The organism is Actinokineospora globicatena (genome assembly GCF_024171945.1).
Lineage (GTDB): Bacteria > Actinomycetota > Actinomycetes > Mycobacteriales > Pseudonocardiaceae > Actinokineospora > Actinokineospora globicatena.
Map to the genome: position 1 here is coordinate 2,975,987 of NZ_JAMTCR010000002.1, position 82,643 is coordinate 3,058,629.

An 82,643-nucleotide genomic window follows, 5' to 3' on the forward strand; every position below is an offset into this window, starting at 1 on the left:
AGGCCGCCATCGACGCGGGCATCACCTCCGTCGTCTACGCCGTGGGCGCCGACGACGCGGCCCGCTACGGGTTCGACTACCGGGCCTCCTACCGGCACGTCGACCGCACCGACGGCGGCCGGGTCACCTGCCGGTCCTGGCCCGTGGACCAGGCGCTGACCCCCTTCACCACCTGGGCCGACCGCAACCTGTGACCACCCGACCCACCCGGGAGCGCACGCGATGACGACTCAGATCTCCCCGTCCCCCGGCCGCTGGGTCGACGACGGCTGGAACACCACGGTCCGGATGGGCGTGGTCGTGCCGCACGCCGACGTCGGCCCGGAGAACGAGCTGCGGGCGATGGCCCCCGACCACCTGTCCGTGCACGCCGGGCGGCTGCACTTCTCGGCGATGCGCGCGGGCGGCGAGATGGACCCCACCATCCCGCACGACCCGGTGCGCGCGTTCACCGAGCCGCCGCACCTGGACAACTGCGTCGAGCAGCTCGCCCAGGCGCCGCTCGACGTCATCGGGTGCGCCTTCACCAGCTCGGCCTACAAGCACGGGCCCCGCGGCGAGCACGCGCTCGCCGCCCGGCTGGCCGAGCACGCCCGCGGCATGCCGGTCACCACGACCTGCCTGGCCGCCGAGCAGGCCATCCGCGCCCTCGGCGTGGACCGGCTCGCCCTGGTCAACCCGCCGTGGTTCGACGAGGAGCTCTCGGCGGCTGGCGCGGCCTACTTCACCGCGCTCGGCGTCGACGTGGTCCACCACGGGGCGTGCGGTCTGCGCAGCGGCCAACCGCACATCACCCCGCCCGCGCTCTACGACTGGATCCGCTCGGTCGCGGGCGGCGCGTCGGCGGTGTTCGTCGCGGGCAACGGCATGCGCGCGGTGGGCATCATCTCGGCGCTGGAGGACCGGCTCGGCATCCCGGTGCTGACCGCCAACCAGGTCCTGCTCTGGCACGTCATGGAGCTCACCGGCACCACGGTGTCGCGGCCCGGGTACGGCAAGCTGATGAACATGTATCCCTCTACATAGACCCCGCATCGGGTATGCTGGCGGGGACGGAGGGCTCTGGTCGACGCTGAATCGTGCCTGGTTGCCCGTGGTGCCCGATGCCACTTGCGTGGTCACCGGGCCGAGGCGGAGGAGGCGCGACATCACCGCCAAGAAGACAGCCCCACCGGCCGCCCCCGACCTGTCCAGCGTCGCCGAGAGCTGGACCCGGCTGGTCGCCCTGCACAGCCAGGTCGACTCGGTGGTGGGCCGGGCGCTGCAACGCCACTTCAGCATCGGCCTCTCGGAGTTCCTCGCCCTCATCGCCTGCTCCGCCGCCCCCGACGGCGAGATGCGGATGCAGGACCTCACCGACGCGGTCAACCTCAACCAGAGCTCGGTCAGCCGCATGGTCACTCGCCTCGAACGCGTCGGCCTCACCGAACGCCGCACCTGCGAACACGACCGCCGTGGCGTCTACACCGGCATCACCGACGCCGGCTACCAGGTCCTGCGCGAGGCCGTCCCGGTCTACGAATCCGCCCTCACCGAAGCCCTGGACCGCAGCGCCGCCGACCCCACCCTCACCAGCCTCGTGGAAGCCATCTCCGACCTGCGCTGAAGCCCGGCCCGTCTCGACCTGATTCCGGCCCCGTCACCTCAGCGACGGGGCCGGAATCACGCGTGGAGTCAGCGCAACGCGCCCTGCCCCCTGGTCAGTTGCCGGAGGCGATCTCGGTGGCTCGCTTGACGCGGGTGGCGAGGCGGGTGCGGAGGTCGTTGAGGGTTTCGGCGTTCCGCTCGACGAGGCGGTCCTGGTAGGCGGCTTCGACGGCGAGGTTGATGCCGATGGTATTGGTCTTCTCCTTGCAGGCCACGTCCGCGTTGGCGGTGGTGATCTCGTCCTCGGTGGGGGTCTGCTCGGTCCACCAGTCCTCGTCGTCGTTGGCGTCCCACGGGGTGGCGTAGTCGAAGCCTGCCTCGTCCATGCACGTGCTCCACGCGCTCCAGGCGGCGAGCACCCGCGAGTCGGCCCTGGCCGCGACGTTCGACTCCACCGTCAGCTTCTGCACGAAGTCGTCGACCGCGGTCCGGCTGGTGGCGCCGCCCTGGTACAGGTCCAGCGCCCGGCCCGCCTCACCGAGGCAGCCACCCTCGGGGACCTTCTCGCCCTCGACGACCGCGCTGCCCGAGCCGGTGATGACCTCCCACTCGGCGTCGCTGGGCTTGTACTTGTTCTCCGGCGCGTTCTTCCCGTCCACGAACTGCTCCGGCGACGGGTGGTACCCCCAGTTCGGGTAGTCGTCCGACGCGCTGATCCCGTACCGGCGGTTGGGCTCGCGCGTGATCGGCCGCTTCGCCACCGGCCGCTCGAACCCGAAGCGCCGCATGCACTCCTGGATCAGCATGTCGTTGGCGGTGTTGATGGTCGCCTCCTGCTCGGCCGTCGCCCGGAACGCGTCCAGGGGCAGCACGAGGTCGAAGGTCTCCTTGAGCGTGCTGACCTGCCCCAGCGCGGGCTCACCCGAGGTGTCCTTGTTCGGCGGTTCCGCAGCCCCGCACCCGGCGACCACCACGGCGAGCGTTGACGCGACCACGATGACGGAATACTTGCGAAAGTCTCTGACCCCCAGTCAGCGCGAATCGAAAGAAGAGCAGCGGGAATTCGCCCCACACACCAATGCTTTCCGCGCGCATCGACGTCGGATTCGTTCCCCAGCAACGATCCCAGTATCCCCTACGCTACCCTTCGGCCGTATCTCGGGTGTGGTCGGCCCAGCGGATGGGGGCGTTCGTGGCGGAGTTGGCGGGTGGGAGTCGGGCGCGGCGGCGACGGCGGATGTTGTGGCCTGTGTTGGGGTTGACGCTGGTGCTCGGTGGTGGGGCGTTGGTGGCCGCGCGGTTCGTGAAGTCGCCTGCGCAGGCGGCGGCTGAGGCGGCGCCCCCTGTGGCCGGGCCGGTGACGGCGCCGGTGGAGCGGCGGGTCATGCGCAACACGGTGGTGGTGCGCGGGAAGGTCGCGCCGAGCCGGTCGACGCTGATCACCTACCCGGGCGCGGGAACCGGTGGGAAACCGGTGATCACCCGGCTGCCGCTCAAGTCCGGGGCCGAGGTGCGCTCCGGCGCGGTCGTCGCGGAGGTGTCCGGGCGGCCGATCATCGTGCTGCAGGGGACTTCCCCCGCGTACCGCGACATGGCACCCGGTACTCGCGGTGACGACGTCAAGCAGTTGCAGTCCGCGCTCGCCGCCCTCGGCCACCCGACGAACCCCGACCCCGCGGGCCTTTACGGTGACGCGACCAAGAAGGCCGTCGCCGCGCTGTACGCCAAGGCGGGCTACCAGATCGCGACCGCGAGCGCCGACGAGGACGCTGGTCTGCGCGCCGCCGAACGACGGGTGCGCGACGCCCGGATCGCGTTGCAGCGCTTGGCGGGTGCCGACCCGGCAGCGATCGAGGACGCCCGCCGCGTGGTGCGGGACGCCGAAGAGGACCTGGCGGAGTTGCGCGGCAACACCGGTGCCGTCGTACCGATCGGGGAGGCGGTGTTCATCGAGACCCTGCCCGCGCGGATCACCAAGGTGGGGGTGGTGGTGGGCGACGACGCGAGCTCGGAGCTGGTCACGGTCGCTTCCGGTGACCTCATCGTGCGCGGCGGCGTCGGACGTGCGGACGCTTCCCTTGTGCGCCAAGGCCAGCGGGTGCAGATCGCGTCGGAGGTCCTGGGTTCCGGCGTGTCCGGCAAGGTCGATCGCGTCGGTCTGCCTGAGTCGACAGGTGCCACTGAGGGCGAGGAGAAGCAGTCCACCACCGGACCGCCGGGGCAACTGGAGGTCGTGGTCATCCCCGACACGCCCTTGGAAGCCAAGTTCGACGGCCAGGACGTCCGGCTCACCGTGGAGTCAGCCAGCACGGAGGGCGAGGTGCTCGTGGTCCCCTTGGCCGCGGTCTCCGCCCGCGCCGACGGTCAGTCCCAGGTCGTCCGCGTCCGCCCGGAAGGCGAGGAACGAATCCCCGTCACCCCAGGCGTTTCCGGCGCGGCTACGTGGAGGTCACCGGTGATCTGCACCAAGGCGACCGAGTCGTGGTCGGCCGGTGAGCACCGTGCCGCTGGACGACACGGTGCGGATCCCTCCGGTCGGGGTGCCTGTCGTGGAGTTGCGGGGTGCGGGCAAGACGTACGCGGGGCCGCCTGAGGTGGTGGCGTTGCGGGGTGCTGACCTGGTGATCGAGCGCGGGGACTACGTGGCGGTCACCGGGCCGTCGGGGTCGGGGAAGTCGACGTGGCTCAACATCGTCGGGCTGCTCGACACGCCCAGCACCGGCCAGTACCTGATCGACGGGGTCGACGCCGGGTCGCTCTCCGAGAAGGCGCGCACCGGGTTGCGGGCCGAGCGGATCGGGTTCGTGTTCCAGTCGTTCCACCTGCTCCCGCACCGCACCGCCGTCGAGAACGTCATGCTCGGCTCGCTCTACCTGGGCAAACGCCGCGTCGACCGGCAGCGTGCCGCCGTCGCCGTGCTCGAGCGGGTCGGGCTCTCGCACCGGGCCGGGGCGTTGGCGGGCGAATTGTCCGGCGGTGAACGGCAACGGGTCGCCATCGCGCGGGCGTTGGTCGCCGAGCCGAGCCTGCTGCTGTGCGACGAGCCGACCGGCAACCTGGACAGCGCCTCCGCCGCGCGTGTTCTCGACCTGGTCGAGGAGGTGCACCGGTCGGGGCAGACGGTTGTGGTGGTCACCCACGACGTCGAGGTCGCGGCCCGTGCGCGGCGCAGGGTCACCATCCACGACGGTCTGCTGGGGGAGAGCGGATGAGGCTGCGTCCCAGGGATCTCGCCGACGAGGTGATCAGTGGCGTCGTCCAGCGCCCGGGTCGGTCCGTGCTCACGGCGGTGGGCACCGCGCTGGCGTTGGCCGCGTTCGTCGCCGTGCTCGGCCTGACCGCCACCACGCAGGGCCAGGTCAGCGCGCGTTTCACCGAGTTGAGCGCCACCGAGGTCGTGCTGGAGCGCTCGGCCGTCGACCCGGACGAGCCCGCGGCCTTCCCCCGTGACGCCCAAGACCGGGTAGCCGCATTGCCTGGTGTGCGGGCTGTCGGCGTCAGCTGGCCGGTGCCGATTGGACAGTCCAAAGTGGGCGTACGACCCGAGGAGGTCGACGGCGAGGCGCTATCCGTCCTCGCCGCGTCACCCGGCTACTTCCAGTCCGTGCACGCCCGAGTCGGGCAAGGCGTGGCGTTCGACGCCTTCCATGATGGCCGGGCCGAGGATGTGGCCGTGGTCGGTCGCGCCGCCGCCACCCGGCTCGGCCTCACCCGGCTCGACGCCCAGCCCGCGATCTTCGTGCAGGGCCGTGCTTTCACCGTGATCGGCGTCGTCGACGCGGTCGACCGCAGGCAGGACACGCTGCTGTCCGTGCTGGTCCCCGCGGCGACCGCGACCAAGCACTGGGGGCCGTCGCCCGCGTCGGGTGGGATCACCAGCATGCTCGTCGACACCGAACTCGGTGCGGCCCAACAGGTCGGCAGGCAGGCCAAGGCGGCGGCCCGGCCGGAGAGCCCGGAGAAGACCAAGGTCATCGTGCCGCCGGACCCGCGGGCCCTGCGCGACGCGGTATCCACCGACCTCAATGGACTCTTCCTCGGGTTGGCTGGAGTGTCCCTTGTGGTCGGTGGGGTCGGTATCGCAAACACGAGCCTTGTCGCCGTGCTCGAACGCGTCCCCGAGATCGGTCTGCGGCGGGCTCTTGGTGCTCGACGCAGGCACATCGCGGGCCAATTCCTCTTGGAGAGCGCCACTCTCGGTCTTCTGGGTGGCCTTGTCGGCACGGCGGTCGGCGTGGTGACAGTGCTTCTGGTGTCGATCGCGCGGGAGTTGACCCCGATCCTGGAGCCGCAGGTGGTCTACCCCGCACCCGTGCTCGGCGTGATCACCGGCCTGCTCGCGGGCCTCTACCCGGCGTGGCGGGCGACCAGGATCGAACCCGCCGAGGCGTTGCGCCGCTAAGCCGCGCCCCGAGGTTCGGGGCGCGGCCGCGGTGGTGGGGACTAGCCCCGCTTGCCCATCATCTGGCAGACCATGGTGTTGACGGTCTGGTCGAACAGCGAACCGGGGTTCTGGTCCAGGTCGGTCGCGACCATGAGGGTGGCGCTGCGCTTGCCGGACCGGTCCTGGTAGGCGATGGTGTGGTAGCCCGGGAAGTCACCCGCGTGGCCCCAGACGCGGCCGCACGGTGTGTCCAGGTAGTAGATGCCGAGCCCGTAGCCGCCGTTGCGCTCCGGGACGTCGACCGTGGTGAGCATGTCGCTGAGTCGCGACTGGTTCAGCAGGCGCCCGCCCAGCAGCGCGCGGTAGAAGCTCGCCACGTCCTGCGGTGTCGACACGATCGCGCCCGCGGCACCCGCCATGGTCGGCGTCCACGACGTCGTGTCGGTGAAGGTGCCGTCCTCGTTCGGCTGGTAGCCGTGGATGTGGCCGGGCCGCACCCGTGCATCGGTTGCCAGGAACGTGTCCCGCAGTCCGAGCGGACCGGCGATCCGCTCGGACACCAACCGGTTCAGCGCGCGACCGCTCGCCTTCTCCGCGATCAACCCGGCCAGGATGTAGTTGGTGTTGCTGTAGGACCACCTGGCCCCCGGCGTGAACAGCGGCGGGTGCGCCACCCCGACCGTGACGAGCTCGCGCGCCGACCAACTCCTTGCCGTGTCGGCCATCGCGGCCGCCAGCCACTGCCCGTCCTCGGTGTAGTCGAACAGACCAGTGGTGTGGTTGAGCAGCTGCCGCAGGGAGATCCGGTCGCCGCCCGGCACCACACCGGGCAGCCAGCGCTCGACGGTGTCGGTCAACCGGACCTTGCCCTCGTTCACCAACTGCAACACCACCGTCGCCACGAACGACTTGGTGACACTACCGATCCGGAACCCATCATCCGTCCCAATCGGCCTCGGCGGCTTCACCGTCGCCACCCCCCGACCGATGGTCTGCACCCTCCGCCCGTCATCCACCCGCACCACAACACCGGTCACCCCGGCCCGCACCAGCCCATCCAACGAATCCCGCAACCCCCGATCCGACCCCCGGTCCGCCGCCCCCGCCGCCCCCGCAGGCCCCACAACCAACACCGCCGCGATCCCGGCCACAACCCACTTGCGCACTCTGCTTCCCCTGTCCTTCCGGAACGTGAGCCCCAAGCACACCCCACCCCCCACCCCCAGCGCTTCAGGTATCCACCCGATATCTCCAGTAGTTCCGAGGAGGTACCCCGCGAAACCGCCCGAGACGCGGATTCCGAGTTGCCAGGACGCTTCGTTCTGGACGTCGGCCATACCCGGAGTTGGTGGGCGGCTATGGGGTGGGTGGGGTTCGCCGGCATGATGCGGGGGTGGTGATCATGAGGTGTCGCTGGGGGTGGGTGGATGGCGCGGCCGTGGTTGCCTGGGGCGGGTGAGTCCCGTGTGGTGTTGCTGGGGGCCAGTGACTACGCGTCACCGGAGTTGGGGGACATCGCGGCGGTCAGGGGGAACCTGGCGTCGTTGCGGGACAGGCTGACGGCGCCCGGGACAGGGTTGCTCGATCCTCGGCACTGCCTGGTCGAAGGCCTGGACCGGCCCACCACCCTCGCCGGGGTCGGCACCGTGCTCGGTCGGGCCGCCGCCGAGGCCACCGATGTGCTGGTCGTCTACTACGCCGGTCACGGCCTGCTCGACGACGACGGCACGCTGCACCTCGCGTTATCCGACACCGACCAGGCCAACCTCCCCTACACCGGCATCCCCGTGTCGCGGATCAAGCAGGACCTCGGCCAAGCCCGCGCCAGGGTGCGGGTGCTGATCCTGGACTGCTGCTTCTCCGGTCGCGCCATCGCCGCCATGGCCACCCCCGCCGCGCTGGTCGCGGGGCAGCTCGACCTCACCGGCACCTACACGCTCACCTCCAGCTCCGCGACCTCCCCGTCGCACGCCCCGCCCGGGGCCAGGCACACCGCCTTCACCGACGCGCTGCTCAGCGCCCTAGCCGAACCCGAGCCACTGACGCTCGACGGCATCTACGAGCACGTCCGCGACCGGCTCGACGGACTCGGCCTCCCCGCCCCGCAGCGCCGCGCCACCAACACCGCGGGCAACGTCGTCCTCGTCCGCGGGTCCGCACCCGGCACGTTCACCAGCGAGGCGCCGCCGGAGCAGCCACCCAGCCCTGACAGCCTGCTGGCCCAGGTCCTCGCCGCAGCGAACGCCAGGAGCGCGCCCACCCCGGCGCACGAGTCCCGCCCCGCCCGTATCCGCACCACCGAGCGAGGTGGACCGGACGAGGAGCGCGCGCGGGTCATCGACTTCTGGAACACGGTGGAGTTGTTCAGCCCCAACAAAGTCGCCAAGGTCGACGACAACGAGGTGTTCGCCGTCGTCCCCGGTCAGCCGCTGCCGTGGGAACCCGGGCACTGGCTGGCGAGGCGCACGCTCGCGGCCAACAAGACCTGGCGCCACCAGGTGTACCTGGGGGTGCACGACCTCGACCCGGTGCTCGACGTCCTCCAATCGGTCTTCCCCACCGCCGCCGAAGACCTCGGTGAGCGCCCACGGGGGACCAGCGCGCTCGCCTCGTTCATCGTCACCGGTCAAGGGCGCCCTCTCCTCGACTCGCCGGTGCTCTCCGGCTGCGCGTGGGCCACCGGCCGACTCCTGCGCCCCGGCCCGGACACCCCCGGCTGGCTGCACGGCTTGGGCAAGACCACCGACGAGTTCACCGCGCTGTTCGAGAAGTTGGTGCTGCGCCCGCCGAACGAGGTGCGCGCCGCGGTGGACGCCGGGCGCCCGTTCGAGGTGACCCAGGTGATGGGCGAGGACCTGCTGGCGCGCAGCCTGCGGATCGTCGAGGACCTCGTGCACCTCGACGACAAGGTCCCGCACGGCGCGATCAGCGTGCGCAGCCACGTCGTGTCGGAACGGGACGCGCACGACACCGAAGGCACCGACTTCCTCAACAGCCTCATCGCCGAGGACCTGAGCCGGGTCGCCAAAGCCGCCAAGAAGGGCGAGGTGGGCGCCGCGCTGAGGGCCTACCTGCGGCCGGACGAGGACATCGACCGGGCACGACGGGTCGACATCCGCGAGCGTGTGGATGTGCTGTTCGACCGGTCCGCCCCCGCGCACGTCCCCCTCGGTAGGTGGCCGGAGGAGCAGAGCCGGTCGCTCGCGCTCGGGCAACAACTCGCCGTCGCCGCCGCCGTGGGTACGGACGACCCGGTTCTTGCCGTCAACGGCCCGCCTGGCACCGGCAAGACGACGATGCTGCGCGACCTGACCGCCGCTCTGCTGGTCGAGCGCGCGAAGGTGCTGGCCGGGTTGGCCGATCCCCGTGCGGCGTTCACCGGGGAGTCGCACCGGTGGGTCGTCGACGAGTACACCCGGCGGGTGCACGTCCTGCGCCCGGAGCTCACCGGGTTCGAGATGGTGGTCGCCTCCTCGAACAACACCGCCGTCGAGAACGTCACCGACGAGATGCCCGGCCGCGACGCCATCGACGACCAGTGGCGGGACGCGGCCGCCGACCTGGACTACTTCGCTGGCACGGCATCGGCGTTGCTCGCGCAGGAATCCACCACGCAGGACGTCACCGCGGCGTGGGCGTTGCTGTCGGCGAGGCTGGGCAACAAGAAGAACCGGCAGCGGTTCGTGCGGACGTTCTGGTTCCGCACGCCCCCGCCGCAGCCGCGCGACACCCCGGACGACGTCCGGTGGCGGCACGCCCGGTCCGGTCTCAAGGTCATCCTCCACGAGTACGAGCGGACCACACCGCCGCGCTGGGCGGACGCCGTCGCCGAGTTCCAGCGGGTGCTCGGGCGCGCGCAAACCCTTGCGGCTGAACGGGAGCAGGTCTTCCAGGCGATCCGGTCCAAGCCGGGTCTGGAAGACGCGGTCCGGGGAGCACGGGAGACGGTCGTCGCTGCCGAGGGGTATCACCAGGGGCTGGGCGAGCAGTTGGCGCGCGTCCAGAGTTCCTTCCAGCAGTGGAACGACGAGCGCGCACGCCTGGTGACCTCGCGCGCGGAGCACCGCCAGTTCCGGCCAGGGTTCCTGGAATGGCTGGTGACCTGGGGCCGCTCCTTGCGGGAGTGGCGGGAGAAGGACGAACTCCTCGCCGAGCAGATCGCGGCGGCGGAACTCGCCTGGAGCGAAGCCCGTGACGAGGCGGTGCGGCTGAGCGGTGCCGCTGACGTCGCCCGTGCCGCCGTCGGTACCGCCCAAGACGCTGTGCGCGCACGAGAAGCTGACCTGGCCGAGGTGGTGCACGAACTCGCCGAAAGCCAGACCGCGCTGGGCGAGCACTTCCCCGACATCACCTGGTTCACCGACCACCGCCGCCGGGAACTCCTCGCGCCGTGGACCGATCCACAGTGGAACGCCAGCCGGACCGAGGTGTTCCTCGCCGCCCTCCGCCTGCACAAGGTCTTCCTGTGGCACAACGCGTTCGTCATGCGGCAGAGCCTCAACGGCGCGATGGACGTCCTGCTCGGGAAGGCGCCGCGCGACCTGCCCGCCGAGGTCGCGCTGACCGCCTGGCAGTCGCTGTTCCTGGTCGTCCCGGTCGTGTCGACCACGTTCTCCTCGTTCGCCAGGATGTTCGCGCACCTGCGGGCCGAGGCGCTGGGGTGGCTGCTGGTCGACGAGGCCGGGCAGGCGACACCGCAGAGCGCGGTCGGCGCCCTCTGGCGCGCCCGCCGCGCCGTGGTCGTCGGTGACCCGCTGCAACTGGAACCGGTCGTCGCGACGCCGGTGCGGGTCGAGCAGGCCATCCGCGCCGAGGCCGGGGTCGACGAGCAGTGGCTCACCACGCGCAACTCCGTGCAGCGCGTCGCCGACCGGCTCGCGCCGCTGGGCACGTCGCTGCCCGGCGAGGACGGGCTCACCTGGGTCGGCACCCCGCTGACCGTGCACCGCCGCTGCGACGACCCGATGTTCGGCATCGCCAACGACATCGCCTACGCCGGGTTCATGATCCACGCCACCGGCCGGGCCCAGTCCGCCGCCTTCGCCGCCCGGTTCCCGAACCTGCCCGAGTCCAAGTGGATCGACGTCGACGCCACCACCTCCGACGGGCACTGGGTCCCGCGGGAGGGCGAGAACCTGGACCGGGTCCTCGCCGCGCTCCAGCAGATGGGCGTCGACATGGGCCAGGTCCTGCTGGTCAGCCCGTTCCGGGCGGTCGCCAACCGGTTGCAGGAGCGCCAAGCCCGCTACCGGGGTCTGGTGGCGGGCACGATCCACGTCGCCCAGGGCAAGCAGGCCGACATCGTCATCCTGGTGCTCGGCGGCAAGCCCACCAACGCCGCCGCCCGCCGTTGGGCCGCCGCCAAGCCCAACCTGCTCAACGTGGCCGCCAGTCGCGCCAAGCGCCGCCTCTACGTCATCGGCAACCACCGCCTCTGGTCCGGCGAACGGCACTTCGACGTCTTGGCCCGGTCACTTCCCCTTAGCCAGGCGGCGATCCGGGGTTAGCCGGACGGACAACTGTGGCGTGGCCGGGAAAGGCCACGCCACACTCGTCACCGCTGGGTGTTCGTCACGGGGTGCCGCAGCTGCGGACCCACTTCGACGAGGCGACCTCGTCGTTGGTGGAGTAGGTGTAGCCGTCGCGGCCCGCGCCCCAGCTGAAGTAGTTCCAGCGCATGTCGCGCCACACGCTGGCCGGGCCGAGACAGGCCCACGCCCCGGTGTGGTCGGTGTGGTAGTACAGGTTGACCGAGTTGTTGTAGGTGACGCTGCCGTTGTTCTGCACGGCGCTGGCGCGGTTGCGGAAGTTGCCGCAGTTGTCGCCCCAGTTGTAGTCGTCCTCCGGCCAGCTGCAGCTCAGGCCGCCGGTGTTCTCGTCGTTCCAGATGTTCTCCCAGGCGTACACCCGGCCGTCGCGGCACTTGAGCTCCAGCACCCGGACGTAGGCGCCGGAGGAGAAGCGGTCCCAGCCCATCGGGAAGTACCGCTCGTTGCCGCCGACGCTGACCCGCGCCACGCACCCCGCCGGGATCTCGACCTGGTCGATGTCGAGGCACCCCGACAGCGAGCACCCGCCCAGCTTCTGGCCGGGGTTGAGCTGGCGCACCTGCCACGGTCCGGTGTCGCTGTCCTTGTACCGCGCGTAGAGGACGCGGCCGGTCTCGTTCTTGACCTCGCCGCAGATCACGCCGAGCCTGCAGGCGTCGGCCTGGGCCGCGGTCGGGGTCACCGCGAAGGTCAGTCCGGTCAACATCAGGGCGGCTGACAGGTAGGTGAGCAGTCTCGATCTGACGCGCACGGGGCGTCCCTTCCTTGAACTGCCTGTGGTGGGCAGACTCTAGGAGCGAGCGGGCACCCGGGTGTGCGGTGTGGACCAAGTCGGGACGGTGGGACGCCGTCCGGGCCGTGACCTGCGGGGACGTCGGCGCGCAGGACGCCGGTCAGCCGCGTTCGACCAGCACGGGCTCCTCCGTGACGGTCAGCGGGGCACCGGGGTGCAGCACATCGGTGGTGCCGTCGAGGTGTCTGATGGCGCGGCTGCCCGGGGGAGCGGTCGTCGTCGCGGTTCCCTTGTGGGACCACAGGATGCTGGCCGGGTACGCCCGCTCACCTTCGGTGATCAGGAAGTCGCACTGCCACACCGCGTCGGGCAGTCCGCTCCCGCGTCCCCGCCCGCACCCCTGCACGCGCGCGTCGGCCAGCCACACCTGCAGCTGCTCCACCGCCAGGGCCGCAGCGGTCGGCGTACCACCAACGGCCTGCAGCACCAGGGGGATGCGGGTGCCGCCCCAGTTGTAGAAGTACATGCGCTCGACGTTGGTGTCGTAGGCGTAGAGGCCGACGAGGAAGAACCGGACCGCGTAGTTCCGGCTCATCGTCTCGTCGAGCTTGCTCTCCAACGGGATGGTGTACGTGGTCCCGGTGTTCCAGATCGGCGGGTGCAGGCCGACCGCGTGCAGCTCGCGGTCGATGTTGCTGGTCAGCTCCAGCATCGACTCCGGCGGGTCGGAAGCGCGGCGCTGGAACAGTTTGACGCTCGCGACATCGCAGTGGCCGTACCCGCCGAGTTCGGCGAACCGACGCAGCACGGCCATGCCCTCGTCGGTCCACAGTTGCCCCATGCCCGGGCAGACGAGGGTCGCGGCTGGGTCGGTGGCCCGCAGAATTGCCGCCGCCCGCCGGGTCATCTCCACCAGGGTCTCGACGCTGCCGGTGTAGAACCTCTTGTCGTTGCCCAGGACCCACAACTCGTACGACTCGATCCGGCCCCGGTACCGCTCGACGACCGAGGTGACGAAGGCGTCCCACTCGGCGAGGTCGTCAGGCGGGGCGGAGGACGACTTGTCGCTGTAGGGCGTCGGTGGGCCGTTCGGCGCGGCCCAGTGCGGTGTACCGCCGAAGACGAACAACGCGGGCAGCCCGGCGCGGTTCGCCCCGTCGACGAGCCGGTCGAGCGTCGCCCAGTCGTAGCGGTCGCGCTGCCGCTCGACCTCCGACCACCGCGTTCCGCTGTCCCACAACCGCACCGCGCCCACCCGGAACGACGGCATCGCGCCGACCGCGCTGTTGATGGTGACCCCGAACAGCTCCCTGGGCACCGGCGTCGGCGGTCGCATCCACACCGGACCGGACACCCACTGCGGGACTGGCGCGGGCGGCACCGGGGTGGAACCGCCGATCAGCACCAGGACCGCGGCGGCGACGAGCACGGCGGGCCACCACCGGCGGCGGAGGACGGGTGCTCTGGTGGGCTCGGTCCGGTCAGCGGGTGACTCTGGTTCGGGTGCTTCGACGGGCTTGGGCGGTTCGGCTGGCTTGACTGGTTCTGCAGGCCCGAGTTGTTGTTCTGTGGGCTCCAGTGGGTCGGCTGGTTCTGGTGGTTCGGCTGGCTGGATCGGCTCGGCTGGCCTGGGTCGTTCGGTGGACCTAGGTGGTTCGGTGGGCTCGGGTGATTCGGCAGGCTTGGGCGGTTCGGTGGACTCGGGTGGTTCGGCGGGTGCCTGGGGGAGTGGGGGGCCGGGGGTGACGGCGCGGGCCCAGAGCCGGTGCAGCTCAAGCAGTTCGGCCGGGGTGGCACCGCACGCGAGCCCGATCTGCTCGACGACGCCGAACTTCTCCGGGACCGCCGCCCCGGTGCAGTACCGGTGGACCGTGGACTTGCCCAGGTTGACCCGGCGCCCGATGCTGTCGTAGCTGCGCCCGCTGCGGACCTTCAACCCGGCGAGCCGCTCCCCCAACTCCCGCGCCCCGGCAGACGTCGCCACCGTGTCCCCTGCCCCGCCTCAGCCACCACCACGACCGTCGTGGCACGTCGGTGACACGGTACCGACCGCCGCGCTGGTTCAGACCACGTTCTCTTCCCACCACGCGAGGACCCGCGCTCCGTACAGGGTCAGCCACTTCGACGGTCGGCCCGCCGGGACGTCGACGTCGAACCACACCTGCCCGGCGTGCGGGCTGCCTTGGAGCCAGGTGCCGTCCGGTTGCCGCGCGTCCCGGATGCGGTCGATCGCGTCGGCCATGCGCCGGTCTGGCGGGGTGTCGTCGTGCAGGGACGCCTGGCGGAAGTAGTCGGCGGCGTTGAGGACGTTGTAGTACCAGCGGAACGGGTAGGTGAGGTGGGTCGCCCAGGGCGCCACTGGTTCGCCGGTGGAGAGGCGACGGTAGAGGCCGCGCCGCAGGAGGTATTCCTGGCCTTGCTGCCGGGCGGCTCGGGTGTCGTCGGTGCCGCCGGTCGCGATGTCGTGGACGAGCAGCCCCTTGAGCGCGTTGAGCGTCGAGTGGAACGACGACCGCCGCGAACCCTCCACCCACGCGCAGTTCCACCCGCCGTCCGGCAGCCGGTGTTCCAGGAACCACGCGGCGAGCCCGGAAACATCAGCGCCAAGCCACGCACCATTCGCGACCGTCACACCGTTGGCGCAGCAGTCGACCTCGCCACCCCAATACGGTAGATCGTCGTACTCCCAACGACAATTCCCCGCCAAGAGCCCCACCGTGCCGCGCTCCCGCAGAACAGCGGCATCAAGCCCCCACTCCCGCAACGCCTCCAACGACCACGTCGTCGCGGTCCACGGCTGCCCTTCCACATCCGGCCTGTCCCTGGGGAAGTACGCCCCACCCGCCCACTGCCCATCCACCCCCTGCGACGCCAGCAGCCGCGCCCCAAACCCCTCAACCCCAACCCGCCCCCGCGTCCCCTCCCACACCCCCGGCGGCTCACCCAGCAGATCCCGCTCAACCTGCCACCGCAGCGCCGGATCGGAGTCGAGCAACCACTCATCCCGCACGTTCACGGCCCGACTGTAACCACCGTTTCCCGAGATGGCTGGCCGGCGAAACGGGTATCGTTCCGGTTTTCGACCTCATGCTGGCGGGGGTGGTCGTGATGCGGGGATTCGTGCGGGCCGGGATGGGTGCCTTGCTGGTCGCGGTACTCGTGGGATGTGGTTCGACCGGTGGTGCGGACAGTTCTGAGGCAGCGGTCGACTCCTATATCGCCGCGTTGAACGCTCGGGACGAGGGGGCATTGCGGGCGCTTGGCGGGAGTGAGGACCCGGAGACGAAGACCGGGATCGCTGAGAGGTTGGCGGAGTTCGGTGGCCGGGATGTTCGGGTCACTTCGCGTGAGCTGAAGGACTACGTGCCGGGGAAAGCGGTAGCTCAGGTCAGCGGCACGATGTCCGGTGGTCAGCCGTACCGCGAACGACTGGCCCTCTACAGCCGGGATGACCGGTGGTTCGTCGACCTGCAGCCCGACAAGGCAGCCACGCCCGGTGGTGCGATCCCGACCCTGGGCGCTCACGGGTAGCTTGCCAATAGGTAGGCCGCCAACGCTCGTGGTGTGTAGGGTGCTGGACCGTGAGACAGGACGCGGTGCGGGGTCACCTGGATGGGCTGCTGCTGGCGGTGCTGGAGCAGGAGCCGCTGCACGGGTACGCGATCATCACGGCCGTTCAGCAGCGCAGCGGGGGTGCGCTCGAGCTGCGGACGGGCACGATCTACCCCGCGCTCAACCGGCTGGAGCGGGTCGGGTTGCTGCGCGGCGTCCAGCAGTCCGTGGGGGAGCGGCACCGGCGGTGCTACGAGCTCACCGACGCCGGGCGGAAGGTGCTGGCGCAGGAGCGGACCGCTTGGCAGGAGTTCACTGCGGCCATCGGGTCGGTCCTGAACCCCGCCCCCGCCACATGAGCACCGTCGACGAGCGAATCCGGTGGGTCTGACCCGCCAGCAGGCCGCTGACCAGGTCGTCCGCGAGTTCGGGGCGGTGGAGGACCTGGTGGGGAGTTGGCAGCGGGAGCTGACGATCGCACACCGCCCGCGCCGTCTCACTGACCGTTCCGTTCGTCATCGCCTGCTGGACCCTGCCGCGCCACACCGGCGGCGACACGCTCTGGCACCTCCCGAGCGCCCTCGTGGCTGTGTCCGCCGCCCTCGCCACCACCCCCTCGCCCGGGCAGGCCCCCACCCCGAACCGCCTGCCGCTCACCGTCGCTCGGGCGGGCACTGCGGCCGGCATGTCCATGGCCCTGGCCGCCTCGCCCTGACCATCTCGGCCGTCCTCGGCACCAACTGGCACCTCTTGGCCGCCGCCGGACTCCTCGCCGCCACCTCGCACGCCCTCGTCACGTGCTCAGCCCGCACCTGCCGCCGCTGCGCCCGCCTCACCGCCCCATGGTCAGGCGGGTTGGCGACATGGCAGCTGTGTCGTTGTCGAGGAGGCTGCCTTGGCCGGGGCGGGATCGCGTCCCTCAGCGCCCCATGTGCGCGCCCGTAGCCAGCCCGAACACCGGTACGGCAATACCAGCCAGATTGTCCACCCATGTATTGGCTGTCTACGTATTGGCTGTCAACCTACAGCAAAGACGAGAGCCCGTGGCCGCCGAGGCGACCACGGGCTCCAGCGTCCCGAGATCAGGGACGGTCGGGTCCGGGGATCATCGGACCGTGATCGTGTACTCCGCGGAACCGGTCTTGCCGGTGCTGTCGGTCGCGGTGATGGTCACCTTGTGGGTGCCGCGCTGGTACGGGCCCGCGACTGTCATCCGCGAGGTGCCGTTGTTGGTGGTGGCGGGGGAGAACATCGGGCCGGAGAGGCCGCCGGTGCCGGTGAGCTTCACCGCGCCGGTGCTGCCGGTGATGGTGACCGTGGCGTTGGCGTAACCGCCGGGGCCGACCGTGGCGGCGTTGGGGGCGACGGTCACCTTCAGGCTGCCGGTGGGCGGCTGGCCGCCGTCGCCGACGGTGAGGGTGTACTCGGCGGCCTTGGACCCGGAGGTGCCCTTCGCGGTCACGGTGACCTTGTAGGTGCCCGACGGGGTGGTCGACGCGGTCAGCAGGGTCAGCTTGGCGACGTCGCCGGAGTTGACCGAGGTGGGCTGGAAGGTGGCCGTGGTGCCCGCGGGCAGGCCGGAGGCGCTGAGGTCCAGCTTCTCCGCGCCCTGGTCGCCCGCCTTGGTGGTGACGCTGGTGGAGACGTGCTTGCCCGCCTCCGCCTTGCCGGTGGACGGCGACAGCGCGACCGAGAAGGTGCCGTCGGTGGGCGGGGTACCGCCACCGATCTCGCCCTTGGCCCAGTCACCCATGGCGTTGGTCAGCCGACCGAAGATGCTGTACCGGTCGCACTTGCTGGAGCCCCACGAGGACACGCCGATGATCACGCCGTCCACGATGAGCGGGCCACCGCTGTCGCCCGAGCAGTTGGCGGTGCGACCGTCGTTGTAGCCGCTGCACACCATCAGGTCGCCGTTGACCTTGATGTCGAACACGTTGCAGCTGCCCGGGTCGACGACCGGCAGCGTGGTCTTGCGCAGCTCACCGGAGCCGCCAGACGACGAGGTCTTGCCGTAGCCGAGCGACAGCGCGGACTTGCCCGGCGCGCTGAGCGCGACGTCGCCGGAACCCGCCACCTTGGCCCACTGGGCCTCCGGCACCGGGATGTCGTCGGCGGTGGTCACGACCGCGACGTCGTAGCCGGTCCGCCAGCCGCCGTTGCCGCTGTAGTTCGGGTGGGTCTTGAACGAGGCCACCTTGGTGCGGAAGGTGTCGTCGCCCGGGGTGTTGAGGTCGTCGTCACCGTAGATGTAGCTCTTGTCACCGACGGCGTCGATCATGCAGTGCGCGGCGGTGATGATCTTGCGCTTGCCGACCACGGACGCGGTGCACGACTGCCCCTGCGGGCCACCGCCGCCGACGCGCATGCCCGCGATGATGAACGGGTGCTCCTTGACGGTGGTCTTGGTCCCGTTGACGATCTGGGCGCTCGCGTCCGGTCCGCGCAGGTCCGCGGTCGGGTTGGCGGCGATGCTGATCTTCTCGGGCTGGGCGGCGCCCGCGTTCGTGGTGATCGCCACCGTCACCGCGGCCAAGGCCAGGGTGACCGCCGCGGCGAGTTGTCGCTTCTTCATCGTTCTCCTTGCGTGACAGGGTTCAGGACAGTGCACACAGGACTAGAAGGTGATGGACCAACCGGTGAGGGTGCCGGTGTCGAACTTGTAGACGTCGCGCACCGAGAGCTTCCAGGTGCCGTTCGCGTCCTCGGAGGAGGCGTTGACGGTGAAGCTCTTGTGCACGCCCGACTCGCCGACGTCGCCGGACTTCTTGAGCGGGTAGGACGTCCCGCTCGGGCCGACCAGGTCGATGGCGAGGTCACCGGTGTAGGGGTGGTCGATGTCGACCTTCACCTGCGTGGCGGCCGGGGCCTTGCCCGGGCAGCCGCTCTGGCTCACCGAGGTGCCGACCGCGGTGCCCGCGTCGGGGATGGCCACGTCCTCGTCGTTGGTCTTGACGCCGCACTGCGACGGCGGGGTGCCGCCGCCGATGTCGCCCACGTACAGCAGCTTGTTGGGCGAGCCCGTCCCCGGGTTGCTGACCAGGTCCGGCGTGGCGCTCTGCACCAGCGCGTCGCGCACCTGCTGCGGCGTCGCGCTCGGGTTGGCCGAGAGGTACATCGCCGCCGCGCCCGCGACGTGCGGGGACGCCATCGAGGTGCCGCTGGCGTTGCGGTACTGGCCGGTGTGGTCGCTGGAGTAGATGTTGCCGCCGGGGGCGAACAGGTCCACGCAGCTGCCGTAGTTGCCGCCGCGGGTGCGGTCCTTGTTGAACCAGCCCACGGTGATCACCTCGGGCACGCGCGCCGGGCTGACCCCGCACGCGTCCTGACCGGCGTTGCCCGCGGAGACCGCGACCACGATCCCCTTGGCCACCATGGCCTTGGCCTGCTCGTCACCGACGCCGACGGTGTCCATGCCCAGGCTGAGGTTGACCACCGCGGGCTTCACCGCGTTCTTGGCCACCCACTCCATGGCGCTGACCGTGGCCGAGTCCGGACCGGAACCCTTGCAGTCCAACGAGCGGACCGCCACGAGCTTGGCCTTCTTCGCCACGCCGACGGTCTTGCCCGCGATCGTCCCGGCCACGTGCGTGCCGTGGAAGTAGCAGTCCGCGGCCTCGGTGTCGTTGTCCAGGATGTCGTAGCCGTAGCTGGCGCGACCCTCGAACTCGGTGTGCCCGATGTTGATCCCCGAGTCGATGACGTAGGCGGTCACGCCCTCGCCGCCGTTGGGGTAGGTGTACTTCTTGTCCAGGGTGGCCGTCCGCTGGTCGACCTGGTCCAGGCCCCACGACGGCGGGTTCAGCTGGTCGGCGGTCGCCCTGGTGGTGCCGTCCTGGTACACGGTCTTGACCGACGGGTCGGCGGCCAGCCTGCGGGCCTGCTGCTCGGAGAGGTCGCGGACCGAGAAGCCGTTCAACGTGACGGAGTAGGTGTCCGTCACCGAGCCGCCGTAGCGCTGGGTGAGCGCCGTGGCCTGACCCGCGGCCGCCGCGCTCGCACCGTTCTTGAGCACCACGATGTACTGTCCGGCGTAGGGCTGGCTGGCCGGGACGACCGCCGCCTCCGCCTGCTGCGCCTCGGCGACACCTGTCGCGGTCGCCACGGCCGCCGCGGCTACCGCGACGGTGAACAGGCTCCACGTCCAGCGCGTCCTGCGTGCTTGCATCGATACCTCCATCGTGCGTTCGAACGGCCTTGGGCAGGGTGTTTGGAGCATCAGGCCGCTCGGGAATCACCCTTCGGCCTGCGGGATGGGGGAACAAGCGTGGTCGCGACCCGTATGGGTACGGGATCGTGCGTAGACGCCAGTGCGGGTGCGCGCGTGGGGTTACGGTGCCGCGCCCGGCCGACTTATCCTGTCGGCCGACCGTCCGTGGGAGTGGATCACCAACAGGAGCGAGCATGGGTGGGTGCGCGAATCCGCTGTCCGTCCGATCCGGCTCGGTGCCGCTGGTCGGCCGGGACGCGGAGCTGGCCGCCCTGCTCGGCGCGGTGCGGCACCCGCCGTCGGCGGTCTTCGTCGAGGGCCAGGCCGGGGTGGGCAAGACCAGGCTGGTCGCCGAGTTCGTCGCCGCCGCGCGCGCCGAGGACGCCAGGGTGGTCCTGGGTTCGTGCCAGCCGATGGCCGACCCGTTCCCGTACGGGGTGCTGCTGGACTGCCTCAGCCAGTGCGGTGACCACCTGGGCGAACCCGGCCCGGTGACCGGCGCGCTGCGCGACCTCCTGCCCGAACTCGCCGACCGCCTGCCGCCCGCGCCGCGCCCCCTCGTCGACCCGGAGGCCGAGCGGCACCGGGTGTTCCGGGCCGTGCGCGACCTGTTGTGCTGCCTGGGACCGACCGTGCTGGTGCTCGAAGACCTGCACTGGGCGGACGAGGAGACCCGGCACGTGCTGCGGTTCGTGCTGGCCAACCCGCCGCCCGGTCTGTCGGTCGTGGCGACCTACCGCCGGGAGGACCTGCGGACCGGGGCGCCGCTCGGCCGCGCTTTCCACGTCCCGCACGGGGTCACCGGGGTCAACCTGGTGCTGCGCCCCTTCGACACCACGCAGGTCCGCGCCATGGTCGACGCACTCGTCGGCTCCGCGGTGACCTCGCAGCGCTTCGCCGAGGTCTTGGCGGGGGAGACGGCGGGAATCCCGTTCGTGGTCGAGGAAACGGTGCGAGCGCTGCCCGATCCGGTGCGTGACGTGCGGCTGGGCAGTGCCGCCGCCCGGCGCGCGCTGGCCGGGATCGATGTGCCGGTCCTGGTCGCCGACGCGATCATGGAGCGGATGGGCGCACTGCCGCCCGAGGCCCGGGCCGTCGCCGAGGCTGTCGCGGTGCTGGGCGTGCCGGAACCGATCGACGTCCTCGACGCGGTGGCCGGGAAAGCCGCGGCGGAGCACGTGACCACGTTGGTCGCCTCCGGGGTACTGGTGGAGCAGAAGGGGAACAGGTACGGTTTCCGGCACGACATCGCCAGGCGCGCGGTGTACGCGGCGCTGCCCGGACCCCGGCGGTGGGACCTGCACGAGCGCGCCGTGGCCGTGCTGTCCACTGTGGATCAACCGCCGCTGGTCCGGCTCGCCGCGCACGCCAGGGCCGCGGGCATGACCGGTCAGTGGATGCGCTACAGCGAGCTGGCCGCCGAGGCCGCCGAAGAGGCCAAGGACGTGCCCGCCGCCGTCGACCTGCTCTCCCAGGTGCTGGCCGACCCGGGGATCAGCGCCGAGGACACGAACCGGCTGGCCACCACGCTCTGCGGTTACGCGATGACCGGACTGCCCGGTGGGCCGGTGACCGCGCGGGTCGAGGGCCTGCTGTCGGACCCGAGGCTCACGCCGGACGTCCGCGGCGAGGTGCACCTGTGGTTCGGGCTGCTGCTGCAACGCGAGGCCGGGGAGGTGGACCGGGGCGCCGAGGAGATCGCCAGGGCCATCGCGCTGCTCGGTGACCAGCCGGAGCGGGCCGTGCGCGGGATGGCGGCGATGGCCGGGCCGTACCTGGGCACCGCGTCGGTCGCCGAGCACCAGGCCTCGCTCGGCCGGGTCGAGGAGATCATCGAGCACCTGCCGACCCTGGCGCTGCGCACCGCGATGCTGGCCACGACGCTGGGCGGGCGGCTCATCGTCGGCGACCCGAGCAGTTGGGAGCGCATCGCCCAACTCCCGTCCCCTTCGGACGTCCACGACCCGGAGGAGATCCACCACCTCGCCAGGGCGCACTGCAACGTGGCCGACGCGTGCTCGTGGATCGGGCACTACGGGCGCGCGCGGACGTTCCTGCGCACCGGGATCGCCTTGGCTGAACGGGTGGCCGCGTCCTATGTGGTCGGCACCGCCGAGGCCACCGCGGTCCGGCTCGACTGGCTCAGCGGGCGGTGGACCGGGCTCGAGCAGCGGATCGACCGGCTGGTCGACGCCTACGAGAACCTGCTGCTGACCCAGGACCTCAACCTCACGCGGGGGTGGCTCGCGGCCGCGCGCGGTGACTGGATGCGGGCCCAGGCCGCGTTCGAGGCGGCTACCGGGTCGTTCCCGGTGGGCATCTCGGCGGCCGGGGGAATGGCGGGCATGCTGCTGACCCGGGGCGAGGCGGCTGCGGCGGAGGAGCAGGTCGAGCGCGGTGTGGCGCTGTTGCGGCGCAAGGGCGCGTGGGTGTGGTCCGGCGACATCCTGCCCCAAGCGGTCGACTGCTACTTGGCCAACGGCCACATGGACGCCGCGCACCAGCTCGTCGCGGAGGCGACCACCGGGCTGCGGGGGTTCGACGCGCCACTTGCCCAAGCGGCGTTGACCGCCTGCCACGCACGGCTGGCCAGCGACCGCAACGAGGCGGACCGCCTCTACCGGGAAGCGATCGACCAGCACCGTGCCCTGGGTTTGCCTTACCGCGCAACGCAACTCGCCGAACAGGCCGAGGGTGATGACCTCGCCGACCCGTCGGTGATCGACGCGCTGGTCCAGTCCTACGACTCGCTGGGCGCGACGGTCGACGCCGCCCGCTGCCGTCACCGCAGCCGGGGTATCGGCGTTGCCACGCCATCCCGCCGGGGGAGGCGCGGGTACGGCAGCGAGCTGTCGCCGCGTGAGCAGGACGTCGCCCGGCTCCTGGCGGGTGGTCACACCAACCGCGAGATCGCCCAAGCCTTGTTCCTCTCGCGCCGCACCGTCGAGGAATACGTCGTCAAGGTCCGCCGCAAGCTCAACGCGCCTTCCCGTCACGACGTCCGATAGACCGGCTCGCCGCATATCGTCGGTATATCCGTAATCGGATACGGGCCCGCAACCCCGGGTTGACTTGACTGTGGGCATGCTCCACAGCGAACCGGCCCGAACCGCGGGCACGCGGTTGTCCTCGGCCGTGGGGATCACCGTTTACGGGTGCGGTCCGGACGAGGACGCCTTGTTCCGCGAACTGTCGCCGCGCTTCGGTGTTGTGCCGATCACCACCGGGGAAGCGGTATCCGAGGCGACCGCCGAACTGGCGCGCGGAAATCGGTGCGTCAGCGTCGACCACAAGACGCGGATCTCCACCGCGACCCTCCTGGCACTGAGCCAGGCAGGCGTCGGCTATATCTCCACGAGGAGTGTCGGGTACGACCACATCGACGTGGACTACGCCAGGACCGTCGGCATCTCCGTCGAGAACATCGCCTATTCACCGGACAGCGTGGCCGATTTCACGGTGATGTTGATGCTGATGGCGGTCCGGCACGCGCGGTCCATGGTCCGGCGGGTGGACGTCCACGACTACCGGTTGAGCGACGTGCGCGGCCGGGAACTGCGCGACTTGACCATCGGCGTCGTGGGGACAGGGCGCATCGGTTCGGCCGTGGTGGACCGGCTGCGCGGCTTCGGCTGCCGCGTCGTGACCTGCGGCCGGGACCCCGCCGGTCAGGTGTCACTCGATGAACTGCTCCCGCAGAGCGACATCGTCACGCTGCACACACCGCTCAACGCCGAAACCCGCCACCTCCTCGACCGCAACCGCATCGCGCGGATGAAGCCCGGGGCGTTCGTCATCAACACCGGACGCGGTTCCCTCGTCGACACCAGTGCGCTGGTCACGGCGTTGGAAAGCGGCAGGTTGGGCGGCGCGGCACTGGACGTGCTCGAAGGGGAGGAAGGGATCTTCTACGCCGACCACCGGAACGCGCCCACCGGGAACCCTTTTCTGCCGCGACTCCAAGGAATGCCGAACGTGCTCATCAGCCCGCACACCGCCTACCACACCGATCACGCCCTGGGCGACATCGTGATTAACAGCCTCCGCAACTGCGTGACCTTCGAAAGCGAGCAGCGACATGGCTAAGGTGAAGGTCGGGATCATCTTCGGGGGATCCTCCGAGGAACACCCCGTCTCCGTGAAGTCCGCCCAAGAGGTCGCCAAGCACCTCGACACCGAGAAGTACGAACCGTTCTGGATCGGGATCACCCGGCGCGGCGCCTGGCTGCTCTGCGACGGACCCGGACCGGACTGGGAGACCGGCCGGTGCCGCCCGGTCGTGCTGTCCCCGGACCGCGACGTCCACGGATTGCTTGTCCTGGAACAAGGGCGCTACGAGACGATCAGCCTGGACGTCGTGTTGCCCGTCCTGCACGGCAAACTGGGCGAGGACGGCGCGACGCAGGGCCTGTTAGAGCTCTCCGGGATCCCGTACGTCGGCTGCGACATCCAGAGTTCCGCGCTGTGCATGGACAAGTCCCTCACCTACACCGTCGCCAGGAGCGCGGGCATCGCGACGCCGAGGTTCTGGACCGTCGCGGCGAACGAGTGCGTCGATCCCGACCACCTCGCGTACCCCGTGTTCGTGAAACCCGCGCGCTCGGGGTCGTCCTTCGGCGTCAGCAAGGTGTCGAGCAAGGAGGAGCTGCGGGACGCGGTGGAGGTGGCGCGCCGGTACGACTCGAAGGTGCTGGTCGAGGAAGCCGTCGTCGGCAGCGAGATCGGCTGCGCGATCCTGGGCAACGAGTTGGACCTGCTCGCGGGCGAGGTGGACCAGATCGCCCTGACCCACGGGTTCTTCAAGATCCACCAGGAGAGCGACCCGGAGAGCGGCTCCGAGAACTCGACGGTCACCGTTCCCGCTGACATCCCGGCCGAGTCGCGCGCCCTCGTGCAGGCGACGGCGAAGACCGTGTACCGCGCCCTCGGGTGCCGTGGTCTGTCGCGAGTGGACATGTTCCTGACCCCGGACGGCACGGTCGTGCTCAACGAGGTCAACACCCTTCCCGGCCTGACCTCCTACAGCCGCTACCCCAGGATGATGGCCGCTGCCGGGGTGCCGCTCGCCGAGGTGATCGACCGCGTCGTGGCGCTGGCACTGGTGGGCAGGCCCAATGAATGACGACTTCGGCTACGTCGACGACCTGGTGCCCGGGATCCGCTGGGACGCCAAGTACGCCACCTGGGACAACTTCACCGGCATCCCCGTCGACGGGTACTTCGCCAACCGGATCGTCGGCACGCTGGCCCTCTGCACGGCCTTGGTGAGCGCGCAGGAGAAGGCCGAGTCTCTCGGGTTCGGCCTGCTGCTCTGGGACGGCTACCGCCCGCAACGTGCCGTGGACAGCTTTCTCCACTGGTCGGCGCAACCGGAGGACGGCCGGACGAAGTCGCGGCACTACCCCAACATCGACCGGGCCGAGATGTTCGCGAAGGGGTACGTCGCCGCCAAGTCGGGCCACACCCGGGGGAGCACCGTGGACCTGACGCTGTTCCACTTGACCACCGGCGAACGCGCCGACATGGGTGGCGACCACGACCTGATGGACCCGGTCTCGCACCACGGCGCGCCGGGGATCACCCCGCTCGCGACGGCGAACCGCCACCACCTCCGCTCCATAATGGAGGCTTGTGGGTTCGGCTCGTACGAAAGCGAGTGGTGGCACTACACGCTCAAGGACGAGCCCTATCCGGACACCTACTTCGACTTCCCCATCACCTAGCGGCCGCGGGCAGGTGCACGGTGACGCGGAGCCCGCCCGCGGCGCGGGGAGCGAGGGTGAGGGTTCCGCCGTGCGCCTGGGCGATGCTCTTGACGATCGCCAGCCCGAGGCCGACCCCCGCGTGGTCGGCGCGGACCCGCCCGGTGCCGCGCTGGAACGGCTCGGTGAGCGTCGAGGCCACCGGTTGGCTGAGCGGCTCGCCGGTGTTCTCGACGGTGAGCAGCACGGCGCCCGGCCGCACGAGGGTCGTGACCCACACGGTGCCCCGCCCGGCCAGGTTGTGGACGATCGCGTTGTGCACCAGGTTCGTGGTCATCTGCAGGAGCAGCACGTACGAGCCGGTGGTGGTGGCCACCTCGCCGCCGGTCTCCAGGGTGACGCCGTGCTTCTCGGCCAGCGGGAGCAGCGTCTCGGCGGCCTCCTCCGCCGCCAGCGACAGGTCGACGGGCTCACGGGCGAACGACCGTTGGTTGGCCCGGCTGAGCAGCAGCAGCGCCTCGGTGAGGTCGATCGCCCTGCTGTTGACGAAGTGCAGCCGCTCGACGAGCTCACCGGTGTCGCGGCCGAGGTCGGTGCGGGCCACGTCGAGCAGCGCCTGGGTGATCGCCAGTGGGGTGCGCAGCTCGTGGGAGGCGTTGGCGGCGAACCTGCGCTGCTCGGCGTCGTGCGCCTCCAACCGGGCCAGCATGGTGTCGAAGGCGTCGGCGAGCTCGCGGAACTCGTCCGCGCGGCCCTCCAGCTGGACGCGGTGCGCCAGCGACCCGTCCGCGGCCAGCCGGGTGGCGTTCGTGATCCGGGTCAGCGGCGCGAGCATGCTGCCCGCCAGGAACCACCCGCCCGCGAGGCCGAGGACCAGCAGGAACGCCAGCGCCACGGCCGCCTTCGGGACGAACGCGCGCTGCAGGTCGGCCCGGTCCGGGATGGCCATCCCCGGCATGCCCGGCGCGCCCGGCCCGGGGGTGGTGATCACCTCGGGGACGTAGCGCAGCAGGAACACCCACACCACCGCGAGCAGCAGGGCACCGGCGACCATGAGGAACCCGGCGTAGCTGAGGGTGAGCTTGAGCCGGACGCTGAGCCCGGGTTCCCTACCCACCGCCCTCTCCCCGCTGTCCGGAGCGTAGCGCGGTGTCGATGCGGTAGCCCGCGCCCGCCACCGTGGCGATGATCCACGGCTCGCCCAAGCGCTTGCGCAGCGCCGAGACCGTGATGCGCACGGCGTTGGTGAACGGGTCGGCGTTCTCGTCCCACGCCCGCTCCAGCAGCGACTCGGCGCTGACCACACCGCCCTCGGCGCTGACGAGCACCTCCAGCACGGCGAACTGCTTGCGGGTGAGCGCGACGTAGCGGCCGTCGCGGTAGACCTCGCGGCGGAACGGGTCCAGCCGCAGGCCCGCGATCTCCCGCACCGGCGGCCGGACGTGGGCCCGCCTGCGGTCGAGCGCCCGGAGCCGGAGCACCAGCTCGCGCAGCGCGAAGGGCTTGGTGAGGTAGTCGTCGGCGCCCAGGGCGAAGCCGGTGGCCTTGTCGTCGAGGTGGTCGGCCGCGGTGAGCATCAGGATGGGCATGCCGCTGCCGGAGGCGACGATGTGCTCGGCGATCTCGTCACCGGACGGCCCGGGGATGTCGCGGTCGAGGACGGCGATGTCGTAGCTGTTGACGCCCAACAGCTCCAGCGCGGTGTCACCGTCACCGGCGATGTCGGCCGCGATCGCCTCCAACCGGAGTCCATCCCGGATGGCCTCCGCCAGGTACAGCTCGTCCTCGACGACCAGCACGCGCATGCCCGGATGCTACGAGCCCACCCATATCGCCGTCATATCGAAACCACGTGATGGTGCCCGGCCGCGGCCTCCTCCGCCGCCGGGTCGGTCCCGCGCGCCGGGTCTTTAGTCGTGATCAAGCTGTTTGGGCAATTAGCGGGTGGCGTGCGGCGTTTCCCCACCCGACGTGCCGATCCGCCGTCGCCGAGTCATCGACCGCGGTGATCAACGGTTGCCACAAGGCCGCCTTCCGGAGATCGACGAACATGGCGTAGCCCCTGGTCAGCGACCTGCTGGGCATTGTGCTCCCACCCTGTGAAGAGCCGTTGACGCGCGCGTGACTATAGACAGGGACTGGCGGGTTTATGATAATTACAGTATGTGGAAAATGTCTTTACCGTCGAGATTATTGAAATCCCAGAGAGTGGTGATCGCGGCGGTTGCCAGTATTGCCATTGCCGCGGTGACCACGCTCGCGGTGGCCGGCACTGGACAGGCATCCGCCCAGCGGGCCGCGGCCCTCGTGGTCTGTGACGGCCCCGCGTGGGCCGAGGGCACCACGTACGCCGCGGGCGCCAAGGTCACCTACCAGTCGCGCGGGTACACCGCCAGGGTCGCGCACACCGCGTGGGCGGGCGCCGGGTGGAACCCCGCCGCCAGCAAGTCGCTGTGGACGGACCTGGGCGCCTGCGACGGCGTCCCGCCCACGACCACCACGACCCGGCCGACCACGACCACCACCCGGCCGACGACCACCACGACCACCCCGACCACCACCACGACAACAACGACGACGACCACGACCACCACCACGCCGACGACCACCACCACGACCGACCCCGGTGGCGAGACCTGCGCGGTGAAGTCGAAGCCCGCGGGCAAGGTCCTCGTCGGCTACTGGGAGAACTGGGACGGCGCGTCCAACGGCGTGCACCCGCCGTTCGGCTGGACGAGCATCGCCAACCCGGTGATCCGCCAGCACGGCTACAACGTGCTCAACGCCGCCTTCCCGGTGATCCGCTCCGACGGCACCGCGCTGTGGGAAGACGGCATGGACAGCACCGTCAAGGTCTCCACGCCCGCCGAGATGTGCGCGGCCAAGGCGCAGGGCCAGACGATCCTGATGTCGATCGGCGGCGCGACCGCGGGCATCGACCTCAACTCCGCGACCGTGGCGGACAAGTTCGTGGCCACCATCGTGCCGATCCTGAAGAAGTACAACTTCGACGGCATCGACATCGACATCGAGACCGGCCTCGCGGGCTCCGGCAACATCAACACGCCGTCGGCCTCGCAGGCCAACCTGATCCGCATCATCGACGGCGTGCTGGCCCAGATGCCGTCGAACTTCGGCCTGACCATGGCGCCGGAGACCGCGTACGTCACCGGCGGCAGCGTCACCTACGGCTCCATCTGGGGCGCGTACCTGCCGGTCATCAAGAAGTACGCGGACAACGGCAGGCTCTGGTGGCTGAACATGCAGTACTACAACGGGAGCATGTACGGCTGCAGCGGTGACTCCTACCAGGCGGCCACCGTCCAGGGCTTCGTCAAGCAGACCGAGTGCCTCAACCAGGGCCTGGTCATCCAGGGCACCACCATCAAGGTCCCCTACGACAAGCAGGTCCCCGGTCTGCCCGCGCAGCCGGGAGCGGGTGGCGGCTACATGACGCCCGCCCTGGTGTCCCAGGCGTGGAACAGCTTCGGCGGCAACCTCAAGGGTCTGATGACCTGGTCCCTCAACTGGGACGGCTCCAAGAACTGGTCCTTCGGCGACAACGTCAGGTCCCTGCAGGGCCGCTGACCCGTCGACGACGGCGCTGATCCGGGCCCGTCCGGCCACACACCTGAGTGGCCGGGCGGGCCCCTTGCTGTCCCGGGGAGCCCGTTCGACGCCGCACCGACGTGACCGGGGTTCGCCGGTGCCGCGGTGCCGGTCGCGGAGTGGTGACCCGCCAGTAGCGGCCGCGGACCACAAGAGACCGTCCACAGGTTGCCGACGCCGCCGAACTTCACCCGTTCCGCGCAATCGGTGGTGTCTTCCTGCTGCCGAACAGACGAGTCGCCAGTGTCCCCTTCGGCCAGATGGCCGCTCTCGACCGCTGACCGGAAATCCTTGCGCTAAGCCGAAAAGACCAGTGCGATTCCAATCTTGGGAGCAATCGACTTCGGCGTCCTTCATGGATACTTCCGGGGACCGCACGCACGCGGCGAGTCGGCTGGAGGAGAGGGGCGTCGATGGGTGCGGAAGCGCAGACCGGTGGCGTCCGGGATGTCGCTGTGGTGGGCTCCGGCTTGTCCGGGTCGCTCATGGCGGTGTTGCTGGCCAAGCGCGGGTATCGGGTACAGGTGTTCGAACGCCGCCCCGATCCGCGTGTGCGGGGTGGCGACCACGGGCGGTCGATCAACCTGGGACTGTCCCAGCGGGGGATCACCGCGCTGCGGCACGCCGGGCTGCTCGACCGGGTGCTCGCGCACGCCGCCCCCATGCGCGGTCGGGTGGTGCACCTGCCCGATGGCGGCCTCGGCTACCACCCGTACGGCACCACCGATGACCAGATCCTGCGCTCGGTGCTCCGCCACGACCTGAACGTGGTCCTGCTGGACGCCGCCGAGGCCGCGGGCGTGGCGTTGCACTTCGGTGCGCGGCTGGTCGACCTGGACAAGGGCGACCCGGCGGTGACGCTGCGGTTCGAGGACGGCACGGTGGTCGAGGCGGACACCGTGATCGGTGCCGACGGCGCGTTCTCCACCGTGCGGGCACGCATGCAGCGCGGCGAACCCGCCGACTACCACCAGGAGTTCCTGCCCTGGGGCTACAAGGAGCTGTCCATAGCGGCCGGTGCGGTCGGCGACCAGCGCACGGACCCCGAGGCGTTGCACGTGTGGCCCGCCGACGGAGGTCTGGTCGTCGCGCACCCGAACGCCGACCGGTCGCTCACCGGGACGATCTTCCTCCCGCTGACCGGCCCCGACAGCTTCGACACCCTCCGCACCCCCGACGCCGTGCGCGCGCTGGTCACCGAGCGCTTCCCGGACCTGACCGACCTGGTGCCCGACGTCGTGGCGCAGTTCCTCAGCCAGCCGACCGGGCACCTGGTGACCGTGCGCACCGCGCCGTGGCACTGGCGCGGCCGGGTCGTGCTGCTCGGTGACGCCTGCCACGCGGTCTACCCGTTCTACGGGCAGGGGATGAACTCCGCGTTCGAGGACTGCGTGATCCTGGACGGCTGCCTGGACCGCAACCCGGGCGACCACGGCGCGGCGTTCGCCGAGTACCAGGCGATCCGCAAGGCGGACACCGACGTGCTGGCCGACCTGTCGGCGGCGAACTTCGTCGAGCTGCGCGACCGGTTGGCCTCGCCGCTGTTCCTGGCCCGCAAGAAGGCCGACCTCGCGCTCAACCGACTGCTCGGCCGCCGGTGGGTGCCGCTCTACACGATGATCTCGCACACCACGACGCCGTACGCCGAGGCGTTGCGCTTGTCCCGCAGGCAGAACACGACTCTGGCCTGGCTCGCCGGTGCCGCCGCCACCGGTGCGGCCGCCGCGGGAACCCTCTTGCTTCGCCGCTTGTCGCGTCAGGGGAAATGATGCTCACCAGTACCAACGACCCCGAGAGACTCCTGCTCGAGGTCGGCGACATCGAGGACGACCTCCTCCCGCCGGAAGTGGCGCCCTACCGGGCGCAGCTGCGCACCGTCCTGGACTGGGCGCGGCAGTACCTCACCAGGCCGCACGAGAGCCTGGGCCGCAGGGGGAGCGTGTGCCCGTTCGTCCAGTCCTCATTGGACCGGGGACGGTTCTACCTCGCCGTCTACCCCGGTCACCCGGCCAGCCCCGGGGCGGTCGCCGAGGCGGTGCTGCCGTACCGGGACTGGTTCCTGGAACTGGCGCCGACCTCGGCCGGACAGGCCCAGCTCACCACGATCCTGGTGCTGTTCCCGGACTTGCCCACCCAGGACGTCGATCGGATGATCGACGGGTCGCAGGAGGCGCTCAAGACCGACTACGTCGACCGGGGCCTGATGATCGGCGAGTTCCACCAGGGCCCGCCGGACAAGGGCGGGCTGTGGAACCCGGACTTCCGGCCGCTGCGCAGCCCGGTGCCGCTGCTGGCGATCCGGCACATGGTGCCCACCGATTTCCCCTTCCTCACCGGCAACCGCGACCACGCCTCGGCGTACCTGCGCCGGTTCGCGAGCGAGCTGCCCGCGTCCGTCCGCGAGGCGATGGTGCGCGCGCTCGTCCGCGAACAGGTGGCCCTGTGACCTCGATCGCCCCGCAGTCCTTCGCCCAACGGCGGATGTGGTTCCTGGACGCGCTGTACCCGGGCTCACCGCTCTACAACGTCGCGTTCACGGTTCGGGTGCGCGGTCCGCTCGACCTGACGGCGTTGCGCGGCGCGCTCGACGTGCTGGTGGCCAGGCACGACGCGTTGCGCACGGTGTTCGCGGAGAGCGACGGCGAGCCGGTGCAGATCGTGCGGGGGGCTGGTTCCGCGGACGTGACCGTCGTGCCGGTGACCGGCTCGGCCGACGCTGAGCGGCTGATCGACGCTGAAGCACGCCGCCCGTTCGACCTCTCGACCGGCCCGCTGCTACGCGTCCTCGTGCTGCGGCTCGCCGACGACGACCACCACGTCATGATCACGCTGCACCACATCGTCACCGACGGGTGGTCGCAGGCGGTGCTGTTCACCGAACTCAGCGCCGCCTACGCCGCTCTGGTGCGTGGCCACCAGCCCGAGCTGCCGCCACTTCCCTTGACCTACAGCGAGTACACCCGGTGGCAGCTTGAGGAGGCAAAGTCTCCGCTCGGTGAGCTATCACTTGAGTACTGGGTGGACGCGCTGCGGGGAGCGCCCGAACTACTTGCCCTGCCGACGGATCGTCCCCGGCCCGCCACACAGTCGTTTGAGGGAGCTGTCTACCGGAAGGTGATGCCGTCGGCGGCGATCGCGGCGGCGCTGCCTGAACTCGGCGGCACGATGTTCATGGTGCTGCTGGCCGCGTACCAGGCGCTGCTGGCGCGCTACAGCGGCCAGGACGACATCGTGGTCGGCACAGCGGTCAACGGCCGCTCCCGCCCGGACGCCGAACCACTGGTCGGACTGTTCGTCAACACGATCCCGCTGCGCACATCCCTCGCGGGCGACCCGACATTCCGCGAGCTGGTCGCGCGGGTTCGGGACGTGGCACTCGACGGGATGAGCTACGCCGACGTGCCACTGGAGCGGATCGTCGCCGCGGTCACGCCGTCGCGTGGTCAGGGGCACGCCCCGGTGTTCCAGGTCGGGTTCACCGTGACCAACCTCCCTCCCACGGTGCTGGAGTTGGCCGGGGCCGAGGTGTCGGTGCCCGATTTCGTCACCTCCGGCACGGCGAAGGTCGACTTGATGGTCGCCGCCGCCGAGATCGGCGACGAGATGGTCGTGGACATCGAGTACGACGTGGCGCTGTTCGACCGGTCGACCATCGAGGTGTTCGCCGACCGGTTCGCCCGGTTCACCGCCGCCGTGGTGGCCGCACCGGATACCCGGGTGCGCGACATCGATCTGACCACGGATGAGGAACGCATTGTCCCTGGTGGCGCGGACTTCTCACCCGCGCCGCTGGTTCCAGGATTGATCGCCGCGCGGTCGGAGTCGACGCCAGATGCTGTGGCGGTGGTGGACGGGGACCAGGTGCTGACCTATGGCGAGCTGTCCCTCCGGGCCAATGCCTTGGCATGGCGGCTGCGTGAACACGGGGTGGGGCCGGAGACCATTGTGGCACTGGGGTTCTCCGCGAGCGTGGAGGCCATTGTGGCTATTGTCGGGATTCATGCGGCGGGCGGTGCCTATCTGCCGGTCGATCCCTCGCACCCCACGGACCGGTTGGCCGCGCTGCTGGTCGATGCCGCTCCGTCCGTTCTGGTGACCAACTCGCCAGAGGCTTTCCCCGGGTATGCCGGGCCGGTGCTCGCGGTCGATGTCGATGAGGTGGAAACCGCACCACCGAACGACCTTGACCGTGACCACCTCGCCTATGTGATCTACACGTCCGGCTCGACTGGGGCACCCAAGGGTGTCGCGGTGCAGCACGGGACGCTGGCCAACCTCGCGGCCGCCTTCGCGGACGCGCACCCGTTCGGTCCTGCCGACCGCGTGCTGATGATCCCGCCGCTGACGTTCGACGCCTCGGCTGGCGACGTGTTCCCGGCGTTGATCAGCGGGTCGGCGTTGGTGCTGTGCCACGACCCGGCTGCGCTGTCCGGCGCCGATGTGATCCGGCTGTGCGCGGAGCAGGACATCACGATGGTCGACACCGCGGCGCCGTTGTGGCGCAAGTGGACAGACGACCTCATCGCGACCGGTGTTCCCGGCCCGTCGCCGTTGCGCACCATGATGGTCGGTGGGGATGCTGTCGATGTCGCAGCCGTGCGCGACTGGACCGCGTTGACCGGAGTGACCCTTGTCAACCACTACGGCCCCACCGAGGCGACGGTGTGCGCGACCCTGCACGTCGCGGCAGGCGATGAACCCGGGACCCGGTTGCCGATCGGCAAGCCGCTGCCCCACGTGCGCGCCTACGTCCTGGACGACGACCTTCGGCCGGTACTGGCGGGCCTTCCCGGCGAACTGTGCCTCGGCGGCGACACCCTCGCCCGTGGCTATCTCGGGCGAGGTGACCTGACCGCTGACCGGTTCGTCCCAGATCCGTTTGGCCCACCGGGATCGCGGCTGTACCGGACCGGCGACTTGGCCCGGTGGCGCCCGGGTGGCGTGTTGGAGTTTCTGGGGCGGGTCGACCGGCAGGTCAAGATTCGGGGCCACCGCGTCGAACCAGCCGAGATCGAAGCGGCCTGTCGGGTGCACCCGGACGTCGCCGACGCTCTCGTTGTCGCGCGGGCTGACGACCGGGGCGAGGTGGGTCTCGTCGCCTACGTCGTCTCGGACCATCCGGCTGACCTGCGGGCGTTCCTACGCGCGTCGCTACCGGAGTACTTGGTGCCCAGCGAGTTCGTTGGTCTGGCTCAGTTCCCGGTGACGGGGAGTGGGAAACTCGACATGGCGGCCTTGCCGGAGCCAGTACGACAGCCCAAGGCCCTGGTGCGGCCGCGTTCGGCGACTGCCCGAGTACTGGCGGCCGAGTGGTCCGCGCTGCTCGGGGTGGACGCTGTCGGCGAAGACGACGACTTCTTCGCCCTGGGCGGGCATTCCCTGCTGGCCGCGCGGATGATCACCCGGGTCCGGCTCGCGCTCGACATCGACATCCCGTTGCGCGCGGTGTTCGACGCGTCCTCGCTCGGGGAGCTCGCCGCGATCATCGACCGCCAGTCACCCGCCGCCCAGGTCGATCTGTGGGCGGAAGCGGTGCTGCCCGACGACATCCGGCCGACTCCGGGACCTTCCGCGATCGACCGGGCTAGTGCACCCGACACGATTCTGCTGACCGGGGCGACCGGATTCCTCGGTGGCTACCTGCTCGCTGATGCGTTGGCGCACACGACCGCGCGGGTGTACTGCCTGGTGCGCGCTGACTCCGAGGCGGATGCGCTGGCCCGGATCGAACGCGGGCTGCGGACATACGGACTCTGGACGCCGTCGGCCGCCGAGCGAATCGTTCCGGTGCCCGGTGATCTCGGCTCGCCCCGACTTGGCTTGACCGAGGACCGGTTCGACGAGCTCTCGCGCACGGTCGACACGATCATCCACTGTGGTGGAACCGTCCACTTCGCTCAGTCCTACGCGGAACTGAAGTCCGCCAACGTATCCGGCACGATCGAAGTGCTGCGCCTGGCCACCAGGCACGGCGGAATCCCGGTCCACTTCATCTCGACCCTCGGCGTCTACCCGCTGCACCTGCCAGGCACGATCACCGAGGGCGACATCCCGGACGAGCCCGACCAGCTGGAACGCGGCTACGAGCAAACGAAGTGGGTGGCGGACACCCTGGTCCGTGCCGCCGGAGACGCCGGTCTGCCGGTGACTGTCCACCGCCCAGCCCGAGTCACCGGCGACAGCCACACCGGCGCCAGTTCTGGCGCCGACCTGTTCGCCAGCGAACTCCGCGCCGTCACCGGACTGGGCGCCACCCCCGACCTGGACGTCGCCGAGGACATGGCCCCCGTCGACCACGTCGCCTCTGCCATCGGCTGGCTCTCCCGCCAACCCTCGGCCTACGGTCATAACTTCCACTTCTACAACTCGCGCACCATCACCTCCGCCACCATCGCCCAAACCCTCCGCGACCACGGCTACCCAGTCAGTCAGATCCCCTACTCCGACTGGTACGCCACTCTCCAGACCGCCGCAGCCACCTCTCCCGACCCAGCCCTCTCTGCCATCGCCGCGGCCTCCAACCCAACCCCAGACCTCCGCCTCCGCGAGTTCGACTGCACCACAACCGAAACCCGCCTGGCCGCAGCCGACATCATCTGCCCACCAGCCGACCAAGCCCTGCTCCACCGCTACCTGAACCACTTCATCCACGCGGGCCACCTCCCCGCCCCCGAGGTAACCCATGTTCCCTCATAGGCCACGTCTCATCGGTGTCGGAGTCTCGCCCGTTCGACCACGCGTCGGGTCTCTTCAGAGCGACGGCGATCCGGCCTCGGCGGGCTACCCGGAGGTGACCCATGCGCACTGACGGCATCTCCAGGTTCGCCGCTATTTGGGCCGGGCAGCTGGTTTCGATCGCGGGTACTGGGATCACGGGGTTCGTGCTGGGCGTGTGGGTGTTCCAGCTCACCGGGTCGGCCACCAGGTTCGGGCTGATCATGCTGCTGGAGGCGGTGGCCGCGATCGCCGTGGCGCCGGTCGCCGGGATGGTTGTGGACCGGGTCGATCGGCGGGCGGTCCTGGTGGTGTCCGACATCGTGGCGGCAGGGGCCACCGGGGTGCTGCTGGCGCTCGTCGCCGGTGGTCACCTCCAGGTGTGGCACGTCTACCCGATCGCCGTGGTGACCGCGATGTGCGCGACGTTCCGGATGGTCGCGTTCACCACGATGCTGCCGCTCCTGGTGCCCGAGCAGCACCTCGGCCGGGCCAACGGCTTGGCGCAGACGCTCCCGGCGGTGCAGATCGCCGCCCCGCTCGCGGCCGGTGGTCTGCTCGCGGCGGTGGGACTGCGCGGGGTGGTGTTGATAGACCTGTGCACCTACGTCGTGGCGCTCGCGATCACCGTGGTCGTCGGCCTGCCGGAGCGAGCGGTCCGCCCGGACCGTGCCGGGCAGGTGGGGGAGAGCACCTGGGCGGAGCTGACCGGCGGATGGCGGGAGCTGCGCCGCAGACCTGGCCTGCTGCACGTCATGCTGCTGCTCGGCGGCTTCCACCTCGCCGCAGGGATGGCCGGGGTGCTGGTCCAGCCGCTGATCCTGACCTTCGCCGGACCGTCGACGCTCGGCGTGCTGATGTTCGTTGGCGGCGCGGGCATGTTCGCGGGCAGCGCCGTGATGACCGCGTGGGGAGGTCCGGCCCGACGGATGACCGGTGTGCGAACATTCCTCGCGGTAGCCGGGATCGCCCTCGCCCTGCACTCACTCGCCCCGTCGGCGCTGCTCATCGGAGTGCTGGCCCCCGCGTTCCTCTTCACCCTCCCGATCATCACCGGCAGCGCGATGTCCCTGCTGCAGAGCAAGGTCGACCCCGCCGCCCTCGGTCGCGTCATGGCAGGCGCCCGGATGACCGCTCAAGGCGGCACCGCGCTCGGCTTCGCCGCCGCCGGACCACTGGCAGACCTGATCTTCGAGCCCATGCTGGCCCCCGGTGGCGCCCTCGCGGGCTCGATCGGCACCGTGATCGGCACCGGCGACGGCCGAGGCATCGCGCTGATCTTCGCCATCACCGGCATCACCCTCATCGCCCTTGCCGTGTGGGCCACCACTTCCCCCGCCCTCCGCACCGTCGACGACATACCCGACCTGCTGACTACCAACACCGACGAAGGGCTAGCTGATGCTCGACCTGCCGCAGGCTGAACGTCAGGCCTTCACCGAGGGTGCCGCGCCCGCTCCACACCTGGATCTCGTGCACGCGTTGTCCTTCCGCGCTGCCGGAGCGGCTCTGCGCCTGGGTGTGTTCGACCACCTCGGCGACGACCCGCGCCCCGCCGACGCCGTCGCGGCCGCCATCGGGGGTGACCCGCGCGGGGTGCGGGTACTGCTCGACGCGCTCGTCGGGTTCGGCTACGCCAGCCGTGACGACGAGGGCTACCGCGCGACGAAGGCTGCGGCGTGGTTCGGGACCGGCTACCGCTCGGCGTTCTCGTTCTGGCACAGGGTCCTCGTCGACCAGTGGGCCGACCTCGAGAAGTCCATTGTGGATGGCACTCCGCCGCGAGACTTCTATGGCTGGCTCGGCGCCAACAAGGCTGCCCTGGAGGAGTTCCAGTCCATGCTGGGCGAACTCGCCGACGCGGTGGTACCACAAGTGGCGGGTGTCATCCCCACCTCAGCCAAGCGGCTGCTCGACATCGGTGGCGGCCACGCGCGCTACGCGACTGCCTGCTGCCTGGCGAACCCGGATCTCCGAGCCGACATCATCGACCTCCCCGGATCGTTCGATGCCGGTCGTGCTCACGCCGCAGTGGTGGGGGACCGGATCGACTTCCGGGAGACCGACTGGGCGACGGGTGACCTCGGTGCGGACTACGACGTCGTGCTGGTGTTCAACGTGCTGCACTGCCTAAGTCCGGACCGTGCGGAAGACCTCCTTCGCAGGGCGGGTCGGGCGCTGCGGCCAGGCGGGACAATCCTTATCCTGGAAGAGACCGCGGACGTGCCAACCGAAGCGGGTGCGCTCGGTGCCGCGTGGGTGCCCGTGTCGAGCCTGAACCTGTTCCACACGCAGGGTGGCCAGATCTACGGCCGCGACCAGTTCGCCGAATGGTTAGGCGGAGCCGGGTTCGCCGCACCCGACGAGACCCCGATCTCCGCCGCACCGACCTTCACACTGTTCAGCGCCACCAAGGAGACGACCGAAGGTCGGACGCTGAACGCCGCACAGCGGCAGATGCTGGTGTTCGACCGCGTGCGCCCGGATTCCACCTGGTACAACGTGCCGCTCACCGTGCGCATCACCGGGCCGCTTGACGTAGAACGATTGCGGACAGCCCTGCGGCTTTGCTGGCAGTGGCACGAAGCGCTGCGCAGCACCCATGACGGTGATACAGCCACTCTCGGCGCCCTCCCAGTACTGCGGGAGGTGACGGTGCCAGACGAGGCAGCCTTAGCCGAGTTGCGCGAACAGGAACTGCGCACGAGGTTCGACCTGGCCAACGAACCACCGATCCGCGCGACCCTGGCCAAGCTCGCCGACGACGTCCACGAACTTGTCTTGGTCACCCACCACATCGCCACCGACGGCTACTCGCTTACCGTTCTGCGCCAAGACATCCTCGATTGGTACGGCGACCCGTCCCACTCGCCAAGAGCAGGTTACTGGCCGAAGCCCAGTGACGATCACGAGGCCGACCTGGCATTCTGGGCCGAGGCCCTGGCAGACCCGCCAGAGGACATGGCGCTGCCGTTCGCCGCACCCGCCGACCCGTCCCTCGCCGCCGACGTAGTGCCCTTCCACCTCTCCAGCGACGTGACCACCACCGTCCGCGAGATCGCGCGAGCCGGGCGATCCAGCCCGTTCATGGTGCTGCTCACCGCGTTCGGCGTCCTGCTCAACCGCCTGGGTGGCGGCAGCGACATGGTGATCGGCACCCCGGTCGCCGGGCGCGACGACCCGGGCAGCGAGTCGGTGGTCGACTGCCTGGTGAACATGGTCGCACTACGCCTGCGACTGGACGGTGGCGCGACCTGGGCGGAGGCGATGAACACGGTCCGGTCGACCGCCCTGGACGCCTTCGACCACACTGGCGCGCCGTTCAGCGACGTCGTCGATCGGCTGATCGTTTCGAGGTCACCGCACGCGCACCCGGTGTTCCAGGTCGCCTTCGCCGCCCCGCCCTCGGTGGACGGATCGACCACAGTGGATGGAGTGGTTTTCGACTTCGTCTCCGGCACCAGCACCGAGTCGTTGTTCGACATCGAGGTCCAGGTGTTCGACCACGGCGACGACATGGGTGGCTACCTCAAGTTCCGCACAGCCCGGTTCACCCGCGCCCAGATGACCACAGTGCTCGACCAGTTCCGCACCCTGCTCGGCGGGCTCGACCCGGCAGCCCGGTTGTCCGACGCACTGCTCCTCACGCCGCAAGAACGTCATCGCGCAGTGTCCGACTGGAACGACACCGCGACGGACTACCCGCGCGAGAGCACCCTCGTTGAGCTGGTCGAGACGCGAGTGGACGAGCGCCCGGACGCGGTCGCCGCGGTGTACGGCGACGAGGTCCTCACCTACCGCGAACTCGACGAACGTGCCAACCGTCTCGCGGCACTCCTGCGCGAGCGGGGGATCGGGCTGGAGGACCGAGTCGGGATCAGCCTGGGATTCGGCGCCAACTGGGCAGTCTCGGCCCTCGCCGTGCTGAAGGTGGGCGCCGCGTACGTGCCGCTCGACCCCGCCTACCCGGCGGCCAGACTGGATCACATGTGCGCGGACAGCGGCGTCGCGATCATCGTCACCGATGTGGTGTTGCAAGACTCGCTCGCATTCCCAGCCGACCGCGTCGACGCCACCCTGAGCCCGGACACGCTGGCGTACATCATGTACACCTCCGGCTCCACCGGTCAGCCGAAGGGCGTCGGCGTCACCCACCGCAACATCGTCCGGCTGGTGCGCGAGACCGATTACGTCCACTTGGGACCAGATGACGCGGTCGCCCAAGTCTCCACCCTGTCCTTCGACGCGGCCACCTTCGAGCTGTGGGGCCCGCTCTGCGCGGGCGGCCGGATCGTCGGCATCCCCAAGGACGACCTGCTGTCCCCGCCCGAGCTGGCAAAGACCCTGCGGGACAACGATGTCACGCTGATGTTCCTCACGACGGCACTGGCGCGCAGGCTGGCCGCCACATCTCCGGACGCTATCGCTGGTCTGCGCCAACTGCTGACCGGCGGTGAGCGAATGGACGCCGACACCTGGTCACGGTTGCGATCCGTCCCCGGCCTGGCGGTGGCGAACGCCTACGGTCCGACGGAGACAACGACTTTCGCGTTGACCTGGGCCGCCGAAGACCTGGCCCCAGGAGAAGCCGTACCGATTGGCCGACCCATCGCGAACAGCACGGCCTACGTCCTGGACGCCTGCCTCGAACCAGTCGCCCCCGGCATGGTCGGGGAGATCCACCTCGGCGGCGACGGCGTTGCCAGGGGCTACATCAACAGGCCGGATCTGACGGCGGACCGCTTCGTACCCGACCCGTTCGGCGCGCCGGGTTCCCGCCTGTACCGCACCGGCGACCTAGGCAGATACCGACCCGACGGCCTCATCGAGTTCGTCGGCCGCGTCGACCGGCAGGTCAAGATCCGCGGCTTCCGCATCGAGCCGGGCGAGGTGGAGGCGGTGTTGCGGGAGACCGGCCGCGTCGTCGACGTGACCGTCCAGGTGCGTGTCGACGAGGAACTCCTGGTCGGCTACGTCGTGCCCGCGGATCCGGCCGAGTCCATGGCCGACCTACGCGCGTACCTGGCCGGACTGCTCCCGGACCACTTGGTGCCCGCGGTACTCGTCGCGATGAGCGCGCTCCCGCTCACCCAGAACGGAAAACTCGACGTCGCCGCCCTTCCCGACCCGTTCGCGGGCGCACCGACATCGCCTCCAGCCGAGCCGACCACAGAGATCGAGCGGATCGTGCTCGACATCTGGCGCGAGGTCCTCGGCAGCCCCACCATCGGCCTGCACGACGACTTCTTCGCGCTTGGCGGCCATTCGGTGAAGGCAGGCCAGGTGATGGCTCGGATCCGCGCCGAACTGCTCGTTCCCGCGTCCCTGCGCCTGATCTTCGACAACCCGACGGTGGCGGGCCTCGCCGCCGTCTTGCCCGCCCGGAGGAGCTGACGTGGACCACGTGGTCGTGATCAACGACGAGGAGCAGTACTCGATCTGGCCGTCGTCGAAGGAGATCCCCGCCGGCTGGCGCGGTGAGGGCACGGCGGGGACGAGGGACGAGTGCCTCGCTCACATTCGTACGGTGTGGACAGATATGCGTCCCAAGTCCTTGCGTCGCTGAAAGTCTTGCGACCCTATCGCCTACGGGTGTCGCGGCGCGGCGCCAGCTCGCGGCAGGCGATACCTTGCGGTAGGGCGTCGTTGTCGAGAACGGCTCGTCGGCGTCGTTCCAGGGGCACGAGCGGCCACCAGGACCGCGCTGACTGAAGGAGAACCACCTTGGCGGTCCACAGGATGGACAACGTGCTCATCGTTGTCGAGGACCTTGACGCTGCCATCGCGTTCTTCGTCGAACTCGGTCTGGAGCTGGAGGGCAAGGGGTCCATCGAAGGGCGGTGGGTGGAGCGGGTCATCGGGATAGACGACGTCCGGCAGGACATCGCGATGCTACGGACCCCGGACGGTCACGGCCGGATCGAGCTGGCGAAGTTCCACACACCCGCGGCGATCCGGAGCGAACCGACGGACGCACCCGCGAACACCCTGGGCATCCGCCGCATCATGTTCGCCGTCGACAACCTCAATGACGTCGTGACCCGGCTGCGCACCCACGGCGCCGAACTCGTCGGCGAGGTGGCGCGGTTCGAGGACAGCTACCTTCTCTGCTACGTCCGCGGTCCCGAGGGCATCGTCGTCGGACTGGCCGAACAGCTCGGCTGACGCCTCACCCGCACTCCGCGGCACGGCCCAACAACAGGGTCCGCTCCCGCTCGTTGTCGGTCAACGCGGCGGCCCGCTCGAACTCGGCCTTGGCCTCCCCCGGTCGGGCGAGCTTGACCAGCAGATCGGCGCGGACGGCGGGAAGCAGGTGGTACCGGGCCAGCGCACCTCCGCCGACCAGCGCGTCCACCAGTTCCAGCGCGGCGGCCGGGCCCTCGGCCATGCCCACCGCGACGGCCCGGTTCAGCTCGACCACCGGGGACGGCGCGACCTGGGCCAGCACGCCGTACAGGGTCGCGATCTGGCCCCAGTCGGTCTCGTCGGCGGTGCGCGCCCTGGCGTGGCACGCGGCGATCGCGGCCTGCACGGTGTACCGCCCGGCCGCGCCACCCAGCTCGACGGACCGGTCGAGCGCGGCCAGCCCGCGGTGGATCAGCAACTGGTCCCAGCGGCCGCGGTCCTGGTCGAGCAGGGTGACGATCTCGCCGGACGCGTCCGTGCGGGCGCGCAGCCGGGACGCCTGCAGTTCCATCAGCGCGAGCAGCCCGTGCACCTCGGGCTGCTGCGGCGCGAGGGCGGCCAGGACCCGGCCCAGCCGCATCGCCTCGTCGCACAGCGCCGGGCGCAGGAGGTCTGGACCGCCGGTGGCCGAGTAGCCCTCGTTGAACAGCAGGTAGACCACGCCGAGGACGGACGCCAGCCGGGGCGCGAGCTCGGCACCGGTCGGCACCTCGAACGGCACCCGCGCGTCCGCCAGCGTCTTCTTCGCCCGGACGATGCGCTGGGCCATCGTCGGTGTCGGCACGAGGAACGCGCGGGCGATCTCCTCGGTGCGCAGGCCCGCCAGCATCTTCAGGGTCAACGCCGCGCGGGCGGGCGGGGTGAGCACCGGGTGGCAGGCGGTGAACATCAACCGCAGCACGTCGTCCTCGACGTGCTCCTCGACGTCGAACTCCACAGTGGTCTCGAGCGCGCGGCCCAGCTCGGTGACCCGCTGCTCCATCCTGGCCGCGCGCCGGACCCCGTCGACCGCCCGGCGCTTGGCGATCGTCATCAACCAAGCGCCGGGGTTATCCGGAATGCCGGACGTCGGCCACCGCTCGAGCGCGGCGACCAGCGCCTCTTGGGCCAAGTCCTCGGCCAGCCCGACATCCCGGACAACCCGGGCCAAACCCGCGATGAGCCGCGCGGCCTCGATCCGCCAGACCGCGTCAACCGCCCGGTGGGTCGCACGCGTCGGATCAGCTTCGGGCACGCCCCGGACCCAACCGCACCGGACCGACGCGCGCAACCAGCGGGGTCAGTCGCTGTCCCGCTGCTCGGCCCGGTACCGCTCCGCGTCGGCCTGGCCCTGCTCACCGACCCCGTCCATGAACCCCTTCACCTCGTCGGTCGCGATGTCACCGAAGTCCTCGGGCGCGAAGATCCGCCGGATCTCGACCTCCCCGACCAGCCCGGGGGAGGCGTTGGGAGCCCGCTTCACCCACTCGATGGCCTCCTCCAGCGACCCCACCTCCAGGATCGAGTACCCGGCCACCAACTCCTTGGTCTCCGCGAACGGCCCATCCACCACCGTCCGGTCATCCCCGTCGAACAACACCCGCGCCCCCTTAGAACTCGGGTGCAACCCATCAGCGGCGAGCAGGACCCCGGCCCTCACCAGCTCCTCGTTGTACCGCCCCATAGCCACCATCGCCTCGGTGCTCGGCAACACCCCACCCTCAGACTCCACCGTCGCCTTCCCCATAACCATGAACCGCATACCCACGCCTCCACCTCACCTCAGCGCCCAGACCCACCGCCTGAACCACCAACACGTCGCCCAACCGCCCCTAGTTTCGACATCGTCCCCCAAAAAACTTCCAACTTCTTCACGCCCCACCGCCGTCACTCTCGGCGCCCACGCCGACGACTGGTGACGAACGCGTACTCCGCAACCCGCTCAAGCGTGGCCGCTGGCCGACGTGGGCCAGCGGCCACGCTTGGTCACGCGAGGCGGGCGAGGAGCGTCTTGGCGATGACAGGGGCGCTTGCCGGGTTCTGGCCCGTGATCAGCGGACCGTCCTGGACGACGTGGGGCTGCCAGTTGGCGGCCGCCCTGGAGAAGTCGGCGCCGCGCAGGGTGAGGTCGTCCTCCAGGGAGAAGAGCAGGTGGCGGGACAGGTCCAGTTCGTCGTCCTCGGTGTTGGAGAACCCGGTGACCGTGCGGCCCGCGACGTACGGCTTTCCGTTGGGGGCCTTGACATCGCGCAGGATGCCGGGCGCGTGGCAGACCATGGCCACGGGGGTGTCGGCGGCCAGTGCGTGCTCGACCATGCGGATCACCCGGGAATCGGCGGCCAAGTCCCACAGCAGGCCGTAGCCGCCGGGGAAGAACAGCGCGTCGAAGTCGCCGTGGTCGACCGCCGCCAGCGCGGTGGTCTCGCGGATGGCGCGCATCCCGGCCGCGTCGTCGAGGAAACGGTCGGTGTTGGCGGTGGTGAACGGTGCCCGCAGGCTGAGGTGGTCGATGGGTGCCTCGCCGCCCCGGGGCGAGGCGAAGACGACCTGGAAGCCCGCCTCGGTGAACGCGTAGTACGGGGTGGCGACCTCTTCGAACCAGGTGCCGGTCTTCTTGCCGCTGACACCGAGGTCGGCGTGCGAGGACATCGTGATGAGGATTCGCCGTGCTCTGGACACAAGTGCTCCCAACTCTGCGTCTACCTACTAGTAGATAGGGACAGCCTGGCCGCAGCGGAGTGGACCCGTCAAGAACGATGAGATCGTCGTCACGCCTACCTATCGACAGGTAGGCTGGTCCCCATGGACCGAGTCGACACCCGGGGCGCCCTGCTCGACCACGCGACGCGGCTGGTCCGCACCCGGGGCTACGCCGCGTTCAGCTACGCCGACCTCGCCGCCGCCGTCGGCATCCGCAAAGCCAGCGTCCACCACCACTTCGCCACCAAGGAACTGCTCGGCGTGGAACTCGTGTCCCGCTACACCGAACGGTTCCAGGCCCGCCTGGCCGACATCGACCACCACGCCACCGACCCGGTCGACGCCCTCCACCGCTACGCCGCCCTCTACCGCGAAGGCCTCTCCACCGGCGAGGCATGCCTGTGCGGCGTCATCGCAGCCGAGGTCGCGGCGGTACCCCCCGCGGTCGCAGCAGGAGTCGCGGACTTCTTCCACCTCAACCGCACGTGGCTGACCACCGTCATCGAATCCGGCAAGCACTCGGGAGTCCTAAACCCCTCCCAACCCCCACCCGCCCACGCCGCAACCTTCCTCTCCACAATGCAAGGCGCCACCCTCATCGCCAGAGCCCACAACGACCCCCCCACCTTCACCATCACAACCACCACCGCGATCGCCATGCTCACAACAGATCCCGGCCCATCCCTACCCTGAACCCCACCAACGGATAGGCATTCCCCAGAAACGTTGGTCGCGGAGCCAGCTTCGCTCACCCACTGCTGTACTTCGCCGCTGCTCTCAACGGCAGAGGCCCTACCCGGCGAACCGGATAGGGCCTCTGACCTGCGTGGGCGATACTGGGATCGAACCAGTGACCCCTTCGGTGTGAACTATGTACAGCATATCGCGTTGACCTGCCGGAATGCGTTCTGACAGGTCAACGCGTGTACGTTCCGAGTCGTTGAGTGCAGTTCTTCGCTGTTTGGAGCGCATTTCTGCTCCCCATTTGCTCCCCGGTATGCTCCCCGCGCACGGGTGCGGCACGACAGTCCGATGAGGCGCTTTGGTGAAAAGAATGCGCTGTGGTCGTCGCAGGCGCGCTTTGGCGCTCCGTGGCCGCGTCGAGCCGTACTGGTTGGGCGCGGCCGAAGAGCTCGCCACGGGCCCATGCAAGTAGGCACAACTCTCCAGTTCTGCTCCGGCTCCGGTGTGCGTTCGACTCTCGGGCGGGAGTACCAAAGGATGGGAACAGGGCTGACCAGCGGATTCGTACCGGCAGCCTGGTAGTTGGGGCGCGCTTCTCGCTGTGACATGTCGCAGACCGGCGTGCCGTTGGATGGCGGTGGGCAGGTTCTAAGGCCGCATGAAGGACCAGGTCATCACTGGTGGCCTGGTTCGCCGTGCCCCGAACATCCGCTACTGCCGATGAGCGAGTGAACCTCGATGTGGTGCAACCGTCAACTTTCCAGGATGGAAACTTTGCAAATCTGGAAAGTTTAGCTAGTGTGACCGTCATGGCTACAGAGGACGGCGGGCTGCGCGAACGCAAGAAGCGTGAGACCCGCCTCGCGTTGAGTCATGCCACCATCCGGCTCGCTCTGGAGCGCGGGTTCGACAACGTCTCGGTGGAGGACATCGCCGCCGCGTCGAACGTCTCCGAGCGCACTTTCCGCAACTACTTCACGAGCAAGGCCGAGGCCGTCGTCGCCGCGCACACCGAGCGCGGGCACCGCATCGTCGAGGTATTGCGAGAACGCCCGACCGACGAATCGCTCTGGGACGCGCTCGTCAACGCGGTCGTCGCGCAGTTCGAGCCGCCGCCAGACAGAGCCGGCACGCCGAGGGAAGACAGGTACACCTCCGCGCTCCAGAAACTGCTCACCGAGCCCGCGGTCCAGCACGAGGTGTTCCGCGCCCACCTCACGTCGCAGGACGAACTGATCGTCGCCATCGCCGAGCGCACCGGCACCGAGGCCACCGACCTGTACCCGCAAGTCGTCGCCGCGGTGATCAGCACCGGGCTCGGCACGGCGATGGCGCACTGGACGCGCGACCCCACCCAGTCGCTCGTGTCCCTGCTGCACGAGGTCTTCGATCAGATCCGAGCTGGGTTGCCCGACCCGCGTTAAGCCCGACCCGCCAACAAAGCCCGCTCGACGGGCTGTTCAGCATGCCCAGAACAAGGGAGTGACAGCCATGGATGTAGTCGTCGTCGGTGGCGGACCCAACGGCTTGATGCTCGCGTGCGAGCTCGCGCTCGGCGGCGTCCGTCCGGTCGTGCTGGAGCGCTTGACCGAACCCAACAAGGAACCCAGGTCCAACGGTCTCGTCGGCCAGGTCGTCCGCATGGTCGACCGCCGCGGGCTGTTCGAGCGGCTCAGCGGCCAACCAGGCCCGCCGCAGGCCAACAGCAGCTATTTCATATTCGCTGCGATGCCGCTCAACCTCGGCCTTCTCGATGACAGTCCCATCTACAACCTCCCGGTGCCGGAGATCAAGACCGTGCAGGTCCTGGAAGAACGCGCGACGGAACTCGGTGTCGAGATCCGCCGCGGCCACGAGCTCACCGGCCTCACCCAGGACGACGACGGGGTCACGCTCACCGTCCGCGACCCTGACGCACAGGCCTACGAGCTGCGCACCAGCTACGTCGTCGGCGCAGACAGCGCGCACAGCCCGGTCCGCAAGGCCGCGGGCATCGACTTCCCCGGTGTCACCTACGACCGGACGACCAGCCGCACCGTGCACGCCGTCGTGTCACACAACTGGCTCGACCCGACCACCGGCGCGCTGAAGGTGCCCGGTCACGGACCCGTCATGCCATTCCTGCCGGTCCGCACCGCGCGCGGCGGCTTCTCCTACGCGCCGCTGCCCGGCCTCCCGCCGCTGGTCGCCACCGTCGAGTGGGACCAGCCCGAGTCCGACGAGCCCATGACCTTCGACGAGATGCGGGCCAGCATCAACCGAGTGCTCGGTGTCGACGTCCCGATCGAGCCGCCGCCCGGCACTGGTCCGCACGTGCTGCGACGGATCAACGGCGGCAACACCCGGGTCGCCGACCGGTACCGGGACGGCAGACTCTTCCTCGTTGGCGACGCGGCGCACGTCTTCGCCGCCGGTGGCACCGGCCTCAACCTCGGCATGCAGGACGCGATCAACCTGGGCTGGAAGCTCGCGGCCGCGATCAGGGGCGGCGCCGATGTCCTCGACACCTACGAGGCTGAGCGGCGTCCGATCGCCGATCGGACCATCACCTACTCGCAGACCCAGGCCGCGTTGCTGTCCCCCGGCGACGACATCACCGGCCTGCGCCAGTTGTTCGGCGAGTTGCTCACCCAACCAGGCGTCGTGCAGGTTCTCGCCGACCTCGTCGCAGGCGCGGACGTCCGCTACCCGGTCGGCGACGGCGCCCACCCGCTGACAGGCTGGCCCGCACCCGATCTGAACCTGCACACTCCCGACGGCACGGTCCGCCTCGCCGAGCTGATCCGCCGCGCGAAACCTCTGCTGATCGACCTCACCGAGGACGGCGACCTGCACGCGGACGGCGTCGAGGTCGTCCGCGCCACGGCGGCCACCGACGTCAGCGCGCTCCTGCTCCGCCCGGACTCCTACGTGGCGTGGGCGTCGTCCGAGACGCACCCCAACCAGGACGAGCTGCACAACACCATCCAGCAGTGGTTCGGCGTCCCGGTCAACGCGTAGAACAAGCCCTCGCCGGGCCAGCCCGGTCGCGCCTGCGGGAAGTCCAGAATGGACCCAAGAGCGCTGGTGCTCGCCCTGTGGTCGCGGGCAACGGCCTGACTGGCGCACCGCAACCACAGGACGCGAGCACACCGCGCGAATCGCCGGCGCCGCCGTGCTGGATCGGTCGCCCTGGGTGATCAGCGTGTAGGTGCCTGGTCGATACCCACGTGCTCGATGTGATTCGACCGGGAACTTGTCGGCCGAGCCGTGAGCCTTCGCGGAGGAAGGTGACCCGCTCGGCGACCGGGTTCCCCGGGGTTCCCGGCGCCTGCGCGATCCACTCCGGCCACGGCGGAGCCGGTGGCGCGCGGGCCGCTTCCACAGAGGATGATTGGACCATGTCGTCGAGCCAGTCCAGCGATCGGATCCGCCGGACCGAGCGGTGGTTCGTCCGCGAGGGTGCGCCCACCATGATCGAGGGGTACGGGTTCGCCACCCACGTCCTGCCCCGGATGCTGCCCGCGCTCGGTCTCGTGACGTTGGCCAGCCTGGCCTGGCTGGTGCCGCTCAAGTCCGCCGGGCCGCAGCGCTGGGTGTTGCTGGCCTGTGTGCTCGGCGTGACGGTCGTGGCGTGGTTCGTGCTGCGCCTGTTCGCCCTTCGCCTGCCCCGGTTCACGAAGAGCGCGCGCGTGGTGATCCTGGTGGTGTACGCGACGATGCCGGTGGCCGTGCCGCTGTTGCAGCTGCTCGTGGACGACACCGTGACCCCACCGGGCGGGAGCGTGGTCGGATTGCTGGGGTTCGTGATCTTCTTCGCGGCGGTCTTCGTGGTCACCCTGGTGGCCACCACCTACGGGACGGGCACGCTCGTCCGGCGGGCGATCCGGCACACGCTCTACGACCTGCGCAACAGCGTGCACCTGCTCGGCCGGGCGCTGCCCGCGATGCTGTTCGTGACGCTGTTCCTGTTCTTCACCGGCGAACTGTGGCAGATGATGAACCGGTTGGACTGGTGGCGGTTGCTGATCGTGATCGCGTTGTTCGCCGCGATCACAGTGCTGGCCTCGGCCACCCGGTTGCGCGACGAGATCGGCCGGGTGGAGCAGGACCTGAGCCCGGACCGCCTTTCCGCCGCGTGCCACGGCACGCCGCTGTCGGGTGTGGCGATCGTGGAGCCGTTGCACGCGACACCCCTGAGCGGTCGGCAGAATCGCAATCTGCTGGTGGTGCTGGCCACTCGGCAGCTCGTGCAGGCCGGTGTCATGGGGCTGGCCCTGTTCGGGTTCTTCCTGGTGCTGGGGTTGGTGATGGTCACGCCGGAGGTCGCCGAGCAGTGGATCGGCGGACCTGTCGCCCAGTCGCGGTTGGTGCCCGGTATCCCGGTGGCGTTGCTGCGCAACGCCACGCTGTTCGCCGCGTTCGGCAGCATGTACTTCGAGATCACCTCCATGAGCGACGTCGAGCACCGGCAGCAGTTCTTCGCGCCGATCATCGATGAGGTCGAGCGCGTCCTTGCCGTTCGGGCGGTGTACTTGGCCGAGCGTTGATCCTGTGGGGTGTCGACGCTGCACGGAGTCGCCGAGCCGGTGCGCGGTGAGCCAGGCGACGGTGCGTACGACCACCCGTCGTCTGGACATGACCGCGAATCCCCTCCGGCCCGGGGACTTGCCTGCGAACTCGATCGTGGTCCGCAGTGCGGGGTCGGTCGCGCGGGGTGCGGGCGAAGCCGCCGTCGGCGAACAGGTGGCGGACACGGCGTCTGGTTCCGGCCACGATCTGGCGGTGCCGCGGTTCCCGCGGCAGCCGCTTGGCTGAGCGTGGTCGGCGACCAGGTCGAGAAGTCCGTGAGGCCCCGGTCGGCGGGAGACGTCCTGGCGATCAGGAGGATCCGCCCGAGGATGTGCTCACCCACCACGTTCGGGCGTCCCGCGCTCCATTCCGGGTCCAGTGCCGCGAGCCCCCGCTTGTCGAACGCGTGGATCACGTCGCGGACGTCGTCGTCGCTGACCTGCGCCAACGGAACGATGTCGGCCACCGCCCGCCCCTGAGCGGACACGAGCACGACGATCGCCCGACGCAACCGGCCCGGGTCTTTCGAGATCCTGGTGATCCGTGCGGCTTCGCACCCGAGGTGTTTGTTCGTCCTTGAGGTAGGCATCCGCTGTGTCCGTGTTCTCGGTACCGTCACCGATCCCGACCGGCTGCTGATCGTCGACGAAGGCCACCTGAGATCCGCGCTGGACCGCTTCGTCCGGCACGGCGTCGAGCCCAGCCCGATGGCTGGCCCTGCCTCGGGGGTAGGGCGCGCACTACCCCCAGGACGGGCCTCTGCTGGATTCACACCGGACCGCGGACTTCTTAACGTTTCCGTCACCGGGTAGTCGAGATCCAGAGGAGGACATCGATGAACAGAAGAACGCGACGTGCGTGCGGCGCGGTGCTGGTGGCAGCGGGGTTGCTCGGCGTGGTGTCGCCTGCGGCGGTCGCGGACGCCGGGACCTCGGTCCAGGAGCGGCATGATCGGGCAGGCGTGGGCGCGGTCTTGGATGAGCTGGCGGGGGCCAGCGGAGGCGGCGGCGTGGTGCTCCGGGTCAACGACCGACGAGGGGAGTGGGTCACCAGTGCGGGAGCCGCGGAACTCGGCAGGTCAACCCGACCCGTCCCCACCGGGCGTTTCCGCGCGGGCAGCATCACCAAGACCTTCGTGGCCACTACGGTGTTGCAGCTGGTCGGTGAGGGGAGGATCTCCTTGGACGCGCCGATCGCCTCGTACCTGCCCCGGTACGGCCTCGACCGCCGCATTACGGTCCGCATGTTGTTGCAGCACACCAGCGGTCTGTTCAACTACACCGGCGACGTGCGGGCCGACGGCACCCCGGATCCCGGGATCCCCATGTGGGACCAGGCGTACCTGGACAACCTGTTCCGCACCTACCGCGCCGACGAACTGGTGAGGTTCGCGCTGGCCAAGCCCGCCCGGTTCGAGCCGGGCGCGAAGCACACCTACTCCAACACGAACTACACGCTGCTCGGGCTGCTGATCGAGAACCGGACCGGTATCGACTACGCGACCCAGGTCGAGAGCCGGATCCTCAAGCCGCTCAGGATGAACGACACGGTCCTGCCCGGTACGAGAGCAGGCATCCCCGGTCCGCACGCGCACGGCTACCTGACGTTCGAGCAGAACGGCAAGCGGAAGGTCGTCGACATCACCAGGATCAACCCGTCCTGGGCGGGTGCCGCAGGGGAGATCATCTCCACCACCGCGGACCTCGACAGGTTCGTCTCGGCACTACTCGGCGGGAAGCTGCTCAAGCCCCGTCTGCTCAACGAGATGCGCACGTGGATGCCGACGGGCGCGCCGGGGGCCTCCATCGGGCTCGGGCTGTTCGCGAACGAGTTCGCCCCCGGCTGCACGGCTTACGGTCACACCGGCGGCACGCAGAGCCAGACGTCGTACATGTACAGCACGGCGGACGGCTCCCGACGAGTCGAGTTCTCGGTGAACCACGGTGTGCTGGACCGCGCCGACGGGGACGCCGTCCGGCGCATCGCCGCCGCGACCACAGCGCTCGCGGCGAAGGCGCTCTGCGGCTAGACAGCGTCCCGTGAGTCGGCGAGCTTGACGGCAGCACGCGGCTGCGTTCGCCGTGGTGTGTGGCCGGCTCCAAGCCGCTCGGAACCGTGGCACCGTGCCGCGCATCCCGCAACGCTGGGTGTCGACGGACTGGACCGCCTATCGCCCAGCGGTGGGCGGTCCAGTCCGTCGCGCTCGTCTTCCTGGCGCGTTGACCCCGGCATCCGAAGGTCCGCACGTGGTGCGCCGCCAACCGGATCGAGCTGGTGTTCCCGCCGACCTGCACCAGATCCCGCGGCGAGGGCTGGGCACCCCGCCGGCGGCGTCAGACCGTGACGGTGATCGGCTCGCCGAGCGGTGCCCAGCGGATCCCCGGTAGGTCCGCGAGCGCCCGTTCGACGGTCTCCGGTGGTTCGCGGAAGTGCTGCCAGCCCTCGTAGTGCACGGGAATGGCCGTGCGCGGCCGGATCCGGCCGCACAGGCGGGCGGCCTGGCGGGCGGTCATCGAGTACCGGATCGGGCCGGTGAGCGGGAACCGGACGCCACCTAGGTGCAACAGCACCGTGCCCACGTCGACCCGCCGTGCCACCTGCCGCAGGCCGCGGTGGGGCACGGTGTCGCCCGTGCACCACAGCGCGCCGTGGACTTGGTCGGGCCAGGCGAGGGCGAAACCGACGACATCACCCACGATGGGCGTGCTCAACGGCGGGCCGTGCCTGCACGGGGTGGCGGTGACCTCGATCTCGGGGCGGCCGGGGGACGTCAGCCGGGTCGTGCCCCACGCGCGCAGTCCCCGGGCACCCCCGCCGTGCCTGCGGGCACCCGACACCGTGGTGATCACGGTGTCGACCTCGGCCAGCAGCGCCCGCCCCGCGTCGTCGAGGTTGTCGGCGTGGTGGTCGTGGGTGAGCAGCACCGCGTCGACGCGCCCCACCTCGGCGGGGGAGATCGCCGGGCCGGTCAGCTTGCGCGACGACGCGCCCCAGCCGAACCCGTACCGGCGGCCCGGCGGGTCGAAGGTCGGGTCGGTCAGCAACCGCCAACCGCCGAACTCGACCAGTGCCGTCGGGCCGCCGATCCGGGTGATCCGGACCTCGGTCACCGGGCGTGCCGCAGCGCCCAGTCGAGGACGTCGTCGGCGATCCGCTGCCACCCCTCCTGCGCCGGGAGCAGGTGGGCGAAGCCGGGGTAGTCCTTGACCTCGGTCACCGCGGCCGACTTGTAGTGCTTGGCGTTGGAGTGCTGCACGGCGGGCGGCATGATGTGGTCCTCGCCGCCGGAGACGAACAGCAGCGGTGCGCGGTCGTCGTTGCTGTAGTCGACCCAGGTGTCCTGGTGGCCGGGTTGGAAGTTGGCCAGCACACCACCCCACACGATGCCACCGTTGACCGGGACCGCGTACCGCTCGTACAGCGCGCGGGACTCCTCCTCGGTGAAGGTGTTGGTGAACGCGTACTGCCACTGCTCGAAGGTGATCGGCACCGCCCGGTGCCGGTTGGCCGGGTTCTTGAACACCGGGAAGGTCGACTTGAGCTGGCTCAGCGGCACGACCCGCACGCCCTCGGTCGGGGCCGAGTTCAGCGCCACGCCCACCGCGCCGACACCCCGGTCGAGCAGCAGCTGGGTGAACGCGCCGCCCGCCGAGTGCCCGATCAGGATCGGCGGCGAGTCCAGCTCCGCGATCACCGCGGCGAGGTGGTCGACGATCCTGGGGACGGTCAGCTCCGCGATCGGCGTCGGGTCCGCGTTGAGCACCTCGACCTCGACCTCCAGACCCGGGTACGCGGGCGCCAGCACCCGGAAGCCCTTGCTCTCGTAGTGGGTGATCCAGTGCTCCCAGCTGCGCGGGGTCACCCAGAACCCGTGGATCAGGACGATGGTGTCCGGTGCGGTCATCACAGGCTCCTCAGGAAGGCGAGCAGGTCGTCGGCGAGCTGCTGCTTGTGGGTGTCGGTGATCCCGTGCGGCGCGCCGGGGTAGGTCGTGAGGGTGGCGTTCGCGATCCGGGCGGCGGAGGCCTTGCCGCCGACCTCGAACGGAACGACTTGGTCGTCGTCCCCGTGGATGACCAGCGTCGGCACGTCGAACGCGTCGAGGTCCACGCGGAAGTCGGTGGCGGAGAACGCGGCGACGCACTCGTAGGCGTTGCGGTGCCCGGATTGCAGCCCTTGCCGCCAGAACGCGTCCCGGATGCCCTGCGACACCTCGGCGCCGGGTCGGTTGTCGCCGAAGAACGGGCCATCGGCGAGGTCCCGGTACAGCTGGGAGCGGTCGGCGAGGGAACTGGCACGCAGGCCGTCGAACACCTCCAGCGGCACACCGCCGGGGTTGTCGTCGGTCTGCAGCATGAACGGCGGCACGGCCGAGACCAGCACCGCCTGCGCGACGCGGGCGGTGCCGTGCCTGCCGATGTAGCGGGCCACCTCGCCGCCACCGGTGGAGAACCCGACCAGTGTCACCTCGCGCAGGTCCAGGGTGTCCAACAGCACGGCCAGGTCGTCGGCGTAGGTGTCCATGTCGTTGCCGGTCCACGTCTGGCTGGACCGGCCGTGGCCGCGCCGGTCGTGCGCGACGGCCCGGAACCCGTTGCTCGCCAGGTGCAGCTGCTGGGCCTCCCAGCTGTCGGAACTCAGCGGCCAGCCGTGGCTGAGCACGACCGGCCTGCCCTCGCCCCAGTCCTTGTAGAAGATCCGCGCGTCGTCACTGGTCGTCACGTACGGCATCGGTTTCGGTTCCTCTCGATCTCGGTCAGACGTACCGGTCGTCGCGCGGGCGGGACGACCGCGGATGACGCGGAACACGTCATCCGCGACGCTCCGGCTCGCCCCTGGACCACGGCCGGAACCGTAAACGCGAACAGATCACACATGTCGGCTGTGCGCGCAGGACACCCGGCTCAGCGTGCAGAATGGCCCCCACCACATGCGGAGGCGAGTGATGGCCTACTTTCTCGACACCACCGATCTCCCGGCCGGGGGCCGGGTCGACGCGGTCCACGCGGCCATGGCGCACGCCTCGGCGCCCTGTCACGTGATCCACGAGACCGGCGACGTGCACGTCCGCCTCGGCGTGTGGGACCTGGGCAGCACCAACGTGTTCACCACCCACGCCACAGGCATCCGCTTGCTGCGCACCGGGAAGCAGGCCAAGCAGGACGCCAGACCTGTCGTGGCGCTGTCGGTGCAGCAGCGCGCGGACGGCCGCCACGAGCAGTTCGGCAGGCAGCGGGTGGTCGCCCCCGGCGACCTGATGGCCGTCGACCTCTCGGCCCCCTACGACTTCGGCTGGTCCGGGCGCGGGGGAGCGGGCTGCGTGCACGTCCCGGTCGACCAACTCGGCCTACCCGTCGACGTCGTCCGCCGCGCCATCCCCGACCTGCACCGCAGCCCGCTGTACCGCCTGGTCACCGACCACGTCACCAACCTGGTCGCGACCGCTGACCGCCTTGCCGCCGACCCCGGCGCCTCCGCACTCGACGCGGTGAACATCGAACTGGCCCGGGCGCTTCTGCTGTCCGCGGACCGCCCGGACCACCCGGCCCCTACCGACACCGTCCTCACCCATGTCCGCACCTACGTCCGCCGCCACCTCACCGACCCCGACCTCACCCCAGCCAAGATCGCCGCCGCCCACCACATCTCCGTGCGCAGGCTGTACGCGCTCTGCGCCGAAGCAGGCTTCAGCCTCGAACAGTGGATCATCGAGCAACGCCTGACCGCGGCACACGCCGACCTCGCCAACCCCGCGGTGAGTCACACCATCGCCACCACCGCCCGCCGCTGGGGCTTCCGGGACACGACCCACTTCGCTCGACGATTCCGCGCCCGCTACGGCCTCACCCCCACCGAGTGGCGCCAGTCAACCCGCTAGCCCATGACAAGTGTGGCACCGCCGCCCGTGCGACTACGCTATCTGCTCGGCTTGCGCCCAATGGATCGAGCACACGCATCGTGACTGCTGTCAGGTACGCCCGCCGGACCTCGTCGTGAGGTTCCCCCGGTAGCTTGGCGACCTTCAAGCGCGGTCTGATAGGGCATGAGGGAGTCCTTTAGTGGCAGCACCGATGAAGTACCGCGATGAGCTGGGGCTCGTGCGGTCCGGCTGTATCGGGAGTCGGACCCGAAGCCGGTGATCGCGCAGTCGGCAGGCCCGGCGTGCGTCGCGAGGCCCTGCGGAACCGGATCCGCCAAGACGAGGTCGACCGTGGTGAGCGGGGCGACCGGCCGACCACGACCGAGTCGGAGGAGTGGCGCCGCCTGCGGGCGGGAGAACGCCGAACTCAAGCGCACCAACGAGATCCTGGAGGCGGCGAGCTGGCCTCGCCGAGCACTGCCCGCACACGGTTGCCGTCGCGGTCCTGGCACCGGTCCTGGCACCAGGCGACTCGTTCGTGCAGCAGTGCCCGCACCACAGGTATCGCCTGCCTGGCGCCCCTGGCCGCCGACCGGGCGAGCAACACTGCGTCTCGCGGGTCGCCCACGGTGGTGATCTGGTAGGCCAGCGAAGACAGCAGCTGGCCGGTGAGAGCGTGGTCCGCCGCCGCTCGCGCCGCCACGACCCCGGACAGATATACCCGCTGTGCCTCGTGGTGGCGTCCGGCGTCGCTGGACACCGCCAGTAGTGCCAGCTCACCTAGGACGGTCAGCAGTCGCCTGCCGGTGTCCTTGGTATGGGCGGCTTGGTCGACGACATCGCCCACATGACGAAACTCGGTGTGCACCAGCGGCTACAGATCACCACCGCTGAGCATGTCATCCAGATACCGAAGTACCACCACCCGTGCTTCCAGCTCCGCAGCGGGTGTGGCGCCGACGCGCCGACCGGACCCGGTGTGAATCACCGCCGGGGTGTCCTCGACCAGCCACTCGTGCGCCAACCGCAGCGATCCTCGACGGGGACCACAGAAGGCGTCCCTGCTGCGTCCTGGGGCCTTCATTGCTCCGCGGCAAGCCGCAAGTTGGCTTCTGGATTCTCCATCGGTGGCCTGCGCGCTCTGGTCTGGCTCGGCGAGGCGCTCGGATCAGATCGGGCTGCGTTGGGCTAACAGTTCCCGTACGTGATCAGCCGGTTTTCCCGCGACCGAGCCCAGCCGCACGGCGATGTCGGCGGCACTGCGATCAATCCGTGTCGAATGCACGCCTTCGGCGAGACCCACGAACTCGGTCCACGCGTCAACGGCGCCGTCGACGTCCTCGCGGCGGAATCGGATATTGCCAAGGTCGGCCAAGACCATGGCGCGGGTGCGGCGGCGGTCGAGACCGAGCGAGAGCGCGTGGTCGATGTGTTCCTCGGCGGCGAGCATGTCTCCCATCCGGGCATGGACCAGCGCCGCCTCGTGGGCCCATCGGCCTGGGCTGTAGTGACCGGCCCAGCTGATGCCTGGTGAACTAGCCGCGCGGTTCATGGCACCTTCGGCCACTGACAGCCGAGTGCGGGCGGTCGCGAAGTCGCTGTCGGCTGCCGCCGCGCGCGCGTGAGTCATGGCGTAGTAAGCCCGCGCTTTCGGCTCGCCAAGATGGCGTCCTGTGTGGTCGGCGGCATCGGCGAAACGGAGCGCCATGCCTGTGTAGCCGAGGTCAAGAGCTTGGTCGGCGAGCCCCCGAAGTGACGTGGCGGCAACTTCAGGGGCGCCTGCCTCGTTCGCCAAGCGGTGGCTGTGCAGGTAGTACCGCTGGGCGACACCGTTCTCGCCCGCGTCACGCGCCATCCACCCCGCAAGATGCACCAACTCGGCGGTCGCGGTGACCAACTCACGCCCGACGGCCTCGGTATAGGTCCCGTCCAACCACCGCCCGACGTCATCGACCAGGTAGCGCACGACCAGATGGCGCGCGTGCGCGCCCCCCAATTCCGACGCGGTGTCCCCCAGGGCCGTGGTCATCGTGCGGATCGCGGCGACCTCTCCGGCACCGACCCGAACGCCCCCCGTGCGAGCCACACGGCGCGCAATCGCGTCCGGGTCGCTTGGAGCGAACGCCGTGGCCGCGACGGTCACCGCGGCTGACGCGAGGAACGTACGACGATCCACGTCAGCGCCTCCCAACCTCATCACCGACTCCACGGCATCGCTGCCGGGCAGTCCATCACCGACATCTCCACCTGGACCAGCGTGCCATCCCCGGGCCTCGACGCGTGTCGGCCGATCCCGCGGCGCCTGATCTTGAAGTGGCCCTGCTACCCCTTCGGCTAGTGGGTGAGCGTTGATAGCGCCGACGGGCTCTAGATCGAGATTAACTTGAGCAGGACCGACTTCGAGTAGCGCCACCAGTTCGTGAAGTGGCAGCGTCAATACTTCCGCCAGTCGACGTCGGATGCCTGGCATCGGTGCCTGGCTTCCCAACTCCCACCGCGCTACCGTCGAGCGCTCTACCCCCAGTGCCTCCGCCAGGGTCTCCTGGGTGAATCCCATCGCAGCTCTGCGCTGGGCCAGTGCACGCCGCCGCGTTGCCATGAAATCCCCATCCGCCCACGCCCGATGCCACGATCGTGCCACATTTCACGACGGCGCCACCACCCGCCACGGAGCGCTGAACTGGAAACACAGTTCATCGGCACCACCAACTCCTGGTAGTGACTACCCGGTTCGCCCGAATGAACCATTCGATCAAGCGAGAAACGACGGATCCGCGCTTGGTCGCACCTATGGCCACGCAAATCTCGGCTCGCCGTGGCAATTCTCGTGGGACACGCCTAGGGCATCAGATCAAAGTCTTCCGTGAAGAATGCGTTGCGGCGATAGCGACGCCACAATCACGCCACAACGTTGCCACATTGCCGCTCTGTCGCTGCCGCGACCGTCGCCCTAATTTGGTGGATACCGCCCGGGACGCCGTCAGGGTCCTACGTTGACAACGTGCCCAGGCCCGCGCCCGCGTACTGGTACAAGAACAGGTTCAACGCCTGTCACGGCACGACCCTGCTGTCTGAACACTTCGTCGTGCGGAACGGAAGGGCGATCAAGGTCGGTGCCGCTCTCGTCGATGTCACTTTTATCGTCAGCATGCAGGAGAACGCGCGCACCGCGGCTGTGTCGGTCAACCTGACCAACTGGCGGTTCATCGAGACCTACCCGACGACTAACGCGTGGACGTTCGGGGCGAACTGCTGGGACATCGACGTCACCGGCCCCTCGTGCAACCCCAGCACGATTAGTCGCAGCGACAATCCCGGTGCCTGGCAGGCCGACACGGATCACGGTTCCACAGTAACCATCCCCACGACCGGTGTCGTACAACCGGAATCACACGAGGATGAGCAGCGCCAACACTACGACTTCAACGTCTACTTCTACCTGCCGAACTCGCCTAGCGCGATCAGCTTCTACGACGGTCCGAATGCTGTTGGTCGATGTGACCAGGCGCGGACCGTGGTGAGTCCCAACTACGCGCGCGCCAGCGATTGCGTCTTTCACCAGCAGACGGGGATCTTCACCCTGGACGCGTCCGATGGCGCGGTCCGTGAATCGGCGTTGCTCATCCGCGACGCCCAGGACAACGTCGCCGCCACGAAGCCCGGGACGGCGGGGACGTGGATCCCCGGCAAGCTGGGAACTCCCTATCCCCTGCACCGGCTGTACTACGACACCATCGGACGCGACAACAACCGTTCGGCCGCAATCGCCAAGTGCGTTTAGCATTTTGGTCCGAACTACACGCAACGCAACGATCCGAACGAGCCCACCGCGACCAATGACTGCGATGAGTACCCATTCTCGGCGACCTACCAGGGCGTCCAGATGACGATCAACGTGGGCGGCAGCCGGAGCTACGCGGTGCGCCCGGTCCACAGCGCCCAGAACCAGAACGCGGGCAACCTGCTCGGCCAGTACCTGGCCGACGACCACATCCTTGAGGAAGACGCGTACTACGTGAACGTCATCAACTAGTGCTCTAGGCTCCGTGGTGGGCGCGGGATCCCGCGACCACCACCACCTAGGCGGGGCGCTGATGGAACCGAAGCTGTACCACGCGATCCTGCCGGTCGAGTTCTCCCAGTTCCTGCTGTTCGACCACTTCAGCGAGCTGAACCCCGGTGATATCCCCCGCAGTGACGGACACGTGCACTGCGGTGCGGGCGGCGTCCGATTCATCGCACACGACCAGTCGATCCGGGTTCAAGTGCGGTTGGTGGTCGGTCGGGAGTTCGATGGTGCGGTCGCAGGACACTTCACGGCCCCGAGCGGGCGGGTGCTGCTGTGCGCCACCACAGCCTCCCCAGACGACGTCGTCATCGACCTCGGAAGCCCAGGCCGCTACGCGATCCAAGCCACCCGAGTCGCGGACGAGTTGGCGGGAGTGGAGTACCGCACGGAATCGTGGGAGCTTGCCGTTCGAGCTTCGGACTAGAACGGGCCTGGGGCCCGAAGTGCTCGGCAGCGGTGGCGGCCGTGCTGGTCTGTCTGCCCGAGACTGAGTTGCTGCCCGCGACGACCATGAGCCCGCACCCGCACGGCGCGCTCCCCCACGGGGACACCGCTGTGCTCGACAGGCTCGCCGAGCAGATCGCGGACGAGCGCGATCAGCGTCTCGACCTCGTTCTCCGGCCACACCGGCAGAGCGCTGGCGGAGAACTCCACGATGCTGACCCCATCGTCGTCGGCGCCCACCAGCAGTGCGGCGCTGGTAACCGGGATGGGCGCCTTCGCTATGGACCACCGCGTAGCTCAGCGGTCCCCGGCGTGAACGTCGTCCTGTACGGATACTGCGCGTGCATCCGTCGCGCCGACGATCAGGTTGCGGGTGCACGCAGCGCAACAGGCGGTCGGCTGGGGCAGATATGGAGCAAGCCCCTGCGAAGGGAACCACCCAAGGGGCCCAGATCGCACTCAGCCGCGATCAACGGTACGCCCGACCAGGATACTTTCCATGTTCGCAGTTCAATGGCATGATTGGTCGTGCAGACAGTGAACAACCCCGCTCTTTTAAGACCGTGTCCAACGTGGTGGTGGGTCGTTGGGGTGGTCATGGGTTCTTGAGGGATCGTTCCAGCAAAGCATCGCGGCGGCCAGGCCGAGGAAGGCCTGTGAAATTCCAAAAGTCGGCTTGATGGCTGTGGCCTGCGGGTTAGGCCCTGGTGTGATCGAGAGGGACCATGACTGGGGGTGAGTTCTGCGGCTGGTGGAAATGCTGGCCCCAGCACCGGCACGCTGGGCGGGAACGGGGTTGTCGCCAGCGCGATGGCGGCGCCGCGCAGTGCCGGACGCAGCTTGCGCGGCGGTCAAGACCATGACAACTAAGTGTTCACCGACCTGCTGCTCCCGAGCCAGCCGTACGATGCCGTTGACCTGCGGTTGGACGTCGTTGCAGGTCGTTGAGCGTTGCTCAGAGAGCCCTTATGTGTGAACTATGTATGGCATATCAAGTTCACCTGTCGGAATGTGATTTTGGCAGGTCAACGCGTTTACGTTCCAAGTCGTTGAATGCGGTTCAGTGCCGTTTAGAGCGCATTTCTGCTCCCCGTTTGCTCCCCGGTGTGCTCCCCGCACGCGAGTGCGGTGATGCGCGCTCTGGTAGAAGAATGCGCTGCGGCTGGGCGCGGGTGGACGCTTGGAGCACGTGGTAACGCGCTGCATGTTGCTACGCTGCGTGACCTTGGTGGACGTGTGCCTGGCGCACGCACGGTGTAGACCAAGGATGTCCCGTCGTTCGTCTCTACAACCTCTGACGTGCCCACCGAGGGCGGTCGCTCGGCACACTCTGATCTGATTACCTGGTCTCAGCGCTTGCACGGTCTCAGTATGTCGCTGGCCAGTACTCGGTGGCTGGATCAAAAGTGCAGCTCGCTGCTCCAGGATGTTCAGGTCAGGGACTATGAGCACCCGGCGACGACCCGAACGTGATCCCCTGGCTCACCCCAAGCGACTGGATCGCGCGCACGCAACGCCTCGCCGGACTGCTCAACCGATACCAATCGCCGCATGAACCCACAGCTCACAGTCGGTGCCAGCATTTTCGACCAGCACAGGCGTTAGGGCAGCGGTTCACGCCCACGCAGTACGCTGTGATCGGGCCGATGTATTGGCCGTCGAACGTGACGTGCGAGCCGTTGTCCGTGCTCCGCCGCGCGGGCAACCAAGACGCGGCCGAGGCGCACCTGCGCGGTTTGCTCGACTGGAACCGCATGGTCGCTTTCGACCCGGGAATCATCCTGGTGTTGGCAAACTCGGCTTCGTCGCCGAACAACGCGGCGACGCCGACCGGGCCCGCGTGCTGCACCTGGAAAGCCTTGCCCTGGCAACAAAAGTCGGCGACCCGCGCGATGGCTCTGGCTGTCGAAGGCCTCGCGGGTGCCGCAGGCCTGGCGGGCAACCACACGCGAGCCGCCGTCCTGCTGGGCAGCGCCGAGTCCACCCGAGCCACTGCGGGCGCCCCCTCCCCACGGCCGAACGCGACGACGTCGACCGGATCGCCGCCCGCGCCCGCGAAGCCCCGGGCCCGACCGCCTTCACCCGAGGCACGGACCTCATAGCCCGGCGGGCTCGATACCCGACCGCACCCGAAAGCCGGTGAGCGCCCGCAGGCTCACCGCGGTGTCGATCCCCATCTGCCTCCGGACATCGGCCAGAACCTCCACTTCGGACAGTTCTCCCTGGTCTCCCGGCGTGCCCAGGCCCGGGTCGACGTAGTCGGTGAACAGCCACAGCAAGGTGTGGCAGAACAGCACGTAGCACACGATCTCGTTGCACAGGCGCTCGCTCCGGGTCGCGACCACCGCGTCGAGGGGCCGTCGCATCGCCGTCACGTTCCCGTACATGGCCCGCGCGTCCGTGCTGCCGTGCAGATACGCGATCAGCGCACGACTCCCGTCCTCGTCGACAGGCAGCCCGCGCGCGGCGTGCAGGAACGCGCGGCGCTTCGACTGGACGTCGACGTCGACGATCGCGGCGGCCAGCTCCCCCAGACCCGAATTCTCCCGGTGGAGGTCGTGCAGGGCGAGGGCGACGCGGCCCAGTTCCCTGGGAAGCCCACCGGACAGGCAGTGGCACAGCCACACGAACGGGGTGGGGATCCCCATGGCGCGGTAGGCGAGCCACCGCTGGGACTCGGCGAGGGTGAACGGGTCGACGTGGATCACGCTTGTGAACGAACTGTCGAACGCGTCGCGGACGGGCATCCCGCGCCGCTCGAACGAGCTGAACGCGTCCTCGGACACCGATACCAGGAACACGCAGTGGTTCACGCCGAACACGGACTTGACGTCGTTGAGGAAGTGCTGCGCCTCGGCGGGGTCGGCGATCCTGTCGAGTTCGTCGATCGCGACCACGATGGAACTGATGCCCTCGGACGAGACAAGCACATCGCCGACCAGCCTCAGGTATTCCCGGAACCGCTCGACGACCTCCGGGTAGGTCAGGGGTTGTTCCGCGTTCGCGACCGCCCGCGATGGCGCGAGTTCCACCCCGGCGGGGGTGAGTTTGCCGGACCAGCCGGTCGTCCTGGTCTGGAGGAACCGGATCCGCCGGAGGTGGGCGCGCGTCACGGCGCGCAGAGCCGCTCGCCCAGGCGACAGCCGGAACCGGAACCCTCTGCCCAAGACCCCCCAGAGCACCGACCAGACCAGGACCAGCGGCGGCCACAAGACCCGCGTCACCGCCGTCCACGACACCATCCCCGCCACGATCACCAGGACACCGATCTGCCACTTGTGCCCACCCGCGAATCCTGAGGGGTCGGCGCCGAACTCGTGGACCAGCGTCCTGATGGCGACCACCGAACCGGCGACACCGCCCTGCCACCCCACCGGCGCCACCAGGACCACAGCGGCGACGCACAGCAGGACGACGATCCTGACCAGCGCTCTGAACCAGAACCACACCCGCGCGTGGAACGAGTAGACCCGTGCGCGGCGATACCACAGCCGGAAGCTTTCCGAGCGCGGACCACCATCGGGCGCCGCGAGCAGGTCCGACACCGCGCGGCAGGCGGCCGCGTGCATGTTGAGGATGAAGTCCCGCGCGTCGTACCGCACCGGCGCCGCGATGAGGATCCCGAGCACGGGTGCGCGGTCGGCCGCCGTGAACTCGTTGCCAACCGCCCGCGCGACGATCGTCGACTTGCCGGATCCGCGACTGCCCGACACCCCGATCGCCGCGGGCATGCCCCGGTTGATCTCCCTGGCGCAGGCTGCGGTGGCCGGGGTGGGGACGAGCGGCCCGGTCCCGGCCGGGCGCATGAGCCCCGCCGAGTCGCGCAGCCTGATCGTCGTGTCGAACGGCGGGGTGAGCCTGCCCCCGATCCAGCCCAGGAGTTCGGGCTCCAGCACGTGGTCCCGCAGTTCGCGCCGCGAGCGCGGCCACTGGGCCGCCGGTGCCAGCCACAATCGCAGGCGAACCGCGTACCACCGGGCGAGATCGCGAACGGGTGGTGGGACGTGCGGGCCCACGACAGCACCCCAGGCGATCATCAGCGCCAGGCTGACGGCGGGACCGATGGGCACCGGCAGCAGGGAACCCGCCTCGAAGATCGTGACGATCACGAAAGCCGTGATGACTCCCGCCGAGGTTCCCAGGACCCGCTGACCGGTGGGCAGGCGTTCGCCCGCGAGCCACGGGCTCGGCCGCGCTTCCCGATGCGCCTCCGCCCGCCGCCGGAGGTTGTCGATGGGTTCGTAGGCCGCCGCCGCCCGCGCCAGCACAGCCGGATCACGCCCGACCTCCCGCACAGCGTCGCGCCGATCTAGCCCGGCTTTCGCCAGCGCTTCAGCGATATCCGGCTGGTCAACCAGCTGCTTGAGAATCGCGTGGACATCCCGCGGAAGTTGGTTCGCAAACACGCCGTCAACCACCTCCAACCACCACGTGCGCGGCAACCAACGCCGGGACAACGAAAACAGTCCCCGCGGCCCACACAACCACCACGTACTCGACCACCAGCCACTACGCGGTCAGGATTAACCCCGCCACACACCCCACCCGCGCCGCGGGCGACGACACCACGGCGGCGGCCCGATGCCAGCCAGGACTCCTCATCTTTCACGCCGTCCACTCGGCGATTTGATCACACAGATGCACCATATTAAACACACACGAGCGGCCGGAAGGCACATGGGCGAGGACTGGACAGCGGTCGCCAGGTGCGTGCGCGAACGCGCGTGTCCGAACTCGGCATCTCCCTGGCCGAGCTGACCGCTGATCAAGACTGGCCCGCCTCACCGACGTCGAGATAGCCAACGGAGCCAAGGTCCGCCGCCGCAGCCTACTGACCCTGGAAGCACTCTCCACCGCGTTGGACCTGATTCCCGCGGTCGCTATGGAACGGCCGCCAACCCCGGGGAAAATTCGCGTCGTCCTGGTGGACGACCACGAACTCATCCCTTCGGGGCTCGTGTATGCTGTTCGCAGGCCGGATTCGAGATCGCGGGAGCCGCAACCGACGGCCCCGAGGCGGTGGCGTGGCCAGCGCCTCGACACAAGCCTATGTCGCGGCCGGTCCGGGCCTGCACTCCTTGCCGCCGGAGATCGAGGCTACCGGGTGACACTGTCGCTGCGAAGGGTGCTGGCAGGTGCTTGGCGAAGCGGGCGCAATCCACGATAGCTGTGCCGAGGTCGGAGTCGAACACTACCCGATACGACACAGCCGCTTCCGCGGTCCGCGGCCGACGGTCCAACGAAGTACATGGAGCCCGAGGGGGCGGCGAAGGTTGACTACTACTCACACACCAGGGCGGCAGGTCATCGAGCAAGCCGTGCTCGATCGGGCTTGCTAACTAGGTGCTCACCGACATGGCAGGCCCCACACCGGCCGTGCGATGGTGTTGACCTGCGGATGGACGCCGTTGCGGTCGTCGAACGCTGCTAAGAGAGCCCTTATGTGTTAACTATGTACGGCATATCGTGTTGCCCTGCTGAAATCTGATTTCAGCAGGGCAGCACGAGTGTGTTCCGGGTCGTTAAATGCAGTTGAAGGTCGTTCGGCGGGCATTTCGGATCCCCATTTGCTCCCCGGCGTGCTCCCCGCGCGCAGGCGCGGTGCAACCGTCCGACTATGCGCGCTGGTAAAAGAATGTGGTGCGCTGTTCACCGATCCAACTGGACAACAGCGCACCAGCCTTCATAGCGTCTGGAGGAAGGCCCTTACCTCCAGCATGTCGATCTTCTCGTAGTCGTCGCGGTGCACGACAACGACGAGTTCCTTGCACACGTCCTGCTCCCGCGAGTTGGCCACGAACGAGAGGATCACCAGCTTCAGCAGGCTCTCCCGGTCCAGGCTGCCGACCCGCGCCAGGTCCGAGCCGATGACGGGGATCACCAGGGTCTTGCGCTGGCCGAACTCGCGCACGGCGTCCCACAGGTTGTCCAGGGCGGTCCAGAGATCGTCGACCGTGGACTTGGCGATCAGGTTGTCCCGTAAGTACGAGTAGGCGACGCAGAAATAGTGGCGTTCAGGTGAGCCGAGCGTCGCCACGGTCCCCATGGGGAAGCGGCACCGCTTCCCGGGTTTGTCAGAGGTCTCCTGGCCGCCCACCACGCTGGCGAGCGCGCGGTCCAGGTCGGCGTCGAGCCGAGCGCGGTCGCCTGCGTACACCCGCCGCAAGAACTGCCCCTGGACGCTGCGCGGACTGATGATCCGACCGTCGGTCATGTCTGTGTCGAAGGTATCGCTGAAGCCGACGACCAGGTGCCCCGGCTCGTCGAAGAGATCTCCGACCCGCACCGCGACACCGATGTCCGGCAGGTCGAAATCCCGGCGCAGCGACCGACGTGGCCACGCGCGGTATGTCGCCACCGCCACCATCGCGCACACGATCACGGCCACCGTGGCGGGTTGGTTGAACCCCACTTTCGGCCACAGGGCCGCGTAGACCTGGATCAACCCGCCAAGAAGGCCGAAAGTCGCCAACGCGGTTCCAAAGAAGGTGACCGCACCACGGCGGGTTCCCAACATCAGCACGAGACCTCGGAAGATCACGGGTCGCATCCTCTCACGGCGTGCGGCCGTGTCGCCGAACTGCCATGGCGCACCGCCGAACAGGTGACCGGGGTCGTCGACGCGGAAGTCCGGGGTGCGGGTCTGACAGACTTCTGCCCACAGCGGCACACGTATGACACGGCGGCCCTCCGGGCAGACGGACTCGCCGGAGCGGAGGGCAGCAATGCGGGCGTTCATCTCCTACGCCGACGACAACGGGGAAAGCTCCGAGTTCGCCGAATGGCTGTACGGGGCGCTCAAGAGGCCGGGATCGCCGGTTGAGCCGTGGTGGGCGCCCGTGGACCTCGTACCGGTCAACACCTTCGAGAAGCGCATTCCGCAAGCGGTCAGCAACTGCCGGATCCTGCTGTTCGTTCGAACCGAGTACACCCCCGACAGCAACGCCTGCATGGACGAGCTGCGCTGGGCCCGGGAGTTTGGGAAGACCGTCATCGCCTTGCGCATCGGACCCGTCAAGTACAGCCCGCTCGTCGACTTCCTGCCCTCGGAGGACTTCTCGGCGGATCGCGAACGCGCCCTGGAGAAGCTCTTCCGGCGTATCGCGACGTTGGACCAGCCCGAAGGGCAGATCGCCCAACTGGAAGAACAGTTGCGCAGGAAACGGGACAGCTTCCGCCGACTGGACGGACCCAGCTTGGCGATCGCCGAAAGGGAAGCGGAGGAGCTGGAAGCCCGCTTGAAGGAGAGACACGCACAAGTCCAGGCGGACGCGGAACCGCTGGGTGGAGCGCCGGTGGGCCAGGTCCCGCCGCGGACCGGTACGGCAGGCGCCGAGCGGGAGGACGCGGCCGACGTGCTTAGGGAGATCCACGGCGACGAGGCCCCGATCGTCGTCATCGTCGGCCCTGAGGGCGTCGGGAAGACGACGCTGGTGCGGGGAGTGCTGGAGCGCGCGGCGGCCGAGGCGGTGTCCACCGAGTACCGGCAAGCGCACGGCCCCCACTCCTTCACCGCGCACGACCTCCTGGAATTGATCAAGGATGCCGTCGACGAGGTGCCCGCCGCGGCGGCCGCGCTCCTGGCGCGACCCGATGTCGCGGTCACCAGGAAACTGGAGGTCCTGATCGGCTTGCTCGGGAACAAGCGGATGGCGGTGGTGCTGGATTCGTGCGAGGTGCTGCTCGACGCGGTGACCGGCAAACTGTTGAGTTCGGACCTCGACGACGCTCTCGAGGTCCTCGCCGGAGCACACCCCACCATGGTCAAGGTATTGCTGGTGACCCGCGAGCAGCCCTTCGCGCGGTCGCGGCGGTGGCTGGCAAAGGCGCTCACGTTCAGCCTGTCCAGGGGCATGCCGTTGGCCGACTTCACGGCGCACCTGGCAGGCCTGGACCCGCGCAACGCCTACGAGTTGAACCCGGCGCCCGCACACCTCGTGCGGGCGCTGCACGAGCGGACCGGTGGCAGGCCGCGAGCCGCGGAGGTGGTCCACGGAATCCTGTCCGGAGCCCGAGCACCCGAGACCGAGCGCAGCCCGCTGACCTGCCTCGACGAGGTCGTGCAGGCATTGGCGGAGATCGCGCCTGACGAGGCGTTGGACTTCCTCACCGGCAGGCTCATCGACGGCCTCGCCCCGGAGGTGCGCCGGATCCTGCAGGCGGTCGCTGCGTTCGGCGCCCCGGTCGACGCGGAGGCGGTGGCGTACATGCTGCCCGGCGTCGCTTCGGCCCAGATCACGCGGGGTCTCAACCACCTGCGGGATCGCCACCTGGTGCGGCGGACCACGGAGAATCGCTACTACGTCCAGCCACCCGACGACTCCAGGGCCCTGGACCCGGTGCGGCCGTTCGCCGACCAATCCGACCCGGTCGACGTGGACCGGCGCGGCCTCATCTTCCGCGCCGCGTCGTACTTCGCGTTGCGGCGGCGCGCCCACGACGAAGTCCGCGGACTGGACGATCTCGTCGCTGAGTTGGCCGAGATCGATCTCCTGGTGCAAGCCGGAGACCACGACGGTGCGTTCCGATTGGTCGATAACGTGGACGACCACCTCGACAACTGGGGTTGCCGCTGGGTTCTCCGCCGCAGGCGCGAGCAGCTGACCGGCGCGCTGCACGACGATCTCTCGGAGATCATGAACCTTCAGGCGCTCGGGGACATCGCCCAGCAAGGAGGCGATCTCGCGGCGGCGGAGTCCTACTTCCGCCAGGCCATGTCCTATCTCGTCGACCGCAGCTGGGACGACGTCCGCAAGAAGCTGTTCGTGTCCCTCGGCGCGGTGGCGCAACTGCGGGGTGACATGGCGAAAGCCGAGGAACACTACGGCCACGCGCTGGCGATCGCACGCGAGCACGGCGGAGCGGAAGCCGAGATGGTGCCACTGGTGGACCTGGCCGAGTGCCATCGCCACCGGGGCGACCTGGCCAAGGCAACCGAGTGCCTGGCGGCGGCCACCACCCTGGCCCGCGCTCGGGTGCGGCGAGAACCCACTCGCGACGCCCGGCGCCGGTTGGCCGAGGTCCTGCTGAAATCGGGTATGCGCCACGCGGACCTGGGCGAGTTCGATCGAGCCAAGGCAGCCCTCGACGAGGCGGGCGCGGAGGCGGCGGAAATCGACAGCTGGGTGGTGCGGTGCAGGCACTCGGACGCGGAGGCCAACCTCCACCTGCTGCTGCACAAGGCAAACGAAGCGCGGGAGACCGGGCACCGCGGGCTGGAACTCGCGCTGGCCCTGGGACGCCGCCCCCTCCTCCGGCGGGTCTACACCACGTTGGTGATGTGCTCGTTGTACGCCGACGACCTGGACGGCGCGGCGGAGTACATCCGCCTCGCGGCCAAGGGCAGGTCACGGGGGGAAGCCCTCGTCACGCTGGCGCTCGCCGGTCTGGTCGAGCACCGCCGGGGTGACCACTGGTCCGCCCAGAACTCCTTCCGCCGGTTGCGGTTCGAGGCCGACGAGCGCAGCAGGCGTGACGAGCGCGACTTCGGCGCACTGGACATGGCCGGTTTCGCGCGTTGCGGCGAGCACCTCAGGCGGGACGGACCGGCGTTGGACGAGGCCATCGAGGTCTTCCGCCAGGCCCGCCGCGTGACAAGCGCGCCAGGCATCACCGGGAAACTGGTCCAGATGCTCGGCTTCTTCCACGAGCCCCGGCTGCAGCGGGCGATCACTGCGGCGGCGGGCGGCTGATCCGCGGACGAGCTAGGCCTGCGGCCCGAGCCAGCCGTATGCGTTGGCCTTGATCAGCGCCTCGGTGCGCCTGGTCACCCCGAGCTTGTCGTAGACGGAGTTCAGCAGCCGGTACATCGCCCGCTCCGAGTAGCCCGCCGTCGCCGCCAGGCTCGCGATCGTCGTCCCCGACGCGAGCAGGCGCAACCACCGCACCTCCTCCTCGAGCAGCCGCGGGACCTCACCCCCGCCCGGCCGCGACGAGCTGACCAACTCTCGGACCACCGATCTCGGCACGACCGCGTCACCCGCGAGCACCGCGTCCAGCGCTCGCCGCATGACCGCGGTGCTCGCGCCGCGCGAGACGACCGACCCGGCCCCCAAGCGGAGCGCCCTGATCGCGGTCAGGTCGCTGTCCTCGTCCAGCACGGCGATCACTGTGGCCAGCCCGCTCAACCGCTCGAGCAACACCCAGTCGGCCTGCGCGGCCAACGTCAGGACGACGACCCGATCACCGCTGCGCGCCGCCCACGCCCCGATGTCATCGGGTGCCTCGACGAGGACCTCGTTGGAGGCTAAGGCCTCGACCACCCCACGCCGGTAGAGAGGCAGGGGGTCCACCACTGCAACATGGGCCCGGCCCTCCACAGGCGTCCCACCTCCGTACGCGCCTCTCACCACCTGTCTCGTGTCGTTGGTGGTCATGCGACGCGCGGCGACATGAACCTCAGACAACTACCACGCCACCCCTGGGCGGCCCAGGTCGCCACTCCGCCGGTGAACCTGTCATAGACCTGCCAAGGCAGTCCCTCCTACCGTCGGACCGGGTCTTCTCGGACCCGACGACAGCGCACGTGGTGAAGGGGAACCCCAGGATGGTCTACGACGACGACCGTGACGCCCCCTTGACCGAACGCATACGACGTAGCGACATCGGGCGGAAACACCCCCAGGGCCGCACCGTCGGAACCGCGCAGACCCCGGCAACCACGACCTACCGCTGCTCCGGCACCACCGCAGATGGGACACCGTGCCGACGAACGAAACTCGGCGAACCCGGTTACCTCTGCCACGACCACATCCACCTGGCGACAACCCGCGGCCGAGCGCAGCGGTAGGCCCCGCACGGTGCCGACTCGCGCTCTGCGAGCCCGCTACACTCCAGCCACCGGGCCGTATTGAATACTGGGGGCACGACTCCAACCGGTGTCGCCATGCTCAGACGGTGATGGCTGCAACGCGGCGGCGAGCCTGAACGCATCGTTCGCATGGTCCGGCCGCCGTGTTCGCGCCAGGCGAGGGCATAGTGGCTGTCTGATAGAACGCGCTTGTGCGGAGACCGTCCGTTAGTTGATGCGGGAGCCTTGACGGTTCCGTTGTAACGCGTTTGGAGGTCTGCTCGACCAACACTTCAACGAAAGATCCGCCACTCGATCGAGTGGTTCGACGACATCGAGCTGATCCAGTCGCCGCAGGTAGAGAAGGGAACCAGCCTCGGTTGCAAATGCAATGCTGGGAGATGCTGGGCGAGGTGATATCGTTCGATCCATGACGGAGGCACTGGAGAACCTCGAGCGGCAGATCGACGAGTTGCGTGCCCAGGTGCGTCGCGCGGCGACCTCGGGTGATCCGGTTCGAGCGCGTGAGTTGCGCGCTGACCTGCGCAGGATGGAACAGGTGTGGGAGAACGCCCTCGCCGCGCTGACCGCTCCCGTTGTGGATATGGGTGCACCGGCGCAGGCCGGGTCCATCCTCCCCGCGCGGGAACAGGTCCATCAGGCGCTCGTGCTTCTGGCGGTCCCATCGGCACCCAAGCTGGTCGTCTCCGTGCATACCGCCGTGTTCGGCGGTGACCTCTCGAGCGTCAAGCTCACCAGCCTGAAGCGGGACGAGGAGCGGTCGTTCCGGTCGTCACCCCACGCCCGGCCGTACTACCTCTGCAACGCCCTGACCTACGACAGACTCGTTCCCGCTCGCGGTCTCGTGGCCGTGTCCACTTGGCCGTTGGCGCGGCGGGTGGTCGGGCCGCTGAGCGCGCGGGTCGACTTTCTCCGCGTGGGCATCGCGCTCGCGCACCAGGTCGAGCGCATGAGCACACCGACCGCACCGGTGCTGCGACTGCTTTGGCAGTACGCGGCGAACATTCCGGACGCCGCACCCGCGTTCGACGCGATGCAGCCAGCGGTGGTCGCCACTGCCGCAACTGCAGAGCTGAGCGTGCACGAGGACGCGGATCTCGCGCATCGCGAGGAGGCGGCCGAGCGAGCCCGGACCCAGCTCGATGAGACCCATCTGCTGTTCGGCTCCAGCCTGAAGGTCGTACGTCGTATCGCGACCGACTCCTGAACCACCCCTCCGCACGGAGCACCCCGAGAAAGAAGCACGGTGACTGAAGCGAGTTCGCGCTTGGACGGCATTCGGGGGCCGGCCGAGCCGACGAAGCACAACGCCAGGACGATCGCAGCGCTGACCAGCAACCCCGGCTGTGCGCGCAGGCGAGTCCTCGACGCCGCAGGCGTCGACAAGAAGGCCCTCGCCGAGCACCTCGGTGCCCCTGCCCCTTTCGGCGATTCCCCGTTCGCACTCGCTCGCGGCAACGTGTTCGAGTCCATCGTCAAGGCCAACGGCGCCGCAGAGCTGATCCGGCTGCTGCGGGAGATGCTCGACCTGTCGTTGCCCGAGGTCGCCTACCACGCACTGGACAACGTCGCCGGGCGTGAGTCGCTCGACACCCGCCACCGCCGTTCGGTCCAGCTGCTGCGTGAGGCCGCGCGGTCCGCTGAGGACTCCGGCACGTTGTTCGCCCATCCTTTGTTGCGCTTAGACGTCGGTGGGCGGGCCGTGTACCTCGAGCCCGACCTGATCGCGTTTCAGATCGCGGGCCGCTTCCACATCGTGGAGATCAAGTCGTTCCCGGTGATCGATCGGCGCGCGGAGCCTGAGAAGGTGGCCGCTGCGGCGATCCAGTCGGCGGTCTACGTCATGGCGATGCGCGACTTCGTCGCCAGCCTCGGTCACGACCCGGAGATCGTTTCGCATGACGTGGTCCTGGTGTGCCCGAGGGACTTCTCCAACACCCCGACCGCAGCCCTGATCGACGTGCGCAAGCAGCTCACCACTCTCCGGCGCCAGCTCGACCGCTTGGAGAACCTCGACTCGATCCTGGGGGTGCTCCCGCCAGGACTGACGCTGGAACTGCGGCCGGACAGCACGGGCGCACGGACACGTCCGGTCGGCGAGCTGGACGAAGCGCTGAAGCACCTCGAACCCCGTTACGCACCCGAGTGCCTCTCCGTGTGCGAGATGTCGTTGCGGTGCCGCGAGGAGTCCCAGGGGCGGACCGAGGCGCTGGGCCGGTCCGTCCAGGAACAGCTCGGCGGGATCGAGTTCGCCTCCGAAGTGCTGTCGCTGGCCGCGGGGACACGACCACCGTCCATCCACGAGGAAGAGGCCGCGCGCATGCTTCGTGCCGCTCACCGCCTTCGCAGCCAATGCCTGGGAGAGACCGCATGACCACGTTGACCGCCTTGGCGCGGGCGCACGCGGTGGAATCCGGTTGTGCACAGCCCATCACCACGGTGCGGCACGTTCACGTCGCCGACCGGCCGTTCGCGTGCGTGCCGTTGGCGCTCGCCGGTGAGGCGAACGCACCACTGGCCGCACTGGTCGGCGACGAACGTGAGCGCCCTCGACTGCTCGTCGTCCACCAGCCGCGTGACCGCGACCAGCGGTTCGGGTTCGCACACCGCATGGGGCAGCTGTTCCAGGGCTACATCGCGAGGTTTCCGTCGGTGGTCCAGGAACGGGTGCACGAGTCCACCCGGCCGGTGGACGGACCACAGCTGTGGGTGCCCAACCCGAGATCGACCGCATTCCTGAAGCTGTTCGGCCGTTCGACCCGATACCGCTCGGTGGACGGCCCGTACCCCGTCGAGGAGACGGTGCCTCGGCTCGGCCGGTGGCTCACGCAGTTCGTCCATGAGGCGGAGTACCCAGGCCAGTCGATGCTGCTGGAGGCGACGACGGTGCTGACTCAGCACTGGGCCACCGGCCAGAGCGCGGTGGAGGACGCGCACCTCCCCGCCCTGATGGCGTGGCTGCTGACGCCGGACGGCATGAACGGCCGGGCAGCCGCGCTCGCGGCCGAGGACCCGGTGACCCATCCGCCCGCGGGGCCTGCGACCGACCCGACCTTCGACCGAGAGGTGCTGGCACCGGCGATGGCGGCCTACGACGCCGCGAGCAATCCGGTCGCGCGCCGCACCGCCAAGGAACGGCTCGAGTCCGCGTTGCGAGGGCAGCTCGCACCGACATGGGACCTCGTCTGGCAGGCGATTGGCCTGATGAGGCAGCTACCTCCGGGCGAGCGAGTGGTCAAGAGATGGGTGCGTGACGTCCGGTCGAACCAGACCTTCTACCTCCGTCTCAACGACGGCAGTCCTCCTCAGCCGAAGCGTGACGGCGCGGTGGCCGCGGCCAGGAGACTGAGTCGGCTGGAACGTACGCAGGCCAACTACGAGGCACAGCGGGCGTTCGACGACCCACTGGTCATGGCCGAGCACCGCCTCGCTGGCAACGCCTTTGTCGGCACCGTCGTCGAGGTCGAGGTGGACCGCTTCACAGGGAAGGCGCGACGACCGCTGATCAAGGTGCGGACCGACGACCCCGTGTCACTCGTCTCCGGAACGGTCCTCGACCCACGCCGGGAACGGCAGAAGGCCGAGATCCTGGAAGTGGAGCAGGACGAAGACGCACTGATCATCTCCCTGGAACTCGCCGGTGGGATGGGGAACAAGACGAAGGAGCCACCTCCTCCCCGGAGTCTGCCGACGGAGGGCGAGGAAGTCTGCTATAGCGCGTTAAGCGACGAGTTCAAGCGAGATGGAGACTTCCCGAGCCTCGATGAGACGCCGTGGACCCACGGCGGGCCCCCGGTGCCGGTGCGGGTGACGAACGAGGACGTGCAGGAGGACTGGTCGTGACCACAGTGGACCCCTCCGCCACGGCGGGCCGAGTCGTGGCCGCCGCACTGCACGACTTCCTCGAAACCGACCACCGCGGAGTCGTGGTCGACTCACCTCCCGGCGCGGGAAAGTCGACCCTGGTCGTCTGTGCGAGCACCGAAATGGCGGCCAGCGGTGAGGCCGTGATGGTGGTCGCCCAGACCAACGCACAGGTCGACGACCTGATCGACCGGATGGCCCGACACGCGCCCGGTGTGACGATCGGCCGGTTGGACGGCACCGACTACGTGCCGGACTGCCGGATCGCACACCCCAACGTGACCCACAGCCGCAAGCTCGACGAGCTGGGACGGCCGCAGATCACCATCGCCACGGCGAAGAAGTGGTCCTACGTCAAAGACGTCAGCTGGCGGAGGGCGATCATCGACGAGGCCTACCAGATGAGGTCGGACGCCCTTCTCCAGGTCGCGTCGCGGTTCGACGAGGCTCTCTTCGTCGGCGATCCCGGGCAACTGGACCCCTTCTCCACCATGGAGCTCGACCGCTGGGTGGGCCTGCCGTGGGATCCGATGCAGAGCGCGGTGGCGGCGATGCAGCGCAGCAATCCGGAGTTGCCCGTCCACCAGCTCCCGGTGTCCTGGAGGTTGTCGGCAGAGGCGGCGCCCGTCGTGTCGACGGCGTTCTATCCGTTCACACCGTTCGACGCCGGAACCGGACCGGGACAACGTCAGATGGGTTTCACCACCCGCCCGCTCCGTCGCGGTGCGGTCGACGACACGCTCGAGATGGCCGCGACGACCGGGTGGGCACTGCACGAACTCCCACGCCAGCACACGATGCGCACCGACGCGGACGCCGTCGAGGAGATCGTGACCATTGCGCTGAGGCTGCTCGAACGCGGCACCGTCGTGACCTCGGCGCCTGATCACGTCGAGCAGCCGGTAACGGCGGACCGCATCGCTATCGGTGCCGCACACCGAGACCAGGTCGCCGCGATCGAGCGCGAGCTCACCGCCCGTGGCGGCGCCGGCATCACGGTCGACACGGCAAACCGTTTGCAGGGCGCCGAGTTCGATGTCGTCATCGTGCTGCATCCGCTGTCCGGGCGGAGGGACGCCACCGCGTTCCACCTCGAGTCCGGCCGACTCTGCGTGCTGACCTCGCGCCATCGCCATGCCTGCATCGTCGTCGCCAGGGCCGGGATCCAGGAGCTCCTCGACGCGCACCCCACGAGCGAGCCCATGCACATCGACGTGCCGGCAAAGTTCCCCGACGGCTGGGCCGCCAACCACTCCATGCTCGAACACCTGCGACGCCACCGGAATCCGGCGGCCTGAGAGAGACGATGAGAATCCTCCACACCTCCGACTGGCACCTCGGCCGGATTACCGACAAGGAGCCGCGGTTCGCCGACCACGTCGCAGTTCTTGCCGAGATCGCCGCCATCGCGAGGAACGAAGCACCGGACGTCATCATCCACTCCGGTGATCTGTTCGACCATCCACGACCGTCCTACAAAGACATGGTTAAGGCGAGCGAGGTGCTGCGCGAGCTCGCGCAGACCGCCCCAGTGGTGGTGATCTGCGGCAACCACGACTCGCCAGACCTGTTCCGCTTCGTCGCGAGCTGGCTCGGCCCGGACAGCCGCATCCGGTTCGTCGACCGGCCGGTCAAGTCGGCCGACGGCGGCATCCTGAACTTTGTCGGTGCCGACGGATTCGAGTTGAGGCTCGCGGTGCTGCCGTACGTGCACCCCAACAGGATCATGCACGCCTACGAGGACGCGAACGACCTGCGCAAGCGGTACGCGGAACGGGTCAGCGCGATGCAGCAAGCGCTTGCGGAAGAGTTGTTCCGCGGCCTGGATCCGCAACGCCACGTCACCGCGTTCGCGGGCCACCAGTACCTCAGCGGGGCGGATCTCGCCCGCCATTCGACGTCTCCCCACGTGCGTGACCGCTACGCGACCGAGGCCGGTGACATCCCGAAGGTCGGGTACGCAGCGTTCGGCGACATCCACAAACCCCAGAGGCTTCCCGGTGCCGGAGTAGTCGGCCGGTACGCGGGATCCCCACTCGAGCTGGACTTCGGCGAGCTGGGTGAGCAGAAGAGCGTCGTGATCGTCAACCTGGTGCCCGGGGCGGAGGCGGAGATCCGGCTCGTTCCGTTGACCTCCGGACGCCGTCTGTGGCGCTTCAAGGGCACGATGGACGAGCTTCGGGCTGTAGCACCGACGATCACGGACCAGTTGTGCCGCCTGGAGGTGATAACGCCGACGCCGGACCCGACGTTGTCCGAGCAGGTATACGCGCTCCTCCCGAACGCCACGATCCTGGACATCGCCGAGAACCCGGAAGACCGCCGGTTGCAGGTGGCGGACAAGGAACGGGAACCCGGCGCCGAACCGTCCCTTCAGGACCTCTTCGTCGAGTACCTGGAGGAGAACGGAACGTCCGGGACCGCCGCGCAGAACATCCCGCCGTTGTTCGCCGCACTCCTGGAGCTAGGCGAAACGGACGACACGACGATTCCCGCGGTGGCTCAGGTCGAGGAGTTGCTCGCCAAGCCCATGACCGCAGAGGTGGACGAGGAGGACGCCGCATGAGGCCCATCGAGCTGAAGGTGTTCGGTCTGCGCTCGTACCGCGGGGAGCAGGTGATCGACTTCACCGGCGTCGATCTGATGGCGATCATCGGCGACACCGGCGCAGGCAAGTCCTCGTTGCTGGAAGCCATCTGCTTCGCTCTCTACGGCGTGTGCACGTGGCCCGTCCAGGGCGGCGGTGGTGGCCCTCTGATCGCGTCCAGCGGTGGCGGCCTGATGCGCGTCGAGTTCACGTTTCGTGTCAAAAACGAGACGTGGAAGGTCACTCGTGCAGCTGCTTCCCGCAGTGTGACGCCGCCCCACCACCTCAAGTGCCTCGACACCGGGGAGGAGATCGACGGGTCAAGGAAGGTCACCGAGCGGGTCACCGCTCTGATCGGGCTCGACTCCAAGACCTTCCTCCGGGCGGTGATGCTTCCGCAGGGAAAGTTCCAGGAACTCCTGCAGAGCACCGATTCGGAGCGCAACGCGCTGCTGAAGAGCGTGCTGAACCTCGACTCGCTCTCGGAGATGCGCGAGCGCGCCAAGGCGATGATCGAACGGCTCACCCATCCTCTGAACCACACCGAGCTGCGGCGACGAGAGCTTCCCGCAGACCCCGCAGCCGATCTGGCTGACGCATCACGTCGGTTCACCCAGTCCTTCAAGGTGCTCAAGCGTCTGGAAGCCGTTCAGAACCGTATCGGCGAAGCGCGAGTGCCGGCAGAGGAAGCGGGCCGCCGGGAAAAAGAGCTTCGTCGCATCGGGAAGCGGTTGGGGGACAAGTTCCGCGCCGGTCTGCAGGACGACTTCGCGGACCTGATCATCGCGGACACGAGCCTTGCCGAGGACGAGGTCACACGGCGGCAGGAACTGGACCAGTACGAGGCCGAGGTTCGACAGCTGAAGGACGAGCTGGACGACGCGGAGAAACGCGGGATCGGCGTGGCCTCGACGGCTTCCGCCTTGACCGTTCTGGCCACAACGGCCGAGCAGATTCCAGTCTGGCACAAGGATCGAGTCCGCCTCGCCGCCGAAAGCGCCGCCGTCGCGGAGTCGCTCGCCGAGCTGAAGTCGAGTGAGCGACTACTCCTAGTGCTCGCGGAGAAGACAGAGAAGGCAAGGCAGGCGGCCAAGCTCGCAGCCGGCAAATCGAGCACCGCGACGGCCGATGTCACCGAGTGCCAGTTGCTGCTCGACAAGGCGCGAACCTCCGCGACAATCGCCGACACCGCGGACGGAGGCGTGAAGACTAAGCGCGAGAAGGTCAAGCAGCTGGCATACCGCGCCCTCGCGAGCGACGAAGAACATCAGGCAGCGAGCGAGACTCTGGAAGTCGCCCAGGAATTCCTGCGTGCGGCCTACCAAGCCGACGCGGTTGTCCATGCGGCTGCTGGGGTCAGCGCCGGTGACGACTGCCCGGTGTGCGCCCGCAGCCTGCCCGAGAACTACCAGCCGCCGATCGGGGCCGACATCTCCGCCGCAAAGAAGGCCGTGGACCACGCGAAGACGGCGCGCGTCACTACGGACAAGGCGGTGCAGCAAGCACAAAAGTTGTTGCACAAGGCGGAGGGCGAGCTCGTACAGGAGGTCGAGGCAGCTCGACTCGCCGCTGCCGAACATAAGGACGCTCTCGGCGAAGCAAGGGCCCGCCTTGGGACGATGGACCTGGCGGTCGCCGACGACGTCCTACTCGCCGCCGTCATCGCTGCAGCGAGTGCCGCCTGCACGCTCGCCGAGAACACGGCAACCGCGCTGAGCGAGGTGCGCAAGGAACACGACGATCTCCGCGCCAGCATCGACACGGCCAAGCCCTTGATCGCGCAACGGGCACAGAACGAGAAGAACGCCGTCCACAGTCTGGATTCGAGGTGGAAGGCAATCGAGGGTAGCCTCCGAAAGCTTCCCTTCTACCGCGAGGCGGAGATCACCCCGGCGGCCATCCAGGCCGCTGTCGAGAAGGTTCAGACTCAGGAGATCGCACTCGGCCACCTCCGAGACCGGCAAGGGCAAGCGGAGACCGCCGCCAGGGCATCGCGAAAGGAGGCGGAGAAACTCCGCCAGCGGCGTGACGAACAGATTGAGAAACCGAGAGCGGCGTTAGTCGAGGAGTTGAGCGTGCTCGTGGAGCGTGCCTCGGTGGTGCTCACCGCGCTGAACCTCGAGGAGATTCCCGGACGAGGCACGGAGCCCACTCTCGCAGACGACTCGGCGTGGGCCAGTGACACGGTCGTGGCGGTCGCGTCCGCCCTCGAAGCGTGCCTCCAGCAGGCGGACGCCTGTCAGACCGAGGTCGCGGAACTGCGGCAACAGATCGCGTTCGCATACGCAAGCGTCGAGGCCTCTGACGAGGACCACCTCGAGACGCTCGTCCGCAGCACTAACGTCGAGGTCGAGACCGCCAGACGCGAGCGCCGGGAAGCGGAACGGGCTCTTCCCCTCTGCCAGGAACTCGACGCCCGGCTCGCCGCAGCGCGTCCGGTGGTGGAGGGACTCCGTGAGCTCGTGAAGCTGCTCGCGGACGGGAAGTTCGTCGACAGCGTCGTGCAGCGCCGGCAAGGAACCCTGCTCGGCACGGCCAGCCAGATCTTCGAGTCCATGACGGACGGCCGGTTCGGCTTCGCCGCGAAGTTCAAGATCGTCGACACGACCACCGGACAGGTCCGTGACGTCAAGACGCTGTCCGGCGGCGAGACCTTTCTGGCCAGCCTGGCGCTCGCGTTGGCACTGGTGGAGGTCACGTCGCGAGGCGCGGGTCGCGTCGAAGCCCTCTTCTTGGACGAGGGGTTCGGGACTCTCGACACGAACGCGCTCCATCAGGCGCTGGGAGAGTTGCATCGCAACGCGGGCGACGGCCGCTTGGTGGCGGTGATCAGTCACATGCGAGACGTGGCGGACAATTTCGAGAACATCCTCATGGTCGAGAAAACGCCCAGGGGCAGCAATGCGAAGTGGCTGTCTCCGGAGCAGCGCGACGCACTGATGGCGGACGACCTGGCTTCGGGACTGAGGTCCTGAGCTGCCCTGTGGGGTTCCAAAAGTCGGCTTGATGGCTCTGACCTGCGGGTTAGGCCCTGGTGTGACCGGAAGGGGCCTTGACTGGGCGTCGGTGGTTTTTGCGGCTGGTGAAGATACAGGTCGCGGCGGTCAAGACCGTGACAACTAAGTGTTCACCGACCTGCTGCTCCCGAGCCAGCCGTACGATGCCGTTGACCTGCGGTTGGACGTCGTTGCAGGTCGTGGAGCGCTGCTCAGAGAGCCCTTATGGGTGAACTATGTACGGCGTATCGCGTTGGCCTGCGGAAATCGGATTTCCGCAGGCCAACGTGTGTTCGTTAGGAGTCTTTGAGGGCAGTTCAGTGCCGTTTGGAGCGCATTTCTGCTCCCCGTTTGCTCCCTGGTGTGCTCCCCGCGCGTGGGCGCGGTGATACGGCTCTGGTGGAAGTCTGGTTCGGCATCGTCGAACACCAAAGCCATCCGCCGCGGCACCTTCACAGCGTCCGCGACCTCACCACCAAGATCTGAGCCTTCATCACCGGCTGTAACAACCGCAGCCACACCTTCGCCTGGACCGAATCACCGATCAGATCCTGACAAGGCCAACCGTCAGAAGACTTCAAACACGGACCACTAGATCCGGCGGGCGCTAGACGACATGAGCGAAGGCGCGGTACTCCCGAGCCACCAGCTCCACCTCATAGGAATGCCTGTTGAGGTACTGCCCGATCGAGACGATCTCGCCATCAGCCGCAATGCTTGCGTACGCCTGTGCGTACCCGCGAGGGTCCGTGTCCGAGGAGTAGACGCGAGCACCCTGATCTCGATGTATCCAGACGCGGTGCTCGTCGGCAACTGTTGCCTCGGACCCAACGGGCCCGATCTTCTCCAGGAGCACGTAGTGCAGCCCCAGGAGATCCAAGAGCTCTCGGTCACGTTCCCACACGGCCCCCGCGTACATGTTGCTCATCAGGAACAGCGGATCGCTGTACACGAGCCGTATCGCATCGGGCAACGACATGCCTCGGCCGTTCCAGCACAGGGCGCCACGCACCGAGTGCCGTAGCCCGTGCCGGGGTACGGCCTCGCCAATAACCATGGGCAGGAGCTTCTCAAGGCCGTCTGGCCACCCATGGATGATTGTTTGCAGGAGGTCACAGGGGTTGTAGACGTGCAGTACAACGTCTCCCTCGCCGACCTTCTGAGCCATTTCGTCGAGCCAGCGGGCCACCAGCGACTCCCACTCGTCGTTGCCGGCAAAGCTCCCGCCGAGCCTCTTGCCGGAACGCCTTCCAACGGCTGGCTACCTGCGGGCTGGCGGTACCCGTGTACAGGATCTGACTGTCTCCTCGTTCGTCCCCGGTAAGAAAGCGGAACAGGTCCTGCTCTTCGAAGGCGGCTGTGGCGTGGTAGGCGCCGTTGCCTCGGAAGCCTTGGATGGCCCAATTGGGGTCGTCACGGAGATTCTTCAACAGCCCTGGCCGTGCAGACTCCATGTTCATTCCGCGCAGCTCGCTGCGCGCAAGACGGTTGCAGGTCTCGCAGAGGGCCTGTGGGGTGCCAATAGTTGGCCACGTGGCCTGACCTGCGCTTACGCAGCGATGGGTTCGTACTCGTTGATCAGGCCGCCGAGGACTGGTCGTCGACGTATCGACGTGCAGCCTGGCTCTGCGATCGGCTGGTCTGGTTGTGGTGGTGCGAGTTGTAGGGCTTGGTGTGGTCTGCGGTGGTTGTAGTGGTTCACGTAGTGGTCCAGCACCGCTCGCAGGTGGTGTTCGTTGATGATGAGCAGTCGGTCGGTGGCTTCGCGTCGGACGGTGCCGATGAACCGTTCGGCGTGGGCGTTGGCTTGTGGACACCGTGGTGGGGTTTTCACGACGTGGATGCCGGCGTCGGCGAGGACTGTGTCGAACGA

General features: G+C 69.1%; 59 protein-coding genes and 3 pseudogenes (1 of these 62 cut by a window edge). 39 read left to right on the plus strand and 23 right to left on the minus strand.

Annotated elements, in window-relative coordinates:
• The 3 genes from LV79_RS13200 to LV79_RS13210 all read left to right on the plus strand — a co-directional run.
• Window positions 1-194, plus strand: partial view of a nucleoside deaminase gene (locus tag LV79_RS13200; RefSeq protein ID WP_253835480.1) — the 3' portion only. Its footprint begins 280 nt before the window's first position; 194 of the gene's 474 nt are visible here — the last part of the coding sequence; the start codon falls outside the window, past its left edge; it ends in the stop codon at window positions 192-194.
• 28 nt (window positions 195-222) lie between these two features.
• Window positions 223-1,026, plus strand: a complete 804-nt coding sequence (locus LV79_RS13205) for a maleate cis-trans isomerase family protein (RefSeq protein ID WP_253835482.1) — start codon at window positions 223-225, stop codon at window positions 1,024-1,026.
• Between the two features lie 70 nt (window positions 1,027-1,096).
• Complete coding sequence (locus tag LV79_RS13210; protein ID WP_253835489.1) at window positions 1,097-1,606, plus strand: MarR family winged helix-turn-helix transcriptional regulator; 510 nt, start codon at window positions 1,097-1,099, stop codon at window positions 1,604-1,606.
• 94 nt (window positions 1,607-1,700) lie between these two features.
• Here the strand turns inward: LV79_RS13210 and LV79_RS13215 are convergent, their stop codons facing one another.
• Window positions 1,701-2,582, minus strand: a complete 882-nt coding sequence (locus LV79_RS13215) for a hypothetical protein (RefSeq protein ID WP_253835491.1) — start codon at window positions 2,580-2,582, stop codon at window positions 1,701-1,703.
• A gap of 254 nt (window positions 2,583-2,836) precedes the next feature.
• Between LV79_RS13215 and LV79_RS13220 the strand changes: the two genes are divergently transcribed.
• The 3 genes from LV79_RS13220 to LV79_RS13230 are packed head-to-tail and all read left to right on the plus strand — an operon-like array spanning window position 2,837 to window position 5,989.
• Window positions 2,837-4,180: a peptidoglycan-binding protein gene (locus tag LV79_RS13220; RefSeq protein ID WP_253835493.1), complete on the plus strand. Its 1,344-nt coding sequence runs from the start codon at window positions 2,837-2,839 to the stop codon at window positions 4,178-4,180.
• Entirely contained in the window at window positions 4,137-4,799 is a 663-nt protein-coding gene (locus tag LV79_RS13225) for an ABC transporter ATP-binding protein (protein ID WP_253835496.1), read from the plus strand. Before LV79_RS13220 ends, LV79_RS13225 begins: the two co-directional genes overlap by 44 nt.
• On the plus strand, window positions 4,796-5,989 hold the full coding sequence (locus LV79_RS13230) for an ABC transporter permease (protein ID WP_253835498.1): 1,194 nt from the start codon (window positions 4,796-4,798) through the stop codon (window positions 5,987-5,989). Before LV79_RS13225 ends, LV79_RS13230 begins: the two co-directional genes overlap by 4 nt.
• Before the next feature lie 41 nt (window positions 5,990-6,030).
• Here the strand turns inward: LV79_RS13230 and LV79_RS13235 are convergent, their stop codons facing one another.
• Window positions 6,031-7,137, minus strand: coding sequence for a serine hydrolase domain-containing protein (locus LV79_RS13235; RefSeq protein ID WP_253835500.1), 1,107 nt, complete (start codon window positions 7,135-7,137; stop codon window positions 6,031-6,033).
• Window positions 7,138-7,398: 261 nt separating this feature from the next.
• Between LV79_RS13235 and LV79_RS13240 the strand changes: the two genes are divergently transcribed.
• Window positions 7,399-11,478, plus strand: a complete 4,080-nt coding sequence (locus LV79_RS13240) for a caspase, EACC1-associated type (RefSeq protein ID WP_253835501.1) — start codon at window positions 7,399-7,401, stop codon at window positions 11,476-11,478.
• Between the two features lie 64 nt (window positions 11,479-11,542).
• Here LV79_RS13240 and LV79_RS13245 read toward each other — a convergent pair whose 3' ends face one another.
• The 3 genes from LV79_RS13245 to LV79_RS13255 all read right to left on the minus strand — a co-directional run bounded on the left by LV79_RS13245 (window position 11,543) and on the right by LV79_RS13255 (window position 15,269).
• The gene (locus LV79_RS13245; protein WP_253835503.1) at window positions 11,543-12,271 is read right to left on the minus strand and encodes a hypothetical protein; all 729 of its coding nucleotides are present in this window, start codon (window positions 12,269-12,271) and stop codon (window positions 11,543-11,545) included.
• A 142-nt stretch (window positions 12,272-12,413) separates the two neighbouring features.
• Window positions 12,414-14,237, minus strand: coding sequence for a helix-turn-helix domain-containing protein (locus LV79_RS13250; protein WP_253835505.1), 1,824 nt, complete (start codon window positions 14,235-14,237; stop codon window positions 12,414-12,416).
• A 78-nt stretch (window positions 14,238-14,315) separates the two neighbouring features.
• Window positions 14,316-15,269 (minus strand): squalene cyclase, encoded by a 954-nt coding sequence (locus LV79_RS13255; RefSeq protein ID WP_253835507.1) that lies wholly within the window; start codon window positions 15,267-15,269, stop codon window positions 14,316-14,318.
• 92 nt (window positions 15,270-15,361) lie between these two features.
• On the opposite strand from LV79_RS13255, the gene LV79_RS13260 reads away from it, so the two are divergent.
• Together LV79_RS13260 and LV79_RS13265 are read left to right on the plus strand one after the other, a co-directional pair.
• Complete coding sequence (locus LV79_RS13260; RefSeq protein WP_253835508.1) at window positions 15,362-15,784, plus strand: hypothetical protein; 423 nt, start codon at window positions 15,362-15,364, stop codon at window positions 15,782-15,784.
• A 50-nt stretch (window positions 15,785-15,834) separates the two neighbouring features.
• Entirely contained in the window at window positions 15,835-16,164 is a 330-nt protein-coding gene (locus tag LV79_RS13265; protein WP_253835509.1) for a PadR family transcriptional regulator, read from the plus strand.
• A 746-nt stretch (window positions 16,165-16,910) separates the two neighbouring features.
• Here the strand turns inward: LV79_RS13265 and LV79_RS13270 are convergent.
• Together LV79_RS13270 and LV79_RS13275 are read right to left on the minus strand one after the other, a co-directional pair.
• Window positions 16,911-18,380, minus strand: a complete 1,470-nt coding sequence (locus LV79_RS13270; protein WP_253835510.1) for a trypsin-like serine protease — start codon at window positions 18,378-18,380, stop codon at window positions 16,911-16,913.
• A gap of 42 nt (window positions 18,381-18,422) precedes the next feature.
• Window positions 18,423-19,973, minus strand: coding sequence for a S8 family peptidase (locus tag LV79_RS13275; RefSeq protein ID WP_253835511.1), 1,551 nt, complete (start codon window positions 19,971-19,973; stop codon window positions 18,423-18,425).
• Between the two features lie 236 nt (window positions 19,974-20,209).
• On the opposite strand from LV79_RS13275, the gene LV79_RS13280 reads away from it, so the two are divergent.
• The 4 genes from LV79_RS13280 (at window position 20,210) to vanX (ending at window position 25,738) form a co-directional block, all read left to right on the plus strand.
• Window positions 20,210-23,023, plus strand: coding sequence for an ATP-binding protein (locus LV79_RS13280; protein WP_253835513.1), 2,814 nt, complete (start codon window positions 20,210-20,212; stop codon window positions 23,021-23,023).
• A gap of 76 nt (window positions 23,024-23,099) precedes the next feature.
• Window positions 23,100-24,101: a D-isomer specific 2-hydroxyacid dehydrogenase family protein gene (locus LV79_RS13285; RefSeq protein WP_372495318.1), complete on the plus strand. Its 1,002-nt coding sequence runs from the start codon at window positions 23,100-23,102 to the stop codon at window positions 24,099-24,101.
• Window positions 24,094-25,137: a D-alanine--(R)-lactate ligase gene (gene vanA / locus LV79_RS13290; protein WP_253835515.1), complete on the plus strand. Its 1,044-nt coding sequence runs from the start codon at window positions 24,094-24,096 to the stop codon at window positions 25,135-25,137. Before LV79_RS13285 ends, vanA begins: the two co-directional genes overlap by 8 nt.
• Entirely contained in the window at window positions 25,130-25,738 is a 609-nt protein-coding gene (vanX, locus tag LV79_RS13295) for a D-Ala-D-Ala dipeptidase VanX (protein WP_253835517.1), read from the plus strand. Before vanA ends, vanX begins: the two co-directional genes overlap by 8 nt.
• Here vanX and LV79_RS13300 read toward each other — a convergent pair.
• Together LV79_RS13300 and LV79_RS13305 are read right to left on the minus strand one after the other, a co-directional pair.
• Window positions 25,731-26,834 (minus strand): sensor histidine kinase, encoded by a 1,104-nt coding sequence (locus tag LV79_RS13300; protein WP_253835519.1) that lies wholly within the window; start codon window positions 26,832-26,834, stop codon window positions 25,731-25,733. The genes vanX and LV79_RS13300 overlap by 8 nt on opposite strands.
• Window positions 26,827-27,522, minus strand: coding sequence for a response regulator transcription factor (locus LV79_RS13305; protein WP_253835521.1), 696 nt, complete (start codon window positions 27,520-27,522; stop codon window positions 26,827-26,829). Before LV79_RS13305 ends, LV79_RS13300 begins: the two co-directional genes overlap by 8 nt.
• Window positions 27,523-27,889: 367 nt before the next feature.
• Here LV79_RS13305 and LV79_RS34790 point away from each other — a divergent pair.
• The 9 genes and pseudogenes from LV79_RS34790 to LV79_RS13345 all read left to right on the plus strand — a co-directional run.
• Window positions 27,890-28,162: pseudogene (locus LV79_RS34790) on the plus strand (carbohydrate-binding protein); the annotation flags it as partial.
• A 183-nt stretch (window positions 28,163-28,345) separates the two neighbouring features.
• A pseudogene (locus LV79_RS13310) lies at window positions 28,346-29,305 on the plus strand (chitinase); the annotation flags it as partial.
• 434 nt (window positions 29,306-29,739) lie between these two features.
• Complete coding sequence (locus LV79_RS13315; RefSeq protein WP_253835525.1) at window positions 29,740-31,095, plus strand: FAD-dependent oxidoreductase; 1,356 nt, start codon at window positions 29,740-29,742, stop codon at window positions 31,093-31,095.
• A complete protein-coding gene (locus LV79_RS13320; RefSeq protein ID WP_253835527.1) occupies window positions 31,095-31,772 on the plus strand; it encodes a DUF6875 domain-containing protein in 678 nt (225 codons plus the stop codon). Before LV79_RS13315 ends, LV79_RS13320 begins: the two co-directional genes overlap by 1 nt.
• Window positions 31,769-36,022, plus strand: coding sequence for a non-ribosomal peptide synthetase (locus LV79_RS34445; RefSeq protein ID WP_253835529.1), 4,254 nt, complete (start codon window positions 31,769-31,771; stop codon window positions 36,020-36,022). The genes LV79_RS13320 and LV79_RS34445 overlap by 4 nt, the downstream gene beginning before the upstream one ends.
• Window positions 36,023-36,123: 101 nt before the next feature.
• Window positions 36,124-37,464, plus strand: coding sequence for an MFS transporter (locus tag LV79_RS13330; RefSeq protein ID WP_253835531.1), 1,341 nt, complete (start codon window positions 36,124-36,126; stop codon window positions 37,462-37,464).
• Window positions 37,442-41,434, plus strand: a complete 3,993-nt coding sequence (locus LV79_RS13335) for a non-ribosomal peptide synthetase (protein WP_253835533.1) — start codon at window positions 37,442-37,444, stop codon at window positions 41,432-41,434. The genes LV79_RS13330 and LV79_RS13335 overlap by 23 nt, the downstream gene beginning before the upstream one ends.
• A 1-nt stretch (window position 41,435) precedes the next feature.
• Window positions 41,436-41,606: an MbtH family protein gene (locus LV79_RS13340; protein ID WP_253835541.1), complete on the plus strand. Its 171-nt coding sequence runs from the start codon at window positions 41,436-41,438 to the stop codon at window positions 41,604-41,606.
• Window positions 41,607-41,764: 158 nt separating this feature from the next.
• Window positions 41,765-42,205, plus strand: a complete 441-nt coding sequence (locus LV79_RS13345) for a VOC family protein (protein ID WP_253835544.1) — start codon at window positions 41,765-41,767, stop codon at window positions 42,203-42,205.
• Window positions 42,206-42,209: 4 nt separating this feature from the next.
• On the opposite strand, the gene LV79_RS13350 is transcribed toward LV79_RS13345, so the two are convergent.
• The 3 genes from LV79_RS13350 to LV79_RS13360 all read right to left on the minus strand — a co-directional run bounded on the left by LV79_RS13350 (window position 42,210) and on the right by LV79_RS13360 (window position 44,884).
• Window positions 42,210-43,460: an RNA polymerase sigma factor gene (locus LV79_RS13350; RefSeq protein ID WP_253835546.1), complete on the minus strand. Its 1,251-nt coding sequence runs from the start codon at window positions 43,458-43,460 to the stop codon at window positions 42,210-42,212.
• 45 nt (window positions 43,461-43,505) lie between these two features.
• Complete coding sequence (locus tag LV79_RS13355) at window positions 43,506-43,967, minus strand: YciI family protein (RefSeq protein ID WP_253835548.1); 462 nt, start codon at window positions 43,965-43,967, stop codon at window positions 43,506-43,508.
• Window positions 43,968-44,191: 224 nt separating this feature from the next.
• A complete protein-coding gene (locus LV79_RS13360; protein WP_253835550.1) occupies window positions 44,192-44,884 on the minus strand; it encodes a type 1 glutamine amidotransferase domain-containing protein in 693 nt (230 codons plus the stop codon).
• 123 nt (window positions 44,885-45,007) lie between these two features.
• Between LV79_RS13360 and LV79_RS13365 the strand changes: the two genes are divergently transcribed.
• The 5 genes from LV79_RS13365 (at window position 45,008) to LV79_RS13385 (ending at window position 52,169) form a co-directional block, all read left to right on the plus strand.
• Entirely contained in the window at window positions 45,008-45,598 is a 591-nt protein-coding gene (locus LV79_RS13365) for a TetR/AcrR family transcriptional regulator (protein ID WP_253835552.1), read from the plus strand.
• Between the two features lie 800 nt (window positions 45,599-46,398).
• A complete protein-coding gene (locus tag LV79_RS13370) occupies window positions 46,399-47,013 on the plus strand; it encodes an acyl-CoA-like ligand-binding transcription factor (protein WP_253835554.1) in 615 nt (204 codons plus the stop codon).
• 67 nt (window positions 47,014-47,080) lie between these two features.
• Window positions 47,081-48,589 (plus strand): FAD-dependent monooxygenase, encoded by a 1,509-nt coding sequence (locus tag LV79_RS13375; protein WP_253835556.1) that lies wholly within the window; start codon window positions 47,081-47,083, stop codon window positions 48,587-48,589.
• A gap of 380 nt (window positions 48,590-48,969) precedes the next feature.
• Window positions 48,970-50,118 (plus strand): hypothetical protein, encoded by a 1,149-nt coding sequence (locus LV79_RS13380; protein ID WP_253835564.1) that lies wholly within the window; start codon window positions 48,970-48,972, stop codon window positions 50,116-50,118.
• An 857-nt stretch (window positions 50,119-50,975) separates the two neighbouring features.
• Window positions 50,976-52,169 carry a serine hydrolase domain-containing protein gene (locus LV79_RS13385; RefSeq protein WP_253835566.1) on the plus strand — a complete coding sequence of 398 codons (1,194 nt, stop codon included), beginning with the start codon at window positions 50,976-50,978 and terminating at the stop codon, window positions 52,167-52,169.
• 304 nt (window positions 52,170-52,473) lie between these two features.
• Here LV79_RS13385 and LV79_RS13390 read toward each other — a convergent pair whose 3' ends face one another.
• The 3 genes from LV79_RS13390 to LV79_RS13400 are packed head-to-tail and all read right to left on the minus strand — an operon-like array spanning window position 52,474 to window position 54,871.
• Complete coding sequence (locus LV79_RS13390) at window positions 52,474-53,250, minus strand: MBL fold metallo-hydrolase (protein WP_253835569.1); 777 nt, start codon at window positions 53,248-53,250, stop codon at window positions 52,474-52,476.
• Window positions 53,247-54,044: an alpha/beta hydrolase gene (locus tag LV79_RS13395; RefSeq protein ID WP_253835571.1), complete on the minus strand. Its 798-nt coding sequence runs from the start codon at window positions 54,042-54,044 to the stop codon at window positions 53,247-53,249. Before LV79_RS13395 ends, LV79_RS13390 begins: the two co-directional genes overlap by 4 nt.
• Window positions 54,044-54,871, minus strand: coding sequence for an alpha/beta fold hydrolase (locus LV79_RS13400; RefSeq protein ID WP_253835574.1), 828 nt, complete (start codon window positions 54,869-54,871; stop codon window positions 54,044-54,046). The genes LV79_RS13395 and LV79_RS13400 overlap by 1 nt, the downstream gene beginning before the upstream one ends.
• Window positions 54,872-55,070: 199 nt before the next feature.
• Between LV79_RS13400 and LV79_RS13405 the strand changes: the two genes are divergently transcribed.
• Window positions 55,071-56,018: a helix-turn-helix domain-containing protein gene (locus LV79_RS13405; protein ID WP_253835583.1), complete on the plus strand. Its 948-nt coding sequence runs from the start codon at window positions 55,071-55,073 to the stop codon at window positions 56,016-56,018.
• A gap of 409 nt (window positions 56,019-56,427) precedes the next feature.
• Here LV79_RS13405 and LV79_RS13410 read toward each other — a convergent pair whose 3' ends face one another.
• Both LV79_RS13410 and LV79_RS13415 read right to left on the minus strand, forming a co-directional pair.
• Entirely contained in the window at window positions 56,428-56,847 is a 420-nt protein-coding gene (locus LV79_RS13410) for an NsdA family TPR-like regulatory protein (RefSeq protein WP_253835584.1), read from the minus strand.
• Window positions 56,848-57,168: 321 nt separating this feature from the next.
• Window positions 57,169-58,599 (minus strand): helix-turn-helix transcriptional regulator, encoded by a 1,431-nt coding sequence (locus tag LV79_RS13415; RefSeq protein WP_301320445.1) that lies wholly within the window; start codon window positions 58,597-58,599, stop codon window positions 57,169-57,171.
• Between the two features lie 402 nt (window positions 58,600-59,001).
• On the opposite strand from LV79_RS13415, the gene LV79_RS13425 reads away from it, so the two are divergent.
• The 3 genes and pseudogenes from LV79_RS13425 to LV79_RS13435 all read left to right on the plus strand — a co-directional run bounded on the left by LV79_RS13425 (window position 59,002) and on the right by LV79_RS13435 (window position 60,493).
• On the plus strand, window positions 59,002-59,781 hold the full coding sequence (locus tag LV79_RS13425; protein WP_253835586.1) for a hypothetical protein: 780 nt from the start codon (window positions 59,002-59,004) through the stop codon (window positions 59,779-59,781).
• A gap of 39 nt (window positions 59,782-59,820) precedes the next feature.
• Window positions 59,821-60,033: pseudogene (locus LV79_RS13430) on the plus strand (NucA/NucB deoxyribonuclease domain-containing protein); the annotation flags it as partial.
• A gap of 61 nt (window positions 60,034-60,094) precedes the next feature.
• Window positions 60,095-60,493 (plus strand): hypothetical protein, encoded by a 399-nt coding sequence (locus LV79_RS13435; protein WP_253835590.1) that lies wholly within the window; start codon window positions 60,095-60,097, stop codon window positions 60,491-60,493.
• Here LV79_RS13435 and LV79_RS13440 read toward each other — a convergent pair.
• Window positions 60,490-60,723, minus strand: a complete 234-nt coding sequence (locus tag LV79_RS13440; protein WP_253835592.1) for a hypothetical protein — start codon at window positions 60,721-60,723, stop codon at window positions 60,490-60,492. The genes LV79_RS13435 and LV79_RS13440 overlap by 4 nt on opposite strands.
• A 1,436-nt stretch (window positions 60,724-62,159) precedes the next feature.
• On the opposite strand from LV79_RS13440, the gene LV79_RS13445 reads away from it, so the two are divergent.
• Window positions 62,160-62,615: a hypothetical protein gene (locus LV79_RS13445; protein ID WP_253835594.1), complete on the plus strand. Its 456-nt coding sequence runs from the start codon at window positions 62,160-62,162 to the stop codon at window positions 62,613-62,615.
• On the opposite strand, the gene LV79_RS13450 is transcribed toward LV79_RS13445, so the two are convergent.
• Together LV79_RS13450 and LV79_RS13455 are read right to left on the minus strand one after the other, a co-directional pair.
• On the minus strand, window positions 62,610-64,808 hold the full coding sequence (locus tag LV79_RS13450; RefSeq protein ID WP_253835596.1) for a hypothetical protein: 2,199 nt from the start codon (window positions 64,806-64,808) through the stop codon (window positions 62,610-62,612). The two genes, LV79_RS13445 and LV79_RS13450, sit on opposite strands and share 6 nt — an antisense overlap.
• A 1,388-nt stretch (window positions 64,809-66,196) precedes the next feature.
• Window positions 66,197-67,054, minus strand: coding sequence for a macro domain-containing protein (locus LV79_RS13455; RefSeq protein ID WP_253835598.1), 858 nt, complete (start codon window positions 67,052-67,054; stop codon window positions 66,197-66,199).
• Window positions 67,055-67,238: 184 nt separating this feature from the next.
• On the opposite strand from LV79_RS13455, the gene LV79_RS13460 reads away from it, so the two are divergent.
• Window positions 67,239-70,205, plus strand: coding sequence for a tetratricopeptide repeat protein (locus LV79_RS13460; protein WP_253835600.1), 2,967 nt, complete (start codon window positions 67,239-67,241; stop codon window positions 70,203-70,205).
• A gap of 12 nt (window positions 70,206-70,217) precedes the next feature.
• Here LV79_RS13460 and LV79_RS13465 read toward each other — a convergent pair whose 3' ends face one another.
• The gene (locus tag LV79_RS13465; RefSeq protein ID WP_253835602.1) at window positions 70,218-70,805 is read right to left on the minus strand and encodes a helix-turn-helix transcriptional regulator; all 588 of its coding nucleotides are present in this window, start codon (window positions 70,803-70,805) and stop codon (window positions 70,218-70,220) included.
• A gap of 927 nt (window positions 70,806-71,732) precedes the next feature.
• Here LV79_RS13465 and LV79_RS13470 point away from each other — a divergent pair.
• Genes LV79_RS13470 through LV79_RS13495 form a run of 6 tightly spaced genes read left to right on the plus strand, consistent with a single transcriptional unit; the run spans window position 71,733 to window position 80,749 of the window.
• The gene (locus tag LV79_RS13470) at window positions 71,733-72,530 is read left to right on the plus strand and encodes a hypothetical protein (protein ID WP_253835604.1); all 798 of its coding nucleotides are present in this window, start codon (window positions 71,733-71,735) and stop codon (window positions 72,528-72,530) included.
• Window positions 72,531-72,569: 39 nt separating this feature from the next.
• Window positions 72,570-73,697: a hypothetical protein gene (locus LV79_RS13475; RefSeq protein ID WP_253835606.1), complete on the plus strand. Its 1,128-nt coding sequence runs from the start codon at window positions 72,570-72,572 to the stop codon at window positions 73,695-73,697.
• Window positions 73,694-75,166: a hypothetical protein gene (locus LV79_RS13480; RefSeq protein ID WP_253835608.1), complete on the plus strand. Its 1,473-nt coding sequence runs from the start codon at window positions 73,694-73,696 to the stop codon at window positions 75,164-75,166. The genes LV79_RS13475 and LV79_RS13480 overlap by 4 nt, the downstream gene beginning before the upstream one ends.
• Entirely contained in the window at window positions 75,163-76,485 is a 1,323-nt protein-coding gene (locus LV79_RS13485) for an AAA domain-containing protein (RefSeq protein WP_253835610.1), read from the plus strand. Before LV79_RS13480 ends, LV79_RS13485 begins: the two co-directional genes overlap by 4 nt.
• A gap of 8 nt (window positions 76,486-76,493) precedes the next feature.
• Window positions 76,494-77,753, plus strand: a complete 1,260-nt coding sequence (locus tag LV79_RS13490; protein WP_253835611.1) for a metallophosphoesterase family protein — start codon at window positions 76,494-76,496, stop codon at window positions 77,751-77,753.
• Window positions 77,750-80,749 (plus strand): AAA family ATPase, encoded by a 3,000-nt coding sequence (locus LV79_RS13495; RefSeq protein ID WP_253835613.1) that lies wholly within the window; start codon window positions 77,750-77,752, stop codon window positions 80,747-80,749. The genes LV79_RS13490 and LV79_RS13495 overlap by 4 nt, the downstream gene beginning before the upstream one ends.
• A 628-nt stretch (window positions 80,750-81,377) precedes the next feature.
• Here the strand turns inward: LV79_RS13495 and LV79_RS13500 are convergent.
• Window positions 81,378-81,959 (minus strand): hypothetical protein, encoded by a 582-nt coding sequence (locus LV79_RS13500; protein ID WP_253835615.1) that lies wholly within the window; start codon window positions 81,957-81,959, stop codon window positions 81,378-81,380.
• 360 nt (window positions 81,960-82,319) lie between these two features.
• Window positions 82,320-82,604, minus strand: coding sequence for an integrase core domain-containing protein (locus tag LV79_RS13505; protein ID WP_253836053.1), 285 nt, complete (start codon window positions 82,602-82,604; stop codon window positions 82,320-82,322).
• Between the last annotated feature and the right edge of the window lie 39 nt (window positions 82,605-82,643).

Bases quoted from the DNA above. Each gene is read 5' to 3' on its own strand.
- LV79_RS13445 (WP_253835594.1), top strand. From the start codon at position 62,160: ATGTATTGGCCGTCGAACGTGACGTGCGAGCCGTTGTCCGTGCTCCGC.
- LV79_RS13285 (WP_372495318.1), top strand. From the start codon at position 23,100: ATGCTCCACAGCGAACCGGCCCGAACCGCGGGCACGCGGTTGTCCTCG.
- LV79_RS13205 (WP_253835482.1), top strand. From the start codon at position 223: ATGACGACTCAGATCTCCCCGTCCCCCGGCCGCTGGGTCGACGACGGC.
- LV79_RS13400 (WP_253835574.1), bottom strand. From the start codon at position 54,871: ATGCCGTACGTGACGACCAGTGACGACGCGCGGATCTTCTACAAGGAC.
- LV79_RS13330 (WP_253835531.1), top strand. From the start codon at position 36,124: ATGCGCACTGACGGCATCTCCAGGTTCGCCGCTATTTGGGCCGGGCAG.
- vanA (WP_253835515.1), top strand. From the start codon at position 24,094: ATGGCTAAGGTGAAGGTCGGGATCATCTTCGGGGGATCCTCCGAGGAA.
- LV79_RS13355 (WP_253835548.1), bottom strand. From the start codon at position 43,967: ATGCGGTTCATGGTTATGGGGAAGGCGACGGTGGAGTCTGAGGGTGGG.
- LV79_RS13260 (WP_253835508.1), top strand. From the start codon at position 15,362: ATGCGGGGATTCGTGCGGGCCGGGATGGGTGCCTTGCTGGTCGCGGTA.
- LV79_RS13490 (WP_253835611.1), top strand. From the start codon at position 76,494: ATGAGAATCCTCCACACCTCCGACTGGCACCTCGGCCGGATTACCGAC.
- LV79_RS13470 (WP_253835604.1), top strand. From the start codon at position 71,733: ATGACGGAGGCACTGGAGAACCTCGAGCGGCAGATCGACGAGTTGCGT.
- LV79_RS13275 (WP_253835511.1), bottom strand. From the start codon at position 19,973: ATGCAAGCACGCAGGACGCGCTGGACGTGGAGCCTGTTCACCGTCGCG.
- LV79_RS13395 (WP_253835571.1), bottom strand. From the start codon at position 54,044: ATGACCGCACCGGACACCATCGTCCTGATCCACGGGTTCTGGGTGACC.
- LV79_RS13280 (WP_253835513.1), top strand. From the start codon at position 20,210: ATGGGTGGGTGCGCGAATCCGCTGTCCGTCCGATCCGGCTCGGTGCCG.
- LV79_RS13415 (WP_301320445.1), bottom strand. From the start codon at position 58,599: ATGGCAACGCGGCGGCGTGCACTGGCCCAGCGCAGAGCTGCGATGGGA.
- LV79_RS13230 (WP_253835498.1), top strand. From the start codon at position 4,796: ATGAGGCTGCGTCCCAGGGATCTCGCCGACGAGGTGATCAGTGGCGTC.
- LV79_RS13315 (WP_253835525.1), top strand. From the start codon at position 29,740: ATGGGTGCGGAAGCGCAGACCGGTGGCGTCCGGGATGTCGCTGTGGTG.
- LV79_RS13495 (WP_253835613.1), top strand. From the start codon at position 77,750: ATGAGGCCCATCGAGCTGAAGGTGTTCGGTCTGCGCTCGTACCGCGGG.
- LV79_RS13270 (WP_253835510.1), bottom strand. From the start codon at position 18,380: ATGAAGAAGCGACAACTCGCCGCGGCGGTCACCCTGGCCTTGGCCGCG.
- LV79_RS13320 (WP_253835527.1), top strand. From the start codon at position 31,095: ATGCTCACCAGTACCAACGACCCCGAGAGACTCCTGCTCGAGGTCGGC.
- LV79_RS13240 (WP_253835501.1), top strand. From the start codon at position 7,399: ATGGCGCGGCCGTGGTTGCCTGGGGCGGGTGAGTCCCGTGTGGTGTTG.
- LV79_RS13335 (WP_253835533.1), top strand. From the start codon at position 37,442: ATGCTCGACCTGCCGCAGGCTGAACGTCAGGCCTTCACCGAGGGTGCC.
- LV79_RS13370 (WP_253835554.1), top strand. From the start codon at position 46,399: ATGGCTACAGAGGACGGCGGGCTGCGCGAACGCAAGAAGCGTGAGACC.
- LV79_RS13375 (WP_253835556.1), top strand. From the start codon at position 47,081: ATGGATGTAGTCGTCGTCGGTGGCGGACCCAACGGCTTGATGCTCGCG.
- LV79_RS13405 (WP_253835583.1), top strand. From the start codon at position 55,071: ATGCGGAGGCGAGTGATGGCCTACTTTCTCGACACCACCGATCTCCCG.
- LV79_RS13435 (WP_253835590.1), top strand. From the start codon at position 60,095: ATGGAACCGAAGCTGTACCACGCGATCCTGCCGGTCGAGTTCTCCCAG.
- LV79_RS13380 (WP_253835564.1), top strand. From the start codon at position 48,970: ATGTCGTCGAGCCAGTCCAGCGATCGGATCCGCCGGACCGAGCGGTGG.
- LV79_RS13305 (WP_253835521.1), bottom strand. From the start codon at position 27,522: ATGCGCGTGCTGGTCGTCGAGGACGAGCTGTACCTGGCGGAGGCCATC.
- vanX (WP_253835517.1), top strand. From the start codon at position 25,130: ATGAATGACGACTTCGGCTACGTCGACGACCTGGTGCCCGGGATCCGC.
- LV79_RS13385 (WP_253835566.1), top strand. From the start codon at position 50,976: ATGAACAGAAGAACGCGACGTGCGTGCGGCGCGGTGCTGGTGGCAGCG.
- LV79_RS13365 (WP_253835552.1), top strand. From the start codon at position 45,008: ATGGACCGAGTCGACACCCGGGGCGCCCTGCTCGACCACGCGACGCGG.
- LV79_RS13480 (WP_253835608.1), top strand. From the start codon at position 73,694: ATGACCACGTTGACCGCCTTGGCGCGGGCGCACGCGGTGGAATCCGGT.
- LV79_RS13460 (WP_253835600.1), top strand. From the start codon at position 67,239: ATGCGGGCGTTCATCTCCTACGCCGACGACAACGGGGAAAGCTCCGAG.